General features: G+C 71.7%; 80 protein-coding genes and 4 pseudogenes. 59 read left to right on the top strand and 25 right to left on the bottom strand.

Annotated elements, in window-relative coordinates; genetic code table 11:
• Window positions 1-1,709: 1,709 nt before the first annotated feature.
• The 4 genes from ACIRVK_RS13275 to ACIRVK_RS13260 form a co-directional block, all read right to left on the bottom strand.
• A complete protein-coding gene (locus tag ACIRVK_RS13275; RefSeq protein ID WP_165955043.1) occupies window positions 1,710-1,868 on the bottom strand; it encodes a DUF6760 family protein in 159 nt (52 codons plus the stop codon).
• A complete protein-coding gene (locus tag ACIRVK_RS13270; protein WP_404246299.1) occupies window positions 1,865-2,371 on the bottom strand; it encodes a hypothetical protein in 507 nt (168 codons plus the stop codon). Before ACIRVK_RS13270 ends, ACIRVK_RS13275 begins: the two co-directional genes overlap by 4 nt.
• Entirely contained in the window at window positions 2,371-2,814 is a 444-nt protein-coding gene (locus ACIRVK_RS13265; protein WP_132856017.1) for a phage tail protein, read from the bottom strand. The genes ACIRVK_RS13270 and ACIRVK_RS13265 overlap by 1 nt, the downstream gene beginning before the upstream one ends.
• Before the next feature lie 73 nt (window positions 2,815-2,887).
• Window positions 2,888-4,480, bottom strand: a complete 1,593-nt coding sequence (locus ACIRVK_RS13260) for a phage tail sheath subtilisin-like domain-containing protein (protein ID WP_404246297.1) — start codon at window positions 4,478-4,480, stop codon at window positions 2,888-2,890.
• A 239-nt stretch (window positions 4,481-4,719) separates the two neighbouring features.
• Here ACIRVK_RS13260 and ACIRVK_RS13255 point away from each other — a divergent pair, with 239 nt between their 5' ends.
• Genes ACIRVK_RS13255 through ACIRVK_RS13245 form a run of 3 tightly spaced genes read left to right on the top strand, consistent with a single transcriptional unit; the run spans window position 4,720 to window position 8,667 of the window.
• Entirely contained in the window at window positions 4,720-5,862 is a 1,143-nt protein-coding gene (locus tag ACIRVK_RS13255; RefSeq protein ID WP_404246295.1) for a DUF4157 domain-containing protein, read from the top strand.
• Between the two features lie 8 nt (window positions 5,863-5,870).
• Complete coding sequence (locus tag ACIRVK_RS13250; RefSeq protein WP_404246293.1) at window positions 5,871-7,289, top strand: hydrolase; 1,419 nt, start codon at window positions 5,871-5,873, stop codon at window positions 7,287-7,289.
• 4 nt (window positions 7,290-7,293) lie between these two features.
• On the top strand, window positions 7,294-8,667 hold the full coding sequence (locus ACIRVK_RS13245; protein WP_404246291.1) for a ricin-type beta-trefoil lectin domain protein: 1,374 nt from the start codon (window positions 7,294-7,296) through the stop codon (window positions 8,665-8,667).
• 16 nt (window positions 8,668-8,683) lie between these two features.
• Here the strand turns inward: ACIRVK_RS13245 and ACIRVK_RS13240 are convergent, their stop codons facing one another.
• The 3 genes from ACIRVK_RS13240 to ACIRVK_RS13230 form a co-directional block, all read right to left on the bottom strand.
• The gene (locus tag ACIRVK_RS13240) at window positions 8,684-10,723 is read right to left on the bottom strand and encodes an AAA family ATPase (protein ID WP_404246290.1); all 2,040 of its coding nucleotides are present in this window, start codon (window positions 10,721-10,723) and stop codon (window positions 8,684-8,686) included.
• Window positions 10,720-11,391 (bottom strand): DUF4255 domain-containing protein, encoded by a 672-nt coding sequence (locus tag ACIRVK_RS13235; protein ID WP_404246288.1) that lies wholly within the window; start codon window positions 11,389-11,391, stop codon window positions 10,720-10,722. The genes ACIRVK_RS13240 and ACIRVK_RS13235 overlap by 4 nt, the downstream gene beginning before the upstream one ends.
• Before the next feature lie 153 nt (window positions 11,392-11,544).
• Window positions 11,545-12,213 carry a LuxR C-terminal-related transcriptional regulator gene (locus ACIRVK_RS13230; RefSeq protein ID WP_404246286.1) on the bottom strand — a complete coding sequence of 223 codons (669 nt, stop codon included), beginning with the start codon at window positions 12,211-12,213 and terminating at the stop codon, window positions 11,545-11,547.
• A 269-nt stretch (window positions 12,214-12,482) separates the two neighbouring features.
• On the opposite strand from ACIRVK_RS13230, the gene ACIRVK_RS13225 reads away from it, so the two are divergent.
• A complete protein-coding gene (locus ACIRVK_RS13225; protein ID WP_404246284.1) occupies window positions 12,483-15,368 on the top strand; it encodes an AAA family ATPase in 2,886 nt (961 codons plus the stop codon).
• Between the two features lie 39 nt (window positions 15,369-15,407).
• Here ACIRVK_RS13225 and ACIRVK_RS13220 read toward each other — a convergent pair whose 3' ends face one another.
• Complete coding sequence (locus tag ACIRVK_RS13220) at window positions 15,408-20,393, bottom strand: hypothetical protein (RefSeq protein ID WP_404246282.1); 4,986 nt, start codon at window positions 20,391-20,393, stop codon at window positions 15,408-15,410.
• A gap of 275 nt (window positions 20,394-20,668) precedes the next feature.
• Between ACIRVK_RS13220 and ACIRVK_RS13215 the strand changes: the two genes are divergently transcribed.
• From ACIRVK_RS13215 to ACIRVK_RS13195, 5 genes are all read left to right on the top strand, one after another.
• A complete protein-coding gene (locus tag ACIRVK_RS13215) occupies window positions 20,669-21,055 on the top strand; it encodes a sortase-dependent protein (RefSeq protein WP_404246280.1) in 387 nt (128 codons plus the stop codon).
• Complete coding sequence (locus ACIRVK_RS13210; protein WP_404246278.1) at window positions 21,052-21,681, top strand: class F sortase; 630 nt, start codon at window positions 21,052-21,054, stop codon at window positions 21,679-21,681. Before ACIRVK_RS13215 ends, ACIRVK_RS13210 begins: the two co-directional genes overlap by 4 nt.
• 88 nt (window positions 21,682-21,769) lie before the next feature.
• Window positions 21,770-22,261, top strand: a complete 492-nt coding sequence (locus tag ACIRVK_RS13205; RefSeq protein WP_404246276.1) for an RNA polymerase sigma factor — start codon at window positions 21,770-21,772, stop codon at window positions 22,259-22,261.
• Window positions 22,245-22,745 (top strand): hypothetical protein, encoded by a 501-nt coding sequence (locus ACIRVK_RS13200; RefSeq protein ID WP_404246274.1) that lies wholly within the window; start codon window positions 22,245-22,247, stop codon window positions 22,743-22,745. The genes ACIRVK_RS13205 and ACIRVK_RS13200 overlap by 17 nt, the downstream gene beginning before the upstream one ends.
• Before the next feature lie 139 nt (window positions 22,746-22,884).
• A complete protein-coding gene (locus ACIRVK_RS13195) occupies window positions 22,885-24,555 on the top strand; it encodes an RNA polymerase sigma factor (protein WP_404246272.1) in 1,671 nt (556 codons plus the stop codon).
• Here the strand turns inward: ACIRVK_RS13195 and ACIRVK_RS13190 are convergent.
• Together ACIRVK_RS13190 and ACIRVK_RS13185 are read right to left on the bottom strand one after the other, a co-directional pair.
• Window positions 24,537-25,232: a glycerophosphodiester phosphodiesterase gene (locus ACIRVK_RS13190; protein ID WP_404246270.1), complete on the bottom strand. Its 696-nt coding sequence runs from the start codon at window positions 25,230-25,232 to the stop codon at window positions 24,537-24,539. The two genes, ACIRVK_RS13195 and ACIRVK_RS13190, sit on opposite strands and share 19 nt — an antisense overlap.
• Window positions 25,233-25,273: 41 nt before the next feature.
• Window positions 25,274-26,335 carry an adenosine deaminase gene (locus ACIRVK_RS13185; RefSeq protein ID WP_404246268.1) on the bottom strand — a complete coding sequence of 354 codons (1,062 nt, stop codon included), beginning with the start codon at window positions 26,333-26,335 and terminating at the stop codon, window positions 25,274-25,276.
• A 211-nt stretch (window positions 26,336-26,546) separates the two neighbouring features.
• Here ACIRVK_RS13185 and ACIRVK_RS13180 point away from each other — a divergent pair, with 211 nt between their 5' ends.
• Window positions 26,547-27,257 carry a DUF4190 domain-containing protein gene (locus tag ACIRVK_RS13180; protein ID WP_404246266.1) on the top strand — a complete coding sequence of 237 codons (711 nt, stop codon included), beginning with the start codon at window positions 26,547-26,549 and terminating at the stop codon, window positions 27,255-27,257.
• A gap of 39 nt (window positions 27,258-27,296) precedes the next feature.
• Here the strand turns inward: ACIRVK_RS13180 and ACIRVK_RS13175 are convergent, their stop codons facing one another.
• Window positions 27,297-27,860: an NADAR family protein gene (locus tag ACIRVK_RS13175; RefSeq protein ID WP_404246264.1), complete on the bottom strand. Its 564-nt coding sequence runs from the start codon at window positions 27,858-27,860 to the stop codon at window positions 27,297-27,299.
• Window positions 27,861-28,069: 209 nt separating this feature from the next.
• Between ACIRVK_RS13175 and ACIRVK_RS13170 the strand changes: the two genes are divergently transcribed.
• Genes ACIRVK_RS13170 through ACIRVK_RS13145 form a run of 6 tightly spaced genes read left to right on the top strand, consistent with a single transcriptional unit; the run spans window position 28,070 to window position 35,268 of the window.
• Window positions 28,070-29,605, top strand: coding sequence for a gamma-aminobutyraldehyde dehydrogenase (locus ACIRVK_RS13170; RefSeq protein WP_404246262.1), 1,536 nt, complete (start codon window positions 28,070-28,072; stop codon window positions 29,603-29,605).
• 56 nt (window positions 29,606-29,661) lie between these two features.
• Window positions 29,662-30,909, top strand: a complete 1,248-nt coding sequence (locus tag ACIRVK_RS13165; RefSeq protein ID WP_404246260.1) for a PotD/PotF family extracellular solute-binding protein — start codon at window positions 29,662-29,664, stop codon at window positions 30,907-30,909.
• Between the two features lie 5 nt (window positions 30,910-30,914).
• The gene (locus ACIRVK_RS13160) at window positions 30,915-32,087 is read left to right on the top strand and encodes an ABC transporter ATP-binding protein (RefSeq protein ID WP_404246258.1); all 1,173 of its coding nucleotides are present in this window, start codon (window positions 30,915-30,917) and stop codon (window positions 32,085-32,087) included.
• The gene (locus tag ACIRVK_RS13155; protein ID WP_404246256.1) at window positions 32,087-33,010 is read left to right on the top strand and encodes an ABC transporter permease; all 924 of its coding nucleotides are present in this window, start codon (window positions 32,087-32,089) and stop codon (window positions 33,008-33,010) included. Before ACIRVK_RS13160 ends, ACIRVK_RS13155 begins: the two co-directional genes overlap by 1 nt.
• Complete coding sequence (locus ACIRVK_RS13150) at window positions 33,011-33,811, top strand: ABC transporter permease (RefSeq protein ID WP_404246254.1); 801 nt, start codon at window positions 33,011-33,013, stop codon at window positions 33,809-33,811. It begins immediately after the preceding gene.
• Window positions 33,812-33,840: 29 nt separating this feature from the next.
• Window positions 33,841-35,268, top strand: a complete 1,428-nt coding sequence (locus tag ACIRVK_RS13145) for an NAD(P)/FAD-dependent oxidoreductase (protein ID WP_404246252.1) — start codon at window positions 33,841-33,843, stop codon at window positions 35,266-35,268.
• Window positions 35,269-35,271: 3 nt separating this feature from the next.
• On the opposite strand, the gene ACIRVK_RS13140 is transcribed toward ACIRVK_RS13145, so the two are convergent.
• Window positions 35,272-36,099 carry a phosphatase PAP2 family protein gene (locus tag ACIRVK_RS13140; protein ID WP_404246250.1) on the bottom strand — a complete coding sequence of 276 codons (828 nt, stop codon included), beginning with the start codon at window positions 36,097-36,099 and terminating at the stop codon, window positions 35,272-35,274.
• Between the two features lie 140 nt (window positions 36,100-36,239).
• Entirely contained in the window at window positions 36,240-37,574 is a 1,335-nt protein-coding gene (gene gabT, locus ACIRVK_RS13135) for a 4-aminobutyrate--2-oxoglutarate transaminase (RefSeq protein ID WP_404246248.1), read from the bottom strand.
• A gap of 281 nt (window positions 37,575-37,855) precedes the next feature.
• On the opposite strand from gabT, the gene ACIRVK_RS13130 reads away from it, so the two are divergent.
• The 3 genes from ACIRVK_RS13130 (at window position 37,856) to ACIRVK_RS13120 (ending at window position 43,272) form a co-directional block, all read left to right on the top strand.
• Window positions 37,856-39,967, top strand: coding sequence for an ATP-binding protein (locus tag ACIRVK_RS13130; protein ID WP_404246246.1), 2,112 nt, complete (start codon window positions 37,856-37,858; stop codon window positions 39,965-39,967).
• Window positions 39,968-40,079: 112 nt separating this feature from the next.
• A complete protein-coding gene (locus ACIRVK_RS13125) occupies window positions 40,080-41,690 on the top strand; it encodes a PucR family transcriptional regulator (protein WP_404246244.1) in 1,611 nt (536 codons plus the stop codon).
• Between the two features lie 136 nt (window positions 41,691-41,826).
• The gene (locus ACIRVK_RS13120; protein WP_404246242.1) at window positions 41,827-43,272 is read left to right on the top strand and encodes an aldehyde dehydrogenase family protein; all 1,446 of its coding nucleotides are present in this window, start codon (window positions 41,827-41,829) and stop codon (window positions 43,270-43,272) included.
• 122 nt (window positions 43,273-43,394) lie between these two features.
• On the opposite strand, the gene ACIRVK_RS13115 is transcribed toward ACIRVK_RS13120, so the two are convergent.
• Window positions 43,395-46,229, bottom strand: a complete 2,835-nt coding sequence (locus ACIRVK_RS13115; RefSeq protein ID WP_404246240.1) for a glycoside hydrolase family 3 C-terminal domain-containing protein — start codon at window positions 46,227-46,229, stop codon at window positions 43,395-43,397.
• Window positions 46,230-46,557: 328 nt separating this feature from the next.
• On the opposite strand from ACIRVK_RS13115, the gene ACIRVK_RS13110 reads away from it, so the two are divergent.
• From ACIRVK_RS13110 to ACIRVK_RS13075, 8 genes are all read left to right on the top strand, one after another.
• On the top strand, window positions 46,558-48,261 hold the full coding sequence (locus ACIRVK_RS13110; RefSeq protein ID WP_404246238.1) for an extracellular solute-binding protein: 1,704 nt from the start codon (window positions 46,558-46,560) through the stop codon (window positions 48,259-48,261).
• Between the two features lie 28 nt (window positions 48,262-48,289).
• Window positions 48,290-49,324, top strand: a complete 1,035-nt coding sequence (locus ACIRVK_RS13105) for an ABC transporter permease (RefSeq protein WP_404246236.1) — start codon at window positions 48,290-48,292, stop codon at window positions 49,322-49,324.
• On the top strand, window positions 49,321-50,271 hold the full coding sequence (locus tag ACIRVK_RS13100; RefSeq protein ID WP_404246234.1) for a carbohydrate ABC transporter permease: 951 nt from the start codon (window positions 49,321-49,323) through the stop codon (window positions 50,269-50,271). Before ACIRVK_RS13105 ends, ACIRVK_RS13100 begins: the two co-directional genes overlap by 4 nt.
• A gap of 70 nt (window positions 50,272-50,341) precedes the next feature.
• Window positions 50,342-52,558, top strand: coding sequence for a 1,4-beta-glucanase (locus ACIRVK_RS13095; protein WP_404246232.1), 2,217 nt, complete (start codon window positions 50,342-50,344; stop codon window positions 52,556-52,558).
• Complete coding sequence (locus ACIRVK_RS13090) at window positions 52,558-54,528, top strand: beta-galactosidase (RefSeq protein WP_404246230.1); 1,971 nt, start codon at window positions 52,558-52,560, stop codon at window positions 54,526-54,528. The genes ACIRVK_RS13095 and ACIRVK_RS13090 overlap by 1 nt, the downstream gene beginning before the upstream one ends.
• Window positions 54,525-56,732 (top strand): glycosyl hydrolase family 95 catalytic domain-containing protein, encoded by a 2,208-nt coding sequence (locus ACIRVK_RS13085; RefSeq protein ID WP_404246228.1) that lies wholly within the window; start codon window positions 54,525-54,527, stop codon window positions 56,730-56,732. The genes ACIRVK_RS13090 and ACIRVK_RS13085 overlap by 4 nt, the downstream gene beginning before the upstream one ends.
• 38 nt (window positions 56,733-56,770) lie before the next feature.
• Entirely contained in the window at window positions 56,771-57,484 is a 714-nt protein-coding gene (locus tag ACIRVK_RS13080) for a hypothetical protein (protein ID WP_404246226.1), read from the top strand.
• A 35-nt stretch (window positions 57,485-57,519) separates the two neighbouring features.
• Window positions 57,520-58,089 (top strand): chorismate mutase, encoded by a 570-nt coding sequence (locus ACIRVK_RS13075; RefSeq protein WP_404246224.1) that lies wholly within the window; start codon window positions 57,520-57,522, stop codon window positions 58,087-58,089.
• 133 nt (window positions 58,090-58,222) lie between these two features.
• Here ACIRVK_RS13075 and ACIRVK_RS13070 read toward each other — a convergent pair whose 3' ends face one another.
• Both ACIRVK_RS13070 and ACIRVK_RS13065 read right to left on the bottom strand, forming a co-directional pair.
• Window positions 58,223-60,283, bottom strand: a complete 2,061-nt coding sequence (locus ACIRVK_RS13070; protein ID WP_404246222.1) for a TIM-barrel domain-containing protein — start codon at window positions 60,281-60,283, stop codon at window positions 58,223-58,225.
• 55 nt (window positions 60,284-60,338) lie between these two features.
• A complete protein-coding gene (locus tag ACIRVK_RS13065) occupies window positions 60,339-61,361 on the bottom strand; it encodes a LacI family DNA-binding transcriptional regulator (RefSeq protein WP_404246220.1) in 1,023 nt (340 codons plus the stop codon).
• Window positions 61,362-61,801: 440 nt separating this feature from the next.
• Here ACIRVK_RS13065 and ACIRVK_RS13060 point away from each other — a divergent pair, with 440 nt between their 5' ends.
• Both ACIRVK_RS13060 and ACIRVK_RS13055 read left to right on the top strand, forming a co-directional pair.
• Complete coding sequence (locus ACIRVK_RS13060; protein WP_404246218.1) at window positions 61,802-63,745, top strand: acyl-CoA dehydrogenase family protein; 1,944 nt, start codon at window positions 61,802-61,804, stop codon at window positions 63,743-63,745.
• Between the two features lie 325 nt (window positions 63,746-64,070).
• Window positions 64,071-64,991 (top strand): undecaprenyl-diphosphate phosphatase, encoded by a 921-nt coding sequence (locus ACIRVK_RS13055; protein WP_404246215.1) that lies wholly within the window; start codon window positions 64,071-64,073, stop codon window positions 64,989-64,991.
• Window positions 64,992-65,857: 866 nt separating this feature from the next.
• On the opposite strand, the gene ACIRVK_RS13050 is transcribed toward ACIRVK_RS13055, so the two are convergent.
• Window positions 65,858-67,282, bottom strand: coding sequence for an FtsW/RodA/SpoVE family cell cycle protein (locus ACIRVK_RS13050; protein ID WP_404246213.1), 1,425 nt, complete (start codon window positions 67,280-67,282; stop codon window positions 65,858-65,860).
• 180 nt (window positions 67,283-67,462) lie between these two features.
• Between ACIRVK_RS13050 and ACIRVK_RS13045 the strand changes: the two genes are divergently transcribed.
• From ACIRVK_RS13045 to ACIRVK_RS12995, 11 genes are all read left to right on the top strand, one after another.
• A complete protein-coding gene (locus tag ACIRVK_RS13045) occupies window positions 67,463-68,353 on the top strand; it encodes a hypothetical protein (protein ID WP_404246211.1) in 891 nt (296 codons plus the stop codon).
• A gap of 256 nt (window positions 68,354-68,609) precedes the next feature.
• Window positions 68,610-69,395: a hypothetical protein gene (locus ACIRVK_RS13040; RefSeq protein ID WP_404246209.1), complete on the top strand. Its 786-nt coding sequence runs from the start codon at window positions 68,610-68,612 to the stop codon at window positions 69,393-69,395.
• Window positions 69,396-69,512: 117 nt separating this feature from the next.
• The gene (gene rodA / locus ACIRVK_RS13035) at window positions 69,513-70,709 is read left to right on the top strand and encodes a rod shape-determining protein RodA (RefSeq protein ID WP_404246207.1); all 1,197 of its coding nucleotides are present in this window, start codon (window positions 69,513-69,515) and stop codon (window positions 70,707-70,709) included.
• A 219-nt stretch (window positions 70,710-70,928) separates the two neighbouring features.
• Window positions 70,929-74,918 (top strand): Pls/PosA family non-ribosomal peptide synthetase, encoded by a 3,990-nt coding sequence (locus ACIRVK_RS13030; protein ID WP_404246205.1) that lies wholly within the window; start codon window positions 70,929-70,931, stop codon window positions 74,916-74,918.
• The gene (gene dxr / locus ACIRVK_RS13025) at window positions 74,915-76,177 is read left to right on the top strand and encodes a 1-deoxy-D-xylulose-5-phosphate reductoisomerase (RefSeq protein ID WP_404246203.1); all 1,263 of its coding nucleotides are present in this window, start codon (window positions 74,915-74,917) and stop codon (window positions 76,175-76,177) included. Before ACIRVK_RS13030 ends, dxr begins: the two co-directional genes overlap by 4 nt.
• An 8-nt stretch (window positions 76,178-76,185) precedes the next feature.
• The gene (locus tag ACIRVK_RS13020; RefSeq protein WP_404246654.1) at window positions 76,186-77,478 is read left to right on the top strand and encodes a M50 family metallopeptidase; all 1,293 of its coding nucleotides are present in this window, start codon (window positions 76,186-76,188) and stop codon (window positions 77,476-77,478) included.
• A 169-nt stretch (window positions 77,479-77,647) separates the two neighbouring features.
• Window positions 77,648-78,805, top strand: coding sequence for a flavodoxin-dependent (E)-4-hydroxy-3-methylbut-2-enyl-diphosphate synthase (gene ispG / locus ACIRVK_RS13015; RefSeq protein ID WP_404246201.1), 1,158 nt, complete (start codon window positions 77,648-77,650; stop codon window positions 78,803-78,805).
• Window positions 78,806-79,288: 483 nt separating this feature from the next.
• Window positions 79,289-81,076, top strand: coding sequence for an alpha-L-fucosidase (locus ACIRVK_RS13010; RefSeq protein WP_404246199.1), 1,788 nt, complete (start codon window positions 79,289-79,291; stop codon window positions 81,074-81,076).
• A 98-nt stretch (window positions 81,077-81,174) separates the two neighbouring features.
• Window positions 81,175-82,023, top strand: coding sequence for a GNAT family N-acetyltransferase (locus ACIRVK_RS13005; protein WP_404246196.1), 849 nt, complete (start codon window positions 81,175-81,177; stop codon window positions 82,021-82,023).
• A 53-nt stretch (window positions 82,024-82,076) separates the two neighbouring features.
• The gene (locus ACIRVK_RS13000; protein ID WP_404246194.1) at window positions 82,077-82,607 is read left to right on the top strand and encodes a GNAT family N-acetyltransferase; all 531 of its coding nucleotides are present in this window, start codon (window positions 82,077-82,079) and stop codon (window positions 82,605-82,607) included.
• A gap of 74 nt (window positions 82,608-82,681) precedes the next feature.
• On the top strand, window positions 82,682-84,385 hold the full coding sequence (locus tag ACIRVK_RS12995) for a proline--tRNA ligase (RefSeq protein WP_404246192.1): 1,704 nt from the start codon (window positions 82,682-82,684) through the stop codon (window positions 84,383-84,385).
• 73 nt (window positions 84,386-84,458) lie between these two features.
• On the opposite strand, the gene ACIRVK_RS12990 is transcribed toward ACIRVK_RS12995, so the two are convergent.
• Genes ACIRVK_RS12990 through ACIRVK_RS12980 form a run of 3 tightly spaced genes read right to left on the bottom strand, consistent with a single transcriptional unit; the run spans window position 84,459 to window position 86,383 of the window.
• Complete coding sequence (locus ACIRVK_RS12990; protein WP_404246190.1) at window positions 84,459-85,358, bottom strand: aminoglycoside phosphotransferase family protein; 900 nt, start codon at window positions 85,356-85,358, stop codon at window positions 84,459-84,461.
• Window positions 85,359-85,385: 27 nt separating this feature from the next.
• Window positions 85,386-85,850 (bottom strand): ferritin-like domain-containing protein, encoded by a 465-nt coding sequence (locus tag ACIRVK_RS12985; RefSeq protein ID WP_404246188.1) that lies wholly within the window; start codon window positions 85,848-85,850, stop codon window positions 85,386-85,388.
• Window positions 85,847-86,383 carry a hypothetical protein gene (locus ACIRVK_RS12980; RefSeq protein ID WP_404246186.1) on the bottom strand — a complete coding sequence of 179 codons (537 nt, stop codon included), beginning with the start codon at window positions 86,381-86,383 and terminating at the stop codon, window positions 85,847-85,849. Before ACIRVK_RS12980 ends, ACIRVK_RS12985 begins: the two co-directional genes overlap by 4 nt.
• A gap of 201 nt (window positions 86,384-86,584) precedes the next feature.
• Here ACIRVK_RS12980 and rimP point away from each other — a divergent pair, with 201 nt between their 5' ends.
• From rimP to ACIRVK_RS12935, 9 genes are all read left to right on the top strand, one after another.
• Window positions 86,585-87,094 carry a ribosome maturation factor RimP gene (gene rimP, locus ACIRVK_RS12975; protein ID WP_404246184.1) on the top strand — a complete coding sequence of 170 codons (510 nt, stop codon included), beginning with the start codon at window positions 86,585-86,587 and terminating at the stop codon, window positions 87,092-87,094.
• 2 nt (window positions 87,095-87,096) lie between these two features.
• Window positions 87,097-88,083 carry a transcription termination factor NusA gene (gene nusA / locus ACIRVK_RS12970; RefSeq protein ID WP_133047437.1) on the top strand — a complete coding sequence of 329 codons (987 nt, stop codon included), beginning with the start codon at window positions 87,097-87,099 and terminating at the stop codon, window positions 88,081-88,083.
• A 101-nt stretch (window positions 88,084-88,184) separates the two neighbouring features.
• A complete protein-coding gene (locus ACIRVK_RS12965; protein ID WP_133047438.1) occupies window positions 88,185-88,481 on the top strand; it encodes a YlxR family protein in 297 nt (98 codons plus the stop codon).
• 146 nt (window positions 88,482-88,627) lie between these two features.
• Window positions 88,628-91,735 carry a translation initiation factor IF-2 gene (gene infB / locus ACIRVK_RS12960; RefSeq protein ID WP_404246181.1) on the top strand — a complete coding sequence of 1,036 codons (3,108 nt, stop codon included), beginning with the start codon at window positions 88,628-88,630 and terminating at the stop codon, window positions 91,733-91,735.
• Between the two features lie 144 nt (window positions 91,736-91,879).
• Entirely contained in the window at window positions 91,880-92,173 is a 294-nt protein-coding gene (locus ACIRVK_RS12955; RefSeq protein ID WP_404246179.1) for a DUF503 domain-containing protein, read from the top strand.
• 37 nt (window positions 92,174-92,210) lie between these two features.
• Window positions 92,211-92,663, top strand: coding sequence for a 30S ribosome-binding factor RbfA (gene rbfA / locus ACIRVK_RS12950; RefSeq protein WP_404246177.1), 453 nt, complete (start codon window positions 92,211-92,213; stop codon window positions 92,661-92,663).
• Window positions 92,660-93,565: a tRNA pseudouridine(55) synthase TruB gene (gene truB / locus ACIRVK_RS12945; RefSeq protein WP_404246175.1), complete on the top strand. Its 906-nt coding sequence runs from the start codon at window positions 92,660-92,662 to the stop codon at window positions 93,563-93,565. The genes rbfA and truB overlap by 4 nt, the downstream gene beginning before the upstream one ends.
• A 256-nt stretch (window positions 93,566-93,821) precedes the next feature.
• Window positions 93,822-97,682, top strand: a complete 3,861-nt coding sequence (locus tag ACIRVK_RS12940; protein ID WP_404246173.1) for a trypsin-like peptidase domain-containing protein — start codon at window positions 93,822-93,824, stop codon at window positions 97,680-97,682.
• Window positions 97,683-97,808: 126 nt separating this feature from the next.
• Complete coding sequence (locus tag ACIRVK_RS12935) at window positions 97,809-98,759, top strand: bifunctional riboflavin kinase/FAD synthetase (protein WP_404246171.1); 951 nt, start codon at window positions 97,809-97,811, stop codon at window positions 98,757-98,759.
• Window positions 98,760-98,822: 63 nt separating this feature from the next.
• Here the strand turns inward: ACIRVK_RS12935 and ACIRVK_RS12930 are convergent, their stop codons facing one another.
• From ACIRVK_RS12930 to ACIRVK_RS12920, 3 genes and pseudogenes are all read right to left on the bottom strand, one after another.
• Complete coding sequence (locus ACIRVK_RS12930; protein ID WP_404246652.1) at window positions 98,823-101,789, bottom strand: AAA family ATPase; 2,967 nt, start codon at window positions 101,787-101,789, stop codon at window positions 98,823-98,825.
• A gap of 450 nt (window positions 101,790-102,239) precedes the next feature.
• Window positions 102,240-102,320, bottom strand: a pseudogene (locus ACIRVK_RS12925) (SCO5717 family growth-regulating ATPase); the annotation flags it as partial.
• 318 nt (window positions 102,321-102,638) lie between these two features.
• Window positions 102,639-102,914 carry a DUF397 domain-containing protein gene (locus ACIRVK_RS12920; RefSeq protein WP_404246168.1) on the bottom strand — a complete coding sequence of 92 codons (276 nt, stop codon included), beginning with the start codon at window positions 102,912-102,914 and terminating at the stop codon, window positions 102,639-102,641.
• A 265-nt stretch (window positions 102,915-103,179) separates the two neighbouring features.
• Here ACIRVK_RS12920 and rpsO point away from each other — a divergent pair, with 265 nt between their 5' ends.
• The 5 genes from rpsO to ACIRVK_RS12895 all read left to right on the top strand — a co-directional run bounded on the left by rpsO (window position 103,180) and on the right by ACIRVK_RS12895 (window position 108,660).
• Complete coding sequence (rpsO, locus tag ACIRVK_RS12915; protein ID WP_404246166.1) at window positions 103,180-103,467, top strand: 30S ribosomal protein S15; 288 nt, start codon at window positions 103,180-103,182, stop codon at window positions 103,465-103,467.
• Between the two features lie 352 nt (window positions 103,468-103,819).
• On the top strand, window positions 103,820-106,039 hold the full coding sequence (locus ACIRVK_RS12910; RefSeq protein ID WP_404246164.1) for a polyribonucleotide nucleotidyltransferase: 2,220 nt from the start codon (window positions 103,820-103,822) through the stop codon (window positions 106,037-106,039).
• Entirely contained in the window at window positions 106,036-107,415 is a 1,380-nt protein-coding gene (locus ACIRVK_RS12905) for a M16 family metallopeptidase (RefSeq protein WP_404246162.1), read from the top strand. The genes ACIRVK_RS12910 and ACIRVK_RS12905 overlap by 4 nt, the downstream gene beginning before the upstream one ends.
• Window positions 107,416-107,447: 32 nt before the next feature.
• On the top strand, window positions 107,448-108,200 hold the full coding sequence (dapB, locus tag ACIRVK_RS12900) for a 4-hydroxy-tetrahydrodipicolinate reductase (RefSeq protein WP_404246160.1): 753 nt from the start codon (window positions 107,448-107,450) through the stop codon (window positions 108,198-108,200).
• 7 nt (window positions 108,201-108,207) lie between these two features.
• Window positions 108,208-108,660 carry a hypothetical protein gene (locus ACIRVK_RS12895; RefSeq protein WP_404246158.1) on the top strand — a complete coding sequence of 151 codons (453 nt, stop codon included), beginning with the start codon at window positions 108,208-108,210 and terminating at the stop codon, window positions 108,658-108,660.
• Window positions 108,661-108,741: 81 nt separating this feature from the next.
• On the opposite strand, the gene ACIRVK_RS12890 is transcribed toward ACIRVK_RS12895, so the two are convergent.
• Together ACIRVK_RS12890 and ACIRVK_RS12885 are read right to left on the bottom strand one after the other, a co-directional pair.
• Complete coding sequence (locus tag ACIRVK_RS12890) at window positions 108,742-109,296, bottom strand: hypothetical protein (protein ID WP_404246156.1); 555 nt, start codon at window positions 109,294-109,296, stop codon at window positions 108,742-108,744.
• An 89-nt stretch (window positions 109,297-109,385) separates the two neighbouring features.
• Window positions 109,386-109,622: a hypothetical protein gene (locus tag ACIRVK_RS12885; protein ID WP_404246154.1), complete on the bottom strand. Its 237-nt coding sequence runs from the start codon at window positions 109,620-109,622 to the stop codon at window positions 109,386-109,388.
• Window positions 109,623-109,823: 201 nt separating this feature from the next.
• Between ACIRVK_RS12885 and ACIRVK_RS12880 the strand changes: the two are divergent.
• The 5 genes and pseudogenes from ACIRVK_RS12880 to ACIRVK_RS12860 all read left to right on the top strand — a co-directional run.
• Window positions 109,824-110,114, top strand: a pseudogene (locus tag ACIRVK_RS12880) (FAD-dependent thymidylate synthase); the annotation flags it as partial.
• Window positions 110,094-111,020, top strand: a pseudogene (locus tag ACIRVK_RS12875) (HNH endonuclease); the annotation flags it as partial. The pseudogenes ACIRVK_RS12880 and ACIRVK_RS12875, both read left to right, overlap by 21 nt.
• 3 nt (window positions 111,021-111,023) lie before the next feature.
• A pseudogene (gene thyX / locus ACIRVK_RS12870) lies at window positions 111,024-111,473 on the top strand (FAD-dependent thymidylate synthase); the annotation flags it as partial.
• A gap of 209 nt (window positions 111,474-111,682) precedes the next feature.
• A complete protein-coding gene (dapA, locus tag ACIRVK_RS12865) occupies window positions 111,683-112,582 on the top strand; it encodes a 4-hydroxy-tetrahydrodipicolinate synthase (RefSeq protein ID WP_404246152.1) in 900 nt (299 codons plus the stop codon).
• A gap of 142 nt (window positions 112,583-112,724) precedes the next feature.
• The gene (locus tag ACIRVK_RS12860) at window positions 112,725-114,410 is read left to right on the top strand and encodes a ribonuclease J (RefSeq protein WP_404246150.1); all 1,686 of its coding nucleotides are present in this window, start codon (window positions 112,725-112,727) and stop codon (window positions 114,408-114,410) included.
• The last annotated feature ends 352 nt before the right edge of the window (window positions 114,411-114,762 follow it).

Here is a 114,762-nt window from a genome sequence, read left to right as displayed (position 1 = left end):
GATGCGGCAGCCGTCGGGCCCGCTTCCGCGTGCTGAAGGGGTGCGCCGACGGAAGCCGCCCGAGGCGAGGCGGAGTTGGTCATCGGCTGTGCTGGGGAAGCGGCAGTTGGGGCCCCGGTCGGGGCGGGCGTGGGGACCTCCTCCGGGGCGGAGGCGCGTCGCTGTGCCGCGCGCTGTACTGCCGGCGGCGTGTCGCCGACCTGGGGAAGCGTCGGGGCGCTGTTCGGGGACGGCACCGTTGGCTTTACTGCAGGCACGGGCTCGCTCGGCGTCGGCGTGGTGGCGCGGGCGCCCGTGCTGGAGGGAGCCGTTGGCATGCCGGATGCCGCTCGCTGTACGGCGATCGGGGGCACGACCGGAGGTGTGTCGGTAGGAGCAACCGGAGAGGAGTCGGCGTCCTGGCGTGTGTTGGGAGCCGTCGGTCGGGCGGCCGAGGGTGCCGTTGTCTCCTGGGCCGGCGTCCGGTGGAGGGCGGACGGCGCCGGAGATGCCGTACCCCTGCCCCCGTCGCTCGGCGAGGACGACCGCGGACGGCCGGATTCGGTGGCCGTACGGCGCTGGACGGCAGGTGCTGCCGGGCTACTGCCGGACGCCCGCTGAGCCACGGACGGCACGGAGGAGGCAACGGAACCCCGCATGACATCACCCGGCTCGGCACTCGCCCCGCCATCAGAGCCGCCCGAAGACACCGAAACGCCCCGCCCGATGGACGACCTCTGTACCGAAAGGTCACCGCTCGTCGTCCCCGCGCCGCCTCCGTCGGAGGCCGTCTCGACCGAAGCCGAGGGCTCCATCGGGCGAACACCCGCCCGGTCGGGCTCGGTTGTCGTCGGCACCGACGGGCTCGCATCGCTCGGGGTCGTGGAAGTCCGCCGCGGTGCCACGGGCAGCGTCCGGCGCTGCACGGCCGCGTTCGGAAGCTGCGCCCTCGTGAGGGACGGCGGCCGCGATGACGCAGACCCGGTCCCCACGGGGGTCACCCGAGGCCCCGCGGCAGGACTCGGCGACCCCACAGGAGCATCCGCCGCTGTCCGCACCGGCACGGAAGGCGTCGCCGTCGCAGGAGCGAGCGGCACCGGCCCCGCCGAAGCGACGGCCCGCTGCACAGGCCCCGGCGAAGCGGCCGCGCCGCCGGTGACAGGCGCCGACGCCCCGTCCCCCACCGGGACCGGTACGCCACCCACCACCGGAATCGATCCCGAGGCCGAACCCCGCCTCCTGGTACCGGACTCCCGCGTCGGAAGCGCCCCCGAGGCCGAACCCGACCCCCCGCCACTGATCTCCCGCGCCGGAAGCACCCGCAGCGGTATCGCCGGTGCGTGCTGCACCCCCGAGACCGGGTCGGCCAGGGGCAGGACGCCGGCGTGGCGTTCGAGGCCCGTCACGGGGCGGCCCACGGCCGTACGCGGTGCGTCGCCGCCGAGCATCGCGCTCGTCCGGCCGTCCAGCACCGTGGGGGAGGCCGTGCTCGTGAACGACGGGTTCTGCCAGGTCGGCAGCCGCCCGCCGAACCGGGCGTCCGCGACCTCGGCCCGCCCGGAGACCACGGCCCGCTGGATCGGGGGCAGCCCTGGCCAGGACGCGGGCACGACCGGCCGCGCCTGTGTACCCGTGGTGGGCAAAACCCCCGCGACCTCCGCACCAACCCCGCCGTCAGGCGCGCCCGCGCCCTCGGCCCGCTTCCTCATCCGGTCCAGGAAACCCACCGCTCAGCCCTCCGCCCCGGCCCGTGTCACCAGGGACGCGATCTCGTCCGTGAAGCGGCGGCGGTCGTGGTGCTCCAGGTCCAGGATCTCGTCCATGCTCCAGTGGAAGTGGTAGGCGACGTACGCGATCTCCTCGTGCAGCCGGTCGGTCGCGTACGTCACGATTCCCCCAGGCGGCTCCCGCCGAGTTCCACCTCGAAGGGTTCCGAGCAGTGCGGACACCGGACGCCCGCCCGCGTGTGCCCCTCCGCGTTGATCTGGCGGTAGAAGTCCTGCAGGAACGCCAGGTCGGAGGCGAACATGTTCTCCACGATCCCGTCGTGGACGAGGGGGAGCGTGCCGAGCCGGGTGATCACCCGGCCCAGCAGCACCACCGACAGGTACGCCGGGTTCTCCTGGACGCGTACGTCCCGCAGCGGCACCAGTTCGTCCCGGGCCGTCGACAGGCGCATCACGCCGTCCCGGTGGACGGTGCCCGACTCGTCGACGTAGCCGCGCGGGAGCTGGAAGGGGAACTCCGTGCGCAGGGGCTGCTGTTGCTGCACGGGGGCAGGGGCCGCCGGGGCCGGTGTCGCCTCCGGGCCTGGCAGCTCCGCCTCCGCCTGAGCCGCGTCCGCGCCGGAGTACGTGACGGCGGCGCCGGCCCTGACAGCCGAACGCCGCATTACTCGATGACCAGTTCTTCGAACGCGATGGTCACGGTCTCGGTGAGCGCGGACGCCTCGCCCGCCTTCACCGTGCTCGCGTCGATCTTGTTGCACCAGGCGTTGCGCAGGTGGTAGCGCTTCACCGGGTTGTTCTGGAAGTCCATCATGATGATCGACGCGTTCTTGCGGGCCGTCGTCATCTGGCCGCTGATCGACTCGTTGATCCACTGTGTGAACGAGGCCGACTGGGTCATACCGCGGACGACCGTGCAGGTCCCGTTCTTCTTCACACCCGGCAGGTTCTTGACCACGTTCTGGCCGTTCGGGGTGTTCTGCTGGTAGGTGATGACGTCCTGCTCGATGCTCAGACCGCTGACCTCGGCGAGGTACTCGACCATCACGCCGTCGATCTGCAGGCCGAAATTGTGTGAGGTGAGGGCGTCACCCGGCTGGAGACTCATGGTGTCTTCGCTGTCCTTCTAGAAGGTCTCGAAAGGGGCGCAGGGGGGTACGTGCGGAGGAAGGCGTCCGGGCCTACTCCTCCAACTCCCCGCTGCCGCTGGAGAACTGGGCCAGCCGGAAGATCACGAACTCGGCCGGCTTGACCGGTGCGATGCCGATCTCGCAGACGACCCGGCCGACGTCGACCGACTCCGGAGGGTTGGTCTCCTCGTCGCACTTGACGTAGTACGCCTCCTCGGGCCGCTGGCCGAACAGGGCGCCGCTGCGCCACTCGTTGACCAGGAACGCCGAGATGTTGCGCCGGATCCGGGCCCACAGGGCGTGGTCGTTCGGTTCGAACACCACCCACTGGGTGCCGATCAGGATCGACTCCTCCAGGTAGTTGAAGTAGCGGCGGATGTTCAGGTAGCGCCAGGCCGGGTCGGAGGACAGGGTGCGGGCTCCCCAGACGCGGATGCCGCGGCCGGGGAAGGCGCGGATGCAGTTGACACCGATCGGGTTGAGCAGGTCCTGCTCACCGCGGGTGATCTGGATCTCCAGGTCCACAGCGCCGCGGACGACCTCGTTGGCGGGCGCCTTGTGCACCCCGCGCTCGGAGTCGTTGCGGGCCCAGATACCGGCCACGTGACCGCTCGGCGGGATCAGCCGGGAGGTGCCGCTGGACGGGTCGAAGGTCTTGATCCAGGGGTAGTACAGGGCCGCGTACTTGGAGTCGTAGCCGGCCGTCTCCTGCCGCCAGACCCGGATCTGACGGGCGTTCAGGCCCGGCGGCGGGTCGATCACGGCGACGCGGTCGCCCATCAGCTCGCAGTGCGCGATCAGACCCAGCTGGACCGCCTTGACGGCCTCCAGGTCGATCGCCCCGCGCTGGTAGGCGGCCATCAGGTCGGGCACGGCGACCATGGAGACCTCGTCCACGGCCTCCAGACCGCCGAAGCCGGTACGGTCGGCGGAGTCGCCGAGGTACTGGGCGGGCCCGGGGTGCGAGCCGTTCTCGACGGCCCTGTCCGGAACGGCCGGGGCGGGCGCCGGGGCCGCGAGGGCCACCGTCTGGTTGTCCGGGCGCACCAGCTGTGCGGCGGGAGCGGCCTCGGTCACGGTGATGAGCTTCGAGCGCTCCTTCACCTGTGTGACGACGTAGTTGCGGCCGCCCTTCTTGGCGGTCACGTCGAAGCTCTCGACGGCCTTGTCGCCGTCCTTGACGATCAGCTTGAACCGCTCGGCCGGACCCTCGCCCTCGGGGTCGGCGACCTCGACGCTCAGCGAGCCGTTGCTGCCGGAGGCGATCGCGGTCACGCTGAACGTGCCGAGCTGCTTGGGCTCACCGGCCGGCAGTTCGGCGCGGGCGGCGGAGCCGGTCACGGCGGCGGGGGCGCCGGCGTTCGCGGCGGCGTCCTCGGCGGAGCCGCCGACCCGGACGACGTACGCGGCCGAACCGCCGTTCTGGAAGAAGCCGTAGACGGAGTGCGCGAGGTAGTACCCGTCGGTGAACTCACCGAAGCTCGCGACGTACTGGCTCCAGTTGGTCACCAGCGTCGGCTCGTTGAGCGGGCCGGTCGGGGCGAGCCCCACGAAGGCCGCGACCGACGTGCCCACCCCTTCGATGGGGCGCGAGCCGCTGGCCACCTCCTCGACGTAGACGCCGGGCGACAGGTAGGACGGCATGCTCTGCTCTCCTCGGGGTACGAGACACGAACACGTCCCAGCCTCACGCGCGCGGGACGACCCGGAAACGGCCTCCGGTGCCTGCCCGGGGGCAACTCGTTTGCCCTCAAGGGCAGTCGAGCGTCCCCGTGTGCCCGCCTGTCCGTCCGTCCTGCCCGTACGGCTGCCCTCGCGTCTCTCCCCGGCCCCCGGCCCCTCGGGTAACGCTGGGACGTCAGTGCCCGAAGCGAGGGAGCAGCATGCGCGAACAGGCAGCGCGGGAGAGGCCGACCGACCGGAAGGACGCGACCCGCAGACCGGCCGGCCCCGCCACACCCGCCGAGCGCCTGCTCGCCCTCCAGCGCCGGGCGGGCAACGCGGCCGTCTCCCGCGCGGTCGACGAGGAACGGCACGAGCACGACGCCGGCTGCGGCCACGGCGGCCCGTCCGTGCAGCGCTCCGCCGTCCATCAGGTGCTGCGCTCCCCGGGCCGGCCCCTGGACACCGGCCTGCGCACGGAGATGGAGGCGCGCTACGGCGGCGCCGACTTCAGCGCGGTGCGCGTGCACACCGACTCGGCGGCCCAGCGTTCCGCCGCCGAGATCGGCGCGCGGGCCTACACGTCCGGCACCCACGTGGTGTGGGACGGCCGTGACAAGCCCACGCTGGCCCACGAGTTGACGCATGTCATCCAGCAGAGCCGGGGGTCCGTCCCCGGCACGGACAACGGCTCCGGCATGCGCGTCTCCGATCCCTCCGACTGGGCGGAGCGGGAGGCCGAGGCGAACGCCCGCCGGGTGATGTCCGGCCCCGTGCCCGTCCAGCGGGCCCCGCAGGGCGCGCAGTCCGCCGCCCCGGCACCGGCGACGGGCGTGATCCAGCGGGCGTACACCGGCCGGCACTACGTGACGTACGGTCCGCTGCACGCCGGGTCGGGCACCGTCATGAAGGCGGAGCTGCACCCCGGGCAGCTGGGCAAGGGCAGCGGCCCGTCGGTGAAGCCGCCGTGGTGGCCGACCGGCAACACCCCGACCGCGCAGTGGTTCACCGCCCAGATGGTCCAGGGCCATCTCCTGAACGACAACATCGGCGGCCCCGGCAACACCATGACCAACCTGACCCCCCTGACCAGGACGGGCAACTCACGTCACCTGCACTCGGCCGAGTACAACGTCAAGGACGAGCTCAAAAAGGGCAACATTGTCGAGTACGAGGTCAGGGCTGACTACAGCAGCCCGGTGTCGGGCGCCGCGCTCGGCGCGCCGGCGAACGTCGCGGCGGACATCGACGCCAGCTACGCCAACAAGATCCCCGTCCTGCTGATCTGCACCACCACGGTGTACGACCCGCAGGGCAAGGAGCTGTACGGCGAGTCCTGGATCGTCCACAACGAGAAGGTCTGATCAGCCAGATGACCCTTTGGACCTCCCTGGAGCCCGCGTCGGTGACGGTGGATCCGGGTGGAGTTGCGTCGGTGCGGTTGCGGTTGCGCAACACGGGTGACGTGGTGGATGAGTATCGTTTCGAGCCGGTGGGGTCTCTCGCGCCGTGGGCGACGGTGCAGCCGCCGACCTTGCGGTTGTATCCGGGGACGACGGGGACGGTGGATTTGACGTTTGCTCCGCCGCGTACGCCGGATGCGGTGGCGGGGCCGAATCCGTATGCGGTGCGGATCACGCCGACGGAGCATCCGGAGGCGACGACGGTTCCCGAGGGGAACGTGACGATCACGCCGTTCACGGAAGTGCGGGCGGAGCTGGTGCCGCCGACGGTGAAGGGGCGGTTTCGGGGGCGGCCGAGGCTGGCGATCGACAATCTGGGCAATACGAAGCTGACGGCGTCGGTGGGGGGCAGTGACAACGGGGACCAGCTCTCCTACGACATTCATCCGTCCAATGTGCAGATCGAGCCGGGTCGGGCGGCGTTCGTGCGCACGACGCTCAAGCCGCGGCGGATCATCTGGTTCGGCAGCAAGGAGCAGCACCCGTACACGCTGAACGTCATGCGTTCGGGCACCAACCCGCTTCCCGTGGAGGGCACTTACCTGCAGCGGGGTTTCCTGCCGCGCTGGCTGGCGACCTTCTTCGGGCTGTTCCTGGCCCTGGCGATCACCTTCGTGATGCTGTGGATCGCCTACAAACCCGCCGTCAACTCCTCAGCCACCGAGAAGACCGCCGAAGCCGGCGCCACCCTCGCCCCCAGCCCGTCCGCGACCGCGGCGCCCGTGGTGCCGGCGCCCCCTCCCGCGAGCAGCGCACCGCCGGCCGCCAACACCGGCGCCACCGCCGGGGCGGGCGGATCCGGCGGAGGCGGCGGAGCCCCGAAGACGTCCAAGCCGAAGCCGGACACGGCGGCGACCGCCGTCAACCGGCTCGCGAAGAACGACCCCGGCGGGCGGCACGTCTGCTACCGCGCCTACGTCCAGGGCGACGGCTGGCAGAAGCCGGTGTGCGACGGCACCGTCGCCGGCACGGTCGACAAGGGCCAGGCGATCACGGCCCTCAACGTCGCGGTGTACGGCGTCCAGGGTTCCGCGGGCACCGCCATGGTCTACAACCCCCAGTCGACCAACGGCCAGGGCAACTGGCTGCCCAGCTGGACGGCCGTCATCGCCGACGGCAAGGACAACTACATCGGCGGCACGAAGGACAGCTCCCCGTACCTGGTGACCTTCGTCTGGAACGTCGGCACCGGTCAGCTCTGCAACGTGGTCAAGATCAGCGGCCAGCCCTGGGACAGCCAGGTCTGCAACAACGCGCGGGGAGACCTCAACACGGCCGGCCACTTCGACAACTCGCGTTTCGTCGAAGCGATCAAGCTGACGGTGTGAGCGGATGACTCTCTGGACCTCTCTCGAGCCCGCGTCGGTGACGGTGGATCCGGGTGGAGTTGCGTCGGTGCGGTTGCGGTTGCGCAACACGGGTGACGTGGTGGATGAGTATCGTTTCGAGCCGGTGGGGTCTCTCGCGCCGTGGGCGACGGTGCAGCCGCCGACCTTGCGGTTGTATCCGGGGACGACGGGGACGGTGGATTTGACGTTTGCTCCGCCGCGTACGCCGGATGCGGTGGCGGGGCCGAATCCGTATGCGGTGCGGATCACGCCGACGGAGCATCCGGAGGCGACGACGGTTCCCGAGGGGAACGTGACGATCACGCCGTTCACGGAAGTGCGGGCGGAGCTGGTGCCGCCGACGGTGAAGGGGCGGTTTCGGGGGCGGCCGAGGCTGGCGATCGACAATCTGGGCAATACGAAGCTGACGGCGTCGGTGGGGGGCAGTGACAACGGGGACCAGCTCTCCTACGACATTCATCCGTCCAATGTGCAGATCGAGCCGGGTCGGGCGGCGTTCGTGCGCACGACGCTCAAGCCGCGGCGGATCATCTGGTTCGGCAGCAAGGAGCAGCACCCGTACACGCTGAACGTCATGCGTTCGGGCACCAACCCGCTTCCCGTGGAGGGCACTTACCTGCAGCGGGGTTTCCTGCCGCGCTGGCTGGCGACCTTCTTCGGGCTGTTCCTGGCCCTGGCGATCACCTTCGTGATGCTGTGGATCGCCTACAAACCCGCCGTCAACTCCTCAGCCACCGAGAAGACCGCCGAAGCCGGCGCCACCCTCGCCCCGACGCCCACGCTCACACCGGCTCTCACTCCCGCGGCTCCGCCGGTGACCACGCCCGTGCAGGGCGGCCCGTCCGAGGGGACCGGTGGCTCGGAGACGTCGAAGGGGTCCGGTGGGGCCTCCACCGGCGGTGGCAAGCAGTCCGGGGGCGGGTCCCCGAAGGCCCCGCCCCAGCAGTCCAGCGCCCCGGTCCCGGGTCAGCTGATCATCGGCAACGCCTCGAACCGTTGCATCGACGTCACCGACGCGCAGAACGGCGTCGGCAAGGACGGCACCCAGCTGCAACTGTGGGACTGCGCCGGGAGCGCCAACCAGAAGTGGGACTTCCGCGGTGACGGCACCGTGCGCTCGGTCGGGATGTGCATGGACGTGGCGTGGGGCTCCAAGGACGACGGGGCGCACATCCAGCTCGCACGGTGCAGCGGCAACCCGGCCCAGCAGTTCGTGCTGAGCCAGCAGGGCGACCTCGTCAACCCGCAGGCCAACAAGTGCGTGGACGCCAAGGACAACGGCACCGGCAACGGCACCAAGCTGCAGCTGTGGTCCTGCGCGGGCACCCCCAACCAGAAGTGGCACGTGACGAACTGACCGGCGAGGGCAGCCCCTACCAGGCGCCCTCGCCCGGCACCAGCCGGCCGGCCTTGCGGTACTCGCGCCGGGCGCCCTCCAGCAGGTCGGCCGCGCCGACCAGGTCGCCGCGCCCGGCGGCGAGGTACGCGGCCGTCACCACGGCGCTGCGGATGGAACCGCCCGCCAGCTCGAAGTCGCCTGCCACCGGCCCGACTTCGATGTCGTCGGCGCACGGCACGTGGGACAGACTGTGCCGCCACAGGGCCAGCCGCTGCTCGGCGTCCGGGAACGGGAAGTCGACCACCAGGTCCAGGCGGCGGGTGAACGCCTCGTCGATGTTGGCCCGCAGGTTGGTGGTGAGCAGGGCGATCCCGTCGAAGGACTCCAGCCGCTGGAGCAGGTAGGCGCTCTCCATGTTGGCGTACCGGTCGTGCGAGTCCTTGACCTCGGAGCGCCTGCCGAAGACGGCGTCGGCCTCGTCGAAGAGCAGCACGGCGTCCGTGCGGTCGGCCTCGGTGAAGATGCGTTCGAGGTTCTTCTCGGTCTCGCCGACGTACTTGTCGACGACGGACGAGAGCTGCACGACGTACAGGTCGAGGCCGAGTTCGGCGGCGACGACCTCCGCGCTGAGCGTCTTCCCGGTGCCGGACTCGCCCGCGAACAGCCCGAGGACGCCGCGGCCCCGGCCGCCGCCCGCACTCAGCCGCCAGTCGCCGAGGACGCGGTCGCGGTGGCGGGCGCGCAGGGCGAGTTCGCGCAACTGGGTCAGCGGGCGCTCGGGCAGGACGAGGTCGGTCCAGTCGACGGCGGGGCGGATCCGGCGGGCGTGCTGCTCGAGGCCGGAGGCGGACTGCTGGCGGGCGGCCAGGCGCAGATGCGCGGGGGCCAGCGGGGTGCCGTCGAAGCGGGCCAGCCCGAGCGCCGCGTGCGCCGCGCGGGCGATGCGGTCGCCGGGGAGATGGTACGGGGCGACGGTGGCCGCGAGATCGAAGTCCGGGGCGCCTGCCGTGCCGAGCGCGGCCGTCCAGGCGGCCGGCGCGCCGGTGTGCTGCTCGGGCACGTCCAGCACGAGGGGGTCGTGGTCGCACCAGTGGGGATCGTAGGGGCGGGGGGCGCTGATCAGCACCGGCACGTCGGCTGCGGCCGCCAACGCCCTTATCAGTGCGGCCGGTTGGTCGGGAAGCCCGGTGACCACCACCGCCTGTCCGCCGAGCCTGGCCTCCCGCAGCAGGTCGGGGACCCGGTCCTCGGGACCGGAGAAACGCAGCGCGGGCACACCGGCGGTCCGCAGGGCGGCGGCCGCGCAGGCGAGCCCGTCGCCCTCACGGCGCTCACGAAGGTAGACGGTGAGCGGGGAACCGTCGGCGAGGCGTGCGGCGAGACGCTGGACGAAACGGGCCGAGTCGCCGTCGGTGACGTCCTCGGACGGCGGGACCGCGGGCCCCGGTCGCTCGGGAAGGGCGTGCAGGAACGGCGCGAGCCCCGCGTCGGGGGTGTCGTCGCCCAGGAGGTGGGCCGCGAGGCGGTCCGGGACGCGCAACGAGCGGCTGAGGAAGGGGCGCTCGGGTTCCTCGACCGTGAGCAGGCCGAGCGCGGCGAGGGGTGCGGCCGGGTGGAAGCGTCCCCGTCCCTCCGGTGAGTGGGCGGGTACGCCGACCAGGTCCAGGGCCAGCGCGACGGTGGCGCGGCGCCTGCTGACGTCGTCGTTGAGGTAGCCGTACAGCGGCTCGAAGGCGCGGTCCAGGTCGGGGGCGAGAGCGATGAGCAGCAGCGCCGCGTCGAGTTCGGTCAGCCCGAGCCGCGCGGACAGTTCGGCCAGCCGGTCGTACGGCTGCTCGTCGGGACCGGGGAGGGGGAGCCGCACGGGCTCGACGGGCCGCAGCAGATGCCGTACCGCCTCCTCGGACAGATACAGCCCCCGTAGCGGATCGGTGGCCGTCGGGTCATCGAGGGACCGCTGCTCCACGAGCAGGGCGACCCGCTCGCGCAGCCCCCGCAGGCGGGCCACGAGCGCGGCGACGGGGTCGGTCCCGCTCGGGTCGTGGGACGGGTGGAGCGGGGTGTGCGTGGTCACGGCGTCCGGCCCGTGCCGCGGGCCGCCGCTCGCGCCTCCCGGGCCGCGGCCACCTGGGCCGGGCGGTGGGCGCGTTCGTCGGTGACCGGGGGGTCGGCCAGGGTGCGGACGCGGACCGCGGCGCCCTCGGTGACGGGCGGGCCGGCGTCGTACTCCGGGTAGGCCGGGAAGGGGGCGGTGACCACGAGGTCGAGGGACGGCTTGAGTTCGCCGCCGAGCGCGGACCAGATCTCCGCCAGCGAACGCGACTCGGTCTGGATGCCGGCCACCGACACCGGGATCGTCAGACCCAACTCGCCCAATGCGCCCGGGAGTTCCTGCGGTCCGATCAACTCGCGCGGGATCAGCGTGGCCAACACCGCGGACAGCAGCCGGTGTTCGTCCTGCGGCTGCTTCGTCCAGGCGGTGACCAGGTACGACAGCCGGAACCAGCGCGGCGGCTGGCGGCGCTTGATGACCACGTCCCGGTCGTCGTGCACCGGGACATGTCCCCGCTGGCGGCGGGCCACGTCCTCCCGGATGTCGTACAAGTACGCGTTGATCGTGGGCGAGTTGCGCCGGGCCGCCCAGTCGCGGGTCGGGGCGTCGAAGGCGACGTCGATCCCGGAGCCGGTCAACGCGCCGCCGCCCAGGAGGCCCTTGAGGACCTCGTCCACCTCGTGGATCACCGTCTTGCTCCCGCCCCGCGATGCCCCGCACCGCACGAAACCCGCCGCCGTACCCGATCCTGCCCCGCGGCCCGGCCGTCCGCGCAGGCACGCGGGGGACGGCACGCGGGCGCACTCCGCTGCCCAAGGGGGCGGAGCGGGGTGCCCGTTCGGTCAGATGTAGCCTTCCCGCAGGGCATGCGCGACCGCGTGCGCCCGGTTGCGCAGATGCAGCCGGGTGGTGAGCCCATGGATCACGTTCTTGACCGTGCGTTCGGAGTAGGACAGCTTGCCGGCGATCTCTCCGGTGTCGAGGCCCTCGGCGACCAGACGCAGCACGTCGACCTCGCGCGGGGTCAGCCCCGAGGACGGCCCGCCGGGCCGCCCGGCGGCACTGCGGTGCAGGGTCCCCACCTGGCTGATGAGCCGTCCGAGCAGGTCGGCGGGCAGGTCGCCGTCGCCGCGCGCCGCGGCGAGCACGGCCTGCACCAGCCGGGTCGAGGTGGCCTCGTGCCGCCACACGATCGCCCCGACCCCGCACTCGATCACGTCGAGCAGTTCGGTCTCCCGCAGGGTGCTGACCACGAGCACCGCACGCGCGCCCTCGCTGCGCACCACCCGGCGCAGCCGGGCCAGCGCGGTCTCGTCGAGCACGTCGTCGACCAGCAGCGCGACCGTGCCGGGGCCGGAGGCGGACTCCTCCCGCAGGTCGATCTCGGGGTACGGGCGCAGTTGTCCGACCGCCCCCTCGCGCAGGATCGGGTCGGCGGCGTGCACCGTCACGGGTATCCGCTCGGGCGCGTCGGCCGTACCGGAGCGTGCGGTCCGCGGTGAGCTGAGCAAGCGTCTCCCCCATGTTCACGTGCACGCCACCTCTGTGGGGTCGGTGACAGGCGTGCGCTTCCCACACTCGTGTGACGGGTGGGACGAACACAATCGTGGAGCACCACGAGCAGCACCACGAGATCGCCCGCACGACTACCACGACGGCCGCCGGCCGTCCGGTTCCGCGGGGGCGGGTTCCGGCCGCCGTGGGACTTGTCACGTCACCGCCGCGGTACGAGGGCCGTCCTCGACTGCGGGACACGTCGGGTCCGACCAAGGAGGCAGGGATGGCCGTGGCGCACAGTGAGCAGCCGGGCGAACACCGGGCGGCCGCCGCGCTGTTGGCGGACGCCGCCGCGCGCGCCCGCACCGGCGCGGGCGGTCTGGTGCTGCTGCGTGGCGCCACCGGGACCGGGCGGACCACCGTGCTGGAGGCGGCCGCCGAGTCCGCCGCCGGGCACGGCATGCGGGTGCTGCGCGCCCGCTGTGCCCCCGCCGACGCGGCGGTGCCCTTCGCCGCAGCGCTCCAACTCCTGGGACCGCTGACGGAGTTCGACGCGACCGGCAGCGAGCGCGAGCTGGGTGCCGTACTGCGCCGGACGCTGGACGCGTACGCCGACCAGTCGCCGCTGCTGGTCGCCGTGGACGACGTCCACCTCGCCGACCCGCCCTCGTACCGCTGGCTGGTGGAGACCGCCCGGCACCTGGACCGATTACCGCTGCCGATCCTGCTGGCGGTCACCGAACGCAGCCAGTACGACGTCGACCCGCCCGCGCCCGGATTCACCCACACCCTCTCGCCCGCCCTGGTCCGCACCCACACCCTCGCCCCGCTCACTCCCGACTCGGCGGCCGGCCTGGTGCGGGCGCGGTTCCCGGACGCCGACGCCTCCTGGACCGGCGACTGCGTCCGGGCCGGGGCCGGCAGCCCCCTGCTGCTGCGGGCCCTGCTCGACGACCTCGCCGCGTCCGGCAGGCCCGAAGCCGTCCCGGCGACCTGCGCGGCGCTGTACCCGGGGGAGTACCAGGCGTCCGTCTCCTGGTGGCTGGACAGCGCAGGGCCGGGCACGGCGGAGGTGGCGCGTGCCCTCGCCGTACTCGACGAGGGATGGGACCAGAAGGGAGCCGGAACCGGCCGTCTGCCCCCGGGCCCCGACGCGGCCCGGGGCCTGACGGGCCCCCCGCTCGACCGCGTCCCTGACCGGCTCGGCGCGCTCCTCGCCGAGCTGGCCGGTGCCGATCCGGCGCGGGTCGCGGGCTGGCTCACCGCGATGACGGGGCTGGGCCTGCTGCGCCCGGACGAGCTCGACCGCCCCCGTTACGCCCACCCGCTGCTGCGGGACGCGGTGCTCACCGGTGTGCCCGTGGCCCGGCGGCGGGCCGCGCACCGCACGGCCGCCGAGACGATGCTGCACCGCGGCGCCCCCACCGAGCCCGTGGCCCGGCAACTGCTCCTGTCAGAGCCGGTGCACGCCCCCTGGGCCTCGTCGGTGCTCCAGGACGCCGCCTCGCTCGCCCTGCGTGACGACCGCGCCGAGGACGCCGTGGCGTTCCTGCGCCGCGCCCTGGACGAGCCGCTGCCCGACACCCGCAGGCAACGGCTGCTGACCGAACTCGGCTCGCTGGAGGTCGCGGGCCGCACGTCCTCGGCCGGCATCCCCCGCCTCACCGAGGCGCTGCGGCTGCCGGGGACCCCGCAGGACCGGGTGCGCGCGGCCATCGCCCTCGGCACCGCGCTGGCCGGGCGCGGCAAGCCGAGGGCGGCCGTGGACATGCTGCGCTCGGTCGGTGAACAGCTCGCCGACGAGCCCGATCCGGCCCCGCGCACGGCGACGCCCGGCCGGACCCAGCCCCGCACCGAGCAGACGCTGCCCGCCGCGACCCTGGCCGCCACCCTGCAGAGCGCGGCCGCCCTGCTGTCCGACCAGGACCAGACGGTCCGCCGCGAGGTGTACCGGGAGCTGTGCGACACCGCCGAGCACACCCCGGAGCTGCTCGGCCCCGCCACCCGGGCACTGCTCGTGCGGTACGCGGCCACCGCCGGGCTCACCTCGGCGGCCGAGGCGATGCGCCGGGTGCGCGCGCTGCTCGCCGAGCCGTCCGACCCGCTGACCGAGCCCTTCCTGCTGGGTACGGCCGCCGCGGTCGCCCAGTGGGCCGACGAACTCGACGAGGCGGACCGCTTGGTCGAGCGGGGACTCGCCGGTCAGCGGCCCGGACTGCTGCACCCGATGCACCAGGCGCTGCTCAACACCCGCGACGACATCGCCGCAGCCCGCGGCCAGTTCGGACGGCTCCCGGACGAGCCGCCGCTGCTGCCCGACACCGGTCCGTCCAACGCGCACGCCCACATCCTGCTGGCCCTCGTGGACACCGGCCGCACCATCGAGGCGCGGCGCCTTGCGGACGGCTTCGACCTGCGCGAGGCGCCGGACAGCTGGGAACTGAACCGCTTCCTGTACGCGCGCGGTGTGCAGCGCGCCGCCGCCGGCGACCCGGCTGGCGCCCTGCACGACTTCCTGGAGTGCGGCCGCCGTCAGTCGGCGCGCGAGGTGGTCAGCCCGGTCGTCACCCCGTGGCGCTCGGCCGCCGCCGAGTGCTGGTCCGCCCTCGGCGACCCCCGCGAGGCCCTCGCTCTGGCCGAGGAGGAGCTGCGGCTGGCCCGGGAGTGGGGCACGCACCGCACGGTGGGCCGCGCCCTGCGTACCCTCGCCACGGTCACCGGCGGCCGCCGGGGCCTGGAGCTGGCCGAGGAGGCGGTACGCCTGCTGCGGGACGCCCCCGCCGCGACGGAACCGGAGCTGACGGCCGCGCTGCTCGCGCAGGGCCGGCTGCTGACCGCGGCCGGGGAGCGCGGGCGGGCCCGGGAGTGTCTGCGCGAGGCCGCCGAACGGGCGGAACGGCTGGGCGCTCTACGGCTCCGCTCGCTCGCCGAGGAGGCCCTGCGCGAGGGCGGCGCCCGCCGGCCGGCCCTCGCCCGCACCGGCTCCGGCTCCCTCACCGACAGCGAGCTGCGCATCGCCCGGCTCGCCGCCGACGGCCGCACGAACACGGAGATCGCCGGACTGCTCCACCTCGCCCGCCGCACCGTGGAGACCCATCTCACCAGCGCCTACAAGAAGTTGGGCATCCGCCGGCGGGGCGAACTGAAGGCGGCGCTGGACGCGGACTGAGGGCTTTACGGCCGGGCCGCAGCGGACTTCGCCAGGACCCTAGGTACCGGGCGGAGGCGGCGGTGCGACGGTCGCCGTCAGGCCCAGGTGGTTGTCGGGGTCCTGGAGGCTCGCTCCCGCCGTCGCCAGCAGGCGGCGGACCGCGGGCTCCGGAAACCGGATCACCACCGGCGTCGGCAGGGTCGTCTCGCGGACCGCCGTACCGACGTGGCCGGTGCGGACACGGTCGGTCACCCTGGCCACCACCCTGACGTCCAGGGTGAACTGGACCAGGACCGCCTTCGTCTTCGGCTTGTGCAGGGGCGTCGAGCCCGCCGAGTTCGCGGCGGCGTCCGTCGTGCCGCCCGCGCCCCCGACGGCGCCCATCAGCTGGTTGAGCCGGAACTGGTCCGCGTTGAGCAGGCCCGCACCGCCCAGCGCCCGCGCCTGGCGACCGTGGCCGGCGGAGCTCAGGCCGTCCGTCTGGGTGGGCCGGGGCGCCTGGAGGTGGCTCTGCCCGACCGTCTCGAAGGTCATCGTGTCACCGACGCCCAGCACCCGCCCGTCCCGCAGCCGGGCGTGCAGGGAGGCACGCAGGTCCTGGCCCGCGGCACCGGAGGCGTGCACCGGCGGCAGCTCGGCACCGGCCGAGGTGAGCAGCGGCAGCGCGGCGATCAGCCACTCGGTGGAGACGGCCTCCTGCAGCGCGTACGCGGCGGCCTGTCCGCGGTCCCGGAAGCGCCCGCCACCGCCCGCCTCCCGGACGGCCGCGTTCACCAACTCCCGTACCCGGGGGGCCCCTTGGAAGCCGTTGATCTGCGCCTCCATCGGCAGCCGCAGTCCGCCCGCGTGCCAGGCGCCGAGCTCGCCCGGGCCGTCGCCGCGCCCACCGCGGACAGGCGGAGCCGGGTCCCGCACGGGGGCGACCACCCGGCTCAGGGCCGCCTGGTCCTTCCTCAGCACCCGGTGGGTCAGGGCCAGGCCGTCCAGCCGGGCCAGCGCCAACCGGGTGCCGCCCTGGAGCAGTTCGAGGCTCGCCCGGACCGGCAGCCGCAGCCTCGCCGACGGCGCGGACTTCGCCTCCGCGACCGTCTTCATGCCGAGCTGGCCGCGGCTCGCCCCGCCGGCGCGCCGCGCGTCACCGGACGCGTAGCCGAGGCCGGCCGCAGCGCCCGTGCTCTTCAGCTGCCCCGCCCCGCCGTCCGGTCTGCCCGATCCGGCGAGGACGCCCTCGACGCCGGTCACCCTTCCCTCGTCGTGGGCGACGGCCTGCTGGGTCACGGCCGCGGTGATGTACTCCAGGTCCCGGCCGTCGACCGCGTCGCCGGTGTCCTCGCCGTCCGCCGTGCGGTCGACCCGGAACACCGCCCAGTACGGCGTCCGGCGGCCGTCGAACAGCTCGACGGTGACCCCGCCGTCCATGGTGCCGGACAGCAGCCCGGCCGAGCCGTCCCGGTCCAGCACCCGCAGCAGCCGCTGCACGTTGTCGTTGCGGTCCTTGAGCTGCTGCCGGGGCAGCAGGCTGTCGGCGAGGTCCTGGTGGCGGTTGCGGACGAGGTCCGAGCGCAGCCGGCCCAGCAGGGGCACGAAGTCCGGCAGGTCCTCGACCATGCCGAAGCCGAGGGGGAGGGCACGGCCGAAGGCGGGCGAGCCCGTGGCGGTACTGGCCCGCGCCCGCCCGGCGGCCGTCCGGGAACCCTCCGCCCTGCTCTCGCCGCTCGCCGCCGGATGCCGCATGACGGGGTCCGAGCCGGCGTCCAGCTTCAGCTGCCGCCGTATCCGCGGCGGGAGCTGGGCCTCGGTCAGCCACACGCCCGCCGCCCCCGGCAGGGTCCGGGCGGCCTTCGTCACGTACGGGCCGCCCCCGGTGACCTTGACCTCCGCGACCATGTCGACCAGTACGTCGCACTGCACCAGGTACAGCGGCGCCTTCCTCGGGGTGTGGGCGTTGCGCTCGACCGTCCCCGACAGGGCCTCGGCCCGGCTGTCGCCGCGGCCCGTGGTGCGGAACGCCGACAGGCCCTGTCCGGTGCGCCACCCGGGGCCGTTCTCCGAGCCGGTCATCCCGAACTGCACGGTGCTGGTGGTGCCCTGGCCCACCTGACCCGCCGACTGGTGGCCGCCCAGCACGAAGGTCTCGGTGCCCGGCCCCTCGGCCCGGTGCACGAACCTCGGGTTGGCCAGGACCAGCCGGGTGCCGACCGCGCCGTTCAGAGCGGCGAGCCGGCGCGGATACCGAAGGTTCTTGACCACCCAGCCGGCGGACGCGGCCTGCCGCAGCGCCGCCTTGACCGCCCGCTCGCCGAACCGCTCCTCGACCGCGAGCCGCGGCGCGAGGCCCTCCGTCGCCAGGGCCGGGTCCTCGCGCAGCGCCTTGTCGCGGGCGGCGGCCCGGGCCAGCAACTGGAGGGCGAGCGCCCGTACGGGTTCGGTGTCGAGGTGCTCCACCAGCTGCCAGTCCCGCAGCACCCGCCCGGCGGACGGCCGCGGGGTGATCGACGCCAGGTCGCCGATGCCCTCGGCGGTGAAGGCGTGATCCGGAGCGGGTGGTCGCGCCGCGCGGGCCTCGGCCACCGCGTCCAGCCGGTCTTTGCCCTCCTCGTCCAGCGTGAACTCGGCCGGGGAGAGCAGCCGTACGTCCTGGGCGTCCAGGTGCAGCCCCGCCAGCAGCCTGGCCTGAGGTGTGTGCCGACCGGGCGAGCCGACGCTGAGCCCGCGGGCGAGCTTGCGGGGCCGGGACGTCATGGTGACGTCGACGCGCATGCTCAAGGCCGCGGCGAAGGCGGCGGCGGTCTCGGAGCCGTTGGTCAGGATGTCCGAACGGCCCGTGGGGCCGGCCTGGTTGCGGCGGGTGCCGGAGCTGTGCCGCTCGTAGCGGGCCGCACCCGTCAGCACACCCGGCACCAGCCGGGCCTGGCCGAGCACCAGACCGCCGATCGAGCGCGAACTGCCCCGCCCGCTGGTCGAGTTGCTGGTGACACCGGAGTGGGCGCGCACCATCCAGTCCTTGATGTCGCCCTGGTACTCGGTGTCCGACAGCTCGCCCCGCACGAGCAGCTGCACGTCGTGGGAGTGCAGAGCGGTCTTCCGGCGCAGCCGCACCCGGACGCCGGTGGACAGCAACTGGTCCTTGTTCACCCGGAGGTTGGTCTCCGACAGGGCCGTCATCAGCTCACGGTGGTTGGCCCGCTGCGCCTCCGCCTCCTCGGGGCTGGTGTGGGCGGCGGTCGGGGTGGTGCCGAAGCCGGGGAGATAACCGGCCAATCTCGGGTCCGTGGCGAAGAGTTCGTGCACCGCCCGCAGCATCGGGCCGGTGTCGAGCCGGCTGAGGGCGACGCTCGATCCCCTCGCCCCGTAGGGGAGACGGCGCTCGACGTCCACCTCCTCGCCGTTGTCGTCCCTCCGTCTCGGCTTCCGGACGAACTCCGCGGCCTCCATGCCGTCCGGCAGCGGCAGCCCCAGCTCCCGTGCCTCGTCGGCCCGCAGGCTCAGCCACACGTTCATCGCGTGGGTGGCGACCCGGCGGCCGGGGTCCAGGATCATCTCGGCGGAGCGCGGGCCCGTGCCCTCCGCGGTGAGGACGACCGTCCCGAAGTACAGCGCCTTCTCGCCCCGCACCTCCGCTCCCTGCCGGGTGGACACGGTCTGCTCGGTCGCCGTGAACCGTGCCGAGCGGGCGGTCGCCACCGGCATCGCCGTCGCCCGCACCACGGCCGCGTTGCCCGCCGCGCCGACGCCGATCGCCGGACCCAGACCGGCCGTCACGGCCCGTCCCTTGCCGGCGGACTCGGTGACCGTGTGCTGGGCCTGCTGGTGGGTGCGCAGCTGGGTTCTGCCCGTGCCCCAGGCGGGGGAGAGGCCGGTGATCGCCGCGCGCAGCCGGTAACTGCCCGCCGTCCTCCCGTCCTTGGACTGGAGGTCCGCGCCGAGGACACCGCCCCGCAGCAGCCGGGGCAGGTCCTCGAGCACCGTCGCCGTCGCGGTCGCCTCGTACAGCCGGGCCCGGCCCGGCGCTCCGGGTGCGGTCAGTGAGGGGTGCAGCACGGAGGCGACGGCCGAGAAGAGCCCGCCGCCGCTCTCGTGCGGGGCGGCCGGGTCGGTGACGGCGACCGGGGCCAGGGAGTCGGCGAGCGAGACGCTCCGCGCGGTGTCCGCCGTCACCGGCCGCGGCGGCGCCGGCGCACCCGTGCCGACCGGGACCAGATGCTCGGTCGGCACCCGCTGGGTCAGCGTCCCCGTGTCCTTAAAGGTCCGTGCCTCCTCGGTGCCGGTCCGGCGCACCCGCACCTCGTAGACCACCTTGCGCCGCACCTCGACCGAGCCCTTGTCGCTGCGCAGGACCCGCGGTTCGGCCACGTTGCGCTGATGCCGGGACTCCCGCGAGGACTGCCAGGGCTGGACGTTGCCGCTGGCCGCGCCGCCCAGCCACAGCCCGGGCGCCACCGGCGCGAGCCCGAAGACCAGGCCGCCGACGCCGTGGCTCGAGGAGTTGCCGGCCGTCCTGCTCGCGGTGGCGGCGGTGTTGTGCTGGACGTCGACCTTGGTGTCCCTGCCCTCCTCGTCGTCCAGGTCGGCGACCTCGTCGGTGCCCGACCTGGCGTCGGCCGGCAGGCCCTTCGGCTGGAAGACGGGCGGCCGGTCGTCGGGGGCCCGGCGGACGGCGACCGTCACGTCGTACCACTCCTTGCCGGTGCGGCCCTCGACGGCGAAGGCGCGGCCCCGGCCGAAGAAACTCTCCGGCCGTCCGGCCAGTTCGGCCGCGAGGTCGCCGACGGTGCCGTCCGCGTGCCCCACGACGGCGGCCACCGCGTGCCGCACGAACTCGTGCCCGGTCAGCCCGTACGCCGTCGACAGCCCGGCCGCCTCCAAGTGCATGAGGTACGACGGCAGTTCGAACCCGGCCTCGGTGCGCTCCTCGATGGCCGGCAGCGCGGGTCCAGAGCGCTCGGTGCGGGCCCGCCGCACGGCACGTGCCGTGGCCGCGTTCCCGGCGGACTGCTGGAAGGCGAGCAGGGCGTGCGCGGGCGGCCCGGCGGTGCGGGGCACCGGGGGAGCCTGCTGAGAAGTGCCGGATCTGCCGTCCCGTGGCTGCTGCTGGTTCCGCACGGCCTCAACGTAAACAGGGCTGACCCCCCTCCGGTCACTCCGGTGCGATTCGCCGCGTCCCCGCCATCGGAGCGACAACTCCCGTACACCAAACGGCCATTCGAGGACTTTGCCAGCTCTTTACAACCCCTCTCCGTGCTGTCTCGTCTCTCCGCTCGATCCACGACACAGCCCGCCGGCCCCACGCCGGACGGACCGACGAAAGAGAGCGATTCATGCGCCGAACCGGCCTCAGTGCCATGGTGATCGCGGCCACCGCCGTCCTCGCGGGCGCGGTGCCCGCGTTCGCCGCGGGGACCTCCGCGAGCCCGACCCCCGCCCACCGCGCCACCGCCAGCCCCTCCCCGCGCGCCACCGCGCCCACCCTCGCCCCCAGTGCGGCCCCGAGCGATGCCCGCCGCGTCTCCCCGACCCCCGTGCCGACCCGGCCCTCCGGCGGTCAGGTCGCCGTCGTGCCGAGCGGCGCGCCGAACACCGGTGAGGTGACCTCCTCGAACTCCTCCGACACGGGAGTCCTGATCGGTGGGGGTGCCGCCGCGGCCGTCGTCGTGGGCGGAGGGGCGGTCTTCCTCCTGCGCCGTCGGCAGGCGCACGGGGAATGAGCCGCTTCTCCGGGCGCGTACTCGCCCCTCTCGCCCCCCTCGCGCTGGCCGCGTTGCTCGTGGGCTGCTCGGGCACTGGAGCCACGACCGGGAGCCACCTGAGCGGGAGTTCCGCGAGCGCGCCGTCGTCCTCGGCGCCGCCGGCCGCGAAGAAGGTGCCGGCGGTGGGGCGATCGGTCCCGGTCGGGCTCCGGATTCCGGCGATCGGGGTGGACACCCCGGTGATGAAGCTGGGGCTGGCTGCGGACGGCACCGTGCAGGTGCCGCCGATCCAGCGGCACGACCGGGCGGGCTGGTACGACAACTCGCCGACGCCGGGCCGGACCGGACCGTCGGTGATCCTCGGGCATGTCACGGTCGGCGCCTACGGGGACGGCGTCTTCCGCCACCTCGCGGAACTGCGCCGGGGCGAGAGGATCGAGGCACGCCTGGAGAGCGGCACGGTTGCGGTGTTCACCGTGACCGACGTACGGACGGTGGCCAAGGACCACTTCCCGACCAAGGAGGTGTACGGGGACGTGAACCGGCCGGAGCTGCGCCTCATCACCTGCGGCGGGGAGCGGACCGGTGACGGGTACCGCGACAACGTCATCGTCTTCGCGGCGCTGACCGGCACCGGTCCCTGACGGCTGCTCGGAGCCCGGGCCGGCGGAACGTACGCCGGCGGCCCGGGCTCTTCCTCCACGCACCACCCCCCACGAACCCGGGAGAACGTTGAAACGGTCCCGCGAGAAGGCCGCGTCCGAGCTGTTCGCCGCCCTCTATCCGCGTCTCGCCGGCTGGTGCCGCCGGCTCGTCGACGACGACGAGACGGCCCATGAGATCGCCTCGGAGGCCTTCACCCGGCTGTGGGCCCGCTGGACCGCCGTGGCCGAGCCGCGCGGCTTCCTCTACGTCACCGCGGCCAACCTCGTCCGCGACCACTGGCGCAAGCTGGAGCGCGAGCGCAGGGCCGTGCGCCGCGCCACCCACGAGGCCGCGGTCAGCCCACCCACCGAACAGAGCGACCCCTCGGTGCGCCTGCTCGTGCAGGCCCTCCCGGAGCGACTGCGCGTGCCGATCCTGCTGCACTACTACGCTGACATGCCGATCCGGGAGGTGTCCGTACTGACCGGACGCAAGGAGGGAACCGTCAAGGCCGACCTGCACGCGGCCCGCGAACTGCTCCGCGCCCACCTGAGGAGAAGCGTTGATCACACACTCTGACGAGGGCCCGGACTCCGAACCCGAGGACGAGCTCACCGTCCTGCTGCGCCCACCGGCCCACTACCTCGGCGCGCCCCCCGGCCGCTACGAGGCGATCCGCCGCGGCGCCTCCCGCCGCCGCGCCGTCCGCGCCGCCGTCGGCGCCGCCCTGACCTGCGGCGTGGCCGCCCTGATCGTCCTCCCCCTGCGCCCGACGGCCACCACCGGCCCCCACACCCCGACGGTCCCCTTGGCCCCGCCCCCGGCGAGCAGCCCCGTGACGCCGCCGTCCCGCACACCGACCCCCGAACCGTCGAGCGCCCGCACCGGCCGGCCCACCCAGTCCGCCCGGACCCTCGCGCCGAGCGATGCCCCCACCCCCACCAGCCGCACCGGCGCCTACCCGGCGCCCTCCGCCCGCGTCCCTTCCCTCCAACCCAGCCCGGGCCCCGGCGCCATCCGGTCGACCCCGACGACCGCGGCATCCCCTTCGCGGGGCCGCTGACCCACCCGACGGTGGTGGTCGGCCGCGCCCCCGGGCCCCACCGGTGGAAAAACTGTTATCGCCCAGGAGGCCGGCCCGTCCCCACGGGTGTGATCTCCGACATTGCCAACCGCAGGGGCCCGGCTGAGATGGTGCGGGCATGAGGACGCACGCCGACGTCGGGACGGCCGGACGGCACTGGCGCAAGACCATCACCGCAGCGCAGGCCGGCGACCGGCAGGCGCTCGACGAGCTGGTCGCGGGCTGGCTGCCGCTGGTCTACAACGTCGTCGGGCGCGCCCTGAACGGCCACGCCGACGTCGACGACGTCGTCCAGGAGACCATGCTGCGCGCCGTCGACAACCTCGGCGCCCTGCGCGACCCGGACAGCTTCCGGTCCTGGCTGATGGCGATCGCCATGCGCCAGATACGGGACCGGGCACGCCGCAGGACGCCCCGCCGACTGGACGAGGACGCGTCCCACGAGGCCACCGACTTCGCCGAACTCACCGTGCTGCGCCTGCAGTTGGAGGGGCAGCGGCGCGAGGTCGCACAGGCGGTGCGCTGGCTCGACGACGAGGACCGGCAGCTGCTGTCGCTGTGGTGGCTGGAGGTCGCGGGAGAGCTGACCCGCCGCGAGCTGGCGGCCGCGGTCGGCATCAGCAGACAGCACGCGGCCGTACGCGTCCAGCGGATGAAGGAACGACTGGAGACCTCGCGCGGGATCGTGCGCGCGCTGGAGGGCTCCTGCCCGCAGCTGCGCGAGCTGACCGCCCGCTGGGACGGGCGGCCCGACTCGGTGTGGCGCAAGCGGCTGGCCCGGCACATCAGGGGCTGCGCCTACTGCGGGGACGCCCGCGAGTCCGTCGTACCGGCGGAACGCCTGCTGGTCGGCATCGCGCTCGTCCCGCTGCCCGTCGGCTACACGGTGTCGCCGGCCCTGGGCGGCAAGACGGCCGTTGCCGCGACATCGGTCGGCTGGTCCGGCAAGGTGCTCGGCGCCCTGACCAAGCCCGCCGTCGCCGTCACCGCGGGCGCCACGATCGTCGCGGGCGGCGCCTATGTCGTCACCCGGGCCCCGGCCACCACGCCCCCGCACGCGGCGCCGGCCCCTCCCGCCGCGACGCGCACCTACCACCCGCCGTCCCCCAGGGCGACCCCGTCGCCCTCCCCGTCCCCGTCGGTGACCCACGAGAAGACCGCCGTCTACGGCAGCGTCGTCGACGCCGTGGACAGGGCGCCCGACCCGAACACCCCGCCCGGCGCCCTGCCGCACCGCCCCGAGAAGGGCGTCACCAGCACCGGTGGCCCGCGCGCCTTCATCTCTCACCGCGGTGAGCACGTGACGCTCAGCGGCGAGGGCTATGTCCTCGTCCGCTGGCAGATCGTTCCGCAGGGCAGGTCCGGCGGCCTGGTCCCGCCCTCCTGGACCGGCCTGAAGGGCAAGCTCTTCCATGTCGCCTCGGGCGGCGGCCGTCGCATGGACGACCCGGTCAGTCCCACCGACCCCACCGCCACCGGCATGGGCTCCAAGGCCACCGGCTACGACGTGCTGCCGGCCGGCACCCAGCAGATGTGGCAGAACGAGTACTTCTACCTCGACGGCAGCGTCACCCTCACCCTCAACGAACGCGGCGCCGACTACAACCTGAGCATCTTCCCGTCCACCTGGGACGCGGCCCGGGCGGACATCGCCACGGGCCCGCCCAAGGGAGTCAAGCGCTACGGCCTGGTCCGGGACACCGGCAAGGACGACGCCCCCGTCCCGCAGTACGTCACCCGCTCCACCCCGGCCGACCCGGCGACGGTGCCTCAGCGCTCCCGCGTGTAGCCCCGCAGCGCGCACAGCAGGTCGATGCGGTTGGTGGTGATCGAGTCGACGCCCAGGTCGATCAGCCGGCGCAGGGAACGGCGGGTGTCCGGGGTCCACACGGACAGCAGGTAGCCGTCGCGGTGGACGCGGGCCGCGAGGTCGCGGTCGACCAGCGGGAAGCGGTAGTTGAGCCAGCGCGGCTTGACCGCATCCAGCACGGCGGGGCGCGGGGGAGCCAGGCTGCCGCAGGTCAGGGCGATCTCCGCGGACGGGTCGGCACCGCGCACGGCGAGCATCGCGGCCGCGTCGGCGCAGTAGTAGACCCGGTCGGCGGCCCCCGCCTCCCGAACGACGTCCACGATCCGCCGTGCCGTGCGCACCTCGCGGGTCCCCGGCAGGTCCAGCATCACCCGGCTGCCCCCGGTCGCCGCGAGGGCCTCGGCGAGGGTCGGTACCGCGCCCGCCGTCAGGCCGCGCACCTCCGCGGCCGACAGCGCGAGCAGCGGCCGGTCCCGCTCCCACAGCCGCTTCAGCGTCTCGTCGTGCAGCAGCACGGGCACGCCGTCCTTGGTGAGCCGCACGTCGACCTCGACGGCGTCCGCGCCCCGGTCGAGCGCGGAACGCAGCGAGTCGATCGTGTTCTCACGGAAGCGGTACGGGTCGCCGCGATGGGCCACGGCAGTCAGCGTCTGCATGCGCCCATTGTGTCGGGACCGATCGGCGACGGTCACGGGGCTCAGGTCGTGAGCCACTCCGCCGTGTACGTGTCGATCTCGTCCTTGATCCGGCGCTTGCCGGCCTCGTCCAGGAAGGACGCGTCGACCGCGTTCTTGGCGAGGTCGGCCAGACCGCGCTCGTCGAGACCGAGGAGGCGGGCGGCGACGGCGTACTCGTTGTTGAGGTCGGTGCCGAACATCGGCGGGTCGTCGGAGTTGATCGTCACCAGGACCCCCGCCTGCACGAACTCCTTCAGGGGGTGCTCGTCGAGGGTGGGGACGGCGCGCGTGGCGATGTTGGAGGTCGGGCACACCTCCAGCGGAATCCGCCGCTCGGCGAGGTGCGCGAGCAGCTTCGGGTCCCGGGCGGAACTGGTGCCGTGCCCGATGCGCTCGGCGCGCAGGTGGGTGAGCGCGTCCCACACCGTCTCCGGTCCCGTGGTCTCGCCAGCGTGCGGCACGGAGCGCAGGCCGGCGTCGATGGCCCGGTCGAAGTAGGGCCTGAACTGCGGCCGGGGCACGCCGATCTCCGGCCCGCCGAGCCCGAAGGACACGAGCCCCTCCGGGCGCAGCCGCTCGTCGGTCGCGAGCCGCACGGTCTCCTCCGCCGATTCCAGCCCGGCCTCGCCGGGAATGTCGAAGCACCACCGCAGGACGGTCCCGAACTCGGCCTCGGCGGCCTTGCGGGCGTCCTCGATGGCGTCCATGAAGGCGCCCTCGTCGATGCCGCGCCGGGTCGAGGAGAACGGGGTGATCGTCAGCTCGGCGTACCGCACCCGCTGCCGGGCCAGGTCGCGCGCCACCTCGTAGGTCAGCAGCCGGACGTCCTCCGGGGTGCGGATCAGGTCGACGACGGACAGGTACACGTCGATGAAGTGCGCGAAGTCGGTGAACGTGAAGAAGTCGGCCAGGGCCTCGGGGTCGCTCGGCACCTTGGAGTCGGGGTGATGGGCGGCCAGCTCCGAGACGATCCGCGGGGAGGCGGAACCCACGTGGTGCACGTGCAGTTCGGCCTTGGGCAACGAGGCGATGAAGGCGTGCAGTTCGCCCGGCACGCTCGGCTCGACAAGACGCTCGGTCAAGGTTCCTCCCCGGAACGGCGCCCCGGGCGGTGCCGACGGGACGCGGGTGATCGGCTGATCGATGACGCGGGCTCATCGTAGGCCGCGAGTGGTCCTGCGATGCCTGGTGGGGGCCGGTGGGGAGTCGGCCGCCGGCGGGCCACCCGGGCGGTCGGGGTGGGGGAGGTGAGGCCGTACCATGGCCTCGCGATCGATTGAGGGGGACGGGGACGTGGCGGATCAGACACAGCCGGGTGGGGGCACGGGAGCCGGGCAGGACCCGTGGGCGCCGCCGGAGCACAAGACCTCGCTGGACAAGGGCGCGCCGGCGGCTGCCGGCCCTCAGGACCAGCAGCCCGCGGCCCAGCCGCACCCCGTCCACGACCAGGCCACGGTGACCTCGTTCCCGCCCGCGCCCGGCCAGAGCACCCCCGGCTTCGGCGCCCCCACCTACGCCCCGCCCGGCGGTCCCGCGGCGCCGGGCGGCTGGGCGGAGTCCGCCGTGCCGCCCCCGCCGACAGCGCCCGGCGGCCCGGGTGCCGCGCCCGGCGGCTACGGCTACCCCGCCTACCCGCAGGGCTACGGCTGGCCCGGCATGCCGCCGACCCCGCAGAACGGCATGGGCACCGCGGCCATGGTGCTGGGCATCCTGTCCTGTTGCCTGTTCTGCCTGTACGGCGTCGTCGGCCTGATCCTCGGTGTGCTCGCCGTCGTCTTCGGCGTCAAGGGCAAGCGGCGCGCCGACCGCGGCGAGGCGACCAACCGGGGCCAGGCACAGGCGGGCCTCATCACGGGCATCATCGGCATCATTCTGGGCCTCGCCACGATCGCCCTCCTGATCGTCGGCATCGTCGTCGCCATCCACGACAAGAACAAGATCGACGAGGGGCCGTCGTACAACTCCGCCCCCAGCGTCTCGGCCCCCCTCCTGACCCAGGACTGACCGCCGCTCAGTCCTGGGGGGGGGTGTTGTGAACACCCCTTAGCGCAATCGTCGCCGAGCCTCCATCAGGGCGAACCCCAGCAGATTCGGCCCCCGCCAGCGCTCCGGATCGGCCGCCGCCTCGTCGTCCGCGGCGAGGCCGATCCCCCACACGCGGTCCACGGGACTCGCCTCCACCAGCACCCGCTCACCCGTGCCCAGCAGGAACTCCCGCAGGTCCGCGTGCGCCGCGAACTTGTGGACGCCGCCCTCGACGACGATCCCGAAGCGCTCGCGCTCCCACACCGCCTCCTCGAAGCCGCGCACCAGCCGCCCCGCCTTCTTGGCCTGCGAGGGATGCCCGGCGTCCAGCACCCGCCGCTCCGCGTCGGCGTCGCCGAACAGCCGCGCTTTCCGCGCCATCATCCAGTGCTCCGCCGTCGCATAGGTCACCCCGTCCACGGCGAAGGGCGAGGGCCACCACTGGCTCAGACAGCTCGCCCCGACCTGCCCGTCCGCCCGCGGCCGGTGGCCCCAGAAGTGCAGGTACTTGATCTTCGCGCCCGCGCGAACCTGGCTGACCAGGGCTTCCCGCGAGTCGATTGCCCCCGTGACCTTTTCCATGCACGCGAGTCTCGCAGCCACCACTGACACTCCGTCCTCCCTTTTCCCTGCCCACTCGACACCTGGTCGACAGATTCCGTCGCGTAACCGAAAGGCAACAACGGAATCCCTTGTCGACCGGCATTCCCTCTGTCAGGATCGGCACTCAAATCGAGCTGGAGCTACGCCACCCGCCCCGCGGTCAGGGGGCTTCGGCGGAGGAGAGCGACATGCAGAACCCGGGTACCGCCACCCCGGAACGATTCCCCGCGCAGGACCGCTTCGCGGACGGCGCGCAGTACATCGCGGGCCGCCCGGCCAAGGGCACGTCCGGCCGGACCCACACCGTCGTCGACCCGGCGACCGGCGAGGACGTGTACACGTACGAGCTGGCCGGTGCGGACGACGTGGACACCGCCGTCGCGGCGGCGCGCGAGGCCTTCCCGGGCTGGGCCGGTCTCACGCCCGGCGACCGCTCGGACGCCCTGCACCGCTTCGCCGCCGTGCTCGCCGACCGTGCCGAGGACTTCGCCCGCGCCGAGTCCCTGCAGTGCGGCAAACCGCTGAAGCTGACCCGCGAGTTCGACGTGCCGGGGACCATCGACAACACCGCGTTCTTCGCGGGCGCCGCCCGGCATCTGCAGGGCCAGTCGGCCGGCGAGTACTCCGGCGACCACACCTCCTACGTCCGCCGCGAACCCATCGGCGTCGTCGGCTCCATCGCGCCCTGGAACTACCCCCTCCAGATGGCCGCCTGGAAGATCCTCCCGGCGATCGCCGCGGGCAACACCATCGTGCTGAAGCCCGCCGAGCTGACCCCGCTGACCTCGCTGCTGTTCGCGCAGGCCGCCACGGACGCCGGCATCCCGGACGGTGTCGTCAACATCGTCACCGGCACCGGCAGGGAGGCCGGCGAGCACCTCGTCGGCCACCCCGACGTCGCCATGACCTCCTTCACCGGCTCCACCGCCGTCGGCAAGCGGGTCGCCGAGATCGCCACCGCGACCGTCAAACGCCTCCACCTGGAACTCGGCGGCAAGGCCCCCTTCGTCGTCTTCGACGACGCCGACCTCGAGGCCGCCGCCAACGGCGCGGTCGCCGGCGCACTCATCAACACCGGCCAGGACTGCACGGCCGCCACCCGCGCGTACGTGCAACGGCCCCTCTACGAGGCGTTCCTCGAGCGGACGGCCGCCCTCATGGAGAGCGTCCGGCTCGGCGACCCCTTCGCGCCCGGTACCGACCTCGGCCCGCTGATCTCGCACGTCCAGCGCGACCGCGTCGCCGGTTTCGTCGAGCGGGCCCGCTCCTGCGCGCGCGTGGTCACCGGCGGCGAGACCCCGCAGGGGGAGCTGAAGAAGGGCGCCTACTACCGCCCCACCCTGGTCGCGGACGCCGCCCAGGACAGTGAGATCGTCCAGTCGGAGATCTTCGGTCCGGTGCTGGTGGTCCTGCCGTTCGACAGCGACGACGAGGGCATCCGGCTCGCCAACGACACCCCGTACGGCCTCGCCGCCTCCGCCTGGAGCCGGGACGTCTACCGGGCGAACCGCGCCACCCGCGAGATCAAGGCGGGCTGCGTGTGGATCAACGACCACATTCCGATCATCAGCGAGATGCCCCACGGCGGGTACCGGGCGTCCGGCTTCGGCAAGGACATGTCCGCGTACTCGTTCGAGGAGTACACGCAGATCAAGCACGTCATGTTCGACAACACGGCGGTGGCCCGCAAGGACTGGCACCGCACGATCTTCGGGGACCGATAGCCGCAGGACAGGCCGCCCGAACCCGCGGCCGCCACTCCCGAAAGGGCAACCAGCGCATGGAGCAGTACGAGCCCGACCGCCTGTCACCGGCCGTGGCGGCCGCGATGCGGCGCAGCCTTCGCGACGGCCGGGCGGCGATGACCCGCCGGTCCCTGTTGCGCGCCTCCACGGGCGGCGCGCTCGCCCTCGGCGGCCTGGCGACGCTGAGCGCCTGCGGCATCCCCGCGGCCGGCAAGACGCAGGGCGGGCAGTCCGCGGACGACCACTCGGCGAAGGAGAAGGAGGTCGACTTCTCCAACTGGCCCCAGTACATCGACGTGGACAACAGCCAGAAGCACCACCCCACGCTGGACGCGTTCCGCAAGCAGACCGGCATCACCGTCAAGTACACCGAGGACATCAACGACAACGACGAGTTCTTCGGCAAGATCCAGCCGCAGCTCGCCGCCGGCCAGGACACCGGCCGGGACCTCCTCGTCCTCACCGACTGGCTGGCCGCGCGCATGATCCGGCTCGGGTACGTGCAGAAGCTGGACGCGTCGAACCTGCCGCACGCCTTCGCCAACCTCTCCGAGCAGTTCCGCAGCCCCGACTGGGACCCGGGCCGCGCCTACTCGTACCCGTGGCAGGGCATATCGACCGTCATCGCGTACAACAAGAAGGCCCTGGACGGCGTCGAGGTGAAGTCGATCTCGGACCTGCTGGACAACCCGAAGCTCAAGGGCCGCGTCGGCTTCCTGACCGAGATGCGCGACACCATCGGCATGACCATGCTCGACATGGGCAAGGACCCGGCGAAGTTCACCGGCGACGACTTCGACGCGGTCATCGCCCGCCTCCAGAAGGCCGTCGACATGGGCCAGATCCGCCGCTTCACCGGCAACGACTACACGTCCGACCTCACCAAGGGCGACTTCGCCGCGTGCGTCGCCTGGGGCGGTGACATCGTCCAGCTGCAGGCGGACAACCCGGACGTCGGCTACGTCATCCCCGCCAGCGGCTACATGACCTCGACCGACAACATGCTGATCCCCAACAAGGCCCGCCACAAGACGAACGCCGAGCGGCTCATCGACTACTACTACCAGCCCGGGCCGGCCGCCCAACTCGCCGCCTACGTCAACTACGTGAGCCCGGTCGCGGGAGTGGTGCCGTACCTCGCCAAGATCGACAAGTCGGCGGCGACCAACCCGTTGATCGTCCCTGACAAGGCCATGCAGGCCAGGTCCCACGCCTTCCGCGCACTGAGCTCGAAGGAAGAGACGGCCTACCAGCAGAAGTTCGCGAAGCTCACAGGGGCGTGACGAAGATGACCAAGGACACCAGCGGAGACGTCCGCCTCTCCGGCATCAGCAAGACGTACGACAACGGCTTCACCGCCGTGCACCCGCTCGACCTGACCGTCCCGCAGGGCTCCTTCTTCGCCCTGCTCGGCGCCTCCGGCTGCGGCAAGACCACCACCCTGCGCATGATCGCCGGCCTGGAGGACCCCACCAGCGGCACCGTCCACCTCGGCGAGCAGGAGGTCACCCGACTGCCGCCCTACAAGCGGCCGGTGAACACCGTCTTCCAGTCGTACGCCCTCTTCCCGCACCTCGACATCTTCGAGAACGTCGCCTTCGGCCTGCGCCGGCGCGGCATCAAGAGCGTGAAGAAGCAGGTCGAGGACATGCTGGAGCTGGTCCAGCTCGGCGAGCAGGCCCGCAAGAAACCGCACCAGCTCTCCGGCGGCCAGCAGCAGCGCGTCGCCGTCGCCCGCGCCCTGATCAACCATCCGAAAGTGCTCCTCCTGGACGAGCCCCTCGGCGCCCTCGACCTCAAGCTGCGCCGCCAGATGCAGCTGGAGCTCAAGCGCATCCAGACCGAGGTCGGCATCACCTTCATCCACGTCACGCACGACCAGGAGGAGGCCATGACCATGGCCGACACGGTCGCCGTGATGAACGCGGGCCGCGTCGAGCAACTCGGCTCCCCGACCGACCTGTACGAGAACCCGCAGACCACGTTCGTCGCCAACTTCCTCGGCACCTCCAACCTCATCGAGGCCGAGGTCGACTCCAGGAGCGGCGAGGACATCGTGCTCAGGGCGGGCGGCGGCAAGCTCGTGCTGCCCCAGGCGCGCTGCTCCGCGCCCACGACCACCGGCGGCAAGGTCCTGGTCGGTGTCCGCCCCGAGAAGATCTCCCTCACCCACGCCGACGACGCGGGCGAGATCGCCGAGGGCCGCAACCGCATCTCGGGCACGATCGCCGACTCCTCCTTCATCGGCGTCTCCACTCAGTACGTCATCGACAGCCCCGTCTGCCCCGACTTCGAGGTCTACGCGCAGAACATCGACCGCGACCCCCGCCTCGTGCCGGGCGCCGAGGTCGTCCTGCACTGGAACCCCGCGCACACCTTCGGCCTTGACGCTGCACAGTCCCTGCTTGCTGGGACGGTGGGCGACGCTGGTGTCGCCGAGGTCGAGGAGGACGCCGCCTGATGGCCGCCGTCACCGAGGCGCCGCCCCTGGCGCCGGCCCCAGAGAAGAAGCCGCCGCGCAAACGTGGCCGGCTGGTGCCGTACTGGCTCCTGCTCCCCGGCATCCTGTGGCTGATCGTCTTCTTCGCGCTGCCGATGATCTACCAGGCCTCCACGTCCGTGCAGACGGGCTCCCTGGAGGGGGGCTACAAGGTCACCTGGCACTTCGCCACCTACTGGGACGCGCTGTCCCAGTACTGGCCCCAGTTCGTCCGCTCGGTGCTCTACGCGGCCGCGGCGACCGTGCTGTGTCTGCTGCTCGGGTATCCGCTGGCGTACCTGATCGCCTTCCGCGCGGGGCGCTGGCGCAACCTGATCATGATCCTGGTGATCGCGCCCTTCTTCACCAGCTTCCTGATCCGCACCCTGGCCTGGAAGACGATCCTCGCCGACAACGGCCCGGTCGTGCACACCCTCCACTCCCTGCACGTCCTGGACCTCACCAACTGGCTCGGCTGGACGGCGGGCGACCGGGTGCTGGCCACCCCGCTCGCGGTCGTGTGCGGACTGACGTACAACTTCCTGCCGTTCATGATCCTGCCGCTGTACACCTCGCTGGAGCGCATCGACGGACGGCTGCACGAGGCGGCCGGCGACCTCTACGCGAAGCCCTTCACCACCTTCCGCAAGGTGACCTTCCCGCTGTCCATGCCGGGCGTCGTCTCCGGCACGCTGCTGACCTTCATCCCGGCGGCCGGCGACTACGTCAACGCGGACCTGCTCGGCTCGACGGACACCCGGATGGTCGGGAACGTCATCCAGACGCAGTTCCTGAGAATTCTCGACTACCCGACGGCGGCGGCCCTTTCCTTCATCCTCATGGCCGCGATCCTCGTCATGGTCACCATCTACATCCGCAAGTCCGGGACGGAGGATCTGGTTTAGATGGCCCTCGTCAACTGGCTCAAACGCCATCTCGTCGTCATCGCGGGGCTGATCACCCTCGGATATCTCCTCCTTCCCAACGTCATCGTCACGGTGTTCTCCTTCAACAAACCGAAGGGGCGCTTCAACTACGAGTGGCAGCAGTTCTCGCTGGACGCATGGAAGCAGCCGTGCGGGGTGGCCGACATGTGCGGCTCGCTCTCCATCAGCCTCCAGATCGCGGCGCTCGCGACGATCGGCGCCACGGTCCTCGGCACGATGATCGCCTTCGCGCTGGTCCGTTACCGCTTCCGCGCGCGGGGCGCCGTGAACTCGCTGATCTTCCTGCCGATGGCGATGCCCGAGGTCGTCATGGCGGCCTCGCTGCTCACCCTGTTCCTCAACATGGGCGCCCAGCTGGGCTTCTGGACGATCCTGATCGCCCACATCATGTTCTGCCTCAGCTTCGTCGTGGTCGCCGTCAAGGCGCGCGTGATGTCGATGGACCCGCGGCTCGAGGAGGCCGCGCGGGATCTGTACGCCAGTCCCGCGCAGACCTTCCTGAGGGTCACGCTGCCCATCGCGGCACCGGGAATCGCCGCGGGCGCGCTGCTGTCCTTCGCGCTCTCCTTCGACGATTTCATCATCACCAATTTCAACGCGGGCTCGACCGTCACGTTCCCCATGTTCGTCTGGGGTTCGGCACAGCGCGGGACACCCGTTCAGATCAATGTCATCGGGACGACCATGTTCCTGGTCGCCGTACTGTTCGTGCTGGCGGCCATGCTCATCGGGAATCGCCGCACCAAGCAGAAGGCCTGACCGCACACCCCTGGTAGGGAGTTGAAATCATGGCCCCGAGCGCCATGAGCCGTGGCAACAACTGGACCAAGTCGCTTTCCGAGGCCCAGCCGGTCCCGTACTGGCTGGAAGATCCCGGCAGGCCCCGCCCCGAGCCCGCGCTCACCGGAGGCGAGACCTGCGACCTGCTGGTCGTCGGCGGCGGCTACAGCGGACTGTGGACCGCGCTGATCGCCAAGGAGCGCGACCCCGGCCGGGACGTCGTCCTGCTGGAAGGCCGGGAGGCGGGCTGGGCCGCCTCCGGGCGCAACGGCGGCTTCTGCGCCGCCTCCCTCACCCACGGCCTGCCCAACGGCCTCACCCGCTGGCCGGACGAGATCCACCGCCTCCAGGAACTCGGCGCCCGCAACCTCGACGAAATCGAGAAGGCGGTCGCCCGGTACGGCCTGGACTGCGACTTCGAGCGCACCGGCGAGATCGACGTGGCGACGCAGACGTACCAGGCCCGGGAACTGCGGGACTGGTACGAGCAGATCGAGCGCGAAGGACTCGCCGACGGCGTCGAGTTCCTGGACGCCGACGCGGTGCGGGAACAGGTCGACTCACCGACCTTCCAGGCGGGTCTGTGGGACCGCAGAGGCGTCGCCATGGTCCACCCCGCCAAGCTGGCCTGGGGCCTCAAGCGCGCCTGCCTCCACCTCGGCGTCCGCGTCTACGAGCACACCCCCGCCCTCACTCTGAAGCCGTACGGCGCCGGGATGGCCGTGCGCACCCCCTACGGCTCGGTCCGCGCCCGCGAGGTCGCGCTCGGCACCAACATCTTCCCCAATCTGGTCAGACGCGTCCGGGCGTACACCGTGCCCGTCTACGACTACGCCCTGATGACCGAGCCGCTCACCCCGGACCAACTCGCCTCCGTCGGCTGGAAGAACCGCCAGGGCCTCGGCGACTCGGCGAACCAGTTCCACTACTTCCGTCTCTCCGCCGACAACCGCGTCCTGTGGGGCGGTTACGACGCCGTCCACCACTACGGCGGCCGGGTGCGCGCCGAGTACGACGACCGGCCCGAGACCTACGCCAAGCTCGCCGGGCACTTCTTCACCTGCTTCCCGCAACTGGAGGGCGTCCGCTTCACGCACGCGTGGGGCGGCGCGATCGACACCTGCTCGCGCTTCTCCGCCTTCTTCGGCACCGCCCACCAGGGCAGGGTGGCCTACGCGGCCGGCTACACCGGCCTCGGCGTCGGCGCCACCCGCTTCGGCGCCGAGGTGATGCTGGACCTGCTGGCGGGGGAGACGACCGAGCGCACCTCCCTCGAGATGGTGCGCAAGAAGCCGCTCCCCTTCCCGCCCGAGCCCTTCGCCTGGACCGGCATCGCCCTCACCAAGTGGTCCCTCGCCCGCGCCGACTCCCACGCCGGCCGCCGCAACCTCTGGCTGCGCACGATGGACAGACTGGGACTCGGTTTCGACAGCTGACCGTCAGTCAGTCGTTGACCAACGTCCGCCTGACGCCCCGAGGTGGCCGACGCGCACCAGGAACAGCCACAGCGCGGACAGCAGCACCGCACACAGACACCAGCTCGCCACCACGTCCAGCGGCCAGTGATAGCCGTGCCGGACCAGGCCGTAGCCGACCCCGAGAACGACCACCACGTACCCGATGACCAGCGCGCGGCGCCAGCGGGCCGAGCTCAGCCAGGGGAGCAGGACCAGGGTCGCGGAACCGTAGGCGACGCCGGCCGTCGCCGTGTGCCCGGACGGGTAGTAGCCGGTGCCCGGCATGATCCACGGGCCCCGGCGGGCGATCAGCTCCTTGAGCGGCACGACCAGCGCCGGGACCAGCGCCATCAGCACCGCCGCCGCGAGCGGCGCCAGCCACCAGCGGTCCGTCCCCGCGGCGCGCCCGCGGCAGGCGACGTACCCGAGGACCACGGCGAGCACCGGGACCGCGACCGTCACGTTGCCGAGGTCGGACAGGGCCCCGTAGAAGCGGCTCGGCACGACGACCGCGCGGCTGATCCGCTCGTCGACGCGCAGCAGCAGGCCGCCGGAGACGACCTGCCAGGTGATCAGCGCGAAGAGGAGGGCGGGAAGCCCGAGAAGGAGGATGAGGAAGGAGGCCGGCCGCCCCGGAACAGGGGGGGTCGTTCCGGGGCGGCCGATCGGATCGGATGGACGCCCACCCCGGGGGGTTTGGGGCGGGCGACTGTCCGATCGGTGAGGAGATCCGGAGCCGGAAGCTCCGGGTGTGTGCGCGAGGGCACGACCAGGTCGTAGCTGGGGAGGCCACGGCCTGAAGTCGCCCACAGTCCCCTGTGGGCGGGGTGTATCTCTCATCTGGGTAGAACCTACGGCAGTCCGGTGGCCGAAGACAGCCGCAACGGCGTCCCGACAGACACCTCGCACACCTTCTTCACACGGCCTGCCGTCGGTCGCCCCCATGTGACTCAGATGCGGGCGAGCGCCTGCTCGATGATGTCGAGGCCCTCGCCGAGCAGATCCTCGCCGATGACCAGCGGCGGCAGGAAGCGCAGCACGTTGCCGTAGGTGCCGCAGGTCAGGACCAGCAGCCCCTCCTGGTGGCAGGCCTTGGCCAGCGCGGCGGTCGCCTCCGGGTTGGGCTCCTTGGTCGTACGGTCCTTGACCAGCTCGATCGCGATCATGGCGCCACGGCCGCGGACGTCGCCGATGACGTCGAACTTCTCGGCCATGGCGGAAAGGCGCGGCTTCATGATCGACTCGATGGTCCTCGCCTTCGCGTTGAGGTCGAGCTCCTTCATGGTCTCGATGGCGCCCAGCGCGCCCGCGCAGGCGACGGGGTTGCCGCCGTAGGTGCCGCCGAGCCCGCCCGCGTGCGCGGCGTCCATGATCTCGGCGCGACCGGTGACGGCGGCCAGCGGGAGCCCGCCCGCGATGCCCTTGGCGGTCGTGATCAGGTCCGGGACGATCCCCTCGTCCTCGCAGGCGAACCACTGGCCGGTCCGGCAGAAACCGGACTGGATCTCGTCGGCGACGAAGACGATGCCGTTGTCGGAGGCGAACTTCCGGATCGCCGGCAGGAAGCCCTTCGCCGGCTCGATGAAGCCGCCCTCGCCGAGCACCGGCTCGATGATGATCGCGGCCACGTTGTCCGGGCCGACCTGCTTGCTGATCTGGTCGATGGCCTGGGCGGCGGCCTCGGGACCGGCGTTGTCCGGACCGGTCGGCCAGCGGTAGCCGTAGGCGAGGGGCACGCGGTACACCTCGGGCGCGAACGGCCCGAAGCCGTGCTTGTACGGCATGTTCTTGGCGGTGAGCGCCATCGTCAGGTTGGTACGCCCGTGGTACCCGTGGTCGAACACGACCACCGCCTGCCGCTTGGTGTACGCGCGTGCGATCTTCACGGCGTTCTCGACGGCCTCGGCGCCGCTGTTGAACAGCGCGGACTTCTTGGCGTGGTCACCCGGGGTGAGCTCGGCGAGGGCCTCGGCGACCTCCACGTAGCCCTCGTACGGGGTGACCATGAAACATGTGTGGGTGAAGTCGGCCAGCTGCGCGGAGGCCCGGCGTACGACGGCCTCGGCGGAGGCGCCCACCGAGGTCACCGCGATGCCGGAACCGAAGTCGATGAGCCGGTTGCCATCGACGTCCTCGATGATTCCGCCGCCCGCGCGCGCGGTGAACACGGGCAGCACGGAGCCCACACCCTGCGCGACCGCCGCGGTACGGCGGGCCTGCAGTTCCTGCGACTTCGGACCGGGGATGGCGGTGACGACGCGGCGCTCCTGCGGAAGTGCGCTCATGACGGGCTCCTGGGGGGAATTGCGGACTTGCTGTCTGTTGCCTTCTTTTCTCGCAGGCTAGGACGGGGAGAGGGGGGTGGGCATGCTCCATGTGGGCGTTGTCGGCGCATCGGGTTGTCCGCGGTGGACATAGCGGCGCGCGGGGCCGGGCGACGCGCCACCGGACCGGACCGCCGGTAACCGTCTGGCGCCGCTCCTCCCGCAATCGGTGAACTCCCCTGGCGTGGGCGTTAGATTGACCGCTGAAGGTGGACGGAACGGCTGGTCAGGGAGCGAGGGTGATGGACAGCGACGGGACGCAGGACGCGCGGGGTACGCATGCGAATCCTGTGCCGCGGGCACGCTCGGCCGTGCCACCGAGGCCCACGCAGGCGCCGTCGGTGCCGCCGCTTCCCGACAGTTCGGCGTTCCTGACGTGGCTCAGGGCACCGCGACCGGAGGCGCTGCCGGGCGTGTGGCGCTTCGGGCACCGGCCCCGGGCGAAGGAGGAACCGGAGCAGATCCCCACCCGCCAGCTGATCAGCGGCGCGGTGATCGCCTTCCTCGTCGGCTGGTTGGTCTGGTCGCTGCTCCAGAACGGCTATGTCGGCGAGTGGTGGCTGCTGCCGTTCAAGCTGATCGTCCCGGCCTCCTGGCGCGGCGGGAGCAGCGAGGTCGTCAACTACCTCGTCTATGAGGGCTACGAGCTGCTCGTCGCCTTCCTCATCATGATCGCCGTCGGCCGCCTGGGCCGATGGGGTGAGATCTGGCGCCGTTTCGTCGCCCCGCACCTGCGCCGCAGCCCCGAGCGGGAGCAGGCGGTCCCGGCCCCGGCCGAGGACCCCGCCGAGTGGCCGCAGCTCCGTGCGGCCGGTGCCGTCGACGCCGCCGACCGGCTCGCCGCCGAGGCGCGGGCGGGAAGGATGCGGGACGTCGACCACGCGCGGATCGCCCGGGCCTGGCAGGGCGTGCGCAGCGGCCGGTTCAGCCTCGCCACGTTCACCTCGGCCGTGCTCCAGGACGGCGCCGCCGCCTGCCTGCACCCCTCCGGCGAACGCGACCTGCCCGCCCGCATCGCCCGGCACGACCTGCTCACCGGCCAGGTACGGCTCGGCACCACCGCCGACGATCCCCGCAATCCGTACGCCTACCGAGGCGCCGGTCTGGGCCTCGGCCCCGACCTGCTCGGCACCTCCCTCCTCGCCGTCGGACCGGCCGGCTCCGGCAAGACCGGCACGGTGGTCCGGCCGCTCGCCGAGTCGCTGTGCCTGCACGCCCTCGCCGGGCGGGCCGCGGTCGTCGTGGTCGGCGCGGCCGGCGCCGGGCTCGGACCGGTCGACGCCTACGACGTCGTCGTACGGATCGGGAACCCGGAGTCCGTGTACGACCTGGACCTGTACGGGGGGACCGCCGACCCCGACGAGGCCGCCGCGGTGCTCGCCGAGGCGCTGGTCGGGGACCTTGCCGACCCGCACCCCGGCGGTGACGGCCGGCGCTCGACCACGGTGCTGGCCCAGCTGCTCGGCCCGTTCCGCGCGGTCCACGACCGCTTTCCCTCCGTGCCGGAGCTGCGGCAACTGCTCGACGGGGCGCCCGGACCGCTGGACGAGCTGCGCACGGCGCTGCAGGGCTCCGGGCAGGAGTCGCTGATCCGGGAACTGGACGCGCGGGTGCGGCAGTCGGGGCAGCCCGGCGATGTGGCGCCGGTGCTCGCGGACCGGGTGGCGCTGCTCGACCGGCCCGCCTTTGCCGGGTTTTTCGACACCTCGGGCCAGTCGAAGCCCTTCACCCTCAAGGCGCTCGACCATCCGGTGCGGGTCCGCATCGACCTGCCCGAACGCGGGCACGCGGACGCCTCGCGGATGCTCGCGCGGCTGGTGCTGGCGCAGTTCACGGCGAGCGTGGCGGCCCGGGAGGACCGGTCGCTGTTCGCCTGCCTGGTGCTGGACGACGCCACGGGTGTCGTCACGCCGGAGGCGGTACGGGCGATCCAGCGGCTGCGGTCGGCCAACGCCGGCGTGGTGCTGACACTGCGCACCCTGGACGACGTGCCGAGGCCGCTGCGCACACCGCTGCTCGGCGCCACCGGGTGCCGTATGGCCCTGTCCGGGCTCACCCCGTGGGACGGGCAGGACTTCGCCGAGGTGTGGGGCAAGGAGTGGATCGAGGCGCGGGACGTCACCGACCGGCAGATCATCGCGGAGACACCCGCCGGGAAGGCCCTGCACATGCTGCGGCGGGTGATCACCGGCAAGGCGCCGACCCAGCGCGCCGTCACCGTCCGCCAGGTGGAACGGGAACGGTGGTCGGCGTCCGAGCTGGCGCACGGCGTTCCGCCGGGGCACGCGGTGCTGTCACTGACGAACGTGAAGGGAGAGCACGCGCCGCCCCTGCTGGTGGACCTGAGGGGATGAAGCCGACGAGCTGAAGCCGACCGTACGTCGCGGCGGAATCGGCATAGGCTGCTCATACACGGCGGCCAACCGATCACAAGGACCACGGCGCCCCCACAGACCTGAAGGCCCCATGCCCCCGACGCTCGCCTCGCTCGTCCACCACTCCGCGCTCAAGCTGACCGTGCGCGCGGGCGAGGACCGTCTGGACGTGCCGGTCCGCTGGGCGCACGTCAGTGAACTCGCCGACCCCGTGCCGTACATGGAGGGCGGCGAGCTGCTGCTGATCACCGCGCTGAAGCTGGACGCGGAGGACCCGGAGGCGATGCGGCGGTATGTGAAGCGGCTGGTCGGGGCGGGGGTCGTCGGGCTCGGGTTCGCCGTCGGCGTCAACTACGAGGAGATTCCCGCCGCGCTGGTCGAGGCGGCACAGGAGGCGGGGCTGCCCCTGCTGGAGGTGCCGCGCCGCACGCCCTTCCTCGCCATCAGCAAGGCCGTCTCCGCGGCGATCGCCGCCGACCAGTACCGGGCGGTGACGGCCGGGTTCGCCGCCCAGCGCGAACTGACCAAGCACGCGCTCGCCGAGGGCCCGGAGGGGCTGCTCGCCGCGCTCGCCGCGCAGGTCGACGGCTGGGCGGCGCTGTACGACGCCTCGGGCGCCGTCGTGGCCACCGCGCCGGAGTGGGCGGGACGACGGGCCGCGCGGCTCACGGCGGACGTGCAACGACTGCGCGACCGGCCGGCACCGGCGTCCTCGGTGGTGGGCGGCCCGGAGAACGAGGACCGGGTGGAACTCCACTCGCTCGGCACGGGCCGCGGGCCCAGGGCCGCGCTGGCGGTGGGGACCGCGTCGGCGCTCGGCACGGCGGAGCGCTACGCGGTGCACTCGGCGATCGCCCTGCTCACGCTCACCACCGAACGTTCCCGCTCCCTGCACGCCGCCGGGCAGCGCCTCGGCGCGGCCGTGCTGCGGATGCTGCTCGCCGGCGAACCGGACCACGCGCGCGCCGTCGCCGGTGACCTGTACGGCGGTCTCCTGGACGCCCCCTTCAGGCTGATCGTCGCCGAGACGGCCCCGGCGTCCTCGGCGCGGGCCGCCGCCGACGGCACGAACGGCGATCCGCTGGTCGCGCTCGCCGAGACCATGGAGTCGGCGGCGGCGCGGGCCGGGGAGGCGCTGCTGGTCGTGCCCGAGGGGGAGCGGCTGGTGGTGCTCGCCTCGGACGAGGGCGCGGCCCTGGCGGCCTGCGGCGCGTACGCGGCGGCCGTGGAGGCCGCGCGGTCCGGGACGGCCGCGGAGCAGCCGGGCGGCGAGGAGGACGAGCTGGTGGTCGGCGTGTCGGCGCCGGTCGGCCCGATCGCCGCCGCGGCCGCCTACAAGCAGGCCGAGCAGGCCATATCGGTCGCCCGGCGCCGGGGCCGCGTCCAGGTGGCCCATGAGCAGTTGGCGTCCGGTTCGGTGGTGCCGCTGCTGGCCGACGACGCGGTCAGGGCCTTCGCGGACGGCCTGCTCCGCCCGCTGTACGAGCACGACGCGACCGGCCGGGGCGACCTGGTGGCCTCGCTGCGGGCCTGGCTGTCGCGGCACGGCCAGTGGGACGCGGCGGCGGCGGACCTCGGCGTCCACCGGCACACCCTGCGCTACCGCATGCGGCGCGTCGAGGAGATCCTCGGCCGCTCGCTGGACGACCCGGACGTACGCATGGAGCTGTGGCTGGCACTGAAGGCGACGTCGTCGGAGTAGCCGCCGCAATCGGCGTCTGCCAAAGCGGAGCATCAACCCCTGGGACCACTACACCCCGGACAAACGCACCCCCGCCCCCGCCGCCCTACCGTGGACCCGAACCCCTGTACACCCGACGGAAGGGCCGGGACCCCTGATGACTTCCACCACCGCCTTCTGGCTCGCCGGCCGCCAGGTCACCGGCGAGGACACCTTCGACGTGACCTCCCCGTGGGACGGCCGCCTGGTCGGCAAGGTGAGCGTGCCGACCGACGCGCAGGTCGAGGAGGCCGTCGCCGCCGCACACGCCGTACGCGACGAGTTCGCCGCGACGCCCGCGCACGTCCGCGCCGCCGCGCTGGACCACGTCAGCCGCCGGCTCGTGGAGCGCACCGAGGAGATCGCCCGGCTGATCTCCGCCGAGAACGGCAAGCCGGTCAAGTGGGCGCGCGGCGAGGTCGGCCGTGCCGTCTCCGTGTTCCGGTTCGCCGCCGAGGAGGCCCGGCGCTTCAACAGCGGCGAGGCCCAGCGGCTCGACACCGACCTCGGCGGCCAGGGCCGGCTCGCGCTGACCCGCCGCTTCCCCAAGGGCGCCGTCCTCGGTATCGCGCCCTTCAACTTCCCGCTCAACCTCTGCGCCCACAAGATCGCCCCGGCGATCGCGGCCGGCGCACCGATCATCCTCAAGCCGGCCCCGGCCACCCCGCTCTCCGGCCTGATCATCGGCGACCTGCTCGCCGAGACCGACCTGCCGGCCGGCTCCTGGAGCATCCTCCCGGTCGCCAACGACAAGATGCCCGCCCTGGTCCAGGACGAGCGGCTGCCTGTCATCTCCTTCACCGGCTCCGACAAGGTCGGCTACGCGATCATGGACTCGGTCCCGCGCAAGCACCTCACCCTGGAGCTCGGCGGCAACGGCGCGGCCGTCGTCCTCGGCGACTACGCGAGCGACGCCGACCTCGACTGGGCCGCCACCCGTATCGCCACTTTCTCCAACTACCAGGGCGGCCAGTCCTGCATCTCCGTCCAGCGGGTCATCGCCGACGCCTCGGTGTACGACCGTCTGCTGCCGCGTATCGTCGCCGCCGTCGAGGCCCAGGTCACCGGTGACCCGAGCGACGACAAGACCGACGTGGGCCCGCTGGTCAGCGAGGACGCCGCCAAGCGCGTCGAGGCGTGGGTCAAGGAGGCCGTCGAGGCCGGCGCGACCCTGCTCACCGGCGGCGACCGCGACGGCGCTTCCTACGCGCCGACCGTCCTCACCGACGTACCGGCGGACGTGACCATCTCCTGCGAGGAGGTGTTCGGTCCCGTCCTGACCGTGCAGAAGGCGGACGGTGAGGACGCGGCCTTCGCGGCCGTCAACGACTCCAAGTACGGCCTCCAGGCAGGTGTGTTCACGCACGACCTGCAGGCCGCCTTCCGCGCCCACCGCGCCCTCGAGGTCGGCGGCGTCGTCATCGGCGACGTCCCCTCCTACCGTGCCGACCAGATGCCGTACGGCGGCGCCAAGCAGTCCGGCGTGGGCCGCGAGGGCGTGAAGTTCGCGATGGACGACTACACCTACGAGCGGGTGCTGGTGCTGACCGGGCTGGCTCTCTGAGCCCACGGCTCCGGCCAGACTCTAGCTAATGGGAACCATTTTCACATAGGCTCCCCGAAGGGGCCCGGCACCGCTGCCTTCCGGTGCCGGGCCCCTTCTTTCGGCCGGCCTGCTCCGGACCCTCAACCGGAGAAGCCGACCCGCGCGAGCCGCAGCGGGCCGCGCAGCCTGATGTGCACGTCGTGCACGCCCTCCGCGGCGATCGGGGCGCCGAGCGTGGTGTAGTCGTACGGGCCCGAGGTGGGCGCCTGCGCGCCGAGTTCGGCGAGGACCGCGCCCCCGTCCAGGGACAGCTCGACGGTGCCCTCGCCGGCGACCGTCACCGTCACCTCGGTGGCGCCGTCCCCCAAGTCGCAGTCCCGGTAGACCAGTTCGGCGATCCGGTTCGGCTCCGGCGTCACCGCGTCGCCCGCCGCCTTCGTCCGGTCGACGATCGCCGCCCCGCTCTGCTCGTCGAAGTCGGCCGCCTCCAGCCCCCGCGGCAGCACGGGACGCGGGGCGCCGGGCTCGCCGTCCAAAACCACCGTCGTCCGCAGCCGGACGTCCTCGCTGGAGGCGCCGGCCAGGAGCTCGTAGGGGCCAGGCTCCAGACGCCACCCGCCCCGCGCCACGTCCCAGAACGCGAAGGCGGACAGCGGGATCTGGAAGCTCAGCTCCGCCTTCTCGCCCGGTGCCAGGGTGATGCGACGGTGCGCGATCAGCTCCCGGCGCGGCCGCGGCACGGCCGGCTCCACGGCGCGGGTGTAGAGCTGGGCGACCTCGTCGGCCGTCATGTCACCGGAGTTGGCGACCGTGAAGGACACGTGCAGCGTGCCGTCCTCCGCTCGGCCGGTCAACTCACCGTAGGAGAAGGTCGCGTAGGACAGGCCGTGGCCGAACGGGAACAGGGGCGTGCCCTCGAAGTACAGGTAGGTCTGGCGGCCGCCGATCACGTCGTAGTCCAGCAGGCCGGGCAGGTCGGCGTCGCTCTCGTACCAGGTCTGCGGGAGGCGGCCGGCGGGGGAGACGTCGCCGGACAGGACCCGGGCGAGCGCGGTGCCGGCCGCCTGGCCGCCGTGCGCGGTCCACAGCACCGCCGGGAGCGAGGACGTCGGCACGGTGTAGGGGTACGCCGAGACCAGCGCCAGGACCGTGCGCGGGTTCGCGGCCCGGGCCGCGCGCAGCAGCCGCTCCTGGTGCTCGGGCAGGCGCAGCGTCGTACGGTCCTCGGTCTCGCGGCCGTTGATGTGCGGGTCGTTGCCCGCCACGACCAGGACCACGTCCGCCTGCTCCGCGGCCCTTCTCACGGCCTCCTCACCGCGTTCGGCGACGATCAGCTCGAAGATGTCCGGATTCCCGTCGGCAACCTTCACTCCGTCGGCGGTGACACAGACGTGGCGACCCGTGCCGACATGCCTGAGGAGGTGGCCGTTGTCATGGGGCTCGAGGCGGAACGTCTCCTGGACGACCCAGCCGCCGGGCTGGTCCGCCGAGGCGCGGACGTAGCCGTCCTCGGCGACGGAGAGGTACCGGCCGTCGGGCGCGCGGAGCGTCAGCAGGCCCTCGCCCCAGTCGACCAGGGCGAGTTCGGTGCCGGCCGGGTCGGTGGTCAGCGGCGGGAGGTCGGTGCGGCCGGCGAGGAGGGCCGGGTCCAACGCCCCTTCCGCGCCCCGAACCTCGTCGTCGGCCTCGGCCTGCGGCACATGGAGGAACTCACCCGCCGACGTCCTCAGGCGCACCCGGTCCACGCCCTCCGAGAACTCCACGCGTTCGGCGCCGAACCGCTCGTACAGGCCCTCCAGGGGAGTGGAGCGGTGGATCAACGTGCCGCTGTACCAGTCGAGTTTGCACTCGTCGGCCAGCAGGCCCACCACGGCCACGCGGGTGTCGGGGGCGAGCGGCAGCAGGCCGTCGTTCTTCAGCAGCACGATCGCCTGCTCCGCCGCCTCCTGGGCCAGCGCGCGGTGCGCCGGGGTGTCGAACTCGCCGGTGGTCGCGTGCGGGTCGTGGTGCGGGTCGAACTCGCCGAGACGAAACCGGACGGAGAGCTGTCTGCGCACCGCCGTGTCGATGTCGGCCTCCGTCAACAGGCCCTGCTCGTAGGCCTTGCGGACCCGCCCGACGATCTGTGTGCTGTCGGTCCCGTGGTCGGTGAAGCTGTCGACCCCGGCGAGCAGCGCGGCGGCCGTCGCCTCCTCGTGGGTGCCGTAGTAGTGCTCGAAGTCGACCAGGTTCGAGGGCGCCCCCGCGTCCGAGCAGACCAGCAGGTCCTCCTGAGTCCAGGTGCGCAAGTGCTCCCGCAGGTAGGGGGACACGTGGTTGGGGCGGCCGTTGACCAGGTTGTACGCGGGCATCACGCCGGCCACCGCGCCCGCCTCGACCGTCTCACGGAAGGCGCGCAGGTCGTACTCGTGCAGGACGCGCGGGCGGACCGAGGACGACGAAGTGGCCCGGTCCGTCTCGTTGTTGTGGGCCAGCCAGTGCTTGAGGACCGGCGCCGTGCGCCAGTACGTCGGGTGCTCGCCGCGCAGGCCGTGGGTGTACGCCGTGGCGATCGCCGAGGTCAGCTTCGGGTCCTCGGAGTAGCCCTCTTCGTTGCGGCCCCACAGGGGGTGGCGCAGGAGATTGACCGTGGGCGACCAGACGTTGAGGCCCACGCGGTCGTCGGTGGCGCGCATCGCACGGACCTCTCTCGACACCGCCTCGCCGACCCGGCGTACGAGATCGGTGTTCCAGGTCGCGCCGAGTCCCACGGCCTGCGGGAAGACCGTCGCCGGACCCATCCACGCCACACCGTGCAGGGCCTCCTGGCCGGTGCGGAAGGCGTCGATGCCCAGGTGCTCGACGGCGGGCGCGAACTGGTGCAGGAAGGAGATCTTCTCGTCGAGCGTCAGCCGCTCCAGCAGGTCGTCGATGCGCTTCGCGAACGGCAGCTGCGGATCGCGGAACGGCGGGGTGTGCGGCGCGAGTTCGGTCACGTGGGGATCCCCTTGCGATGGAGCGACGGAACGCTTTCGAAGCGCTTCGATGCTCATTCGACGGATGGGCGGGTGTCAAGACACGAACACGGTTACTTCATGCGCCGCATAAGAAGAGGTCGTCTGTGCACGCCCCGAGGAATCTTGGAATCGACCCTTGTGCACCCCCAGGCGTTCACCTAACCTCACAGCAACATCGAAGCGCTTCGACTACTGGGTGCCGCCCGCAGTCGTCGAAAGGTCGCTTCAGCTCAGCCAGTTCCACTCGAGACACCGCAGCCGACGGCCTACCGCCGGGTGTCCTGGTGCGCCACGAAGGGTTGACGCAATGACGCCGAACGCCGCTTCCCCCTCCACGGGTCCGTCCGGTCCGAGCCGGAGAAGCTTCCTCGCCTCGACCGCGGTCGCCACCGCGGCGGTCGCCGGCGGGATGCCGCTGCTCGCCGCCTGCGGGGGCTCGGAAAGCGGGTCGGGCGGGGGCACGACGTCGGGCAAGAACGCGAAGAAGATCCTCCCGACGTACGTGGCCAGCAGCGTGGTGACGCCGGACATCCCGTCGAAGAACGGCTCGTCCATGGGCTTCACCGGCAAGCTCGACGTCGCCACCCTCAAGACGTCGGTGCCCGACAAGCTGGGCAAGGGCGGCAAGGTCACCATCATGTCGCCGTTCTGGGGCTCGCCGCCGAAGCAGAGCTGCGCCTACTACACCGCGGCCAACGCCGTGATCGGCGTCGACGTCCAGTGGCAGAACCAGGACGGCAACACCTACGACCAGAAGCTCGGCGCGGTCCTCGCCTCCAGCGACATCCCGGACGTGGTGGTCATCCCGGGCTGGAACATGACGGCGAAGATACCCAGCGCCATCATCGGCAAGTTCGCCGACCTCGGCCCCTACCTGTCCGGCGACAAGGTCAAGCAGTACCCGAACCTCGCGGCGATCCCCACCGACGCCTGGCAGCGGTCCATCTTCGGCGGCAAGCTGATGGGCCTGCCGATGCCGGCCTCGTACGTGCAGAACATCGTGCCCCTGTACCGGCAGGACATCTTCGAGAAGCAGGGCTACCAAGTCCCCAAGTCCGCCGACGAGTTCATGTCGCTGGCCAAGGAGATCACCAGCGCCAAGGCCAAGCGGTGGGCCTGCGGGGACATGAAGTGGACCGCGTTCAACACCTTCGGCGTGATCAGCGGCGGCGAGAAGTCGCTCAGCTGGACCATGGTGGACGGCAAGATGACCCACCGCATGGAGACCCCTGAGTACCTCGAAGCGCTGGAGTGGACGCGCAAGCTGTTCGCCGCCGGGTACGTGCACCCCGACTTCCTCCTGGGCAAGAGCCAGGCCACCGACCCGACCGCCAAGTTCGCCTCCGGTGAGTTTCTGATCTGGAACAACGACATCTCCAACTGGTACGCCCAGCAGGCCATCCAGGCCGCCCAGAACCCCAACTTCAAGATCTGGGGCATGGACCTGTGGGGCCACGACGGCGGCAACCCCGTCCTGTGGGCCGCGAACCCGGCCGGCATCTTCGCCTTCATCAACAAGAAGGCCTCCGCGTCCGTCATCCACGACGTGCTGTCCGTCGCCAACGTCACCGCGGCGCCCTACGGCACCAAGGAGTGGATGATGACGAACTACGGCGTCGAGGGCACCGACTACACCGTGAAGAACGGTGTCCCGGTCAAGACCGACAAGGGCAACAACGAGGTCATCAACGCCTACGTCATGGTCGCGAGCCCCGCCGCGACCATCGCCCACCCCGACTTCCCCGACTACACCAAGGGAATGGTCGAGTGGCAGCAGCGGATGGGCGCCTTCACCAAGAAGTCCTCCTTCTGGGGCCTGCAGGTCGTCGAGCCCAACCGCTACACCAACCTCACCAACGACATGGAGCAGCTCGAGGACGACATCGTCCGCGGCCACAAGAAGATCAGCGACATGCAGCAGTACATCTCCGACTGGAAGCGCAAGGGCGGGGACCGGCTGCGCGACTGGTACAAGAAGCTCCTCGACGACAACGGCACAGCGGCGAGCTGACCCCGGCACCGAGGCAAGGAGAACCGCCGTGTCCCACAGCACGGTGCCTCGGAGCAGTGCCGAGGCCAACACGCCGGTGAAGCACCAGGAGGCGTCCCACGCCGCCACCGGCTCCCGCGAGAAGAAGGTGCCGGACAAGCTCAGCCTTGGGCTCAGGTTCCGACGTGACCGGCTCCTGATCCTGATGACCGTGCCGGCCGTCGTTCTGCTCCTGGTCTTCAACTACCTGCCGATCCTCGGCAACGTCGTCGCCTTCCAGGACTACGACCCCTACATCAGCGACAACGGTGTCGTCGCGATCCTGCACAGCCCCTGGGTGGGCCTGGAGAACTTCCAGCAGATCTTCGCCGACTCGGCGTTCTGGAACGCGGTGAAGAACACGCTGGTGCTCTTCTTCGTCCAGCTCGTGCTCTACTTCCCGATCCCGATCCTGCTCGCGCTGCTCATCAACAGCGTGGTGCGCCCCCGGGTCAGGGCGCTGTCCCAGGCGATCCTGTACCTCCCGCACTTCTTCTCCTGGGTGCTGGTCATCGCCGTCTTCCAGCAACTCTTCGGCGGGGCCGGGCTGCTGTCGCAGCTGCTGCGGCAACACGGCCACAACGGGCTGAACATCATGACCGACCCGTCGACCTTCAAGTTCCTCATCACCGCGCAGAGCGTCTGGAAGGACGCCGGGTGGGGGATCATCGTCTTCCTCGCCGCCCTGGCCTCGGTCCCGCCGGACCTGTACGAGGCGGCGGCGATGGACGGCGCCGGGCGCTGGCGCCGGATGTGGCACGTCACCCTGCCGGCGCTGCGGCCCGTGATCGCCCTGCTGCTGGTGCTGCGCGTCGGTGACGCGCTGACCGTCGGCTTCGAGCAGATCCTGCTCCAGCGGGACGCGGTGGGACCGGGATCCGGCGAGGTGCTCGACACCTTCGTGTGGTGGAACGGCGTCCGCAACCAGGACTTCAGCTACGCGGCCGCCGCAGGCCTGATCAAGGGCGTCGTCAGCATCGGGCTGGTCCTCGCCGCGAACAAGGTGGCCCATCTCATGGGCGAGTCGGGGGTGTACAAGAAGTGAGCGCCGTCATCGACAAGCCCGTGCTCGACCCCGCGGCGGCCAAGCCCGGCCGGTGGGCCGCCCCGCCCCGCCCGGTGTGGGAGGAGGAGCCCGGCAAGGTCGGCGTCGCGAGCAAGGGGCTGGTCCTGGGCCTCGCCTGCCTGGGCGTCCTGTTCCCGCTCTGGATCGTCGTGGTCACCAGTCTGTCGTCCCGCAGGACCATCAACGAGGCCGGCGGACTGGTGATGGTGCCCAAGGGCATCACCTTCGTCGCCTACAAGGAACTGCTCAGCGGGGGCCAGGTCACCCGGGCCGCGATCATCAGCGTCCTGATCACCCTGGTCGGCACGTTGTTCTCGATGGCGGTGTCCGTGCTGTGCGCGTACGGGCTCTCGCGGTCCGGGTCGCTGGGGCACCGGTGGATCCTCATGCTCCTGCTGGCGACGATGTTCTTCAGCGCCGGGCTCATCCCCACCTATCTGCTGGTGCAGTCCCTCGGACTGACGGACAGCTATCTGGCACTGATCCTGCCGAGCGCCATCAGCGTCTTCAACATCCTGGTGCTGCGCGGGTTCTTCATGGGGATCTCGCAGGAACTCGTCGACAGCGCGCGGATCGACGGCGCCGGGGACTTCCGGATCCTGTGGCAGATCGTGATGCCGCTGTCCCGGGCCGTGCTCGCGGTCATCACGCTGTTCTACGCGGTGGGGTACTGGAGCGCCTGGTTCAACGCGTCGCTGTACCTGAACGACCAGAACATGATGCCGCTGCAGAACGTGATGATCCAACTGGTCCAGAAGCAGCAGGCGCCGGTGGGCCTTGGGCAGGCGATCAGGACGGGCCAGCTGTCCGGGCTGGCCGTCCAGATGGCGGTGATGGTGATGGCGTTGCTGCCGGTGGCTGTGTTGTCGCCGTTCGTGCAGCGGCACTTCAAGAAGGGGATGCTGACCGGGGCGGTCAAGGGGTGAACGGCGCCTATTGAAGTGGGGGCGCCCCTGGGGGTGCATCCCTACTCCTTCTTACACAGTGAGGTGTGTCATGCGCATGTCCCATTTGAGTCGTCGGGCTGTTCTTGCCGGTACCGCTGCTGCCGCTGCGGTTGTCGCCGTGCCGATCCTGCCCGGCGCCGCACAAGCGGCCGGAGCCCAGGCCGCTGCCCCTGACTACCGCTGGCGCAACGCCGTCATCGGTGGGACCGGGTTCGTCACCGGCGTGCTGTTCCACCCCTCCGTCCCGGGGCTCGCCTACGCCCGTACCGACATCGGCGGGGCCTACCGTTGGGACGACCGTTCCGCGCGTTGGATTCCGCTCATCGATCACATCGGCTGGGACGACTGGAACCTTCTCGGTGTCGAGGCGATGGCCGTCGACCCTGTTCATCCGGACCGGCTCTACCTCGCCCTCGGTACCTACGCCCAGTCCTGGGCGGGCGACGGTGCCGTCCTGCGGTCCGAGGACCGGGGTGCGACCTGGAGCCGTACCGACCTGACCGTGAAGCTCGGTGCCAACGAGGACGGGCGGGGTGCGGGGGAGCGGTTGCTCGTCGACCCCCGGGACAGTGACGTGCTGTGGCTGGGGACGCGGCATGACGGGTTGCTGAAGTCCATCGACCGTGGCGCCACCTGGGCGGCCGTCAGTGCTTTTCCGGGCAGCCCCAGTGTGAGCGGGCAGGGCGTGACCCTGCTCGTCGCCGCCGGGCGATCCGTCTACGCCGGCTGGGGTGACTCCGACGGCACCGTTGCGAACCTCTACAGAACCGCCGACGGCACCACCTGGGAGGCCGTCCCCGGTCAGCCCTCCGGCGCGTCCGCCAAGGTGCCGATCCGGGCCGCGTACGACTGCCACGCCCGTGAGCTGTACGTGACGTACGCCGACGCGCCCGGGCCCAACGGACAGGCGAACGGCAGTGTGCACAAGCTCGCGACCGGCAGCGGGACGTGGACCGAGGTCACCCCCGTGAAGCCCGGCGGCACCACGAGTGACGGGTCCGCCGACACCTTCGGGTACGGCGGTGTCGCCGTGGACGCCTGCCGGCCCGGCACGGTCGTCGTCTCCACCAACAACCGCTGGGCGGCCGTGGACACCCTGTACCGGACCACCGACGGCGGCCGCACCTGGACGTCCCTCAAGGACAAGGCCGTCCTCGACGTCTCCGAGACCCCCTTCCTCAGGTTCGGCGCCGACCAGCCGAAGTTCGGCTGGTGGATCCAGGCCGTCGCCGTCGACCCGTACGACTCCCGGCACGTCGTCTACGGCACCGGCGCCACCCTGTACGGCACGCGGGACCTCGTCCACTGGGCCCCGCAGATCCGGGGCCTCGAGGAGACGTCCGTGCGGCAGCTGATCTCGCCCCCGGTCGGGGAGGCGCACCTGATCAGCGGGTCCGGGGACATCGGCGTGATGTACCACGAGCGGCTCACGGCCTCGCCCTCCCGCGGCATGGCGACGAACCCCGTGTTCGGGACGGCGACGGGACTCGCGCAGGCCACGGACAGGCCGGCGTACGTGGTGCGGGCCGGCTGGGGCGACCACGGCAACGGCGCCTACTCGAACGACGGCGGACGGACCTGGGCGCCCTTCGCGGGCCAGCCCTCCATCGCTCACGACGCACCGGGACCGATCGCCACCAACGCCGACGGCAGTGTGCTGCTGTGGTCCTTCGTGCACTGGGACGGCACGAAGCACCCCGCGCACCGGTCGACGGACAACGGCACGACCTGGACCGAGATCCCCTCCTTCCCGAAGGGCGCCACGCCGGTCGCCGACCCGGCCGATCCGACGCTCTTCTACGCGTACGACACCGATACAGGAACGCTACTCGCCAGCACTGACAGTGGCATCACGTTCACCGAGCGTGCGGGCGGCCTGCCCTCCGGGGACAGTCAGTTCAAGGTGGTCGCGGCGCCCGGGCGGTCCGGTGACCTGTGGCTGAGCGCCAAGGGGAACGGGCTGTTCCGGTCCGTCGACGGCGGGGCGAGCTTCGCGAAGGTCGCCGGCTGCCGGGCCTCGTACACCCTCGGCTTCGGCAAGGCGGCGGACGGGGCCGAGTATCCGGCGATCTACCAGGTGGGTTCGATCGACAGCGGCACCGGCGTCCACCGCTCCGACGACGGCGCCAAGAGCTGGGTGCGGATCAATGACGACCGGCATCAGTGGGGGTACATCGGCGATGTCGTCATCGGTGACCCCCGGGTGTACGGGCGCGTCTACCTCGCCACCAACGGGCGGGGGATCCAGTACGGGGAGCCCGTCTGATGCCCGGGCTCGCTGACGCCACCCGGGGCCGCATCCTCTTCGGCGGCGACTACAACCCGGAGCAGTGGCCCGAGGAGACCTGGCACGAGGACGTCCGGCTGATGAAGGACGCCGGCGTCAACTCCGTCACGCTCGGCGTCTTCTCCTGGGCCAGGCTCGAACCCCGGCCGGGGGAGCGGGAGTTCGGATGGCTGGACCGGTTGATGGACCTCCTGCACGACAACGGCATCGGTGTCGTCCTCGCCACCCCCACTTCCTCGCCGCCGCCCTGGCTCGGCCGCCTCCACCCGGAGACGCTGCCCCGTGACGAGGACGGCCGCACCGAGTGGTGGGGCGGGCGCCAGCACTTCTCGCACTCCAGTGCCGTCTACCGCCGGTACGCCGCCGCCATCACGGAGGACCTCGCCGCCCGCTACGGGGGCCACCCCGCCCTCACGATGTGGCACATCAACAACGAGTACTGCACCTATGACTGGGGTGACGAGGCCGCCGCCCGGTTCAGGGGCTGGCTCAAGAGCAGGTACGGCAGCCTCGACGCCCTCAACTCCGCCTGGGGGACGGCCTTCTGGAGCCAGGGCTACGGTGACTGGGCGGAAGTCCTGCCGCCGCGCCACGCCCACTACCTGAAGAACCCGTGTCAGGTGCTGGACTTCAAGCGGTTCACCTCCGACATGCTCCTGGAGTGCTACGTCGCCGAGCGGGGCATCGTCCGTCGGCACTCCCCGGCGCACATTCCGGTCACCACCAACTTCATGCCGCTGTGGGCCGGTCAGGACGCCTGGCGGTGGGCCGAGGAGGAGGACGTCGTCTCCGTCGACCTCTACCCCGACCCGCGTGATCCGCTGGGCGCGCAACACGGCGCCCTGGTGCAGGACATGACCCGTTCGCAGGCGCGCGGGCCCTGGATGCTCATGGAGCAGGCGGCCGGGCCGGTGAACTGGCGCGGGGTGAACCACCCCAAACCCCGTGGCCTCAGCCGCCTCTGGTCCCTCCAGGCCGTCGCCCGCGGCGCCGACGCCGTCTGCTACTTCCAGTGGCGCCAGTCCCGGCAGGGCGCCGAGAAGTTCCACTCCGGGATGGTCAGTCATGCGGGAGAGCAGGGGCGGACGTACCAGGAGGTCAAGCGGCTGGGCGCCGAACTCGCCCGGATCGGACCGGAGGTGACGACACGGCACTCCCCGAGCGACATCGCGATCCTCCACGACTGGCACTCCTGGTGGGCCGGCGCCCACGAAGGCCGTCTCTCCGGCCGCGTCGACCACACCGAGATCCTCACCGCCTGGCACCGCGCCCTCTGGCAGGCCCACCTCACCACCGACTTCGCGCATCCCGAGCACGACCTCGGCGCCTACAAGCTGGTCCTCGTCCCGCACCTGTACGCCCTCACGGACCGGGCGATCGACAACCTCGTCTCGTACGTCCGCGGCGGCGGCACCCTCGTCAGCGGCTTCCTGACCGGTGTCGCCGACGAGGACGACCGGGTGCGCGAGGGCGGCATGGACGCCCGGCTGCGCGCACTGTTCGGCATCCGCACGCTGCACGAGTGGTGGCCGCTGGACGCGGACGAGAGCGCCGAGACGGACGCGTTCACCGGGACCCTGTGGTCGGAGGAGATCGAGAAGGACGACGAGGCCTCGGTCGAGGCCACCTACAAGGGCGGCGAGCTCGACGGGCTGCCCGCCCTCCTGGGCAAGGGCCGAGCCCGGTACCTGTCCACGCTTCCCGAGCCGCACGCCCTGCGCACCCTTCTCGCCGCTGTCGCCGCCGAGGCCGGTGTCCGGCCCGTCCTGGACGGCCTGCCCGACCAGGTCGAGGCGGTGCGCCGCGGTGACCTGCTGTTTCTGCTCAACCACGGCCGCGAGCCGGTGACCGTGGAGGTGCCGGGCAGCCGCCGCGACCTGCTCACCGGCGCGCAAGTGGAGGGTGCCTGCACGCTCGGCCGGTACGGCGTGGTGGTCTTGTGCCCATGAACAGCACCGCGACCATCGTCCACGGCACCTGGGAACCCGTCCCCGCCGCCCGCTGGGAGGACGGCTTCCTCAGCGGCAACGGCCACCACGGCGCCCTCGTGTTCGGCGACCCGAACGACGAGCGGGTCGTTGTCACCCACCACACCCTCGTCCGCCCGAACGGCGGCGAGAGCGCCCGCCCACCCCGACTCGCCGACCGACTGGCCGGGTTGAAGGACCAGTTGCTCGCGGGCGAGCTGCAGGCCGCCGAGGCCTTCACGGACGGCCGTGACCTGCAGTGGGTCCAGCCCTTCCACCCCGCCTTCCAGGTACGGCTGCGCAGGGCGCCCGGCGTGGAGCCGCACCGCTACCGCCGCTCCGTCGACTTCACCACCGGCGTCGTCGAGGCGGAGTGCGGGGTGTGGCGCAGCCGGGTCTTCGTGTCGCGGGCCGACGACGTGATCGTGCAGCACGTCGGCGGCGGCGACCTCGACATCGCCCTGGACCCCCGCCTGCCCGGCGCCCCCCACGGTCTCGCCGTCGGCGACGGCGCCGTGCTCACCCCCGAGGGCGCCCTGCTCACCCTGCGCGTCCGCCACCCCGGGAGCGAGACGGCGTACACCGGGCTCACCCTCGTGGTGGCCGTCGGCGGCCGTACGACGCTCACGCCGCCGGGCGTCCGGATCGCCGGCGCCGAGTCCGTGCTGCTGCTGACCCGGGTGCTGCGGCACACCGGCGAGCTGGACACCACCGAGCACGCCCGCGCCCTGCGGGACATCCTGCTGGACGCCGAGGACCCGTACACCGCCCTCCTCGACCGTCACACCGCCCTGCACCGCACCGCCTACGAGCGTGTGACCCTCGACCTCGGCGGCGACCCGGCCGAACGGGCCCTGCCAGGCTCGCAGTTGCTGTCCCGGCCCGACAGCCCCGCCCTCCTGGAACGCCTCTTCGCCGCCGGCCGCTACCACCTGCTCTCCTCGAGCGGCCTCAATCCGCCCCGCCTGACCGGCCTGTGGACCGGCGAGTGGAACACCGCCTGGTCCGGCGCCTTCACCAACGACGCCAACCTCAACCTCCAGACCGCCTCCGCCGCAGCGGGCGCCCTCCCCGAAGTCACCGCGGCACACGCTTCCCTGATCCACCGTCAGCTCGCCGACTGGACGGTGAACGCCCGCACGGTCTTCGGCGCCCGAGGCGTGGTCGCCCCCGCCCACACCGATGGCGAGTCCGGGCTGTCGTACCACTTCAGCCGCGAATACCCGCTGCACCTGTGGACGGCGGGCGCGGACTGGCTGCTCAAGCCGCTTGTCGACCACGACGAGACCGCCGGCTCCCGCGACCCGCGCACCGCCCACGCGCTGGCCCAGGTCGCCCTGTTCTACGAGGACTTCCTCGACCGGACCGACGAGCACGGCCACCTGGTCGTCGTCCCCTCCTACTCGCCCGAGAACCGTCCGGCGAACGGCAGTTGGGGCGCGATCAACGCGGCCATGGACCTCTCGGCCGTCCGGCACGCCCTGCTGACCGCCGCCGACTACCACCCCGGAACCCCCGAGGCCGACCGCTGGCGCGCCCTCGCCGACCGACTGCCCCCGCACCGGATCAACGCCGACGGCGCCCTCGCCGAATGGGCCTGGCCCGGCCTCGACGACACCTACGACCACCGCCACCTCAGCCACCTCTACGGCGTCTGGCCGCTCGACGAGATCAACCCCTACGACACCCCGGACCTCGCGGCGGCCGCCCACCGCGCCCTCGAACTGCGCGGCGCCGAGAACGACTCCGCGCACGGCCATCTGCACCACGCTCTGGTCGCGGCCCGGCTGCGCGACGGCGAACGCGTCGCCCACGCCCTCGGGCAGGTCCTCAAGGGCGACTTCTTCCACGACTCCCTCATGAGCGCGCACTACCCGAACCGCGATGTCTACAACGCGGACGCCGCGCACACCCTGCCCGCCGTGCTCATCGAGACGCTCGTCCAGTCCACCCCGGACCGGCTGGTCCTGTTGCCCGCGCTCCCGGCCGCGTACCCGGCGGGTCAACTCCTCGGCGTCCGCACCCGGTTCGCGGCCGACCTCGATCTCACCTGGAGCCCGCACGAAGCGACCGCGGTGATCCGCCCCACCCGGACCCACCGCGTCGAACTCCGGACTTCCTCCGGCACGCGACCGCTCGACCTCGTCGCCGGAGAAGACCACGTCCTCACCCTGGGGGCGTGGTAGCCACCCCCGCAACTCCCCCCACCCATGGAAGGGACACCATGGCAAAGAGCAGTCTCCGCAAGGCCACCATGGCGGTGCTGGCCCCGGCGATGGCCATCGGCGCCACCGTCGGCCTGGCGTCCGCCCCCGCCTCCGCAGCCGTCTGGAGCTCCTGCGCCCAGTACGGCAGCACGACCCTGAACGGCTACACGCTCTACAACGACATCTGGGGCTCCGGCGCCGGCAGCCAGTGCATCTGGGCCAACTCGGGCACCAACTGGGGCGTCAACGCCAACCACCCCAACACCGGCGGCATCAAGTCCTACCCGAACGCCACCAAGGTGATCAACAAGTCGATCACCTCGCTCGGTTCGCTCTCCAGCGGCTACAACGTCACCGTCCCGTCGTCCGGCGCGTACGAGACGGCGTACGACATCTGGGACACCAACCACCAGTACGAGATCATGCTCTGGGTCAACAAGACGGGTGCCGTGGGCCCGCTCGGCACCTCGCAGGGCACCGTGTCGCTGGGCGGCTCCACCTGGACCGTCTACAAGGGCAACAACGGCTCCAACGACGTCTTCTCCTTCGTCCGCAGCTCCAACTCCACCTCCGGCACGGTCAACATCCTGCCCATCCTCAAGTGGATCAAGGACACCAAGGGCTGGTTCGGCAACGTGACCATCGGGCAACTGCAGTTCGGCTTCGAGATCACGTCGTCCTCCGGTGGCCTGAACTTCACCGTCAACAGCGAGAGCATCACAAGCAGTTGACCCCAGCGTTACCCGGGGTGGGGTTTCATGCCCCCATGCGCATCCCCACCCCCCTCAGCGCCACCGCGATCGCCGCCGCCGCGCTGCTCGCCCTGCCGGGCACCGCGACGGCGGCCCCCGCCTCCTCGCCCCTCCTGCCGGTGGCCTCCCTCGCCGCCGACCGCCTCGCCACCGCCGACCTGGTGGCCGCCGCGAAGTGGGGCACCGACAGCCCCATCGACGACCCGGCCCGCGAGCAGCAGGTCCTGGACACGGTCGCCGCCCAGGCACGGCAGATCGGTGCCGACCCCGACGAGATCCGCCGGATCTTCCGCGACCAGATCGAGGCGAACAAGGTCGTCCAGCGAGGCCTGTTCGCGAGATGGACGGCCCATCCGGACCAGGCCCCCACGACCAAGCCCGACCTGAACGTCGTCCGCCAGACCATCAACCGCATCAACACGTCCCTGGTCCAGTCCCTGGCCGACACCACCCCTGACCGCACGGTCCCGACCTGCCGCCCCGAACTCACCGTGGCCGCCGTCCAGGTCACCTACGAAAAGCACCCGGACTTCCTGCACACCAAGGCCCTGATCCGCTCACTGGCCTCGATCTGCCGCGACTGATGAAACAACGACCGGTTCCTCTCAGGAGAGGGGAACCGGTCAATCTGTTCTGAGGGGCGCGGGGCTGTATCGATATGCGGCTCCGTCGCGTGGGCGCGACCAGCCCCCCACCGCGCCGCACCCGCCAAACGACCTACTCCACCACCCCGATTGGCAACCGTGCCCCGTCCCGCAGGAACAACGGAATCCGGTCAAGCGGCGCATCGACGGTGACCGTCACACCACCCCCGTACGTCACCCCGGTCCACGCATCCGTCCAACTCGCGCCGCCCGGCAGATACACCGTCCGAGCCCTGGCGGCAGCCACAAGCACCGGCGCCACCAACAGATCCCGCCCGAACAGATACGCGTCGTCCACCGACCACGCCGCCCGGTCCTCGGGAAACTCCAGGAACAGCGGCCGCATCACCGGCAGCCCCTCCTCGTGCGCCTCCCGCATGACCTCCAGCACGTACGGCTTCAGACGCTCGCGCAACCGCAGGTACCGCTCCAGGATCGCGCCCGCCTCCTCGCCGTACGACCACACCTCGTTCGGGCCGCCGGTCATCTCCGGGCCGAGCGGCATGCCCGGGTCGCGGAAGCCGTGCAGCCGCATCAGCGGCGACAGCGCCCCGAACTGGAACCAGCGCACCATGACCTCGCGGTACGCCGGGTCGTCCGGATCGCCGCCGTGGAAGCCGCCGATGTCCGTGTTCCACCAGGGGATCCCGGACATCGCGGCGTTGAGGCCGGCCGCGATCTGCCGGCGCAGAGTCGCGAAGTCGGTGCCGATGTCACCGGACCACAGGGCGGCGCCGTAGCGCTGACTGCCCGCCCAGGCCGAGCGGTTGAGGGTGACGACCTCCTCGCCCTCCGCCCTCAGACCCTCGTAGAACGTCCGGGCATTCTCGGCCGGGTACAGGTTGCCGACCTCGAGACCCGGCCCCGCCCAGTACCGCAGGTTCTCCTGGAACCCCGGCTTCAGCTCGGGCTCGCAGGCGTCCAGCCAGAACGCCGTGATGCCGTACGGCACCAGGTAGTTGTCCCGCACCTTCGACCACACGAAGTCCCGGGCGTCCGGGTTGGTCGCGTCGTAGAAGGCGACCTGGACCGTCGAGGCGACCTCCTTGTCGGGCCAGTCGGCGTGCGCCATCGGCCCGTACTGCGTGCCGACGAAGTAGCCGCGCTGCTCCATCAGCGGATGGTTCTCGCTGAGCGGCGACACCGACGGCCAGACGCTGACCACCAACTTGATGCCCAGCTCGTCCAGTTCACGGACCATGGCCGCCGGGTCCGGCCACTCGGCCGGATCGAACTTCCACTCGCCGAGGTGCGTCCAGTGGAAGAAGTCGCAGACGATCGCCGAGATCGGCAGGCCCCGGCGCTTGTACTCCCGTGCCACCGCGAGGAGTTCGTCCTGCGTCCGGTACCGCAGTTTGCACTGCCAGAACCCCGCCGCCCATTCCGGCAGCATCGGCGTCCGGCCCGTCACCGCGCTGTAGCGGCGCTGCCCGTCCGCCGGGCTGCCCACGGTGATCCAGTAGTCGATCTGCCGGGCCGAGTCGGCCACCCAGCGCGTGCCGTTGCCGGCCAGCTCCACCCGCCCGATCGCCGGGTTGTTCCACAGCAGGGTGTAGCCCCGGCTGGAGGACAGCACCGGGATGCCGACCTCCGCGTTGCGCTGCACCAGGTCGAGCACCAGCCCCTTCTGGTCGAAGCGGCCGTGCTGGTGCTGGCCGAGGCCGAACAGCTTCTCGTCGTCGTAGGCGGCGAAGCGCTGTTCCAGGCGGTGGTGGCCGTTTCCGACGGCGGTGTAGAGGCGCGAGCCCGGCCACCAGAAGTGGGCGCGCTCCTCGGCCAGCACCTCGCCGCCGTCCTCGGTGCGCACGAAGCGGATCAGGCCCTCGGCGCTGACCTCGACCGTGAGGGCGCCGACGGTCAACCGCCCTTCCCTCTCGGCGGCCTTGACGCTGCTCTCGGTGGCCGGCGGCGTGTCGAGGAGCGCGCCCGGCAGTCCCTCGAGGATCGGGCCGCCGAGCCTGGCCCGGACCCGGACGGCGTCCGGGCCCCACGGCTCGATCCGGAGGGTCTCCTGGCGGCCGCTCCACTCCAGCGCGCCGTCCCGCTCGCGGAAGGTGCCGACGGTGGGGGAGGACTGGGCGAGGCTGACCTGGGGCCGGTTCCCGGCAGACTGGATTTCGGCAGGCTGGTTCACGAAGGGTGCTCCCGCAAAGGACTTGGGGGTGCCAGGGGGGCACCCAGAAGCTGGGTCAGGAAGGGCTGCTGCCGGAAGGTGCCGGGCCCGTGCTCGCCCGCACCGTCAACTCGGGTGCGATCAGCACCACTTCGTCCATGCCGCGGTCGTCGAGCTTGGCCACCAGGTGCTCCACGGCGTAGCGGCCCATCTCCTGCGCGGGGATGGCCACCGACGTCAGCCGCACCGAGGCCTGGACGGCGACCTGGTCCGGGCAGATCGCGACCACCGACACGTCCTCCGGCACGGCACGGCCCTGCTGGCGCAGCAGGGCGAGCAGCGGCTCGACCGCCTGCTCGTTCTGCACGACGAACCCGCTGGTCCCCGGGCGTTCGTCCAGGATGCGGGCGAGTGTCACCGCCATCGCGTCGTAGCCGCCCTCGCACGGCCGGTGCAGCAGCCGTACGCCCAGCTCCTGGGCGCGCGACCGCAGTCCGTCCAGCGTCCGTTCGGCGAAGCCGGTGTGCCGCTCGTAGACGGCGGGGGCCTCGCCTATGACAGCGATGTCACGGTGACCGAGCATCGCGAGGTGCTCCACGCACAGCGCCCCGGTCGCCCGGAAGTCGAGGTCGACGCAGGTCAGCCCGGTGGTGTCGGCGGGCAGCCCGATCAGGACCGAGGGCTGGTCGGTGCCGCGCAGCAGCGGCAGCCGCTCGTCGTCGAGTTCGACGTCCATCAGGATCATCGCGTCCGCGAGGCCGCTGCCGGTGACCCGGCGGACCGCGTCGGGTCCCTCCTCGCCGGTCAGCAGCAGGACGTCGTACCCGTGGTTCCGCGCGGTGGTGGCCACCGCGATGGCGATCTCCATCATCACGGGCACGTACATGTCGGTGCGCAGCGGGACCATCAGCGCGATGATGTTCGACCTGCTGCTGGCCAGGGCCCGCGCGCCCGCGTTCGGGTGGTACCCCAGCTCGCGGATGCTCTGCTCGACCCGCTCCCGGGTGGTCGTGGAGATGGACCGCTTGCCGCTGAGGACATAGCTCACCGTGCTCGCAGAGACTCCGGCGTGCTGGGCGACCTCGGCGAGAGTGACCATCCAGCTCTCCAAGCGGTGTGAAGCGCTTCGACAGTGCGCATTGCTGACAGGGGCGGGTGTGGGGTGGTACGACACTAGCTCCGACGAGCCGTGGGTGTCCATAGGTTGTCGAAGCGCTTCGACAGTTATTCTCGTACGGGAGTACGGGTGCCGTGGGGGGAGACCTCCCGGCGGGCCGGCGCCGACGGAGAGGGCGTACCCGAACGGTCCCCCGGAAGGCCCATCGGCGCAACACCGCGGACCACGCCCGTCGAACCGGCTCCGGAACCCCGCGTTTCCGGGCCACAGCGCGTCTGGACACGAACCCCATCTCCGTCAACCTGGGCTGAACGGCTGCGCGAAGGGTGGTGGGGTCGCCCGGGATCGGGTACATACGATCGGGTAGCACCCGTCGGTAACCATACGGTCCCAAGATCCCGATTCGCGGCGAGGTGAGCCTCATGTCCGCCAGCACCACAGATTCCGCCGGACGCCCCACCGTCTCCGAACGTGAGGCCCGCCAGGTGGCGGAGGCGGCCCGGGAACAGGAATGGCGCAAGCCCAGCTTCGCCAAGGAACTGTTCCTCGGCCGCTTCCGGCTCGACCTCATCCACCCCCACCCCCTGCCCACCGACGAGGCCGCCCAGCGCGGCGAGGAGTTCCTCGCCAAGCTCCGCGACTTCTGCGAGACCAAGGTCGACGGCGCGCTGATCGAGCGCGAGGCCCGCATCCCCGACGAGGTCATCGACGGCCTCAAGGAGATCGGCGCCCTCGGCATGAAGATCGACACCAAGTACGGCGGCCTCGGCCTCACCCAGGTGTACTACAACAAGGCCCTCACCCTGGCGGGCTCCGCCTCCCCGGCGGTCGGCGTGCTCCTGTCGGCCCACCAGTCGATCGGCGTACCACAACCACTCAAGCTGTTCGGCACCGAGGAGCAGAAGGAACGGTTCCTGCCGCGGTGCGCCCGCACCGACATCAGCGCGTTCCTGCTGACCGAGCCGGACGTCGGCTCGGACCCGGCCCGCCTCGCCACGTCCGCCGTGCCCGACGGGGACGACTACGTCCTCGACGGGGTGAAGCTGTGGACCACCAACGGCGTCGTCGCCGACCTGCTGGTCGTCATGGCCCGGGTCCCCCGGAGCGAGGGCCACAAGGGCGGCATCACCGCCTTCGTCGTCGAGACCAACTCGCCCGGCGTCACCGTCGAGAACCGCAACGCCTTCATGGGCCTGCGCGGCATCGAGAACGGCGTCACCCGCTTCCACCAGGTGCGCGTCCCCGCCGCCAACCGCATCGGCCCCGAGGGCGCGGGCCTCAAGATCGCGCTGACCACCCTCAACACCGGCCGGCTCTCCCTCCCCGCCTCCTGTGTGGCCGCCGGCAAGTGGTGCCTGAAGATCGCCCGCGAATGGTCGGCCGCCCGCGAGCAGTGGGGCAAGCCCATCGCCCACCACGAGGCCGTCGGCGCGAAGATCTCCTTCATCGCCGCGACGACCTTCGCCCTGGAGGCCGTGCTCGACCTGTCCTCCCAGATGGCCGACGAGAACCGCAACGACATCCGCATCGAGGGCGCGCTGGCCAAGTTGTACGCCTCCGAGATGGGCTGGCTGATCGCCGACGAACTCGTCCAGATCCGCGGCGGCCGCGGCTTCGAGACCGCCGAGTCCCTGGCCGCCCGCGGGGAGAAGGCCATTCCGGCCGAGCAGGTCCTGCGCGACCTCCGCATCAACCGCATCTTCGAGGGCTCGACGGAGATCATGCACCTCCTCATCGCCCGCGAGGCCGTCGACGCCCACCTGTCCGTCGCCGGCGACCTCATCGATCCCGAGAAGTCCCTCCAGGACAAGGCCAGGGCGGGCGCGAACGCGGGCGTCTTCTACGCGAAGTGGCTCCCGAAACTGGTCGCGGGCCCCGGACAACTGCCCGCCTCCTACGGCGACTTCAAACACGGAGTCGACCTCTCCCCGCACCTGCGCTACGTCGAACGGCACGCCCGCAAGCTGGCCCGCTCCACCTTCTACGCCATGTCCCGCTGGCAGGGGAGGATGGAGACCAAGCAGGGCTTCCTCGGCCGGGTCGTCGACATCGGTGCCGAACTGTTCGCGATGAGCGCCGCCTGCGTCCGCGCCGAACTCCTGCGCAGCCAGGGCGACCACGGCCGCGAGGCCTACCAGCTCGCCGACGCCTTCTGCCGCCAGGCCCGCATCCGCGTCGAGGAACTCTTCAACCGCCTGTGGACCAACACCGACGACCTGGACCGCAAGGTCGTCAAGGGCGTCATGTCGGGCACGTACACCTGGCTGGAGGAGGGCATCGTCGACCCCTCGGGCGAGGGCCTGTGGATCGCGGAGGCCACGCCCGGTCCCTCGGGGAAGGAGAACGTTCACCGGCCCATCAGGTGAACGCAGGCAGAAGGAGAGGCAAACTGCCGGGGTTTTACCTTTTTCTCACGATCGCACCCCGGACGTCCGCCGCCGGACTCGCGTCGGCAGGCGGACGTCCCACGGACCCTGTTCGACGACTCCATACAGGGTGAATTCAGGTCATTTCTGTCTCTCGCGAGCGATGTGATACCTCCGGGACGGCACGGCATGAGTGGGTGAGCGGCCCTTTCCTGCGGCCTGTGGGGTCTTGTCCCCGTGTAGTAGCGTCCGCGGGCGGAGCCGCCCGCGGCGCGTGGGTTGCCGGGCTCCGGACCATCCCGTACCTGGAGACGAGAGCCGGCCGATGTCCGTTCTGACCTATCCCGAAGCCGTGGGCGTCGGCCTGCTGCAAGGCGTCACCGAGCTGTTCCCGGTCTCCAGCCTGGGGCACAGCATCCTGATACCCGCCCTCCTCGGCGGTCACTGGAAGCACGACCTGGACGTCTCCGCCGACGGTTCCCTCTACCTCAACGAACTGGTCGGCCTGCACCTGGCCACCGCGCTCGCGCTCGTCGTCTACTTCCGGCGCGACTGGGTCAGGGTGATCCGGGGCCTCGCGACGTCCATCACCCAGCGCAAGGTCGAGACCGTGGACCAGCGGCTCGCCTGGCTGATCGTCACCGCGTGCATCCCGGTCGCGGTGGCCGGCGTGGCGCTCGACAAGGTCTTCCGTACGACGCTCGGGCGCCCGATCCCCACCGCGATCTTCCTGGCCCTCAACGGCATCGTCCTCTTCGTCACCGAGCAACTGCGACGGGGCGGCACCGGGCGCAGGCGGGCCGGGGCCTCCGTCGCCCCGGAGGAAGAGCATCTGTCGCCCGAGGAGCAGTCGGACCTGCGGATCACCCGGATGACGACCCGGCAGGCCGTGACGATCGGCGCGGCCCAGATCCTCGCCCTCTTCCCCGGCATCAGCCGTTCCGGCTCCACCATCAGCGCGGGCATCTTCAAGGGCCTGGGCCACGAGGACTCCGCCCGCTTCGCGTTCCTCCTCGCCACGCCGGTGATCGGTGGAGCCGCACTGCTCAAGCTGCCACCACTGCTCGGCGCGCAGGGCAGCGGCCTGCGCGGCCCCTTGCTGGCGGGCAGCGTGGCCGCGTTCGTGGCGGCCTACTTCGCCACCCGCTACCTGGTCCGCTACTTCGAGAACCGCACGCTCATCCCGTTCGCCGTCTACTGCTCGGTGGCCGGCCTGGCCAGCCTCGCGTACTTCACCCTCACGTGAGGGTGCCTCCCCTTGCCGGGTGGTTGAGGTGACGGCGGGATCGTAGGCGCTGTGGGGCCGCGTGAGTGGGATGGCCCACCGGCTCCCGGCCCGGCCTCCCGGGCCCGCTCGGCTCAGGCCCCGTCTGGTCCTCCCGGTTCCTGCTCCGCCCTTCCCGGCTCCCCGCCCGGTCGACCGTCGGCCCCCTTGAAAGCCAGCCCGCCCGGCTCCGGTCCGGTCTGCTGGGCTCCTCCTCCGGCCTGCTCGGCTCAGGGCCCCGTCTGCTCGGCTTCCGGACCAGCACGCCCGGCTTTCGGCCTGCCCCGCCCGATGTCGGCAGGCCTCGCTTGATCGGCCCGCCGGTGTGCCCTGTGCCTGGTCTGGTCTGCTGGGTTCCCGGTCCGGCTGACCGTGCTTGATCGGCCCGCCGGTGTGCTCGGCTCCCGGCCTGGTCTGCCCCGCTCCGGTCCGGTCCGGTCCGCGCAGGCTCCCGGACCGGCCCGCCCGCTCCCAGACCGCCCTCCGTTCCCCGGCCCGGCCCCTCCCGCTCGATCGGCTCGCCGACCCCGCGGCAGCCACTTCCGACAGTTGCGTCCTCAGGTCCAGGCGGAGCCGGTCTTCTTGGTTCCCAAGGCCGTCGCCGCGCAGGACATGCTCGCGGACGAAGGTCCTGGGGGTGGCGGTCAGTGAGCTGAGCTCAACTCCTGGAGCCGCAGGGCGAGTCCCCACGCACCGGCTACGGGATCTCGGCCCCGTCGAACCGCCCCGGGCGTTCGCTCTCGTCAAACCAACCCTGGCCCGTCGCCCTCGTCGAACCAACCCAGCGCCCCGCCCACGTCAAACCGCCCCGCGCGCCGCCCACGTCAAACGGGACCGGCACAGCCGGCTCACGGGCGTACGAACTGGGTTTCCGCGGCGCTGACGTCCGCTGCCGGGACCGGCAGGGGGCGGCGGGCGGTGTCGCTGACCTTGATGAGGACGGCGATCAGCAGCCAGTTGGCCACCATGGACGACCCGCCCTGGGCGAGGAAGGGCAGGGCCTTTCCGGTGAGCGGGATGAGCCCGGTGACGCCGCCCACGACGACGAAGACCTGCAGCACCAGCGCCGTGGCCAGGCCGCCGGCGAGCAGCTTGCCGAACGGGTCGGAGACGGTCAGGGCGGTGCGCAGGCCGCGTTCGGCGAGCAGCGCGTAGAGGAGGATGACGAGCGTCACGCCGACCATGCCGAGCTCCTCACCGACCGAGGTGAGGATGAAGTCGCTGCGCCCGGCGAAGCCGATGAGTTCCGGGTGGCCCTGGCCGAGACCGGTGCCGAGGATGCCGCCGGAACCGAAGCTGAACAGCGCCTGGGCTGCCTGGTCCGAGACGAGGCCCGGCGGGCGCTGGGCGGGCGGCAGGAAGATGTCCATCGGGTGCAGCCACGCGACGACACGGCCGTGGACGTGCGGTTCGAAGGAACCGACGACGAAGGCCCCGGCGGCGAACATGACGACGCCGAACACCACCCAGCTCGTCCGCTCGGTGGCGATGTACAGCATGATCACGAACAGCCCGAAGAAGATCAGCGAGGTGCCGAGGTCCCGCTCGAAGACCAGGACGAGCAGGCTCAGGATCCACACGGCCGCGACCGGGCCCAACTGCCGCCCCCGCGGCAGGTACATCCCCATGACCCGCCGCCCGGCGAGCGCGAGGGCGTCCCTGCGCAGGGTCAGGTAGCCGGCGAAGAACACCACGATGACGATCTTCACGAACTCGCCCGGCTGGAAGGACAGCGGCCCGATGAAGATCCACCGCTTGGCGCCGTAGACGTCGCCGGGATAGAACGCCGGCGCCATCAGCAGGACCATGCCCACGGCGATTGTGACGTACGGATAACGCTGCAGCCTGCGGTGGTCCTTGAGCAGGGCCACGGCCGCCGCGAGACCCGCCACTGCTATGCCGCACCACATCAGCTGCCCCGGCGCCGAGGCCGCCGAGTGGTAGTGGGTCCGGTAGGCGAGGTCGAGGCGGTGGATGAGGACGAGTCCGAGGCCGGTGAGCAGGGTCGCGAGCGGCAGAATCAGCGGATCGGCGTGCGGCGCGAACCGGCGTACGAAACCATGGCACACGAAGGGCAGCACGGCCGCGACCACGCACGGCGTCGCCGCACCGAGCGGGAACGTCCCCGCCAGGGCGAGGGCCGTCTCGGCATAGCCGTAGACGGAGATGACGACGGCGCCGAGGAGCAGAATCAGCTCCAGGTTCCGGTCGCTCAGGCGTTGTGACCGGTCGGTCCGCTCCGGCGGCCCCGCCGATCCCCGCCGACCACTCATGCGTTCCCCTTCGATCGGTCTGCCCGCCGGTGTCCCGTCAAGGCCACGGCGGAGACAGTTATACGATTGCGCAACAAAGCAACTGAACTGTAGCTGAGGGCAGGCAGGAGGAGGGTCGGCGTGGCGGCAGCACGCAGCCGAGGGAGCCGCGGCCGGTGGCCGGTGTTGATCGGGTTGGGTGTGATTCTCGCACTCGTGGGCTACCTCGCTGTCCGCTTCATCCGCTCGGCGACGTCCGAGGGGTGCACGGCGCACGGCACGGATGGTACGGCCGTCACGCTCGACCTCGACCAGGCGTCCCACGCCTCGACCGTCGCGGCCGTGGCCCACGCCCGCGGCCTGCCCGAACAGGCGGTCACCATCGCCCTGGCGACCGCGCTCCAGGAGTCCAAACTACGCAATCTCGCGAGCGGGGACCGCGACTCCCTCGGCTTGTTCCAGCAGCGCCCCTCCCAGGGCTGGGGCACCCCCGCCCAGATCCGCGACCCCGTCTACGCCTCGGGCAAGTTCTTCGAGGCGCTGGTCAAGGTGCCGGACTACGCCGACCTGCCGGTCACCGTCGCCGCCCAGCACGTCCAGCACAGCGGCTACCCGGGGGCGTACGCGCAACACGAGGCCGAGGCGGCGACGCTGGCCAACGTGCTGACGGGACAGGACGGGCCCGCGCTGAGCTGCACGGTGAAGGGGGTGGGCAAGAGCGACACGCAGGCCACCCCGGCGGGCGGAGGCGGTGGCACCGGTGGTGTCCAAGCGGATCGGGCCGGCGGGACGGCGGGTGTCGTCCAGGGGAGCGGTGGCGCCGCCCATGGTGTCGCTGCTGCGGTCCGGCGGGAGTTCGGCAAGGTGCCGGCCGCCGTCACGGGAGCCGGCGACAGCGTCAGCTACCGGGTCGCCGAGACGACCACCGGCTGGTCGCTCGCCCTGTGGCTGGTCTGTCACGCCGGCGCCCTGCACGCCACCTCGGTCACCTTCGACGACCACAGGTGGAGCAGCGACGCGTCGGACCACGGCTGGACATCCGTCCCGGCCGCGTCGGGGGCGTCCTCGACGGTGACCGTGCGGGTGAACTAGTGCCGCGGCAGGCAACGTCTGCCCGGTAAGGAGCGGCGTCCGGGGCGTCCTCTCGGCGTGCCGGACGGAATGCCCCGTTGATGGACCGGACGTACTTGGGGTTTCGGCCGGTGCGGCGAGAGGGCGTGCCGGGCGTCGCGACGGGGCAAACGTTGCCTGTCGCGGCACTAGGCCCCGGGAGCCGTTCGCCCCTGTTGAACCCCTTTATTCTTTGCAGAGTTGCGTAAGACGGCAAGTATCCGGTGACAATGGGCCCGTGACCACCGACGCCAATCCGTCTCCGCAGCGCCCCGACTCCGAGCACTGGACCGAAATGCTGCATGTCCGTCTGGAACGGATAGAGGACCTGCTCGCTCCCGCCGAGCGGACGGCCGAGCCCGAGCGTCCCGCGTGGCAGCGGCGCACGCGCGGTGAGCAGCGCTGGGCGGTGATGGTGGCGCTGCTGGTCGCCATCGGGGTGCAGTGGGCGCTGCCCGAAAGGTTCAGCATCCATCCGCAGTGGCTGCTGCCCGCGCTGGAACTGGCCATGATGGCGGCGCTGTGGGTGGCCCATCCGCACCGGCGGATCGAGCACACCTCCCGTGCGCTGCGCGTGCTCGGCCTGCTGCTGGCCGCCGCGGTCAGCCTCGCCAACGGCTGGTCGGCCGTCATCCTGGTGCGCGACCTGCTGCACGGTTCCGGGGGCTCCAACGCCGCGGCCCTGCTGACGAGCGGCGGCGGCATCTGGCTGACCAACGTCATCGCCTTCAGCCTCTGGTACTGGGAGTGGGACCGGGGCGGCCCGGCGGCCCGCGCCCAGGGCACGCACCAGCACCCGGACTTCCTGTTCCCGCAGATGCAGCAGGAGGGCATAGCGCCCGACGACTGGGAACCGCAGTACATGGACTACCTCTACGTGGCCCTCACCAACGCCACGGCCTTCAGTCCCACCGACACCATGCCGCTGTCCCGCTGGGCGAAACTGCTGATGTCCGCGCAGGCCACGATCTCGCTGCTGACCCTGGCGCTGATCGTCGCGCGTGCCGTCAACGTCCTGCAGTGACCCGGCCGGTCCCAGCTCGGCCGGGCCCGTCCGGAGTGTTGTTGCTCCCTTGCGCAACCGCGCACTTAAAATCCCGCAGGCGACCGCGTCGGCGCGAGAAGCCGGAGGACCCCTCACATGACCGGTGCGAACAGCTTCACCGTCCCGGGCTACGGCCCCGCACGCCCCCTGTGGACGCGGCTCCTCGCCCGCGACTCCGTGCTCCGCCGACTCGACTGGCCGATACTGCTCGCCGCCCTCGCCCTGTCGTTCATCGGCTCGCTCCTCGTGTACTCCGCGACCCGCAACCGCACCTCGATCAACCAGGGCGACCCGACCTACTTCCTCGTCCGGCACCTGATGAACCTCGGCATCGGGTTCGTCCTGATGGCCGGCACGATCTGGCTCGGCCACCGCGCCCTGCGCAACGCGGTGCCGATCCTCTACGGTCTGTCGCTGTTCGGGGTGCTGCTGGTGCTCACCCCGCTCGGCGCCACCATCAACGGCAACCGCAACTGGATCGTCCTCGGCGGTGGATTCTCGCTGCAGCCCTCGGAGTTCGTGAAGGTCACCATCATCCTGGGCATGGCGCTGGTCCTCGCGGCACAGGTCGACGCGAGCGACAAGATGTACCCGGACAGCCGTACCGTGCTCCAGGCACTGGGGCTGGCCGCCGTGCCGATGATGGTCGTCATGCTGATGCCCGACCTCGGCTCGACGATGGTCATGACGGTCACCGTCCTCGGGGTACTGCTCGCCTCCGGCGCCTCCAACCGATGGATCTTCGGTCTGCTCGGCGCCGGTGTCGTCGGCGCCGCCGCCGTGTGGCAGCTGCATCTTCTCGGCCAGTACCAGATCAACCGCTTCGCCGCGTTCGCCGACCCGAGCCTGGACCCGTCCGGTGTCGGCTACAACACCAACCAGGCCCGCATCGCCATCGGCTCCGGTGGTCTGACGGGCCAAGGCCTGTTTCACGGCGCGCAGACCACCGGTCAGTTCGTCCCGGAACAGCAGACCGACTTCGTCTTCACCGTCGCCGGTGAGGAACTGGGCTTCCTGGGCGGAATTCTGATCATCGCCCTGATGGGCGTGATCCTGTGGCGCGCCTGCCGTATCGCCCGCGAGTCGACCGAACTGTACGGCACGATCATCGCCGCCGGAGTCGTCGCCTGGTTCTCCTTCCAGTCCTTCGAGAACATCGGCATGTCGCTCGGCATCATGCCGGTGGCCGGCATTCCGCTTCCGTTCGTCTCCTACGGCGGTTCGTCGATGTTCGCGGTCTGGGTCGCGGTCGGTCTGCTTCAGTCCATCCGGGTGCAGCAGGCGAGGACGTGACCGGGGGGAATCAGCTATTCGCGGACTCTTCCCGATCGAAAACGAGTCCGCGCACAGCGATCCGAATCGCGGCACCAGGGTCTACGTTTCGTCAATTTCCCCCCAGGGACCGGCAGTGAATCAATTGCGTGGAGTTGGTGAACGACTCGGCACGTAAGATCCTCTGACGGTCCGTAAGGGATATGAGACCCCTCGGTACCGAAAGCAAGAGGCACGACTTTGACATCGACCGCACTCGATGCCCAGCCACCGTTTCCGGATCCTTCCGGAAACCGGGCCCTTTTCCACTCCGCGGCAGCCGCCCCGCCGCGCACCCTGGTCGACGTCCTGCGGTCCACCGCCACCCTGCACCCGGACGCACCCGCCCTGGACACCGGCGCCGAGGTGCTGTCCTACCGCGACCTCGGCGCCGAGATCCACCGGCGGGCCCGACGGCTCACCGCACAGGGCATCGGCCCCGGCGACCGGGTCGGCATACGAGTACCGTCGGGCAGCGCCGAGCTGTACCTGTCGATCCTCGCTGCACTGCACTGCGGTGCGGCCTACGTCCCCGTCGACGCCGACGACCCCGAGGAACGCGCCGCCACGGTGTTCCGCGAGGCCGGCGTGTGCCACGTCCTGGGACCGCACCCGCAGCCCGCCGACCTCGCGACGCCGACCGGAGCGGCGGCCGGAACCGCGCCCGCCCCCGGTGACGACGCCTGGATCATCTTCACCTCGGGCTCGACCGGCGCGCCGAAGGGCGTGGCCGTCACCCACCGGTCCGCCGCGGCCTTCGTGGACGCCGAGGCGGCGCTGTTCCTGCGCGAACGACCGCTCGGCCCCGGCGACCGCGTGCTGGCCGGGCTCTCCGTCGCCTTCGACGCCTCCTGCGAGGAGATGTGGCTCGCCTGGCGCTCCGGCGCCTGCCTGGTGCCGGCCGAACGCGCCCTGGTACGGGCCGGCCACGAACTGGGCCCCTGGCTCGAGAAACGGGACATCACCGTCGTCTCCACCGTCCCCACCCTGCTCGCCATGTGGCCCCAGGAGGCCCTGACCCGGGTACGGCTGCTGATCCTCGGCGGCGAGGCATGCCCTCCCCACCTCGTCGAACGCTTCGCCCGCCCGGAGCGGGAGATGTGGAACACCTACGGCCCCACCGAGACCACCGTCGTGGCCTGCGCCGCCCCGCTGGAGCCCGGACAGCCGGTACGCATCGGACTGCCGCTGGCCGGCTGGGAACTGGCCGTGGTGGACGAGACCGGGAACCCCGTGGCCCACGGCGAACAGGGTGAACTGGTCATCGCCGGCGCCGGCACCGCACGCTACCTCGACCCCGTCAAGGACGCCGAGCGCTTCCGGCCGTGCTCCGCGCTGGACGTGCCGCGCGCCTACCACTCGGGCGACCTGGTGCGCGCCGACGCCGAAGGACTCGTCTTCCTCGGACGCATCGACGACCAGGTCAAACTCGGCGGACGCCGGGTCGAACTGGGCGAGATCGACGCGGCCCTCCTCGCCCTCCCGGGCGTGCGCGGGGCAGCCGCGGCCGTGCGGTCGACCGCGGCCGGTGGCCAACTGCTCGTCGGCTACATCCTCCCCGAGCGGACAGCCGACGGCCGCTCCGCCTTCGAGGCCGACAAGGCCAGGGCGCGGCTCGGCGAGTGGCTGCCCGCACCGCTCGTACCGGTCCTGACCGAGGTCACGGACCTGCCCACCCGTGCATCCGGCAAGGTCGACCGCAAGGCGCTGCCCTGGCCGGTTCCCCTGGCCGGCGGTGAGAACGGCGGCGACACCACGCACCGGCTGCACGGGACGGCCGCACGGCTGGCGGACGTCTGGGAGCAGTTGCTGGGCCAACGGCCCGGCCCCGACAGCCACTTCGTGGACCTCGGAGGCAGCAGCCTGACCGCCGCCCGGATGGCCTCGATGCTGCGCGACGACCACCCGGGCCTCTCCGTCGCCGACCTCTACCGGCACCCCGTGCTGCAGAGCATGGCCGACCATCTCGACTCACTCGCCGGCACCGTGCGGGAAGTACGCCCCGCCCGGCCGGTGCCCCGGCGGGCCGCCCTCGTCCAGTTCCCCGTCGTCCTGGCCGGCTACGCGATCACCGGGCTGCGTGGCCTGTTGGGCCTCGCGGCGGCCGACAACGTGCTGGGCTGGATCGCCCCGCACCGCTGGGCCCCGCACACCTCCTGGTGGCTCGTCCTGGCGGGCTGGGTGCTGCTGTTCAGCGCACCTATGCGCTGCCTGATCGGCGCCGTCCTCGCCCGCGCGCTGGCCGGCTCGATCACCCCCGGCGCGTATCCGCGCGGCGGCCGGGTCCATCTGCGGCTGTGGACGGCGGAACGCGCGGTGAGCGCCTTCGGAGTTCCCGCCCTGCTCGGCACCCCGTGGGCCGCCTGGTACGCCCGGATCCTCGGTTGCCGGACCGGACGCCATGTACGGCTGCACACCATGCCCCCGGTGACGGGCCTCGCCCGGTTCGGCGACGGCTGCAGCGTCGAGCCCGAGGCCGACATCGCCGGCTGGTGGCTCGACGGCGACACGCTGCACATCGGCACCCTCACCATCGGCCCGGGCGCACGGGTGGGCCACCGCAGCACCCTGCTGCCGGGCGCCCACGTGGGCGCCGGCGCGGAACTCAGCGCCGGCGGCTGCCTGGACGACCGCATCCCCGACGGCGAGGTATGGACGGGTTCCCCCGCCCGGCCCGCCGAACAGCCCGCGGACCTCGGCCGGCCCGAGCGCCCGGCGGCCCCCTCGCGCCGCTGGCACCCGGCCTACGCGCTCTCCCTCGCCCTGCCGCCCCTGCTGTCGCTCCTCGCCGCCGCCCCGGCGCTGGCCGTCACCTGGCTGCTGGTACGCCACACACCCACGCTGACCGGCGCGACGGCGCACCTGCTCGCCGCCGCCCCCCTGCTCGCCCTCCTGACCACGCTGTTCGGGGCCCTCACCACCGCGGCCACCGTGCGCCTGCTGGGCCGGTCCATCAAGCCCGGCCTGCATCACGCGGACGGCGGCGTGGCCTGGCGGGCGTGGCTCGTGACCCGGCTCCTCGACAGCGCCCGCGGCAGCCTGTTCCCGCTCTACGCGTCGCTCGCCACGCCGTACTGGCTGCGCCTGCTCGGCGCACGCGTGGGCCGCGGCACCGAGATCTCGACCGTGCTGCCGCTGCCGTCCCTGCTCCAGGTGGACGACGGCGCCTTCCTCGCCGACGACACGCTCGTCGCACCGTACGAACTGCGCGACGGCTGGATGCGGCTGGGCCCCGTACGCATCGGGCAGCGCGCGTTCGTCGGGAACTCGGGCATCGTCGCACCCGGCCGCGACGTCCCCGACCAGGCCCTCGTGGGCGTGCTGTCCGACGCACCGGCCCACGCGGGCCCCGGCACCTCATGGATCGGGCGGCCCGGCATGCCCCTGCCCCGCGTGGCCGGCACCACCGACCCGGCACGCACCTTCGCCCCGCCCCGGCGGCTGGTGGCCGCCCGCGCGGCCGTCGAGACCGGCCGACTGCTGCCCATCATCCTGGCGACGCTCCTCGCCGAGGGCGTGCTCCTCACCGAGCAGGAGGCCCTGGACCGCGGCGGGCTCCCCCTGGCCGCCCTCGTCGGCGCCCCGCTGCTCCTCGCCGCCTCCGTGCTGGCCTGCCTGATCACGACCGGCGCCAAATGGCTGCTCGTCGGCCGCTTCCGGGCCGTCGAGCGACCCCTGTGGTCGTCGTTCGTCTGGCGCAACGAACTGTTCGACACGTTCGTGGAGGTACTGGCCGTGCCCTGGGGCGCCCGGGCACACCTCGGCACCCCGGCACTGAACTGGTGGCTGCGCTCGCTCGGCGCACGCGTCGGCCGCGGCGTGTGGTGCGACACCTACTGGCTGCCCGAGACCGACCTGGTCGGACTCGGTGACGGCGTCAGCGTCAACCGCGGATGCGTGCTCCAGACGCACCTCTTCCACGACCGCATCATGCGCATGGACACCGTGCGGCTGGCCGCCGGAGCCTCCCTCGGCCCGCACAGCATCGCCCTGCCCGGCACCACCGTCGGCACCGGCGCGTCCGTCGCCGCGGCCTCCCTCGTCATGCGCGGCGAGACCGTGCCCGACGGCACCCGATGGGCCGGCAACCCCATCGCCGGCGTCTCGGCCGGCCCCGGCTCGAACGGCTCCACCCCTGAGAGGGACGCGCTGTCCTCACACACCGTCCTTACGGCCACAATGGAGGAATGAGCGACAGTCCATCCCCACTCGCCGACCCGCACCTCGTCTACGACCCCGTGGCGGGCAGCGGCCCCAAGGACGTGGTGATCCTCGGCTCCACCGGGTCGATCGGCACCCAGGCCATCGACCTCGTACTGCGCAACCCCGACCGCTTCAGGGTCACCGCCCTGTCCGCCAACGGCGGCCGCGTCGCCCTCCTCGCCGAACAGGCCCACCGGCTACGGGTACGGACCGTCGCGGTCGCCCGCGAGGGCGCCGTACCCGAGCTGCGCGAGGCACTGGACGGCCGGTACGGGCCCGGCGAACCGCTCCCCGAGATCCTCGCCGGCCCCGACGCGGCCACCCAGCTCGCCGCGTCCGACTGCCACACGGTGCTCAACGGCATCACCGGCTCCATCGGACTCGCCCCCACCCTCGCCGCCCTGGAGGCGGGCCGCACCCTCGCGCTCGCCAACAAGGAGTCGCTCATCGTCGGCGGCCCGCTGGTCAAGGCACTTGCCAAGCCCGGACAGATCATCCCGGTCGACTCCGAACACGCGGCCCTCTTCCAGGCCCTCGCCGCCGGCACCAGGGCCGACGTCCGCAAACTGGTCGTCACCGCCTCCGGCGGCCCCTTCCGCGGCCGTACGAAGGCCGAACTGGCGGACGTGACCGTCCAGGACGCCCTCGCGCACCCCACCTGGGCCATGGGCCCGGTCATCACGATCAACTCCGCGACCCTCGTCAACAAGGGCCTGGAGGTGATCGAGGCACACCTCCTCTACGACATTCCCTTCAGCCGCATTGAGGTGGTCGTGCACCCCCAGTCGTATGTCCACTCGATGATTGAGTTCACGGACGGATCGACGATCGCCCAGGCGACACCCCCCGACATGCGCGGGCCCATCGCCATCGGCCTGGGCTGGCCCGAACGCGTCCCCGACGCGGCCCCGGCCTTCGACTGGAGCAAGGCCTCGACGTGGGAGTTCTTCCCGCTCGACAACGACGCCTTCCCCTCGGTGAACCTCGCCCGGCACGTCGGCGAACTCGCGGGCACCGCCCCGGCGGTGTTCAATGCGGCCAACGAGGAGAGCGTCGAGGCCTTCCGCACCGGCGCACTGCCCTTCAACGGGATCATGGACACCGTCACACGGGTCGTCGAGGAACACGGCACTCCCCGTACGGGAACCTCACTCACCGTGTCGGACGTCCTCGAAGCGGAGACCTGGGCACGAGCCCGGGCGAGGGAATTGACCGAGACCACGGCGACCGCGGAGGCGCGTGCATGACGACCCTGATGATGATCCTCGGCATAGTCGTCTTCGCGTTCGGCCTGCTGGTCTCCATCGCGTGGCACGAGCTGGGCCACCTGTCCACGGCCAAGCTCTTCGGCATCCGCGTGCCCCAGTACATGGTCGGCTTCGGCCCCACCATCTGGTCCCGCAAGAAGGGCGAGACCGAGTACGGCATCAAGGCCGTCCCCTTCGGTGGCTACATCCGTATGATCGGCATGTTCCCGCCCGGCGACGACGGCCGGATCAGCGCCCGCTCCACCTCACCCTGGCGCGGCATGATCGAGGACGCCCGCTCCGCCGCCTTCGAGGAACTGCGCCCCGGGGACGAGACCCGCCTCTTCTACACCCGCGCCCCCTGGAAGCGGGTCATCGTGATGTTCGCGGGCCCCTTCATGAACCTGATCCTCGCCGTCGCCCTCTTCCTCACGGTCCTCATGGGCTTCGGCATCTCCCAGCAGACCACCACGGTCAGCTCGGTCTCCCAGTGCGTCATCGCCCAGAGCGAGAACCGCGACACCTGCAAGAAGAGCGACCCGGCCTCCCCGGCCGCTGCCGCGGGCCTCAAGCCCGGCGACAAGATCGTCTCCTTCGACGGCGTACGCACCGACGACTGGAACAAGCTCTCCGACCTGATCCGGTCCGACCCGGGCAAGCCCGTCACGATCGTGGTCGACCGCAAGGGGCAGCAGGTCACCCTGCACGCCACCATCGCCACCAACCAGGTCGCCAAGAAGGACTCCAGCGGCCAGATCGTCCAGGGCAGGTACGTGAGCGCCGGCTTCCTCGGCTTCAGCGCCGCCACGGGCATCGTCCAGCAGGACTTCGGCCAGTCGGTGTCCTGGATGGGCGCCCGCGTCGGTGACGCCCTCGACTCCATCGCGGCCCTGCCCGGCAAGATCCCCGGCCTCTGGAACGCCGCCTTCGACGGCGGCAAGCGCGCCCCCGACTCCCCGATGGGCGTGGTCGGCGCGGCCCGCGTCGGCGGCGAGATCTTCACGCTGAACGTCCCGGCCACCCAGCAACTGGCGATGTTCGTCATGCTGGTCGCCGGCTTCAACCTCTCCCTGTTCCTCTTCAACATGCTCCCGCTGCTGCCCCTCGACGGCGGCCACATCGCGGGCGCCCTGTGGGAGTCCCTGCGCCGCAACCTGGCACGGGTCCTCAAGCGCCCCGACCCGGGCCCGTTCGACGTGGCGAAGCTCATGCCGGTGGCGTATGTGGTCGCCGGAATCTTTGTCTGCTTCACCCTCCTCGTCCTGGTGGCGGACGTCGTCAACCCGGTCAAAATCACCTAGTCATGAGGAGTTCACGGCGGCCCGGAGCCCAGCTTCCGGGCCGCCTTCGTTCGAGTGGGTTTGGACGTGGGGGATGTGCTCGGGTCCGCGCGCGTGCCGTAATCTCGATGTCCGGAGCCCGCTGCTGACGGGGCCGGATCTTGATCCACGACTTGGGGTTGCACAGCAGATGACTGCGATTTCTCTCGGCATGCCGTCCGTTCCGACCAGGGTTGCCGAGCGTCGGAAGAGCCGGCAGATCCAGGTCGGGTCCGTGGCGGTGGGCGGTGACGCGCCCGTGTCGGTGCAGTCCATGACCACCACCCGTACGTCCGACATCGGCGCGACCCTGCAGCAGATCGCCGAGCTGACCGCGTCCGGCTGCCAGATCGTGCGGGTGGCCTGCCCCACCCAGGACGACGCCGACGCGCTCGCGACGATCGCCAGGAAGTCGCAGATCCCCGTCATCGCCGACATCCACTTCCAGCCGAAGTACGTGTTCGCGGCGATCGAGGCCGGCTGCGCGGCGGTGCGGGTGAACCCCGGCAACATCAAGCAGTTCGACGACAAGGTCAAGGAGATCGCGCGGGCCGCCAAGGACCACGGCACGCCGATCCGGATCGGCGTCAACGCCGGCTCGCTCGACCGGCGGCTGCTGCAGAAGTACGGCAAGGCGACGCCCGAGGCGCTGGTCGAGTCCGCGCTGTGGGAGGCGTCGCTCTTCGAGGAGCACGACTTCCGGGACATCAAGATCTCGGTGAAGCACAACGACCCGGTCGTGATGATCGAGGCCTACCGGCAGCTCGCCGCCCAGTGCGAGTACCCGCTGCACCTCGGTGTGACGGAGGCGGGCCCCGCGTTCCAGGGCACCATCAAGTCGGCGGTCGCCTTCGGCGCGCTGCTCTCCCAGGGCATCGGCGACACGATCCGCGTGTCCCTGTCCGCGCCTCCGGTGGAGGAGGTCAAGGTCGGCAACCAGATCCTGGAGTCCCTGAACCTCAAGCAGCGCGGCCTCGAGATCGTGTCCTGCCCGTCCTGCGGACGCGCGCAGGTCGATGTCTACAAGCTCGCCGAGGAGGTCACGGCGGGCCTCACCGGTATGGACGTCCCGCTTCGGGTGGCCGTCATGGGCTGCGTCGTCAACGGCCCGGGTGAGGCCCGGGAGGCGGACCTCGGCGTCGCGTCCGGCAACGGCAAGGGGCAGATCTTCGTCAAGGGCGAGGTCATCAAGACCGTCCCCGAGTCCAAGATCGTCGAGACCCTCATCGAGGAGGCCATGAAGCTGGCCGAGCAGATGGAGGCGGCGGGTGTCGCGTCGGGCGAGCCCGAGGTGTCCGTCAAGGGCTGACGGGCCGGGCAGCCAAGGGTGACGAGGCCGGGTTCGCCGTGCCTCGTCACTGGTGGCGGAGACGTGGAGGCCGCCGGGCAGGTCGCCTTCGTCGCCGGCGCCTCCGGCCGCGGGGACATGGCGTTCAACAACGCCGACATCCACGTGCCGCCGACCGAACCGCCGTCGAGACGGCCGATGCCTGCCCCGCAGGTCCCTCGCCGCGGGCGGGGACACGGTTCGTCCGGACCAATCTGAGCTCAGTGTCTTGACAGCTCCGATGTATCGCAGGATCTTGTTCGAGCATACGGACCGAGGAAGCGCTGTCTGATCGTCAGAAATCCGCAGGTAGGCTGGCTTTATCGGCCCTGCTGACCATTGGTGGCCTAGCTGCCTGCGAGTCCCCCGCCGTCAAGTCATCCGATGACAGTGCGCACGTCCCCAGGTCCGCACCGGATCTGTCCTGAGGAAAGCGTCCGTCAACGGAACAGAGGTCACCTGTCCATGAGACCCGCACGGCACACCGCCCACCTGCTGTGGGTGGCCGTACTGACCCTCCTCTGCGGCCTGTTCAGCGCGCCCGCCGCCCAGGCGGGCGTCGCCCACCACCCCTCCTACCCGCCCCGCCAGACCATGCTCCGCAACGCCACCGCCGGCATGTTCCTGCACTGGGGCATGTTCACCGCGCCCAGGCACGTCGACTGCGCGAGCTGGGAGAAGGGCGTCACCGACGGCGGCTGGAACCCTGACTACTGGGTCGACGAGGCCCGCAAGATCCGCGCGAGCTACATCGTGCTCGCCACCTTCCACTCCCGCCTCGGCTACGCCCGCCCGTGGCCGTCGAAGATCCCCGGCTCCTGCTCGACCAAGCGGGACATCCTCGGCGAACTCGTCGACGCGGCCGCCAAGAAGGGCCTCAAGGTCATCCTCTACATGACCGACGACCCCAAGTGGCACAACGAACAGGGCGTGGAGAGCCTGAACTCGGCCGCCTACTCCGCCTACAAGGGCCACGACGTCGACCTCACCACCCGCGAGGGCTTCGGCGAGTTCAGCTACGACAACTTCTTCGAGGTCATGAAGAACTACCCGAAGCTGGCGGGCTTCTGGATCGACAACGACAACGAGTACTGGCTGCAGCACCAACTCTACGAACAGATCCGTCAGTTGCGCCCCGACATGACCCTGAGCAACAACAACGAGGACACCCCGATCATGGACATGGTGTCCCATGAGCAGAAGGTCGGCATGACCCCGCCGTACGACCAGCCGTCGGCGATCTGGACCCCCATGCCCCGCCTCACCGAGTCCTCGTTCAAGGTCCCCGACACGGGCAGTTGGTGGTACGACGGCCAGGACCGCCCGGTGTCGACCGGCCTCAACGTCGACCGGTACATCGCCAACGCGGGCAACTCCATCCTCTCCCTGATGGACTTCACCGCCATGGTGGGCGGTCGCTTCCCGCCCCAGCAGGAGAAGTTCATCGACCTGATGAAGCAGTACCTCCCGCCCGTCTGGCAGTCCCTGCACGGCGTGTACGGCGGCGGCTTCATGTACGGCGGCATGCAGCCCGGCAGCTGGAACGACGGCTCCTACGGCTACATCACCGTCAGCCGCACCGACCGCACCACCCAGTACGTCCACATCACCACCAAGCCGGCCTCCGGCGACCAGGTCCGCATCCGCGACAACGGCTACCGGATCGAGCGGATCACCGACCTGCGCACGGGGCGCAGGTTCCACTTCGACCAGCGCGACGGCACCCTCACCGTCAAGGGGATCACCGACTGGGACCCCTACGACACCGTCCTCGAGGTCCGCACGGCACCGAACCGGCAGGGCGTCTACCCCACCGGCGTCGTGAAGGCGTCCGAACCCGCCCTCACCGACGGCGACTTCACCACGTACACCGACAACCAGGGTGTCCTGCCCGCCAGTTACACCCTCGACCTCGGCCGCGTCCGCAGGGCGTCCTTCCTCGGCATCAACCAGCGCGAGTGGTCGCCGACGTACAACAGGGAGAGCTTCGGCAGGAAGGAGGACTCCGCGCGGATCAAGGACTACACCGTGTCCGTGAGTGACGACGGCACCACGTGGCGTCAAGTGCGGGCCGGTGTCCTGGAGAGCGCCCGCGGCATCCGCTTCATCGACCTCCCCGCCCGCCTCCGCACCCGCTACATCCGCCTCGACGTGCCCACCACCTGGGCCGCCCCGACCGTGCCCGCCTACTACCACCAGCTGAGGATCGACGAGATACAGGTCGGCTACGGCCACCCCACGAGCCACGGCTGACGCACGGCTGCTGCCGCGTCGCCGCACGGGGCGGCGCGGCCCAGATTCGGCAGGTACAGTGCGGAGATCAGCAGAACCCCAGGCGTGAGGCTCCGCACGTGTTGACCCAGTCCACCTCCCGGGTGCTCGAACCGAGCGACCTGGACGCCGCGCTCGCCGTCCTCGACCGCGAGCCGGTCGCGAACGCCTTCGTGACGTCGCGGGTCCAGGTCGCCGGCCTCGACCCGTGGCGGCTGGGCGGCGAGATGTGGGGCTTCTACGAGGACGGCATGCTGACCTCCCTCTGCTACGCCGGCGCCAACCTCGTCCCGATCTGCGCCACTCCGCGTGCCGTACGCGCCTTCGCCGACCGCGCCCGCCGCGCGGGCCGCCGCTGCTCCTCCATCGTCGGCCCCGCCGACGCCACCACCCAGCTCTGGCGCCTGCTCGAGCCCAGTTGGGGCCCGGCCCGCGAGGTCCGCGCCCACCAGCCCCTCATGGTCACCGACCGCATGCCCGCCGACATCGCCGCCGATCCCTACGTCCGCCGCATCCGCAAGGACGAGATGGAGACGATCATGCCGGCGTGCGTGGCGATGTTCACCGAGGAGGTCGGCGTCTCGCCGCTGGCGGGGGACGGCGGACTGCTGTACCAGGCCCGTGTCGCAGAACTGGTCGCCGCGGGGCGGTCGTTCGCCCGCCTCGACGAACAGGGCAAGGTCGTCTTCAAGGCCGAGATCGGCGCCGCGACGGACCGCGCCTGCCAGATCCAGGGGGTGTGGGTGGCCCCCGAGTACCGGGGGAGGGGCATAGCGGCGCCGGGGATGGCAGCGGTCCTGCGGTACGCGCTGGCCGACGTGGCCCCGGTGGTGAGCCTGTACGTGAACGACTTCAACACCCCGGCGCGGCGCACCTACCTGAGGGTGGGGTTCCGGGAGGTCGGCGCGTTCATGAGCGTGCTGTTCTGACCGCTGATCAACGCGCTGTTCCGACCTGCGCGGCGACCTGTAGTCTCCCCCGCATGGACCTCGTGATCGGCCCCTTGGACCTCCCCGCCCACGTGGACGAGGCCCTCGCCGTCCAAGCCGTCGCCTTCGGACTGGGCGCGGACGAAATCGCCGTCCGCCGTCAGATCGTCCTGCGCCACATGACCTACCCGGGCGCGCGGGCCCTCGGCGCGACCGCCGGAGGGAACCTCGTCGGCTTCGTGTACGGCATGCCCAACGACCGCACCCACTGGTGGTCGACGGTCGTCGAGCCCTACCTGCGCGCGCAGGGCCACGACGAGTGGCTCGACAACTCCTTCGTGATCACCGAACTGCACGTCCACCCGCACTACCAGAACCGCGGTGTCGGCCGCTCCCTGATCACCACCATCACCGACGGCGCCGGCGAACCCCGCTCGATCCTGTCCGCGATCGATACCGACAGCCCGGCCCGCGGCCTCTACCACTCCCTCGGCTACCAGGACCTGGCCCGCCGCGTCCTGTTCCCCAGCGCCCCGAAGCCGTACGCCGTGATGGGCGCCCCCCTGCCCCTGCGCCGCCGCTGACGGATTTCCACCGGCCCAGCCCACCCGGCTAACCTCCTTGCCATCACCGTTTTCCCGGCAGGAGTACGAGAACCATGGCCAACGCACCGGTCCAGCGCATGTCCCAGTTGATGGCGAAGACCCTGCGCGACGACCCGGCGGACGCCGAGGTCCTCAGCCACAAGCTGCTCGTGCGCGCCGGCTACGTACGCCGGACCGCGGCCGGCATCTGGAGCTGGCTGCCGCTGGGGAAGAAGGTGCTGGCCAACGTCGAGCGCGTCGTCCGTGAGGAGATGGACGCGATCGGTGCCCAGGAGGTGCTGCTCCCCGCCCTGCTGCCGCGCGAGCCCTACGACGCCACGGGCCGCTGGGACGAGTACGGCCAGGAGCTGTTCCGCCTCAAGGACCGCAAGGGCGGCGACTACCTCCTCGGCCCCACCCACGAGGAGATCTTCACCCTGCTGGTCAAGGACCAGACGTCCTCCTACAAGGACCTGCCGGTCATCCTCTACCAGATCCAGCACAAGTACCGCGACGAGGCCCGCCCTCGGGCCGGCATCCTGCGCGGCCGCGAGTTCCTGATGAAGGACTCCTACTCCTTCGACACCGAGGACGAGGGCCTCGCCCGGTCCTACGCCCTGCACCGCCAGGCCTACCAGCGCGTCTTCGAGCGCCTCGGGCTCGACTACCGCATCTGCGCCGCGACCGCGGGCGCCATGGGCGGCTCGAAGTCGGAGGAGTTCCTCGCCCCGGCCGAGGCCGGCGAGGACACCTTCGCCGACTGCCCCCACTGCGACTTCGCCGCCAACACCGAGGCGATCACGTACGAGCTGAAGCCGGTGGACGCCGCGGGCGTGCCCGCGCTCGAGGAGATCCCCACCCCCGACACCCCCACCATCGAGACGCTCGCCGCCCACCTCGGTGTCGAGGCCTCCGCCACCCTCAAGAACCTCCTCGTGAAGGTCGACGGGGAGATCGTCGCCGTGGGCGTGCCCGGTGACCGCGAGGTCGACATGGACAAGGTGGAGGCGCACTTCGCCCCGGCGGTCGTCGAGATGGTGACGGAAGCCGACTTCGCCGGCCGCCCCGACCTCGTCCGCGGTTACGTCGGTCCGCAGGGCCGCGGCGAGAAGGTCCGGTACATCGCCGACCCGCGCGTGGCCCCCGGCACCGCCTGGATCACCGGCGCCAACAAAGCCCACACGCACGCGAAGAACGTCGTCGCCGGCCGTGACTTCGAGGTCGACGAGTACGTCGACGTCGTGGTCGTCCAGGAGGGCGACCCCTGCCCCCGGTGCGGCACCGGCCTCAAGCTGGACCGCGCCATCGAGATCGGCCACATCTTCCAGCTGGGCCGCAAGTACGCCGACGCCCTCAAGCTCGACGTCCTCGGCCAGAACGGCAAGCCGGTCCGCGTGACCATGGGCTCGTACGGCATCGGCGTCTCCCGCGCCGTCGCCGCGCTCGCCGAGCAGACCGCCGACGACAAGGGCCTGGTGTGGCCCAAGGAGGTCGCGCCGGCCGACGTGCACGTGGTCGCCGCGGGCAAGGCCCTGCAGATCGACCTGGCCCTCGAGGTCTCCGAGAAGCTGCGCGCCGCCGGCCTGCGGGTCCTGGTGGACGACCGGGCCGGTGTCTCCCCGGGCGTGAAGTTCACCGACGCCGAACTCATCGGCGTCCCGCAGATCCTGGTCGCCGGCCGCCGCTCCGCCGAGGGCGTGCTGGAGCTCAAGGACCGCAAGACCGGCGAGCGCGAGGAGCTGACGGTGGACGAGGCGATCGCACGCCTGACGGCCTGAACAACAGCTCTTCAGTTCCTTCCCCGCGCCCGAGAGGGGTGCGGGGAAGGGCGCGCCAGGTCGCGACCGCGCCCTACAGCCACCCGGCGAACTCCAGCAACAGCTCCGCGTCCCGCGTACGCCCCACGCGCAGAGCCCGCACCCCGGACTCCACGGCCCGGAACAGCGTCCACCCGCGCAACCGCTCCTGATCCACGTCCAGCGACTCGGCGAGCCGCTTCACCCGTCGCCGGGTCGTCGCCGCCCCCGACGGCGAGGCGATCAGGTCCTCCACCCGGTCCCGCACCAGCCGCGCCAGGTCGAACGCGCTCTCACCGACCACCGGATCCGGCCCCACGGCCAGCCATGGCATCCGCTCCCCGGCGAGCACCTTGCTCTGCCGGAACGTCCCGTGCAGCAACCGGTCCTCGGGCGGCCCCGCGACCAGCTCGGCCCGCGCGGCCAGCGCCGCGTCGACGAGCCCCGCCACCTCGCGGAAGGCACCCGCACCGGCCCGCATGGCCGCCGCCTGCCGTCCCGTGCGTTCGGCGACGTTCTCGAAGGGATGACCGGCGGGCGGCTCGACCCACAGCCGGCGCAGCATCCCCGCCGCCTCCAGCAGCGCCTTGGCCTCCGGCAACGACCGCACCGACACGTCGGGGTGCAGCCGCTCCAGCAGCAGCACCCCCTCCTGCACGGGCGCCTCGACGAGTTGTACGGTCCCCGTCCCGCCCCAGTGCGCGAGCGCCGCCCGCTCCGCCTCCGGCCGGAACCGCGGCGGCGCCAGCTTCAGCACGGCGGGAGTGCCGTCGACGCGCCGGACCAGCACCACCAGGCTGCTGCGACCGCCCGGCACCTGCACCCGCTCCACGGTCAACTCGCGTAGTGCGACGGCCTGTCGAGCCGCCTCGGGCAGCTTCCCCAACCAGTCGTCACCGTCCGGCGCGCTCTCACGAAGCGCCCGCACCAGACGCTGCGGCGGTTCGAAAGCCATACGCGAGTCGCTCCCTTCGGATGCCGGTCAAGCCGAGGGCGTCGGCGAGGCGGTCGGCGTCGCCCGTTCGGCGAGCCCAGGGAAGGCTACGCTCCGGCCGCTCCAGCGCACCGACCGCACCGCCGCCTCCCGCAGTGCCTCGGCGCCCAGCCGGCGCCGCTCGCCGTCGGCCGCCCGCACCAGGTCGGAGTACACGTCGGCCACCCGGTCCTCCAGCTCCGCGGCCAGCCGCACGGCCGCCGCCGCATCCGGCACCGGGAAGGGCAGCGCGTACGCCGCCGCCGCGGCCACCGGCGTGCCGCCCAGGTCCTGGATCTGCCGGGTCAGCGCGTCGCGCCGGGCGCGGTGGCCGTCGTACGCGGCACGGGCCTCGGCGCGTCGGTCCGCACCGATCCGTCCGCCCACCACCCCGTAGCCGTACACCGCCGCGTGCTCGGCGGCCAGCGCGGCCTGCAGGGCTTTCAGCGCCCTTGCGCTGCTCTCGCCACTCATCCGGCCGCCTCCGTCAGCAGATACGCGTGCGCCGCTCCGGCCGCCGCCACCGAGGCCAGGAGCCGCGCCAGCTCGCCGGGCACGTCAAGCAGCGCCGCCGCACGCCGGTCGGCCAGCGTCCGCTCGGCGGCGGCGAGCTGGGCGAGGGCGTCCTTCTCGCTCACCGGCACGGCGGCGGACGGTGACACCGACGGCGAGGGTGACATCGACGGCGACGATGAGGCCGGGCTTCCCTTCTCGACCGTCCCCCCGAACGCCTCCGTGTGCCGAACGACCTCCGCCCGCAGTGGCCGCAGCCGCTCGGCCACCGCCGGATGGGCGGCGAGCACGGCGTCGTACCGCTCCAGCAGCCCCGCGCTCTCCCGCGCCGCACTCGCGCGTGCCTTCGCGGTGACGGACGGGCTGCCGCCCGTGCTCTCCCGCGAGTCGGCACCGGACGAGCAGCCCGCCAGCAGGGCGGCACCGGCGGCCGAGGCGAGCAGGGATCTTCGGCGCGGCCCCGAGGGGATGCGCGGCGGTGGGGGGTACGGCACGGCTGACGTCCTCGGGGAACTCGTACGAACACACCGGCGGGGAGTGGCCCGCCGTGATCACGGTACCCGCGCTCACGTTCGGTGCCGCCCATCGGCACCGGCCGTGCACAGGTGGACGGCAACACCTCCTGCGACCGGATACCCTTTGACCAGACACGCGACCCATCCCACAACAGCACACGCGGCCGAGGAGTCACCCGGATGAGCACCACCCAGAGCGAGAGGCTGCGAGAGCTCCTGGAACCGCTCGTCAGCTCCCAGGGCCTGGATCTCGAAGAGATCGCAGTGGACTCCGTCGGACGCAAGCGGGTGCTGCGCGTCGTCGTCGACTCCGACACCGGTGCCGACCTGGACCAGATCGCCGATGTGAGCCGCGCGCTCTCGGCGAAGCTCGACGAGAGCGACGCGATGGGCGAGGGCGAGTACACCCTCGAGGTCGGCACCCCGGGCGCGGAGCGCCTCCTCAAGGAGCACCGGCACTACGTCCGCGCGGTCGACCGGCTGGTGAAGTTCCGGCTGGCCGGCGGCGACGAACTGGTCGCCAGGATCCTCAAGGTCGACGACGACGGTGTCGACCTCGAAGTGCCCGGTGTCAAGGGACGCAGGCCCACCGGCCGCAGAGTCGCCTTCCAGGACGTCGAGAAGGCGCGCGTGCAGGTCGAGTTCAGCCGCAAGGACGACAAGGACGACAAGAAGGAAGAGGAGGCGTAGCCGTGGACATCGACATGAGTGCCCTGCGGGGCTTGGTTCGGGAGAAGGAGATCTCCTTCGACCTGCTGGTCGAGGCGATCGAGTCGGCCCTCCTCATCGCCTACCACCGCACCGAGGGAAGCCGCCGCCACGCGCGCGTGGAGCTCAACCGGGAGACCGGGCATGTGACCGTGTGGGCGAAGGAGGACCCCGAGGACCTCGAGGAGGGCCAGGAGCCCCGCGAGTTCGACGACACCCCGTCCGGCTTCGGCCGTATCGCCGCCACCACCGCCAAGCAGGTCATCCTGCAGCGGTTGCGCGACGCCGAGGACGACGCGACGCTCGGCGAGTACGCCGGCCGCGAGGGCGACATCGTCACCGGAGTGGTCCAGCAGGGCCGCGACCCGAAGAACGTGCTCGTGGACATCGGCAAGCTGGAGGCCATCCTGCCGGTGCAGGAGCAGGTGCCGGGCGAGACCTACCCGCACGGCATGCGGCTGCGGTCGTACGTCGTACGGGTGGCGAAGGGCGTCCGAGGCCCCTCGGTCACCCTCTCCCGCACCCACCCCAACCTGGTCAAGAAGCTCTTCGCCCTGGAAGTGCCGGAGATCGCCGACGGGTCGGTGGAGATCGCCGCGATCGCCCGTGAGGCCGGCCACCGCACCAAGATCGCCGTACGGTCCACCCGTTCGGGCCTGAACGCCAAGGGCGCCTGCATCGGCCCCATGGGCGGCCGGGTGCGCAACGTGATGGGCGAGCTGAACGGTGAGAAGATCGACATCGTCGACTGGTCCGACGACCCGGCCGAGATGGTCGCCAACGCGCTCTCGCCGGCCCGGGTCTCCAAGGTGGAGGTCGTCGACCTCGCCGCCCGCTCCGCGCGCGTGACGGTGCCGGACTACCAGCTGTCGCTGGCGATCGGCAAGGAGGGCCAGAACGCCCGTCTCGCCGCCCGGCTGACCGGCTGGCGGATCGACATCCGGCCCGACACCGAGCAGGCCGGGGAATAGATCTCGGCCCGCGGTGGGTTGGATCCGGACGGATCTTGCCCGGCAGCTGTTCGAATCCTCACCCAAAGGGGTGAGGTCGGTACGGGGAGGTAGACTGAGGAGTGTCTGGCCGGACGCACGCCCGCGCCTGCCCTGAACGCACCTGTGTGGGGTGCCGGGAACGAGCGGCCAAGACAGATCTGCTGCGCATCGTGGCGATCAAGGACGCTTGCGTCCCCGATCCTCGCGGTACGCTGCCCGGCCGGGGTGCCTATGTACACCCCGCCTCGGTCTGTCTCGACCAGGCGGTACGCCGCCGGGCGTTCACGAGGGCGCTGCGCGCCCCGGGAGCGCTCGACATTAAGGCGTTGCGCCAGTACGTCGAGCAGACAACAGTTGCCGAGCAGGCAACACCGTAAGACATGCCGTACGGAACCCCGTGCGGTCCCAGGTACCCCGCGAGTTGGAAGTAGGTCGAGATTGCGATGAGCACTCGATGAGCACGCGATGAGTACGCCCATGAAGTAGCGACGGTCCGGACGCACCCGGACCTAAAAGGAGCGAAGTGGCTAAGGTCCGGGTATACGAACTCGCCAAGGAGTTCGGGGTGGAGAGCAAGGTCGTCATGGCCAAGCTCCAGGAACTCGGTGAATTCGTCCGTTCGGCGTCTTCGACCATCGAAGCGCCCGTTGTCCGCAAGCTGACGGACGCCCTCCAGCAGGGCAACGGAGGCGGCAAGTCCGCCCCCGCACGCAAGGCTGCCCCGGCTCGTCCGGCAGCCCCCTCTTCCGCGCAGGCCGCCCGTCCGGCCGCCCCGCGCCCGCCGGCCCCCAAGCCGGCCGCCGACGAGAGGCCCGCGGCTCCCGCCGCGCCGGCCGCTCCCGGCCCCCGTCCCACCCCGGGCCCGAAGCCCGCGCCGCGGCCCGCCCCGGCGTCCCCGGCTCCGACCGCGCCCGAGTTCACCGCCCCTCCGGCGGCTCCCGCGGCCCCGGCCGCCTCCCAGGGCTCCGGCCCGCGTCCCGGTGCTCCGCGTCCCAGCGGCCAGGCTCCCCGTCCCGGCGCCCCGCGTCCGGCCGGTCCCGGTCAGGGCGGCGGCCAGCGCGGCGACCGTCCCGCCGGTCAGCGTCCGGGCGGTCAGGCGCCGCGTCCCGGTGCCCGTCCGGCCGGTCCCCGTCCGGGCAACAACCCCTTCACCTCCGGCGGCTCCACCGGCATGGCGCGCCCGCAGGCGCCCCGTCCGGGTGGCGCCCCGCGTCCCGGCGGCCCGGGCGGCCCCGGTGCTCCCGGCGGCGCCCCGCGTCCGCAGGGCCAGGGCGGTCCCCGTCCCCAGGGCGCGGCGGGCGGTCCCCGTCCGCAGGCTCCGGGCGGCACGCGTCCGACCCCGGGCGGCATGCCCCGTCCGCAGGGCGGTCCCCGTCCCGGCGGCGGCCCCGGCGGCCCGCGTCCCAACCCAGGCATGATGCCGCAGCGTCCCGCCGCGGGCCCGCGTCCCGGTGGCGGTGGCCCCGGCGGCCGCGGTCCCGGTGGCGGCGGTCGCCCCGGTGGCGGCGGCGGTCGTCCGGGCGGCGGCGGCTTCGCCGGTCGTCCGGGTGGCGGCGGCGGTGGCGGCTTCGCAGGCCGTCCCGGTGGTCCCGGTGGCGGTGGCGGCGGCTTCGCCGGTCGTCCCGGCGGTCCCGGTGCGGGTGCCGGCGGCGGTGGCCGTCCAGGCTTCGGCGGTCGTCCCGGCGGTCCGGGCGGTCGCGGTGGCACGCAGGGCGCCTTCGGCCGTCCCGGCGGTCCCGCGCGTCGCGGTCGCAAGTCGAAGCGGCAGAGGCGCCAGGAGTACGAGGCCATGCAGGCCCCGAGCGTCGGCGGCGTGATGCTGCCGCGCGGCAACGGCGAGAGCATCCGTCTCTCCCGTGGCGCGTCGCTCACCGACTTCGCGGAGAAGATCAACGCCAACCCGGCGTCCCTCGTCGCGGTCATGATGAACCTGGGCGAGATGGTCACGGCCACGCAGTCCGTCTCCGACGAGACGCTGCAGCTCCTCGCCGACGAGATGAACTACACGGTTCAGATCGTCAGCCCCGAGGAGGAGGACCGCGAGCTGCTCGAGTCCTTCGACATCGAGTTCGGCGAGGACGAGGGCGGCGAGGAGGACCTCGTGGTCCGTCCGCCGGTCGTCACCGTCATGGGTCACGTCGACCACGGCAAGACGCGTCTTCTGGACGCCATCCGCAAGACGAACGTCATCGCGGGCGAGGCCGGCGGCATCACCCAGCACATCGGTGCCTACCAGGTCGCCACCGAGGTCAACGACGAAGAGCGCAAGATCACCTTCATCGACACCCCGGGTCACGAGGCGTTCACCGCCATGCGTGCCCGTGGTGCGAAGTCGACCGACATCGCGATCCTGGTCGTCGCGGCCAACGACGGCGTCATGCCGCAGACGGTCGAGGCGCTCAACCACGCCAAGGCGGCCGACGTCCCGATCGTCGTCGCGGTCAACAAGATCGACGTCGAGGGTGCCGACCCGACCAAGGTGCGCGGTCAGCTCACCGAGTACGGCCTCGTGGCCGAGGAGTACGGCGGCGACACCATGTTCGTCGACATCTCCGCCAAGCAGGGTCTGCACATCGACTCCCTGCTGGAGGCCGTGATCCTGACCGCGGACGCCTCGCTCGACCTGCGGGCCAACCCGAACCAGGACGCGCAGGGCATCTCGATCGAGTCCCGCCTCGACCGCGGCCGCGGTGCCGTCTCGACGGTCCTCGTCCAGCGAGGCACCCTGCGGGTCGGCGACACGATGGTCGTGGGCGACGCCTACGGTCGCGTCCGCGCCATGCTCGACGACAACGGCAACAACGTCGCCGAGGCCGGACCCTCGACGCCGGTCCAGGTCCTGGGCCTGACCAACGTCCCGGGTGCGGGCGACAACTTCCTGGTGGTCGACGAGGACCGTACGGCCCGTCAGATCGCCGAGAAGCGCGCCGCCCGTGAACGCAACGCCGCGTTCGCCAAGCGCACGCGCCGTGTGTCGCTGGAGGACCTGGACAAGGTGCTCAAGGCCGGCGAGGTCCAGCAGCTGAACCTGATCATCAAGGGCGACGCGTCCGGATCGGTCGAGGCCCTGGAATCCTCCCTGCTCCAGCTGGACGTCGGCGAAGAGGTCGACATCCGCGTCCTGCACCGCGGTGTCGGTGCGGTCACGGAGTCGGACATCGACCTGGCGATGGGCTCCGACGCCATCGTGATCGGCTTCAACGTCCGTGCGGCGGGCCGCGCGGCGCAGATGGCCGAGCGCGAGGGCGTGGACGTCCGGTACTACTCGGTCATCTACCAGGCGATCGAGGAGATCGAAGCGGCCCTGAAGGGCATGCTGAAGCCGGAGTTCGAGGAGGTCGAGCTCGGTACGGCGGAGATCCGCGAGGTCTTCAAGTCGTCCAAGCTGGGCAACATCGCCGGTGTGCTCATCCGGTCCGGCGAGGTCCGCCGCAACACCAAGGCGCGCCTCATCCGCGACGGCAAGGTGGTCGCGGAGAACCTCAACATCGAGGGTCTGCGTCGCTTCAAGGACGACGTCACCGAGATCCGCGAAGGGTTCGAGGGCGGTATCAACCTCGGCAACTTCAACGACATCAAGGTTGACGACGTCATCGCGACGTACGAGATGCGCGAGAAGCCGCGCGTCTGATCCAGCACGCGATCGGGGCCGGTCGGCGGGGAAGTTCCTCCACGGAATTTCCGTCGATCGGCCCCGGCCGTTGCGTGTACGGTTCCCGTATCGGCGTCGGAGCATGGCGCCCGTACCCCGAACCGGCGGGACATCCGGACACACATGTATGTGGGGACTCTGTCCTTCGACCTTCTCCTCGGCGAAGTCCACTCGCTGAAGGAGAAACGCTCTCTCGTCCGTCCGATCGTGGCCGAGCTCCAGCGCAAGTACGGGGTGAGCGCGGCGGAGACGGGCAACCAGAACCTCCACCGCAGGGCTGAGATCGGGCTCGCGGTGGTCTCCGGGGACACGGGACACCTCACGGACGTACTGGACCGCTGCGAGCGACTGGTCGCCGCGCGGCCCGAGGTGGAACTGCTCTCGGTTCGACGCAGGCTCCACAGCGACGAAGACTGAAGCAAGCGGCAAGAGAAGTTACTAAGGAGACGGACCAGTGGCCGACAACGCGCGTGCCAAGAGGCTGGCGGACCTCATCCGAGAGGTGGTGGCCCAGAAGCTGCAGCGCGGGATCAAGGACCCGCGGCTCGGCTCGCACGTCACCATCACGGACACCCGGGTCACCGGGGACCTGAGGGAGGCGACCGTCTTCTACACGGTGTACGGGGACGACGAGGAGCGGGCGGCCGCGGCCGCCGGCCTGGAGAGCGCCAAGGGCGTGTTGCGGTCCGCGGTCGGGGCGGCGGCCGGCGTGAAGTTCACGCCCACGCTGACCTTCGTGGCCGACGCCCTCCCGGACACCGCCAGGACCATCGAGGACCTCCTCGACAAGGCGCGCCAGTCCGACCAGAAGGTGCGCGAGGTCTCGGCGGGCGCCACGTACGCCGGCGAGGCCGACCCGTACAAGAAGCCGGGTGAGGACGAGGACGAGGACGCCGCCGCCGAATGACCCAGAAGAACCAGACGCCCGACGGGCTTGTCATCGTCGACAAGCCGTCGGGCTTCACTTCGCACGACGTGGTCGCCAAGATGCGCGGCATCGCGAAGACGCGGCGCGTCGGACACGCGGGCACCCTCGACCCCATGGCGACGGGCGTGCTCGTCCTCGGCGTCGAGCGGGCGACCAAGCTGCTCGGGCACCTCGCGCTGACCGAGAAGGAGTACCTGGGCACGATCCGCCTGGGCCAGACGACCGTCACCGACGACGCCGAGGGCGAGATCACGGGGTCGACCGACGCCTCGAAGGTCACCCGGGAGGCCGTCGACGCGGGGATCGCGAGGCTCACCGGCGACATCATGCAGGTGCCGTCCAAGGTCAGCGCCATCAAGATCAACGGCGTGCGGTCCTACAAACGCGCCCGCGAGGGCGAGGAGTTCGAGATCCCGGCGAGGCCGGTCACCGTGTCCTCCTTCGCGGTGTACGACGTCCGGGAGTCCGTCGCCGAGGACGGCACCCCCGTCCTCGACCTGGTCGTCTCCGTCGTCTGCTCCTCCGGCACCTACATCCGGGCCCTGGCCCGCGACCTGGGCGCGGATCTCGGAGTCGGCGGCCACCTGACCGCCCTGCGCCGCACCCGTGTCGGCCCCTACAAGCTGGACTCGGCGAAGACGCTGGAGCAGTTGCAGCAGGAGTTGACGGTGATGCCGATCGCCGACGCGGCCACGGCCGCCTTCCGGCGCTGGGACGTCGACGCCAGGCGCGCCCGGCTGCTCACCAACGGCGTCCGCCTGGAGATGCCCGACGAGTACGCGACGGCCGGTCCGGTCGCCGTCTTCGACCCCGAGGGCCGCTTCCTCGCCCTCGTCGAGGCGCAGAAGGGCAAGGCGAAGAGCCTGGCCGTCTTCGGCTGACGCCCGCGACGGGCGGGCGAGGGCTGTCCGCCCGTGGAGCGGCGCTCACGGGGATGCGACGCCGCTCCACGGTCCCCCCTCGGTTCCCCCACCCCTAGGGTGTATCCAGCGACCCCCACCTGTTCACCCGTCCGGGCAGGCGCTCGGAGTGAACCGAGGGAGCGGAAGGGGGCGCGTTCGCCACGCGATCTGTCCCGCTGATCATCCCGCGCCTAACGTCGAATGCAGGAACGGGTGCACGGCGGGAGGTACGACCATGGCGGGACGCGATCCGCGCAGCGGAGGCGATCGCCGGTCGAGGAACGAGCAACGACACCACGACCAGGCCACGGACGGGACCGTGGTAGAGCGGGGGCGGGGTGTTCACGGGGATCCCGCACCGGCCGATGGTCTGGAGTGGCAGGGGGTGTCCGTCGGGGACGGCCGTCCTCGGCTCGTGGACGGTGGGGGGCAGCAGGGCTCGTCCGGCGATGAGGATGCGGCGCGGGATGTCGGCGGGGCGGAGCAGCAGGGCCGGCCGTCCCGGGGCGACGCGAAGCGGCGTGCTCGACGGCGGACAGGTGGCCGCGGGCAGCGCGGGGCCGCGGGTGCCGGTGGTCGCGCCGACGGTGACGGTCTCGTCCGCGTTCGCGACCTCGCCGGGCGGCCCCGGGGCACCGGCTTCCTGGCGGACCTCAACGGGACGGTGATCACCAGCCACGAGGCGGTCGCCGGGCTGCCCACACTCGTCCTGCACACCGCCGACGACCGCAGCTGTCTCGTGACCGCGGACGCGGTGACGCCGTTGCCCGCCTTGAACCTGGCCCTCGTGCGCACCGAGGGCCTCGGCGTCGACCCTCTCCCCGTCACGACCCGCGACCGGATCGAGACCGGCGCCTATGTCCGCCTCCCCGCCGGCTGCTGGCGCGAGGCCCGGGTCCTGGGCACCACGTCCGTCACCTACACCGCGACCGACCGCTTCCACATCGTCGAGGACGCGTTGGAACTGGCGATCGGCACGGCCGGCCAGGACGCGCTGCGCCTCGGCGGCGGAGCGGCCGGAGGCCCGGTGCTGGACGCCGACACGGGCGCGGTCGTCGCCGTACTCGGCACGGCACTCCAGTCCGCCGAACGGGACACCGGCTTCGCGGTCCCCCTGCGTTCCCCGACCGCGAACTCCGCGGGAGCGGAGGCCCTGACCGACCTGCTCGCCCGGAACGCGGCCACCGTTCCCGCCTACGGCGCCGACCTCAACCTGGCCGGCGTCCTGGAACTGACGGCCACCTCGGTGGGCCAGGACGGCCCGCCCGGCACCCTGGCCGGTTCCGTCGGTCACTCGGCGCCCTGTGGACCGAGCGTGGAACCGGTCGAACGGGCAGCTCCGGCAAGGGAGTTCGCGGCGTTCACACGGGAGCGGGGCCCCGCCGCCGTCCTCGGTCTCGTCGGCGTGCCCGGAAGCGGCCGTACGACCGAACTCGCGGCCCTCGCGGCCCGCCGCCACCGGGGCCCCGAACCGGCCCCCACCCTCTGGCTCCGCGGCGCCGACCTGCACGACGACGACACGTCCGTCGCCGACGCCGCGCACCGAGCCCTGGCCCGCGCCGCCCGCATCGTCGCCGCCTCCGCGTCCGCCCGCACGGCCGACCTCGGCGACACCGGCCCGACCCGCCTCGCCCACACGGCCCGTGCCGCGAACCGCCCGCTGCTCCTGCTCCTGGACGGCCCCGAGGAAATGCCCCCGGCCCTGGCCCACCGCCTGGGCGAGTGGAGCGAGGGAACGGCGGACTGGCTCCGCGAGACAGGCGCCCGGCTGGTGGTGGCCTGCAGGGCGGAGTACTGGGAGACCGCGGGCGCGGAGTTCCCGCCCGACCTCCTCCACGCCCCGAGCCCGCACCCACCCGGCGAACCGGACGCGAGCGAGAACCCGCCCTGGCTCCCGCCCTGTGTGCACCTGGGCGACCTCACCGACACCGAGGCCCGCGCTGCCCGGGCGAGCCTCCGCATCCCCGAGGGTGCCCTCACCCCCGCCGACGCCCGCCACCCCCTCACCCTGCGTCTCCTCGCCGAGATCCGCGCGGCCCTCCCCGCCACCCCTGACTCGTGCGACGGCACCCCCGTGGACCGCCACGACGTCTTCTCGGCCTACCTCGACCTCATGTGCCTCCGCGTCGCCGTCCGCCTCGCCGCCCAGAACGGCCTGCGCGGCACCGCCGTACGCCGCCTCGCCGCGAAGGTCTCCGGTCAGGTCCACGAGGCCGCGCGCCGCAGCCTGGGCCCCGGCCGGGGCGAGCTGGACCGGCCGTCGTTCGAGGCGGTGTTCCCCTGGGGCAAGGCCCCGAAGAGCCTCGGCGGCGGCACCGGCTGGGCCTCGGCCGTCCTCACCGAAGGGCTCCTGGTCCCCGCCGGCACCGGTTACCGCTTCGCCCACGAGGAACTCACCGACTGGATCCAGGGCATGCACCTGGACCTGGACGAGGCACTGCACGCCCTGGTCCACCGACGCCCCACCACGGAAGGCGCCCAACCCCTCCCCGTACCGCACCACCGCATCGGCCCGGTCGTCCAGGCCCTGCTCCTCGTCGGCCGCGAGAACGGACCCGCCCAACTCGCAGAACACTTGCGTGAGTTGACACGAGAACTGGAGAAGAACCCCCAGTCCTGGTGGGCCGCCCGCCTCCTCTCCGAGACCCTCCTGCACGTACCGGACGCGACGCCCTACCTCGACGTGCTGCGCCGGCTGGCCGACCACCTCGCGGCGACCGGACGTCAAGCGCGCCCGGAGGCGGCCGAAGCCGCCTGCTCCCGCCGCCCACCCACCCTTGCCCCCGCCTTCTGGACCGCCCTGCGCCTTGAGGAGGCGGACCGCTTCGACCTCCTCCGCCAACTCCTCCTCGCCGACGGCCCACCCCAGGACACTGCCGCGAAGCCCCAACTTCCCTCCGCTCCCCGCTTCCTGGACACCGTCTCCCGCCTCCTCGCCGCCACCCCCACCGCCGTGCAACCCCTCCTCGCCCGTTGGTTCGACGACGACCGCCCGCTCCCCGCGACCCCGCACGCGACCGTGGCCGAGGCGGCGCAGGCCCTGCTGTACACGCACCGGCACCTCGCCCTGGACGATCTGACCGAGGTACTGGTGGAGAGCGCGCACCGCAGGGCGGACGAGTTGCTGGCCGTACTGGCCGAGGACGAGCCGTCGGCCGTGTGCCGGGCCGTGGACCGCTGGGTGCACGACGAACGCCCCGCCCGGAGGGTGGCGGCGGTGGCCTACGGACTCCGGGTCGCCCCGCACGTCCGCAGTGTCGCCGACCGCGAACTACTGAGCTACGCCGCCCTCGCCCTGCTCGCCCGCCCCGACGACTGCACGCTGCACGGCGGCGCCCTCGCCCTCCTCGTCCGCGACCCACACACGCGCGCCCGTCATCTCCCGCAGGCGCTGCGGCACTTCGCGACCGGCGACCCGCACTTCCCGCCCGGCGCACTGGTGCCCGCGCTGACCACCCACCCGGAACCGGTCCTCGACGCGTTCCGGGAGCGGCTGCGCCGTCCGGAGCCGGGCGAGGCGCTGCGCACCCTCGCCGACGTCACCACGCCCACGCTGGCCCGCCGGGTCGCCACGCTGGTGCAGGAGGCCGTGCAGCAGCGCCCGGAGACCGCCGCCGACGTGGCCGCGTACGTCGACCGCCGCCTCGACCAGGGCCCCGCGGCCCGGGCCGTCCTGCTCCCGCTCGTCACCGGCCTCCTCGACGGCGGCCCGGAGGCGGTACGGGCCGCGCTCGCCGCCGCCCTGGCCGTCCCCGGCACCCCCGCCTCCCACCCGCTGCGCCGAGAACTCCTCGAGTTCCTGCTCACCCACGAACACGATCCGTCCGTCCTCGACGCCCTGCTGCACGCCATCGCGCCGCACACCGGCGACGAGATCCGCGACCTCCTCCACCGCACCGGCCTGCTCCTGGTCCGCACCCCGGAGGGCGCGGCCCGTTTCGACCGCGGACTGGTCGACCTCGGCCGGCGCGTCCCCGGCTTCGCCGCCCGGATGGCCGGCTGGCTGACCGACGCCCCACAGGCGTGGGCCGCGGTGGTCGGCCCCAGCACCCGCCGCATGCTGGAGAACCTGTCGGGCGTCCGCGTACCCGCATGAGGTCTCCGTCACGTGCGTCGGGTCACAGCCTCCATGCCGATGCGGGCGGTGCGGGCCCGGCATGGCACCCTTAGACCTGCGTAAGAGGTCGGGTAGACACGGACACGGGTTCGAGGAGCGGTCACAGTGCAGCGCTGGCGTGGCTTGGAGGACATCCCCGAGGACTGGGGGCGCAGCGTCGTCACCATCGGCTCGTACGACGGGGTCCACCGCGGTCACCAGCTGATCGTCCGGCACGCCGTGGGCCGCGCCCGTGAGCTGGGCGTGCCCTCCGTCGTCGTCACCTTCGACCCGCACCCGAGCGAGGTCGTGCGCCCCGGCAGCCATCCGCCGCTGCTGGCCCCGCACCACCGTCGCGCGGAGCTGATGGCGGACCTGGGCGTGGACGCGGTGCTGATCCTGCCGTTCACCAAGGAGTTCTCGAAGCTCTCGCCGGCCGACTTCGTCGTCAAGGTCCTGGTCGACAAGCTGCACGCCAAGGCGGTCGTCGAGGGACCGAACTTCCGCTTCGGGCACAAGGCCGCGGGCAACGTCGAGTTCCTCGCCGAGCAGGGCAAGACGTACGACTTCGAGGTCGAGGTCGTCGACCTGTACCTGTCCGGCGAGGCGGGTGGCGGTGAGCCCTTCTCCTCCACCCTCACCCGGCGCCTGGTCGCCGAGGGCGACGTGGCGGGCGCCGCGGAGATCCTCGGCCGGCCGCACCGCGTGGAGGGCGTGGTCGTCCGGGGCGCCCAGCGCGGCCGCGAACTCGGCTTCCCCACCGCCAACGTCGAGACGCTCCCGCACACCGCCATCCCCGCCGACGGCGTCTACGCGGGCTGGCTGCACGTGAACGGCGAGGCGATGCCGGCCGCGATCTCCGTCGGCACGAACCCGCAGTTCGACGGCACCGAGCGCACGGTGGAGGCGTACGCCATCGACCGCGTCGGCCTCGACCTGTACGGCCTGCACGTCGCAGTGGACTTCCTGGCCTTCGTCCGCGGCCAGGCGAAGTTCGCATCGCTGGAGGCCCTGCTGGAGCAGATGGCCGAGGACGTGAAGCGCTGCCGCGAACTGGTGGCGGCGGCCGCTCAGTAGCGCTCGTCACGACGCCGAAGGGGGCCGGTGCCTGATGGCACCGGCCCCCTTCGGCCTCACCGGCTACTGCTGCGGCGGCGGTGGGGGAGGCGGCGGAGTCTGCCCGTCCGCCGGCGGCTGCGGCTGCGGCTGCTGCGGGGGCTGGGGATAGCCGTAACCGGGCTGACCCGGCTGCTGCGGGTAGGGCTGACCGGGGTAGGGCTGCCCGGGCGCGTAGGGCTGGCTGGGCTGCTGAGGCACCTGGGGCTGGTGAGGCACCTGGGGCTGCTGAGGATAGGGCTGCTGCCCAGGAATCGGCTGCCCGGGCTGTCCGTAGAGTTGCTGCGCCGGAATCGCCTGGCCCGGCATCGGCGGGGCCGCGACCGGGGGCGGGTTGCCGTCGTTCGTCCACAGCCCGTGCATCTGCTGGTGCCGTACGAAGTCCTCGGCGACCAACGCCGCGAGGTTGAAGTACGCCTCGCGCACCTTGGGCCGCATCATGTCGAGGTCGACCTCGGCGCCGGCCGAGAGGTGCTCGTCGAAGGGCACGACCACGACACCTCGGCAGCGCGTCTCGAAATGCGCCACTATGTCCTCGACCTTGATCATCTTGCCGGTCTCGCGAACGCCGGAGATCACGGTGAGGGAGCGCGAGACGAGGTCCGCGTACCCGTGCGCCGACAGCCAGTCCAGCGTCGTACTGGCGCTGCTCGCGCCGTCGACGGACGGCGTCGAGATGATGATCAGCTGGTCGGCCAGGTCGAGCACGCCGCGCATGGCGCTGTAGAGCAGACCCGTGCCCGAGTCGGTGAGGATGATCGGGTACTGGCGGCCCAGCACGTCGATCGCGCGCCGGTAGTCCTCGTCGTTGAAGGTCGTCGAGACGGCCGGGTCGACGTCGTTGGCGATGATCTCGAGTCCGGACGACGCCTGCGAGGTGAAGCGCCGGATGTCCATGTACGAGTTGAGATACGGGATCGCCTGGACGAGGTCGCGGATGGTGGCCCCGGTCTCGCGGCGCACGCGGCGGCCGAGGGTGCCGGCGTCCGGGTTCGCGTCGATGGCGAGGATCTTGTCCTGGCGCTCGGTGGCGAGGGTGGAGCCGAGGGCGGTGGTCGTGGTCGTCTTGCCGACGCCGCCCTTGAGGCTGATGACGGCGATCCGGTAGCAGGACAGCACCGGCGTGCGGATCAGCTCCAACTTCCGCTGCCGCTCGGCCTCTTCCTTCTTCCCGCCGATCTTGAACCGGCTCGGCGCGGCGGCGGGCCGGCCGCTCTTCGCCTTCTGCTTCTTGTTGTTGAGCAGCCGGTCGGAGGACAGCTCCACGGCAGCGGTGTAACCGAGCGGCGCGGCACCGGGGTTGGTGGGCTGCCGCTGATCGTGCTGAATGGGCTGCGGCCACCCCGTCCCGAGCCGGGGATCGACGGGCTGCTGCACCTGGGCAGCGGGGTGCGGCCCGTCCGGTGCTTGCTGCGGGAACCCACCCGCAGGGGCAGGCCGGCTGGGCTGAGGCTGCTGTTGCGGGGGAGTACCGGGGTGCGGCTGGCTCTGGGCCGGAACGCCCGGGTGGGGCTGTCCTTGCGCGGGAACAACCGGGTGAGGCTGCTCTTGCAGGGGCAGGCCGGGCTGCGGTTGGCCCTGGGCCGGAACGCCCGGGTGCGGCTGTCCTTGTGCAGGAACGCCCGGGTAGGGCTGCCCCTGCGGCGGGGGGCCGGGCTGCGGCCGGCCCTGCGGGGCGGGCGGCTGGGGGAAGCCGTAACCACCGGGCGGGGCGGCCGGGTTGGGGCCGACGGGAGGCTGGGGCTGTGCCCCGGGGGGCGGGAAACCGTAACCGTCCGCGTGGGCGGGGGAGTTGGGGGCGGGCTGGGGAGCCGTGGGGTGGGGGACGCCGCCAGGCTGGGGCTGTGCCGCCGGGGGCGGGGGGAAGCCGTAACCACCCGTGTCGACGGGGGAATCGGGGCCCGGCTGGGCAGGTGGGGCGGTTTGGGGTGCGGTCGGGTTCGGGAAGCCGTACCCGCTTTGCGGGGCGGGCGCGGGCGCGGGCGCGGGGGCAGGGGGCTGCGGGGCCGCGGCGGCGGGTGCCGTCGGGGCGGGAGCGCCCGGCTGGGGGGCGGGCGGTGCGTTCCAGCCTGCCGGGGCCGACTGCGGGGCCTGCGGCTGGAAGGGCGGCGTCACCGGTGGCTGCACGGGTGCGGCGGGCGCCGGCTGCTGAGGCTGTACGGGCCACTCGGCCGCCGGTGCGGGTGCCGCGGGCTGGTACGACGGCGGCAACGGTGGCAACGGCGGCACCTCGCCCTGCGCCGCCGGGGGAGGCGTCCAGGCGGGCGGCGTGTCCTGCGGGGCGTCGGCCGGTCCGGGAACGGCGTCCTGGGGCTCGCTGTCGTGCGGGACGGCGTCCTGAGTCTGGGCCTGCGCCGGTACGGCGTCGGAGGCCCCGGCGTCCGCACGCACCGCGTCCGCGTCCTTGGCCGGGGCGTCGGCCGACTCGGCGTCGGCGACTGCGGACTCCTCCGCCTCGGCGGCAGGGGCAGGGGAGTCGGGCAGCCCGGCGTCAGTGACGGCAGGCTCCTGCGGTGCTGCGCTCTCGGCCGCGGCATCTTCCTCGGCTTCGGTGGCCTCCGTAGCCGGGCCGGCCTCCGCGACCTCGGCGGAATCGCCCTCGTCCGCGTCCGAAACCCGGGAGAAGCCCGCGAGTTCGATCACGTCGGCCGATGCGGAGCCCTCGGCCTCCACAGACTCGTCCGCGTCTTCGGACGTTGCGGCGGACCCGGTCTCCGCCTCCGCGGGTGCCACCTCAGCAGCGCCGTCCCCAGCCGGGTCGGCGCCCTCGTCGCCGGAATCAGGCAGCGTCCCGTCCGTGGTGGCGTGCTCGTCGATCTCCCGCTTCAGGGCCGCGGCGGAGAACCGCATGGTGCGGCCGCTCTCCAGATCGCCCTTCCCGGACTCCTCCTCGGCGGCCGCGGAGTCGTCAACGACCGGAGCCTGAGGCTGCGTTGCCGACGGAGGCCCCCACTGCGGCTCGAACCCGCTCCCCACCGGAAGCTTCGGCACCGCTCCCGGCGCTCCGGTCGGCGGCACGGGTGGCGCGACCGGCGCTGCCGGGGGCGAAGCCGGAGGAGTGAACGGAACCCCGGGCGCGGGAGCCGGAGGGGGCGGGGTGAAGGGCGCCCCGGGCGCCGCAGCCGGACCGTTGCCCGCAGGAGGCCGAGGGAGCGAGTGGGCGGGCGGAGTCAGTCCGGGGAGTGAGGAAAGAGAGAAGTCGGTGGGAGACCCCGAAGCGGCGGGCCCCCCGGAAGCGCCACTCGCCCCGGCACCGGCTCCACCGGCACCGGCTCCACCGGCACCGGACACACCGGCACCGGACACACCGGCTCCGGAATCGCCCGTACCGGATCCAGCGGCACCGGAGTCACCCGCGCCGCCCCCGCCCGAGGAACCCCCCGAAGCGTTCTGCGTGTACCACGCCGGTGGTGCGTAGTCGATGGTGAACTCGCCCGTCGTCTCGACGGCGGACTCCGCGTCGGGCTGGTCATCGCCGGGTGTGGCCCAGCCCCCGCGGATCCCGTCCCGATCGCTGCTCACAGTTCCTCCTGGTGTGGTCGAGCACCCTCAATGCCGTGCCGGGGCGACCATGTGCTTGTCGTCCTGATGCGTGCGAGGCAGACCGATCCACCGGCTCTCCCCCCGGGGCACCGCCACCTGGTCCACGGGTCCTGGCGGCGCACCCTGTACCAGCCTAATCACCAGGGGCCCCAGCACGGCAGGCCCGTCCACCCCCGAGCACCTGCCCACTGCGTCACAACCAGCCACGAACTGACGTACACGGCAGTCACATTGGTGAGCAAAACGGGATCAAGGAACCCCGTCACCCAGGAACTGCCCGACCACCACCACCGACTGCTACGCCTCCGGCGTCGGCTCCAGGTCGAACTCGCCGTCCCGGGCACCCAGTACGAAGGCCCGCCACTCCGCCTCGGTGTAGCGCAGCACGGTGTCGGGGTCGAGCGAGGAGCGCATGGCGACGGCCCCGCCGGGAAGGTAGGCGATCTCCACCCGCTCCTCGTGCTCCTCCGTGCCGGGCGCGCTGTGCCACTCGACGCCGGAGATGTCGAGCGCGTACAGCTCGTCCCGTTCCCGCTCCTTGCGCGCCTTGATCTGCTCTTCCGTCTCCGCCATGGGTCCCTTCCCGAGGTACGAGAACGATCTGTGCGTTCACCCTAGTGGCCGTCCCCGTCTCGTCCCCGGCCTTTGGGGACCTGTGCGAAGAGGCCCGCCATGGACTGGTACCCTGAGTGACGGCCATTCGTGTACGCACCCCCGGAGTCCTCATCCGACCCCGGTGGCCGCGCCCAGCGGATCCCCGCCTCCCGAGTAACGGAAGCTTCCCCGAGACGCAGACCGGGGGCACTCGGTGGCCACTCACAGACTATGAGGAGTACGCGTGTCGCTCGACGCCGCAGTGAAGAAGCAGATCATCTCCGAGTTCGGTACCAAGGAGGGTGACACCGGCTCCCCCGAGGTCCAGGTCGCTCTGCTGTCCCGTCGGATCTCCGACCTGACCGAGCACCTCAAGACCCACAAGCACGACCACCACTCCCGCCGGGGTCTGCTGATCCTCGTCGGTCAGCGCCGTCGCCTGCTGCAGTACCTGGCGAAGAAGGACATCGCGCGCTTCCGTGCGCTCGTCGACCGCCTCGGCATCCGCCGCGGCGCCGCGGGCGCCCGGTAGGACACCGTGAAGGGAGCGGTTCCCGAGACGATCGGGGGCCGCTCCCTTTGCCGTACGTACGGAACGTACCGACGTAGGTGCGGAAACGTGCGGAGTGTCACGCGCGCTTTGTAGTGTGGTAGCACAACGCAATACGCACGACACGGAACACGTACGGCACAGAGCCCGTACGACCCGAACGAGGAGAAGCGCACCTAGCCGCCGCCGGTCCTCGGTAGTGGCCCCCGGGGGAAGAGCCCCGGGTGCTTCGATCGAAGACCGGCCCGCACTGGACGGAGCGCTTCTCCGGGACCGTCCCCCCGCCACACGGGCGAGGAGGGACGAAAGACGACAAGTAACGGAGAAAACGCTAGTGGAGAACGAGACCCACTACGCCGAGGCCGTCATCGACAACGGCTCCTTCGGCACCCGCACCATCCGCTTCGAGACGGGCCGCCTGGCCAAGCAGGCCGCCGGCTCCGCCGTGGCGTACCTGGACGACGACACCATGGTGCTGTCGGCCACCACCGCGTCCAAGAACCCCAAGGACCAGCTCGACTTCTTCCCGCTGACGGTGGACGTCGAGGAGCGGATGTACGCCGCCGGCAAGATCCCCGGCAGCTTCTTCCGCCGTGAGGGCCGGCCCTCCGAGGACGCGATCCTCACCTGCCGCCTCATCGACCGCCCGCTGCGCCCGTCCTTCAAGAAGGGCCTGCGCAACGAGATCCAGGTCGTCGCCACGATCATGGCCCTCAACCCCGACCACCTGTACGACGTCGTGGCGATCAACGCCGCCTCCGCGTCCACGCAGCTGGCCGGACTGCCCTTCTCCGGCCCGATCGGCGGCGTCCGCGTCGCGCTGATCAACGGCCAGTGGGTCGCGTTCCCGACGCACACCGAGCTCGAGGACGCCGTCTTCGACATGGTCGTCGCCGGTCGCGTCCTGGAGGACGGCGACGTCGCGATCATGATGGTCGAGGCCGAGGCCACCGAGAAGACCATCCAGCTGGTCAAGGTCGGCGCCGAGGCCCCCACCGAGGAGGTCGTCGCCGCCGGTCTGGACGCCGCGAAGCCCTTCATCAAGGTGCTCTGCAAGGCCCAGGCCGACCTCGCCGCGAAGGCCGCCAAGCCCACCGGCGAGTTCCCGATCTTCCTCGACTACCAGGACGACGTCCTGGAGGCGCTGTCCGGCGCCGTCCGCCCGGAGCTCGCCTCCGCGCTGACCATCGCGGGCAAGCAGGAGCGCGAGGCCGAGCTGGACCGCGTCAAGGCGCTCGCCGCCGAGAAGCTCCTCCCGGAGTTCGAGGGCCGCGAGAAGGAGATCTCCGCCGCGTACCGCTCGCTGACCAAGCAGCTGGTCCGTGAGCGCGTGATCAAGGAGAAGAAGCGCATCGACGGCCGCGGTGTCACCGACATCCGCACGCTGGCCGCCGAGGTCGAGGCCATCCCGCGCGTGCACGGCTCCGCGGTGTTCGAGCGTGGCGAGACCCAGATCCTGGGCGTCACCACCCTCAACATGCTCCGCATGGAGCAGCAGCTGGACACCCTCTCCCCGGTGACCCGCAAGCGCTACATGCACAACTACAACTTCCCGCCGTACTCCACCGGCGAGACCGGCCGCGTCGGCTCCCCGAAGCGCCGCGAGATCGGCCACGGCGCCCTCGCCGAGCGCGCCCTGGTCCCGGTCCTGCCGACGCGCGAGGAGTTCCCCTACGCGATCCGCCAGGTGTCCGAGGCGCTGAGCTCCAACGGCTCGACGTCCATGGGCTCGGTCTGCGCCTCCACCATGTCGCTGCTGAACGCCGGTGTACCGCTGAAGGCCCCCGTCGCCGGTATCGCCATGGGCCTGATCTCCCAGGAGATCGAGGGCGAGACGCACTACGTCACCCTCACCGACATCCTCGGTGCGGAGGACGCCTTCGGCGACATGGACTTCAAGGTCGCCGGCACCAAGGAGTTCGTGACCGCCCTCCAGCTCGACACCAAGCTGGACGGCATCCCCGCCTCCGTCCTGGCCGCCGCACTCAAGCAGGCCCGTGACGCCCGCCTCCACATCCTCGACGTGATGATGGAAGCGATCGACACGCCGGACGAGATGTCCCCGAACGCGCCGCGGATCATCACGGTGAAGATCCCGGTCGACAAGATCGGTGAGGTCATTGGCCCCAAGGGCAAGATGATCAACCAGATCCAGGAGGACACCGGCGCCGAGATCACCATCGAGGACGACGGCACGATCTATATCGGTGCCTCCGACGGCCCGGCCGCCGAGGCCGCCCGCACCACGATCAACTCGATCGCCAACCCGACCATGCCCGAGGTCGGCGAGCGCTACCTGGGCACGGTCGTGAAGACGACGACGTTCGGCGCCTTCGTCTCGCTCCTGCCCGGCAAGGACGGCCTGCTGCACATCTCGCAGATCCGCAAGCTGGCCGGCGGCAAGCGCGTGGAGAACGTCGAGGACGTCCTCGGCGTGGGCGCCAAGGTCCAGGTCGAGATCGCCGAGATCGACTCCCGCGGCAAGCTCTCCCTCGTCCCCGTGATCGAGGGCGAAGGCGAGGCCGACGAGGCGAAGGACGACACCGAGCAGTGACGTCCCGTGGCTTCAGGGCGACGGCCCGCCCCACATCGGAGGCGCCGGGCGTCCCCCCGACCCAAAAACAGGTCAAAAGCACCCACCGCCTCCGCCCCCGCCGGAAAAACACCCACCCCGGTGGACAGCGCCGCGGAACCCCCACCCCGCCCACCGTGCGCTCCGCCACCTTCGGCATCTGGGCGCACGTCGGTTCGCGCGACGAGACGCCCGCCCTGAACGGCGCCACGCACTACCTGGAGCACCTGCTCTTCAAGGGCACCAGCCGCAGGTCCGCCCTGGACATCTCCGCCGCCGTCGACGCGGTCGGCGGCGAGATGAACGCGTTCACGGCGAAGGAGTACACGTGCTACTACGCGCGCGTGCTCGACGCCGACCTGCCGCTCGCCATAGACGTCGTCTGCGACATGCTGACGGGCTCGCTGATCCTCGAGGAGGACGTCAACGTCGAGCGCGGCGCCATCCTCGAAGAGATCGCCATGACCGAGGACGACCCGGGCGACTGCGTGCACGACCTGTTCGCGCACACGATGTTCGGCGACAACCCCCTCGGCCGCCCGGTCCTCGGCACGGTCGACACGGTCAACGCCCTCACCGCCGACCGCATCCGCCGCTTCTACAAGAAGCACTACGACCCGACCCACCTCGTCGTCGCGGCCGCCGGCAACATCGACCACACCAAGGTCGTACGACAGGTCCGGGCCGCCTTCGAGAAGGCCGGCGCCTTCCGCGACCCCGAGGCCACGCCCATCGCCCCGCGCGACGGCCGGCGCACCATCCGCACCGCGGGCCGCGTCGAACTGCTGGGCCGCAAGACCGAGCAGGCGCACGTCGTCCTGGGCATGCCGGGCCTGGCCCGCACCGACGAGCGCCGCTGGGCGCTCGGCGTGCTGAACACCGCACTCGGCGGCGGGATGTCCTCCCGCCTGTTCCAGGAGGTCCGCGAGAAGCGCGGCCTGGCCTACAGCGTGTACTCGTACACCTCCGGCTTCGCCGACTGCGGCCTGTTCGGCGTGTACGCCGGCTGCAGGCCCTCGCAGGTCCACGACGTGCTGAAGATCTGCCGCGACGAGCTCGACCACGTCGCCGAGCACGGTCTGTCCGACGACGAGATCGGCCGCGCCATCGGCCAGCTCCGCGGCTCCACGGTCCTCGGCCTGGAGGACACCGGCGCGCTGATGAACCGCATCGGCAAGAGCGAGCTGTGCTGGGGCGAGCAGATGTCCGTCGACGACATGCTGGCCCGGATCGCGGAGGTCACCCCGGACGACGTCCGCTCGGTGGCCCGCGACATCCTGGGACAGCGGCCGTCGCTGTCGGTCATCGGCCCGCTCAAGGACAAGCAGGCGTCCCGGCTGAACGACGCCGTCGCCTGATCACCCTCGTTCCCGGTTAAGGAAGCAAGAAGATGAGCAAGCTGCGCGTGGCGGTTCTCGGAGCCAAGGGCCGCATCGGTTCCGAGGCCGTACGGGCCGTCGAGGCGGCCGAGGACATGGAGCTGGTGGCCGCCCTTGGCCGGGGCGACAAACTGGAGACGCTCGCCGACTCCGGCGCCCAGGTCGCCGTCGAGCTGACCACGCCGGACTCGGTGATGGCCAACCTCGAATACTGCGTGGGACACGGCATCCACGCGGTCGTCGGCACCACCGGCTGGACCGACGAACGCCTCGCGCGGCTGAACGACTGGCTCGCCGCCTCCCCGGGGACGGGCGTCCTCATCGCGCCCAACTTCTCCATCGGCGCCGTCCTCACCATGAAGTTCGCGCAGATCGCCGCCCCGTACTTCGAGTCCGTCGAGGTCGTCGAACTGCACCACCCGAAGAAGGTCGACGCCCCCTCCGGTACGGCCACCCGGACGGCCCAGCTCATCGCCGAGGCACGGCGCGCGGCGGGCACGGCCCCGGCACCCGACGCGACCCAGACGGCCCTGGAGGGCGCGCGCGGCGCGAGCGTCGACGGCATCCCCGTCCACGCGGTCCGCCTGCGCGGTCTGCTCGCCCACCAGGAGGTCCTGCTCGGCGGCGAGGGCGAGACCCTCACGGTCCGGCACGACTCCCTGCACCACAGCAGCTTCATGCCGGGCATCCTGCTCGGCGCCCGCCGCGTGGTGACCACCCCGGGCCTGACCTTCGGCCTGGAACACTTCCTGGACCTGGGCTGACACCGCCATGCGAGCCAAGCTGTCCTACGCCGTGACGGCCGCCGTCCTGGTCTTCTACTTCGTCCTGGTCGGCAGCCGCGGCGTCATGCTCATCCAGTCCGGCACCGTCCTGACCGTCACCTTCGGCGTGGCGGTGCTGATCCTGCCGGTCATCGGGCTGTGGTTCCTGTGGAAGAACACCCAGTTCGTCCGCAGGGCCAACGCGCTCGCCGCCGAACTGGACGCCGAGGGCGGCCTGCCCGTCGACGAGCTGAAGCGCACGCCCGGCGGCCGTATCGACCGTGACTCGGCCGACGAGGTCTTCGCCAAGCGCAAGGCCGAGACGGAGGCCGCCCCCGACGACTGGCGCAGCTGGTTCCGCCTCGCGGTCGCCTACCACGACGCCCGCGACACGCCCCGCGCCCGCAAGGCGATGCAGCGGGCGATCGCGCTGCACGACGGCAAGACGGTCGAGGCCTGACGGCCCCAAGACCGAAGCCCGAAGACCGAAGGGGCCGGCCCGCGCACACCGCGGACCGGCCCCTTCATCTTCCCGAGGGGATCACCTGCGCGTGTTCTCGGCCGCCCACGCCTCGATCGCGTCCGCGGCCCGGTCGAAGGACCCGGCCCGCGCCATGAAGTCGGCGTCGTGCGTCGTCAGCAGCACCGGCGCGTCCTCGGCGGCACGGCCCCTGCGCACGAGGATCAGCGCCTGCCCCTGCACGGTCCGCGGCAGACCGAGCCAGCGCACCGGCCGCTGCACCGTCCGCACGGCGACGACCTGCTCCCAGGGCGCCGTACGCGTGCTCAGGAAGCCGACCTGGCGCAGTCCGCGCCCGCTCACCCACACGCCCACCCGCAGCAGCCGCAGGGCGCCCAGGATGACGGCCAGCGCGATGCCGAGGATCACGCCGGCCTCGGATACGGACGCGGTGAGCGCGATGACGACGGCCGCGAACAGCACGAACGAGGCGAGCAGCAGCAGAAGCGCCGCCGTGCCCACGCGCCAGGGCCCGGGACGGTAGGGGCGCCGCCAGCGGTCGCGGTCGTCGAAGGGCAGCGCGAGATCGTCGGCTGTGGCAAAAGCGCGGTCGGCCGTCAGGAAGGGCAGGGGCACGGCTGGTCCTCACTCGTCCATGCGTGGGCTGTGCCCGGTGAGGCTATCCGGCTGTGTCCCCGCTCACCACCATCGGGGGCCCGAAGGAGTCAGTGTCCCTGGGATGCCTGCGACTGCTGAGCCGGTGAGTGGGTGTTGGCCGACAGCGACGGCATGCCGAGCACCAGGGCACCGACCAGAGCGGCCACGATGGTCGCCCCGAGCAGCCAACGTCCGGCTATCTGCCCGGCGGACGCCCGCTCGCGCGGCGGGGGAGCGACATTGCTGCGAAACCTGTCGGCCTCGGCGACGAAGGCGAACGGGACGGGCTCGCGCCGACGAAACATGGCCGGTACCTCTCCTCTCGGAGTCGAATGGATGACGGTCACCCAGACAGACGGGCGAGTGCCCCGAAAGGTGCCCGGTTTCGCCGAATTCACAGAAATTCGCCGACGTATGTCGCGACCCGGTACCGAACGCCCCCTTGTCAGTGCCGGGCCGTAGAGTGGGCGCCGCCCGCGAGACGTGATGGAAGGACCCTCCGAGCCGTGACCGACACCCCCGCCGACGACCTCAAGCCCAGCTTCCGCAGCGACGTCACCGTCGAACTGGTCAAGCACAGCGCGGCCGACTCCGACGTGCTGTGGGCCGCCCGCGTCTCCACCGCCGGCGAGCAGTCCCTGGACGAGCTGAAGAAGGACCCGGAGCGCTCCAAGGGCCTGATCAACTACCTCATGCGGGACCGGCACGGCAGCCCCTTCGAACACAACTCGATGACCTTCTTCATCAGCGCCCCGATCTTCGTCTTCCGGGAGTTCATGCGTCACCGGGTGGGCTGGTGCATCGCGGGGGACACGGAGATCACCCTGGAGAGCGAGGCCGGCGGGCTGCGCCGACGCACCATCGCCGAGCTCCACGAGCTGTGGCACCTGGGCGTCGAGGACCGCCTGCCGCACTCGGCGGGGGGCGTGACGTGGGACGGCCGGGCGGGCAAGTGGACGGCCCAGGTGCGGGCCGGCGACACCGACCACCACCTCGGTCTGTTCGACGACCGCGAGGCGGCCGAGTCCGCCGTGGCCGAGTTCCGGGAGCAGCACCCCGGCACCCGGCTCCGCAAGTTCGAATCCGTGCGCAGCAACCACGTGCGCTGCTACGACGAGGACACCCTGCTCGCCCGGCGGGCCAGGATCGTCGACGTGATCGAGTCGGGCGTGAAGCCGCTGATCAGGATCACCACAGCCTCGGGCAGGACTCTCCGATGCACGGTCGACCACGCCGTTTTCACCCCCGAGGGCTGGTGCAAGGCCGGCGAACTCACCGTCGGGGACTCCGTCCTGGTCGCCGGTACGGTGTCGCCCCCGTCTCAGGCGCTGGTGCCGCCGAGCCTCCAGCGCGGTATCGGAGTGTGGACCGCGACGCAGCGCGAACGGCTGATCAAGGAGACGGACACCTGTCACCTGTGCGGGCAGGACTTCCCCCGGGACCGGCTCGCCCTGGACCACGTCGTCCCCGTGGCGGATGACCTGACGCGGGCCCTGGACGAGAAGAACCTGGCGCCCGCGTGCGAACCCTGCCACGCCGCCAAGAGCGCTGAGGAGCAGGCGCTGGCGCAGCGCGGCGGCGAGGCGGCCACGGCGGTGCCGGACCCGGTCGTCGCCATCGAGGTGGACGGCGAGGAGATGACGTACGACCTCTCCGTGGAGGGCCCGTGGCACAACTTCCTCGCGAACGGGATCGTCGTCCACAACTCGTACAACGAGGAGTCCGGCCGCTACCGCGAGCTGCAGCCCGTCTTCTACGTGCCGGGGGAGGACCGCAAGCTCGTGCAGCAGGGTCGGCCCGGGAAGTACGAGTTCGTGGCGGGTACCGAATCCCAGCAGGCGATCGTCGAGCGCTCGATGCAGGACTCCTACATCCAGGCGTACGAGCACTACCAGGAGATGCTCGCCGCCGGCGTCGCCCGCGAGGTCGCCCGTGCCGTCCTGCCCGTCGGACTGTTCTCCTCGATGTACGCCACCTGCAACGCCCGCTCGCTGATGCACTTCCTCGGTCTGCGCACCCAGCACGAGCTGGCGAAGGTGCCGTCCTTCCCGCAGCGGGAGATCGAGATGGTCGGCGAGAAGATGGAGGCGGAGTGGGCCAGGCTCATGCCGCTGACGTACGCCGCCTTCAACGCGAACGGGCGTGTGGCGCCGTAACGCACCATCGTTCCCTGCCAGAGCACACATGTACGTCAGCCGCGTGAAGTGTCCCAATTGCGGCATTTGGCGAAGTTCATCTAGCCTGATCAAACGGACCCGGTACTGCTTGAACCCCCGAGCAGGCAGTACCGGGCTCCGCATTTGTCCGGACTTATCCCGCACCCCGAGGGCAGACCTCGCAATCAGCAGCGAGTAGCGTGTTACCCATGGCTCCGACCTCCACTCCGCAGACCCCCTTCGGGCGGGTCCTCACCGCCATGGTCACGCCCTTCACGGCGGACGGCGCACTCGACCTCGACGGCGCGCAGCGGCTCGCTTCCCACCTGGTGGACGCAGGCAACGACGGCCTGATCATCAACGGCACCACCGGTGAGTCCCCCACCACCAGCGACGCGGAGAAATCGGAGCTCGTACGGGCGGTCCTGGAAGCCGTCGGTGACCGGGCGCACGTCGTGGCCGGCGTCGGCACCAACGACACCCACCACAGCATCGAGCTGGCGCGCGAGGCCGAGCGCGTGGGCGCACACGGGCTCCTCATCGTCACCCCGTACTACAACAAGCCCCCGCAGGAGGGCCTGTACCGGCACTTCACGGCCGTCGCCGACGCCGCCGGGCTTCCGGTCATGCTCTACGACATCCCCGGCCGCAGCGGCGTCCCGATCAACACCGAGACGCTGGTCCGCCTCGCGGAGCACCCGCGGATCGTCGCCAACAAGGACGCCAAGGGCGATCTCGGCCGGGCCAGCTGGGCCATCGCCCGTTCGGGCCTGGCCTGGTACTCCGGCGACGACATGCTGAACCTGCCGCTGCTCTCCGTGGGCGCGGTCGGCTTCGTCTCGGTCGTCGGCCATGTCGTGACGCCCGACCTGCGGGCCCTCGTCGACGCCTTCGTCTCCGGCGACGTACAGAAGGCCACCGAGATCCACCAGAAGCTGCTCCCCGTCTACACGGGCATGTTCCGCACCCAGGGCGTCATGACCACGAAGGCCGCTCTCGCCCTCCAGGGCCTGCCCGCGGGTCCCCTGCGCGCGCCCATGGTCGAGTGCACCCCGGAAGAGGTCGAGCAGCTCAAGATCGATCTTGCCGCCGGCGGGGTACAGCTCTGACAACAGACTTGGCACGACAGGCTTCACAACTGAATAGGCGGGCCACCGGTGCCCGCATTCCACAACGACAACTGCTACACGCACGAACGTCACGCGCGCCACGTGCCCACCGGTACGTGGCGTGCGTGGTGAGGAGAGTCTTTTGAGTCATCCGCATCCTGAACTCGGCTCCCCCCCGCCGCTCCCCGAAGGGGGCCTGAGGGTCACGCCGCTCGGCGGTCTCGGCGAGATCGGCCGAAACATGACGGTCTTCGAGTACGGCGGCCGCCTGCTGATCGTCGACTGCGGAGTGCTCTTCCCCGAGGAGGAGCAGCCCGGAATCGACCTGATCCTGCCGGACTTCTCGTCCGTCAGGGACCGCCTCGACGACATCGAGGGCATCGTCCTCACGCACGGTCACGAGGACCACATCGGCGGTGTCCCCTTCCTGCTGCGTGAGAAGCCGGACATCCCGCTGATCGGCTCCAAGCTGACCCTTGCCCTGATCGAGGCCAAGCTCCAGGAGCACCGGATCCGGCCCTACACCCTCGAGGTGGCGGAGGGGAACCGTGAACGCGTCGGCCCCTTCGACTGCGAGTTCATCGCGGTCAACCACTCCATCCCGGACGCGCTGGCCGTCGCCATCCGCACCCCGGCCGGCATGGTCGTCCACACCGGCGACTTCAAGATGGACCAGCTTCCGCTGGACAGCCGCCTCACGGACCTGCACGCCTTCGCCCGTCTGAGCGAGGAGGGCATCGACCTCCTGCTCGCCGACTCGACGAATGCCGAAGTCCCGGGATTCGTCCCGCCCGAGCGGGACATCTCGAACGTCCTGCGCCAGGTCTTCGCCGGCGCCCGCAAGCGGATCATCGTGGCGAGCTTCGCCAGCCACGTCCACCGCATCCAGCAGATCCTGGACGCGGCCCACGAGTACGGCCGCAGGGTCGCCTTCGTCGGCCGCTCGATGGTCCGCAACATGGGCATCGCGAGGGACCTGGGCTACCTGAAGGTCCCGCCGGGCCTGGTGGTCGACGTCAAGACGCTGGACGACCTTCCGGACCATGACGTGGTCCTGGTCTGCACGGGTTCGCAGGGCGAACCGATGGCCGCCCTGTCCCGCATGGCCAACCGTGACCACCAGATCCGGATCGTCGACGGCGACACGGTGATCCTCGCCTCCTCGCTGATCCCGGGCAACGAGAACGCGGTCTACCGCGTGATCAACGGTCTGACCCGCTGGGGCGCCAACGTCGTCCACAAGGGCAACGCGAAGGTCCACGTCTCCGGTCACGCCTCGGCCGGCGAGTTGCTGTACTTCTACAACATCTGCCGCCCGAAGAACCTGATGCCGGTGCACGGCGAGTGGCGCCACCTGCGGGCGAACGCGGAACTGGGCGCGCTGACCGGCGTCCCGCACGACCGGATCGTCATCGCCGAGGACGGCGTGGTCGTCGACCTCGTCGAGGGCAAGGCGAAGATCTCGGGCAAGGTCCAGGCGGGATACGTCTACGTCGACGGGCTCTCCGTCGGCGACGTCGGTGAGCCGGCCCTGAAGGACCGCAAGATCCTCGGCGACGAGGGCATCATCTCGGTCTTCGTGGTGGTCGACTCGTCCACGGGCAAGATCACGGGCGGACCGCACATCCAGGCCCGCGGGTCCGGCATCGAGGACTCCGCCTTCGGCGACGTGATCCCGAAGATCGCGGAGGTCCTCGAACGCTCGGCCCAGGACGGCGTCGTGGAGCCGCACCAGCTGCAGCAACTCATCCGCCGGACCCTCGGCAAGTGGGTCTCCGACACGTATCGCCGCAGGCCGATGATCCTGCCGGTCGTGGTGGAGGTCTGACACCTCGTCCGGGTGAACTGGCAGCGGGGCGCCTCGATTTGCATCGAGGCGCCCCGCTCCAGTAGGTTTACGGCTCCGCCACCAGGGGAACCCGGGCGCTTCGCGCGCCGGGGCAGACCTGGAGGGGCGGAAAGACCGACTCAGAACTTCTGATAAAGTCGGAACCGCCGGAAAGGAAACCGCGAGAAAAAGCGGGAACCTGGAAAGCGCCGAGGAAATCGGATCGGAAAAGGATCTGATAGAGTCGGAAACGCAAGACCGAAGGGAAGCGCCCGGAGGAAAGCCCGAGAGGGTGAGTACGAAGGAAGCGTCCGTTCCTTGAGAACTCAACAGCGTGCCAAAAATCAACGCC

The organism is Streptomyces sp. NPDC101152 (assembly GCF_044768275.1).
In the GTDB taxonomy this organism is placed as follows: Bacteria; Actinomycetota; Actinomycetes; order Streptomycetales; family Streptomycetaceae; genus Streptomyces.
Note: the sequence above shows the minus strand (reverse complement) of the source record. Positions and strands in the feature narration are given on the sequence as shown.

Coding starts and splice junctions, on each gene's coding strand:
- ACIRVK_RS12940 (WP_404246173.1), top strand. CDS start 93,822: ATGGCGGGACGCGATCCGCGCAGCGGAGGCGATCGCCGGTCGAGGAAC.
- ACIRVK_RS13060 (WP_404246218.1), top strand. CDS start 61,802: ATGTCCGCCAGCACCACAGATTCCGCCGGACGCCCCACCGTCTCCGAA.
- ACIRVK_RS13270 (WP_404246299.1), bottom strand. CDS start 2,371: ATGCGGCGTTCGGCTGTCAGGGCCGGCGCCGCCGTCACGTACTCCGGC.
- ACIRVK_RS12920 (WP_404246168.1), bottom strand. CDS start 102,914: ATGGCGGAGACGGAAGAGCAGATCAAGGCGCGCAAGGAGCGGGAACGG.
- ACIRVK_RS13050 (WP_404246213.1), bottom strand. CDS start 67,282: ATGAGTGGTCGGCGGGGATCGGCGGGGCCGCCGGAGCGGACCGACCGG.
- ACIRVK_RS13075 (WP_404246224.1), top strand. CDS start 57,520: ATGCGCATCCCCACCCCCCTCAGCGCCACCGCGATCGCCGCCGCCGCG.
- gabT (WP_404246248.1), bottom strand. CDS start 37,574: ATGAGCGCACTTCCGCAGGAGCGCCGCGTCGTCACCGCCATCCCCGGT.
- ACIRVK_RS13210 (WP_404246278.1), top strand. CDS start 21,052: ATGAGCCGCTTCTCCGGGCGCGTACTCGCCCCTCTCGCCCCCCTCGCG.
- rodA (WP_404246207.1), top strand. CDS start 69,513: ATGACCGGTGCGAACAGCTTCACCGTCCCGGGCTACGGCCCCGCACGC.
- ACIRVK_RS13265 (WP_132856017.1), bottom strand. CDS start 2,814: ATGAGTCTCCAGCCGGGTGACGCCCTCACCTCACACAATTTCGGCCTG.
- ACIRVK_RS13225 (WP_404246284.1), top strand. CDS start 12,483: ATGGCCGTGGCGCACAGTGAGCAGCCGGGCGAACACCGGGCGGCCGCC.
- ACIRVK_RS13065 (WP_404246220.1), bottom strand. CDS start 61,361: ATGGTCACTCTCGCCGAGGTCGCCCAGCACGCCGGAGTCTCTGCGAGC.
- ACIRVK_RS13245 (WP_404246291.1), top strand. CDS start 7,294: ATGACTCTCTGGACCTCTCTCGAGCCCGCGTCGGTGACGGTGGATCCG.
- dxr (WP_404246203.1), top strand. CDS start 74,915: ATGAGCGACAGTCCATCCCCACTCGCCGACCCGCACCTCGTCTACGAC.
- ACIRVK_RS13010 (WP_404246199.1), top strand. CDS start 79,289: ATGAGACCCGCACGGCACACCGCCCACCTGCTGTGGGTGGCCGTACTG.
- ACIRVK_RS13170 (WP_404246262.1), top strand. CDS start 28,070: ATGCAGAACCCGGGTACCGCCACCCCGGAACGATTCCCCGCGCAGGAC.
- ACIRVK_RS13125 (WP_404246244.1), top strand. CDS start 40,080: ATGCCCCCGACGCTCGCCTCGCTCGTCCACCACTCCGCGCTCAAGCTG.
- ACIRVK_RS13110 (WP_404246238.1), top strand. CDS start 46,558: ATGACGCCGAACGCCGCTTCCCCCTCCACGGGTCCGTCCGGTCCGAGC.
- ACIRVK_RS13150 (WP_404246254.1), top strand. CDS start 33,011: ATGGCCCTCGTCAACTGGCTCAAACGCCATCTCGTCGTCATCGCGGGG.
- ACIRVK_RS13175 (WP_404246264.1), bottom strand. CDS start 27,860: ATGGAAAAGGTCACGGGGGCAATCGACTCGCGGGAAGCCCTGGTCAGC.
- ACIRVK_RS13020 (WP_404246654.1), top strand. CDS start 76,186: ATGATGATCCTCGGCATAGTCGTCTTCGCGTTCGGCCTGCTGGTCTCC.
- ACIRVK_RS13145 (WP_404246252.1), top strand. CDS start 33,841: ATGGCCCCGAGCGCCATGAGCCGTGGCAACAACTGGACCAAGTCGCTT.
- ACIRVK_RS13165 (WP_404246260.1), top strand. CDS start 29,662: ATGGAGCAGTACGAGCCCGACCGCCTGTCACCGGCCGTGGCGGCCGCG.
- ACIRVK_RS13130 (WP_404246246.1), top strand. CDS start 37,856: ATGGACAGCGACGGGACGCAGGACGCGCGGGGTACGCATGCGAATCCT.
- ACIRVK_RS13000 (WP_404246194.1), top strand. CDS start 82,077: ATGGACCTCGTGATCGGCCCCTTGGACCTCCCCGCCCACGTGGACGAG.
- ACIRVK_RS13195 (WP_404246272.1), top strand. CDS start 22,885: ATGAGGACGCACGCCGACGTCGGGACGGCCGGACGGCACTGGCGCAAG.
- ACIRVK_RS12985 (WP_404246188.1), bottom strand. CDS start 85,850: ATGAGTGGCGAGAGCAGCGCAAGGGCGCTGAAAGCCCTGCAGGCCGCG.
- ACIRVK_RS13260 (WP_404246297.1), bottom strand. CDS start 4,480: ATGCCGTCCTACCTGTCGCCCGGCGTCTACGTCGAGGAGGTGGCCAGC.
- ACIRVK_RS13080 (WP_404246226.1), top strand. CDS start 56,771: ATGGCAAAGAGCAGTCTCCGCAAGGCCACCATGGCGGTGCTGGCCCCG.
- ACIRVK_RS13255 (WP_404246295.1), top strand. CDS start 4,720: ATGCGCGAACAGGCAGCGCGGGAGAGGCCGACCGACCGGAAGGACGCG.
- ACIRVK_RS13215 (WP_404246280.1), top strand. CDS start 20,669: ATGCGCCGAACCGGCCTCAGTGCCATGGTGATCGCGGCCACCGCCGTC.
- ACIRVK_RS13190 (WP_404246270.1), bottom strand. CDS start 25,232: ATGCAGACGCTGACTGCCGTGGCCCATCGCGGCGACCCGTACCGCTTC.
- ACIRVK_RS13095 (WP_404246232.1), top strand. CDS start 50,342: ATGCGCATGTCCCATTTGAGTCGTCGGGCTGTTCTTGCCGGTACCGCT.
- ACIRVK_RS13250 (WP_404246293.1), top strand. CDS start 5,871: ATGACCCTTTGGACCTCCCTGGAGCCCGCGTCGGTGACGGTGGATCCG.
- ACIRVK_RS12885 (WP_404246154.1), bottom strand. CDS start 109,622: ATGTTTCGTCGGCGCGAGCCCGTCCCGTTCGCCTTCGTCGCCGAGGCC.
- ACIRVK_RS13055 (WP_404246215.1), top strand. CDS start 64,071: ATGTCCGTTCTGACCTATCCCGAAGCCGTGGGCGTCGGCCTGCTGCAA.
- ACIRVK_RS13160 (WP_404246258.1), top strand. CDS start 30,915: ATGACCAAGGACACCAGCGGAGACGTCCGCCTCTCCGGCATCAGCAAG.
- dapB (WP_404246160.1), top strand. CDS start 107,448: ATGAGCAAGCTGCGCGTGGCGGTTCTCGGAGCCAAGGGCCGCATCGGT.
- ACIRVK_RS13090 (WP_404246230.1), top strand. CDS start 52,558: ATGCCCGGGCTCGCTGACGCCACCCGGGGCCGCATCCTCTTCGGCGGC.
- ispG (WP_404246201.1), top strand. CDS start 77,648: ATGACTGCGATTTCTCTCGGCATGCCGTCCGTTCCGACCAGGGTTGCC.
- ACIRVK_RS12955 (WP_404246179.1), top strand. CDS start 91,880: ATGTATGTGGGGACTCTGTCCTTCGACCTTCTCCTCGGCGAAGTCCAC.
- ACIRVK_RS13155 (WP_404246256.1), top strand. CDS start 32,087: ATGGCCGCCGTCACCGAGGCGCCGCCCCTGGCGCCGGCCCCAGAGAAG.
- dapA (WP_404246152.1), top strand. CDS start 111,683: ATGGCTCCGACCTCCACTCCGCAGACCCCCTTCGGGCGGGTCCTCACC.
- ACIRVK_RS12990 (WP_404246190.1), bottom strand. CDS start 85,358: ATGGCTTTCGAACCGCCGCAGCGTCTGGTGCGGGCGCTTCGTGAGAGC.
- ACIRVK_RS13085 (WP_404246228.1), top strand. CDS start 54,525: ATGAACAGCACCGCGACCATCGTCCACGGCACCTGGGAACCCGTCCCC.
- ACIRVK_RS12995 (WP_404246192.1), top strand. CDS start 82,682: ATGGCCAACGCACCGGTCCAGCGCATGTCCCAGTTGATGGCGAAGACC.
- ACIRVK_RS12895 (WP_404246158.1), top strand. CDS start 108,208: ATGCGAGCCAAGCTGTCCTACGCCGTGACGGCCGCCGTCCTGGTCTTC.
- truB (WP_404246175.1), top strand. CDS start 92,660: ATGACCCAGAAGAACCAGACGCCCGACGGGCTTGTCATCGTCGACAAG.
- rimP (WP_404246184.1), top strand. CDS start 86,585: ATGAGCACCACCCAGAGCGAGAGGCTGCGAGAGCTCCTGGAACCGCTC.
- ACIRVK_RS13120 (WP_404246242.1), top strand. CDS start 41,827: ATGACTTCCACCACCGCCTTCTGGCTCGCCGGCCGCCAGGTCACCGGC.